The organism is Rhizobium lentis (assembly GCF_017352135.1).
Taxonomy (GTDB): domain Bacteria; phylum Pseudomonadota; class Alphaproteobacteria; order Rhizobiales; family Rhizobiaceae; genus Rhizobium; species Rhizobium lentis.
This window is the reverse complement of sequence record NZ_CP071454.1, coordinates 676,528-791,870: the sequence shown is the minus strand read 5'-3', so window position 1 is coordinate 791,870 and position 115,343 is coordinate 676,528. Positions and strand designations below refer to the sequence as shown.

The 115,343-nt window shown below is 59.3% G+C and carries 102 protein-coding genes, 1 tRNA gene and 4 pseudogenes (1 of these 107 running past the window's edge); 47 read left to right on the top strand and 60 right to left on the bottom strand.

What is annotated here, in order from left to right; genetic code table 11:
• Positions 1-252, bottom strand: the start of a protein-coding gene (locus J0663_RS03880) for a UDP-glucose dehydrogenase family protein (protein ID WP_207243143.1). 1,068 nt of this gene lie to the left of the window's left edge; 252 of the gene's 1,320 nt are visible here — the first part of the coding sequence; the start codon lies at positions 250-252; its stop codon lies beyond the left edge, outside the window.
• A gap of 291 nt (positions 253-543) precedes the next feature.
• Entirely contained in the window at positions 544-1,143 is a 600-nt protein-coding gene (locus tag J0663_RS03875; RefSeq protein WP_207243142.1) for a transglutaminase-like cysteine peptidase, read from the bottom strand.
• A 301-nt stretch (positions 1,144-1,444) separates the two neighbouring features.
• On the opposite strand from J0663_RS03875, the gene J0663_RS03870 reads away from it, so the two are divergent.
• The 5 genes from J0663_RS03870 to J0663_RS03850 all read left to right on the top strand — a co-directional run bounded on the left by J0663_RS03870 (position 1,445) and on the right by J0663_RS03850 (position 8,203).
• Complete coding sequence (locus tag J0663_RS03870) at positions 1,445-2,854, top strand: O-antigen ligase family protein (RefSeq protein ID WP_207243141.1); 1,410 nt, start codon at positions 1,445-1,447, stop codon at positions 2,852-2,854.
• Positions 2,855-3,154: 300 nt separating this feature from the next.
• Positions 3,155-4,366, top strand: coding sequence for a polysaccharide biosynthesis/export family protein (locus tag J0663_RS03865; RefSeq protein WP_207243140.1), 1,212 nt, complete (start codon positions 3,155-3,157; stop codon positions 4,364-4,366).
• Between the two features lie 82 nt (positions 4,367-4,448).
• Positions 4,449-5,156 (top strand): sugar transporter, encoded by a 708-nt coding sequence (locus J0663_RS03860; RefSeq protein ID WP_207244418.1) that lies wholly within the window; start codon positions 4,449-4,451, stop codon positions 5,154-5,156.
• Positions 5,157-5,207: 51 nt separating this feature from the next.
• The gene (locus J0663_RS03855) at positions 5,208-7,484 is read left to right on the top strand and encodes a polysaccharide biosynthesis tyrosine autokinase (RefSeq protein WP_207243139.1); all 2,277 of its coding nucleotides are present in this window, start codon (positions 5,208-5,210) and stop codon (positions 7,482-7,484) included.
• Complete coding sequence (locus J0663_RS03850) at positions 7,484-8,203, top strand: hypothetical protein (RefSeq protein WP_207243138.1); 720 nt, start codon at positions 7,484-7,486, stop codon at positions 8,201-8,203. Before J0663_RS03855 ends, J0663_RS03850 begins: the two co-directional genes overlap by 1 nt.
• Before the next feature lie 135 nt (positions 8,204-8,338).
• Here the strand turns inward: J0663_RS03850 and rapA2 are convergent, their stop codons facing one another.
• Positions 8,339-9,043, bottom strand: coding sequence for a calcium-binding lectin RapA2 (rapA2, locus tag J0663_RS03845; RefSeq protein WP_207243137.1), 705 nt, complete (start codon positions 9,041-9,043; stop codon positions 8,339-8,341).
• A gap of 691 nt (positions 9,044-9,734) precedes the next feature.
• On the opposite strand from rapA2, the gene J0663_RS03840 reads away from it, so the two are divergent.
• From J0663_RS03840 to J0663_RS03825, 4 genes are all read left to right on the top strand, one after another.
• Complete coding sequence (locus J0663_RS03840) at positions 9,735-11,348, top strand: right-handed parallel beta-helix repeat-containing protein (protein ID WP_207243136.1); 1,614 nt, start codon at positions 9,735-9,737, stop codon at positions 11,346-11,348.
• A 488-nt stretch (positions 11,349-11,836) separates the two neighbouring features.
• Positions 11,837-13,603, top strand: a complete 1,767-nt coding sequence (locus tag J0663_RS03835) for a type I secretion system permease/ATPase (RefSeq protein ID WP_207243135.1) — start codon at positions 11,837-11,839, stop codon at positions 13,601-13,603.
• A gap of 15 nt (positions 13,604-13,618) precedes the next feature.
• A complete protein-coding gene (locus J0663_RS03830) occupies positions 13,619-14,926 on the top strand; it encodes an HlyD family type I secretion periplasmic adaptor subunit (RefSeq protein ID WP_207243134.1) in 1,308 nt (435 codons plus the stop codon).
• Positions 14,927-15,124: 198 nt separating this feature from the next.
• Entirely contained in the window at positions 15,125-15,820 is a 696-nt protein-coding gene (locus J0663_RS03825; RefSeq protein WP_207244417.1) for an SGNH/GDSL hydrolase family protein, read from the top strand.
• A 40-nt stretch (positions 15,821-15,860) separates the two neighbouring features.
• Here the strand turns inward: J0663_RS03825 and J0663_RS03820 are convergent, their stop codons facing one another.
• Both J0663_RS03820 and J0663_RS03815 read right to left on the bottom strand, forming a co-directional pair.
• A complete protein-coding gene (locus tag J0663_RS03820) occupies positions 15,861-16,337 on the bottom strand; it encodes a glycosyltransferase (protein WP_207243133.1) in 477 nt (158 codons plus the stop codon).
• Positions 16,334-16,795 carry a glycosyltransferase family protein gene (locus J0663_RS03815; RefSeq protein WP_207243132.1) on the bottom strand — a complete coding sequence of 154 codons (462 nt, stop codon included), beginning with the start codon at positions 16,793-16,795 and terminating at the stop codon, positions 16,334-16,336. The genes J0663_RS03820 and J0663_RS03815 overlap by 4 nt, the downstream gene beginning before the upstream one ends.
• Before the next feature lie 224 nt (positions 16,796-17,019).
• Here J0663_RS03815 and J0663_RS03810 point away from each other — a divergent pair, with 224 nt between their 5' ends.
• Positions 17,020-19,107, top strand: a complete 2,088-nt coding sequence (locus J0663_RS03810; RefSeq protein WP_207243131.1) for an acyltransferase family protein — start codon at positions 17,020-17,022, stop codon at positions 19,105-19,107.
• Positions 19,108-19,695: 588 nt separating this feature from the next.
• Here J0663_RS03810 and J0663_RS03805 read toward each other — a convergent pair.
• From J0663_RS03805 to J0663_RS03730, 16 genes are all read right to left on the bottom strand, one after another.
• Positions 19,696-19,971 (bottom strand): hypothetical protein, encoded by a 276-nt coding sequence (locus tag J0663_RS03805; RefSeq protein ID WP_207243130.1) that lies wholly within the window; start codon positions 19,969-19,971, stop codon positions 19,696-19,698.
• Between the two features lie 8 nt (positions 19,972-19,979).
• Positions 19,980-21,635, bottom strand: coding sequence for an IS66 family transposase (tnpC, locus tag J0663_RS03800; RefSeq protein WP_207243129.1), 1,656 nt, complete (start codon positions 21,633-21,635; stop codon positions 19,980-19,982).
• A gap of 45 nt (positions 21,636-21,680) precedes the next feature.
• Complete coding sequence (tnpB, locus tag J0663_RS03795; RefSeq protein WP_095436757.1) at positions 21,681-22,028, bottom strand: IS66 family insertion sequence element accessory protein TnpB; 348 nt, start codon at positions 22,026-22,028, stop codon at positions 21,681-21,683.
• Positions 22,025-22,435, bottom strand: a complete 411-nt coding sequence (tnpA, locus tag J0663_RS31160) for an IS66-like element accessory protein TnpA (RefSeq protein WP_096772345.1) — start codon at positions 22,433-22,435, stop codon at positions 22,025-22,027. Before tnpA ends, tnpB begins: the two co-directional genes overlap by 4 nt.
• A 63-nt stretch (positions 22,436-22,498) precedes the next feature.
• Positions 22,499-22,756, bottom strand: coding sequence for a hypothetical protein (locus J0663_RS03785; protein ID WP_207243128.1), 258 nt, complete (start codon positions 22,754-22,756; stop codon positions 22,499-22,501).
• A gap of 111 nt (positions 22,757-22,867) precedes the next feature.
• Positions 22,868-24,208: an O-antigen ligase family protein gene (locus J0663_RS03780; RefSeq protein ID WP_207243127.1), complete on the bottom strand. Its 1,341-nt coding sequence runs from the start codon at positions 24,206-24,208 to the stop codon at positions 22,868-22,870.
• A 24-nt stretch (positions 24,209-24,232) separates the two neighbouring features.
• Positions 24,233-25,216 (bottom strand): glycosyltransferase family A protein, encoded by a 984-nt coding sequence (locus J0663_RS03775; protein WP_207243126.1) that lies wholly within the window; start codon positions 25,214-25,216, stop codon positions 24,233-24,235.
• The gene (locus tag J0663_RS03770) at positions 25,213-26,097 is read right to left on the bottom strand and encodes a glycosyltransferase family 2 protein (RefSeq protein WP_207243125.1); all 885 of its coding nucleotides are present in this window, start codon (positions 26,095-26,097) and stop codon (positions 25,213-25,215) included. The genes J0663_RS03775 and J0663_RS03770 overlap by 4 nt, the downstream gene beginning before the upstream one ends.
• A gap of 24 nt (positions 26,098-26,121) precedes the next feature.
• Complete coding sequence (locus J0663_RS03765) at positions 26,122-27,060, bottom strand: glycosyltransferase family 2 protein (protein ID WP_207243124.1); 939 nt, start codon at positions 27,058-27,060, stop codon at positions 26,122-26,124.
• A gap of 83 nt (positions 27,061-27,143) precedes the next feature.
• The gene (locus tag J0663_RS03760; protein ID WP_207243123.1) at positions 27,144-27,965 is read right to left on the bottom strand and encodes a galactosyl transferase; all 822 of its coding nucleotides are present in this window, start codon (positions 27,963-27,965) and stop codon (positions 27,144-27,146) included.
• 11 nt (positions 27,966-27,976) lie between these two features.
• Complete coding sequence (locus J0663_RS03755) at positions 27,977-29,008, bottom strand: polysaccharide pyruvyl transferase family protein (protein WP_207243122.1); 1,032 nt, start codon at positions 29,006-29,008, stop codon at positions 27,977-27,979.
• Between the two features lie 30 nt (positions 29,009-29,038).
• A complete protein-coding gene (locus tag J0663_RS03750) occupies positions 29,039-30,541 on the bottom strand; it encodes a lipopolysaccharide biosynthesis protein (RefSeq protein ID WP_207243121.1) in 1,503 nt (500 codons plus the stop codon).
• 151 nt (positions 30,542-30,692) lie between these two features.
• Positions 30,693-31,595, bottom strand: a complete 903-nt coding sequence (gene pssM, locus J0663_RS03745; protein WP_207243120.1) for an exopolysaccharide glucosyl ketal-pyruvate-transferase — start codon at positions 31,593-31,595, stop codon at positions 30,693-30,695.
• Positions 31,592-32,098: an acyltransferase gene (locus J0663_RS03740; RefSeq protein WP_207243119.1), complete on the bottom strand. Its 507-nt coding sequence runs from the start codon at positions 32,096-32,098 to the stop codon at positions 31,592-31,594. Before J0663_RS03740 ends, pssM begins: the two co-directional genes overlap by 4 nt.
• Complete coding sequence (locus tag J0663_RS03735; protein ID WP_207243118.1) at positions 32,098-33,249, bottom strand: glycosyltransferase; 1,152 nt, start codon at positions 33,247-33,249, stop codon at positions 32,098-32,100. Before J0663_RS03735 ends, J0663_RS03740 begins: the two co-directional genes overlap by 1 nt.
• 31 nt (positions 33,250-33,280) lie before the next feature.
• The gene (locus tag J0663_RS03730) at positions 33,281-34,354 is read right to left on the bottom strand and encodes an endo-1,4-beta-xylanase (RefSeq protein ID WP_207243117.1); all 1,074 of its coding nucleotides are present in this window, start codon (positions 34,352-34,354) and stop codon (positions 33,281-33,283) included.
• 207 nt (positions 34,355-34,561) lie between these two features.
• Here J0663_RS03730 and J0663_RS03725 point away from each other — a divergent pair, with 207 nt between their 5' ends.
• On the top strand, positions 34,562-34,936 hold the full coding sequence (locus tag J0663_RS03725; protein ID WP_207243116.1) for a hypothetical protein: 375 nt from the start codon (positions 34,562-34,564) through the stop codon (positions 34,934-34,936).
• 42 nt (positions 34,937-34,978) lie between these two features.
• Here the strand turns inward: J0663_RS03725 and J0663_RS03720 are convergent, their stop codons facing one another.
• Positions 34,979-35,824 (bottom strand): DUF6030 family protein, encoded by an 846-nt coding sequence (locus tag J0663_RS03720; RefSeq protein WP_207243115.1) that lies wholly within the window; start codon positions 35,822-35,824, stop codon positions 34,979-34,981.
• A 345-nt stretch (positions 35,825-36,169) separates the two neighbouring features.
• Here J0663_RS03720 and J0663_RS03715 point away from each other — a divergent pair, with 345 nt between their 5' ends.
• The 6 genes from J0663_RS03715 (at position 36,170) to J0663_RS03690 (ending at position 40,951) form a co-directional block, all read left to right on the top strand.
• Positions 36,170-36,595: a helix-turn-helix domain-containing protein gene (locus tag J0663_RS03715; protein ID WP_207243114.1), complete on the top strand. Its 426-nt coding sequence runs from the start codon at positions 36,170-36,172 to the stop codon at positions 36,593-36,595.
• A gap of 9 nt (positions 36,596-36,604) precedes the next feature.
• Entirely contained in the window at positions 36,605-38,440 is a 1,836-nt protein-coding gene (locus J0663_RS03710) for a peptide antibiotic resistance protein (protein WP_207243113.1), read from the top strand.
• Positions 38,441-38,459: 19 nt separating this feature from the next.
• Positions 38,460-38,672: a hypothetical protein gene (locus J0663_RS03705; protein ID WP_207243112.1), complete on the top strand. Its 213-nt coding sequence runs from the start codon at positions 38,460-38,462 to the stop codon at positions 38,670-38,672.
• Between the two features lie 42 nt (positions 38,673-38,714).
• Positions 38,715-39,902 (top strand): YcaO-like family protein, encoded by a 1,188-nt coding sequence (locus J0663_RS03700; protein WP_207244416.1) that lies wholly within the window; start codon positions 38,715-38,717, stop codon positions 39,900-39,902.
• Entirely contained in the window at positions 39,899-40,600 is a 702-nt protein-coding gene (locus J0663_RS03695; RefSeq protein ID WP_207243111.1) for a TfuA-like protein, read from the top strand. Before J0663_RS03700 ends, J0663_RS03695 begins: the two co-directional genes overlap by 4 nt.
• Positions 40,601-40,702: 102 nt before the next feature.
• A complete protein-coding gene (locus J0663_RS03690; protein ID WP_207243110.1) occupies positions 40,703-40,951 on the top strand; it encodes a hypothetical protein in 249 nt (82 codons plus the stop codon).
• A 363-nt stretch (positions 40,952-41,314) separates the two neighbouring features.
• Here the strand turns inward: J0663_RS03690 and J0663_RS03685 are convergent, their stop codons facing one another.
• The 8 genes from J0663_RS03685 to ampC all read right to left on the bottom strand — a co-directional run bounded on the left by J0663_RS03685 (position 41,315) and on the right by ampC (position 53,196).
• On the bottom strand, positions 41,315-41,521 hold the full coding sequence (locus tag J0663_RS03685; protein WP_004676311.1) for a hypothetical protein: 207 nt from the start codon (positions 41,519-41,521) through the stop codon (positions 41,315-41,317).
• A 900-nt stretch (positions 41,522-42,421) separates the two neighbouring features.
• The gene (locus tag J0663_RS03680) at positions 42,422-43,537 is read right to left on the bottom strand and encodes a glycosyltransferase family 2 protein (protein ID WP_207243109.1); all 1,116 of its coding nucleotides are present in this window, start codon (positions 43,535-43,537) and stop codon (positions 42,422-42,424) included.
• Positions 43,534-45,294, bottom strand: coding sequence for an ABC transporter ATP-binding protein (locus J0663_RS03675; RefSeq protein ID WP_207243108.1), 1,761 nt, complete (start codon positions 45,292-45,294; stop codon positions 43,534-43,536). Before J0663_RS03675 ends, J0663_RS03680 begins: the two co-directional genes overlap by 4 nt.
• Positions 45,287-46,363, bottom strand: a complete 1,077-nt coding sequence (locus tag J0663_RS03670) for a glycosyltransferase family 2 protein (protein ID WP_207243107.1) — start codon at positions 46,361-46,363, stop codon at positions 45,287-45,289. Before J0663_RS03670 ends, J0663_RS03675 begins: the two co-directional genes overlap by 8 nt.
• A 7-nt stretch (positions 46,364-46,370) precedes the next feature.
• Positions 46,371-49,373, bottom strand: coding sequence for a trifunctional glycosyltransferase/class I SAM-dependent methyltransferase/polysaccharide deacetylase (locus tag J0663_RS03665; protein WP_207244415.1), 3,003 nt, complete (start codon positions 49,371-49,373; stop codon positions 46,371-46,373).
• Positions 49,367-50,545: a glycosyltransferase family 2 protein gene (locus J0663_RS03660; RefSeq protein ID WP_207243106.1), complete on the bottom strand. Its 1,179-nt coding sequence runs from the start codon at positions 50,543-50,545 to the stop codon at positions 49,367-49,369. The genes J0663_RS03665 and J0663_RS03660 overlap by 7 nt, the downstream gene beginning before the upstream one ends.
• 143 nt (positions 50,546-50,688) lie before the next feature.
• Positions 50,689-51,669, bottom strand: coding sequence for an NAD-dependent epimerase/dehydratase family protein (locus J0663_RS03655; protein WP_207243105.1), 981 nt, complete (start codon positions 51,667-51,669; stop codon positions 50,689-50,691).
• Positions 51,670-52,041: 372 nt separating this feature from the next.
• A complete protein-coding gene (gene ampC / locus J0663_RS03650) occupies positions 52,042-53,196 on the bottom strand; it encodes a class C beta-lactamase (protein WP_207243104.1) in 1,155 nt (384 codons plus the stop codon).
• A gap of 125 nt (positions 53,197-53,321) precedes the next feature.
• Here ampC and J0663_RS03645 point away from each other — a divergent pair, with 125 nt between their 5' ends.
• Positions 53,322-54,191: a LysR family transcriptional regulator gene (locus J0663_RS03645; protein ID WP_207243103.1), complete on the top strand. Its 870-nt coding sequence runs from the start codon at positions 53,322-53,324 to the stop codon at positions 54,189-54,191.
• A gap of 51 nt (positions 54,192-54,242) precedes the next feature.
• On the opposite strand, the gene J0663_RS03640 is transcribed toward J0663_RS03645, so the two are convergent.
• Both J0663_RS03640 and J0663_RS03635 read right to left on the bottom strand, forming a co-directional pair.
• Positions 54,243-55,232, bottom strand: a complete 990-nt coding sequence (locus tag J0663_RS03640) for a substrate-binding domain-containing protein (protein WP_207243102.1) — start codon at positions 55,230-55,232, stop codon at positions 54,243-54,245.
• A 45-nt stretch (positions 55,233-55,277) separates the two neighbouring features.
• Positions 55,278-56,258, bottom strand: coding sequence for an NAD-dependent epimerase/dehydratase family protein (locus tag J0663_RS03635; protein WP_207243101.1), 981 nt, complete (start codon positions 56,256-56,258; stop codon positions 55,278-55,280).
• Positions 56,259-56,482: 224 nt separating this feature from the next.
• Between J0663_RS03635 and J0663_RS03630 the strand changes: the two genes are divergently transcribed.
• Together J0663_RS03630 and J0663_RS03625 are read left to right on the top strand one after the other, a co-directional pair.
• Positions 56,483-57,250 carry an ATP-binding cassette domain-containing protein gene (locus J0663_RS03630; RefSeq protein ID WP_246590365.1) on the top strand — a complete coding sequence of 256 codons (768 nt, stop codon included), beginning with the start codon at positions 56,483-56,485 and terminating at the stop codon, positions 57,248-57,250.
• 34 nt (positions 57,251-57,284) lie between these two features.
• On the top strand, positions 57,285-58,283 hold the full coding sequence (locus J0663_RS03625) for an ABC transporter permease (RefSeq protein ID WP_207243100.1): 999 nt from the start codon (positions 57,285-57,287) through the stop codon (positions 58,281-58,283).
• Between the two features lie 29 nt (positions 58,284-58,312).
• Here the strand turns inward: J0663_RS03625 and J0663_RS31795 are convergent.
• Together J0663_RS31795 and J0663_RS03620 are read right to left on the bottom strand one after the other, a co-directional pair.
• A pseudogene (locus J0663_RS31795) lies at positions 58,313-58,399 on the bottom strand (DUF1236 domain-containing protein); the annotation flags it as partial.
• Positions 58,400-58,424: 25 nt separating this feature from the next.
• A complete protein-coding gene (locus J0663_RS03620) occupies positions 58,425-58,691 on the bottom strand; it encodes a BON domain-containing protein (protein WP_207243099.1) in 267 nt (88 codons plus the stop codon).
• 232 nt (positions 58,692-58,923) lie between these two features.
• On the opposite strand from J0663_RS03620, the gene J0663_RS03615 reads away from it, so the two are divergent.
• On the top strand, positions 58,924-59,205 hold the full coding sequence (locus J0663_RS03615) for a DUF982 domain-containing protein (protein ID WP_207243098.1): 282 nt from the start codon (positions 58,924-58,926) through the stop codon (positions 59,203-59,205).
• 119 nt (positions 59,206-59,324) lie between these two features.
• Positions 59,325-60,185 carry an NmrA family NAD(P)-binding protein gene (locus J0663_RS03610; protein WP_207243097.1) on the top strand — a complete coding sequence of 287 codons (861 nt, stop codon included), beginning with the start codon at positions 59,325-59,327 and terminating at the stop codon, positions 60,183-60,185.
• 446 nt (positions 60,186-60,631) lie between these two features.
• Here the strand turns inward: J0663_RS03610 and J0663_RS03605 are convergent, their stop codons facing one another.
• From J0663_RS03605 to J0663_RS03570, 8 genes are all read right to left on the bottom strand, one after another.
• The gene (locus tag J0663_RS03605; RefSeq protein ID WP_207243096.1) at positions 60,632-60,832 is read right to left on the bottom strand and encodes a hypothetical protein; all 201 of its coding nucleotides are present in this window, start codon (positions 60,830-60,832) and stop codon (positions 60,632-60,634) included.
• A 130-nt stretch (positions 60,833-60,962) separates the two neighbouring features.
• A complete protein-coding gene (locus J0663_RS03600) occupies positions 60,963-61,667 on the bottom strand; it encodes a Crp/Fnr family transcriptional regulator (protein WP_207243095.1) in 705 nt (234 codons plus the stop codon).
• 197 nt (positions 61,668-61,864) lie between these two features.
• A complete protein-coding gene (locus tag J0663_RS03595) occupies positions 61,865-62,245 on the bottom strand; it encodes a hypothetical protein (RefSeq protein WP_207243094.1) in 381 nt (126 codons plus the stop codon).
• Between the two features lie 126 nt (positions 62,246-62,371).
• Positions 62,372-62,698, bottom strand: a complete 327-nt coding sequence (locus J0663_RS03590; protein WP_207243093.1) for a GYD domain-containing protein — start codon at positions 62,696-62,698, stop codon at positions 62,372-62,374.
• A 167-nt stretch (positions 62,699-62,865) separates the two neighbouring features.
• Complete coding sequence (locus J0663_RS03585; RefSeq protein WP_207244413.1) at positions 62,866-64,293, bottom strand: peptidoglycan L,D-endopeptidase MepK; 1,428 nt, start codon at positions 64,291-64,293, stop codon at positions 62,866-62,868.
• 333 nt (positions 64,294-64,626) lie between these two features.
• A complete protein-coding gene (locus J0663_RS03580; RefSeq protein WP_207243092.1) occupies positions 64,627-66,147 on the bottom strand; it encodes an FAD-dependent oxidoreductase in 1,521 nt (506 codons plus the stop codon).
• Positions 66,148-66,326: 179 nt separating this feature from the next.
• Complete coding sequence (locus tag J0663_RS03575) at positions 66,327-68,180, bottom strand: adenylate/guanylate cyclase domain-containing protein (protein ID WP_207243091.1); 1,854 nt, start codon at positions 68,178-68,180, stop codon at positions 66,327-66,329.
• 207 nt (positions 68,181-68,387) lie between these two features.
• Positions 68,388-70,370 (bottom strand): acyltransferase family protein, encoded by a 1,983-nt coding sequence (locus tag J0663_RS03570; RefSeq protein WP_207243090.1) that lies wholly within the window; start codon positions 70,368-70,370, stop codon positions 68,388-68,390.
• A gap of 613 nt (positions 70,371-70,983) precedes the next feature.
• On the opposite strand from J0663_RS03570, the gene J0663_RS03565 reads away from it, so the two are divergent.
• Positions 70,984-71,820, top strand: coding sequence for an alpha/beta fold hydrolase (locus J0663_RS03565; RefSeq protein WP_375337168.1), 837 nt, complete (start codon positions 70,984-70,986; stop codon positions 71,818-71,820).
• Positions 71,821-71,902: 82 nt separating this feature from the next.
• On the top strand, positions 71,903-72,580 hold the full coding sequence (locus tag J0663_RS03560) for a gamma-glutamylcyclotransferase (RefSeq protein WP_207244412.1): 678 nt from the start codon (positions 71,903-71,905) through the stop codon (positions 72,578-72,580).
• A gap of 20 nt (positions 72,581-72,600) precedes the next feature.
• Here J0663_RS03560 and J0663_RS03555 read toward each other — a convergent pair whose 3' ends face one another.
• Positions 72,601-73,500 (bottom strand): LysR family transcriptional regulator, encoded by a 900-nt coding sequence (locus tag J0663_RS03555; RefSeq protein ID WP_207243088.1) that lies wholly within the window; start codon positions 73,498-73,500, stop codon positions 72,601-72,603.
• Positions 73,501-73,617: 117 nt separating this feature from the next.
• Here J0663_RS03555 and J0663_RS03550 point away from each other — a divergent pair, with 117 nt between their 5' ends.
• From J0663_RS03550 to J0663_RS03525, 6 genes are all read left to right on the top strand, one after another.
• Positions 73,618-74,550 (top strand): VOC family protein, encoded by a 933-nt coding sequence (locus tag J0663_RS03550; protein WP_207243087.1) that lies wholly within the window; start codon positions 73,618-73,620, stop codon positions 74,548-74,550.
• A 274-nt stretch (positions 74,551-74,824) separates the two neighbouring features.
• The gene (locus tag J0663_RS03545) at positions 74,825-75,514 is read left to right on the top strand and encodes a hydrolase (RefSeq protein ID WP_207243086.1); all 690 of its coding nucleotides are present in this window, start codon (positions 74,825-74,827) and stop codon (positions 75,512-75,514) included.
• 64 nt (positions 75,515-75,578) lie between these two features.
• On the top strand, positions 75,579-75,854 hold the full coding sequence (locus J0663_RS03540) for a XapX domain-containing protein (protein ID WP_207243085.1): 276 nt from the start codon (positions 75,579-75,581) through the stop codon (positions 75,852-75,854).
• Complete coding sequence (locus J0663_RS03535; protein ID WP_207243084.1) at positions 75,854-77,836, top strand: amidohydrolase; 1,983 nt, start codon at positions 75,854-75,856, stop codon at positions 77,834-77,836. The genes J0663_RS03540 and J0663_RS03535 overlap by 1 nt, the downstream gene beginning before the upstream one ends.
• Before the next feature lie 164 nt (positions 77,837-78,000).
• On the top strand, positions 78,001-78,444 hold the full coding sequence (locus J0663_RS03530; protein ID WP_207243083.1) for a DoxX family protein: 444 nt from the start codon (positions 78,001-78,003) through the stop codon (positions 78,442-78,444).
• Positions 78,441-80,039, top strand: a complete 1,599-nt coding sequence (locus tag J0663_RS03525; protein ID WP_207243082.1) for an MFS transporter — start codon at positions 78,441-78,443, stop codon at positions 80,037-80,039. The genes J0663_RS03530 and J0663_RS03525 overlap by 4 nt, the downstream gene beginning before the upstream one ends.
• Before the next feature lie 275 nt (positions 80,040-80,314).
• Here the strand turns inward: J0663_RS03525 and leuS are convergent.
• Positions 80,315-82,837: pseudogene (gene leuS, locus J0663_RS03520) on the bottom strand (leucine--tRNA ligase).
• Positions 82,838-83,061: 224 nt separating this feature from the next.
• Between leuS and J0663_RS31700 the strand changes: the two are divergent.
• Positions 83,062-83,287 (top strand): annotated as a pseudogene (locus J0663_RS31700) (helix-turn-helix domain-containing protein); the annotation flags it as partial.
• A 16-nt stretch (positions 83,288-83,303) separates the two neighbouring features.
• Here the strand turns inward: J0663_RS31700 and J0663_RS03510 are convergent.
• Complete coding sequence (locus J0663_RS03510; RefSeq protein ID WP_207243081.1) at positions 83,304-83,630, bottom strand: hypothetical protein; 327 nt, start codon at positions 83,628-83,630, stop codon at positions 83,304-83,306.
• Between the two features lie 456 nt (positions 83,631-84,086).
• A pseudogene (locus J0663_RS03505) lies at positions 84,087-84,973 on the bottom strand (LysR family transcriptional regulator).
• 108 nt (positions 84,974-85,081) lie between these two features.
• Between J0663_RS03505 and J0663_RS03500 the strand changes: the two are divergent.
• Positions 85,082-85,420, top strand: coding sequence for an antibiotic biosynthesis monooxygenase (locus tag J0663_RS03500; protein WP_207243080.1), 339 nt, complete (start codon positions 85,082-85,084; stop codon positions 85,418-85,420).
• Positions 85,417-86,058, top strand: coding sequence for an MFS transporter (locus tag J0663_RS03495; RefSeq protein ID WP_246590364.1), 642 nt, complete (start codon positions 85,417-85,419; stop codon positions 86,056-86,058). Before J0663_RS03500 ends, J0663_RS03495 begins: the two co-directional genes overlap by 4 nt.
• A gap of 188 nt (positions 86,059-86,246) precedes the next feature.
• On the opposite strand, the gene J0663_RS03490 is transcribed toward J0663_RS03495, so the two are convergent.
• A complete protein-coding gene (locus tag J0663_RS03490; RefSeq protein WP_207243079.1) occupies positions 86,247-86,840 on the bottom strand; it encodes a gamma carbonic anhydrase family protein in 594 nt (197 codons plus the stop codon).
• Positions 86,841-86,870: 30 nt separating this feature from the next.
• Positions 86,871-87,251: a nuclear transport factor 2 family protein gene (locus J0663_RS03485; RefSeq protein ID WP_207243078.1), complete on the bottom strand. Its 381-nt coding sequence runs from the start codon at positions 87,249-87,251 to the stop codon at positions 86,871-86,873.
• 69 nt (positions 87,252-87,320) lie between these two features.
• On the opposite strand from J0663_RS03485, the gene ftrA reads away from it, so the two are divergent.
• Positions 87,321-88,331, top strand: coding sequence for a transcriptional regulator FtrA (gene ftrA, locus J0663_RS03480; RefSeq protein WP_375337169.1), 1,011 nt, complete (start codon positions 87,321-87,323; stop codon positions 88,329-88,331).
• Positions 88,332-88,423: 92 nt separating this feature from the next.
• Here the strand turns inward: ftrA and J0663_RS03475 are convergent, their stop codons facing one another.
• On the bottom strand, positions 88,424-89,737 hold the full coding sequence (locus J0663_RS03475) for an MFS transporter (protein WP_246590363.1): 1,314 nt from the start codon (positions 89,735-89,737) through the stop codon (positions 88,424-88,426).
• Between the two features lie 81 nt (positions 89,738-89,818).
• Entirely contained in the window at positions 89,819-91,024 is a 1,206-nt protein-coding gene (locus tag J0663_RS03470; protein WP_207243076.1) for an MFS transporter, read from the bottom strand.
• A 46-nt stretch (positions 91,025-91,070) separates the two neighbouring features.
• On the opposite strand from J0663_RS03470, the gene J0663_RS03465 reads away from it, so the two are divergent.
• From J0663_RS03465 to J0663_RS03455, 3 genes are all read left to right on the top strand, one after another.
• A complete protein-coding gene (locus J0663_RS03465; protein WP_207243075.1) occupies positions 91,071-91,592 on the top strand; it encodes a MarR family winged helix-turn-helix transcriptional regulator in 522 nt (173 codons plus the stop codon).
• A 97-nt stretch (positions 91,593-91,689) separates the two neighbouring features.
• Entirely contained in the window at positions 91,690-92,160 is a 471-nt protein-coding gene (locus tag J0663_RS03460; RefSeq protein WP_080865939.1) for a GNAT family N-acetyltransferase, read from the top strand.
• A 382-nt stretch (positions 92,161-92,542) separates the two neighbouring features.
• Positions 92,543-93,730 carry an integrase core domain-containing protein gene (locus tag J0663_RS03455; protein WP_425504991.1) on the top strand — a complete coding sequence of 396 codons (1,188 nt, stop codon included), beginning with the start codon at positions 92,543-92,545 and terminating at the stop codon, positions 93,728-93,730.
• 38 nt (positions 93,731-93,768) lie between these two features.
• Here J0663_RS03455 and J0663_RS03450 read toward each other — a convergent pair.
• The 4 genes from J0663_RS03450 to xylF form a co-directional block, all read right to left on the bottom strand.
• Positions 93,769-93,845: transfer RNA gene (locus J0663_RS03450), tRNA-Arg, on the bottom strand.
• Between the two features lie 205 nt (positions 93,846-94,050).
• A complete protein-coding gene (locus J0663_RS03445; RefSeq protein WP_088672941.1) occupies positions 94,051-94,833 on the bottom strand; it encodes an ATP-binding cassette domain-containing protein in 783 nt (260 codons plus the stop codon).
• Positions 94,834-94,846: 13 nt separating this feature from the next.
• The gene (locus J0663_RS03440) at positions 94,847-96,160 is read right to left on the bottom strand and encodes a sugar ABC transporter permease (protein WP_207243073.1); all 1,314 of its coding nucleotides are present in this window, start codon (positions 96,158-96,160) and stop codon (positions 94,847-94,849) included.
• Between the two features lie 263 nt (positions 96,161-96,423).
• Positions 96,424-97,464 carry a D-xylose ABC transporter substrate-binding protein gene (gene xylF / locus J0663_RS03435; protein WP_047611471.1) on the bottom strand — a complete coding sequence of 347 codons (1,041 nt, stop codon included), beginning with the start codon at positions 97,462-97,464 and terminating at the stop codon, positions 96,424-96,426.
• 226 nt (positions 97,465-97,690) lie between these two features.
• Between xylF and J0663_RS03430 the strand changes: the two genes are divergently transcribed.
• On the top strand, positions 97,691-98,914 hold the full coding sequence (locus J0663_RS03430; RefSeq protein ID WP_207243072.1) for an ROK family transcriptional regulator: 1,224 nt from the start codon (positions 97,691-97,693) through the stop codon (positions 98,912-98,914).
• A 373-nt stretch (positions 98,915-99,287) separates the two neighbouring features.
• Here J0663_RS03430 and iolG read toward each other — a convergent pair whose 3' ends face one another.
• On the bottom strand, positions 99,288-100,280 hold the full coding sequence (iolG, locus tag J0663_RS03425) for an inositol 2-dehydrogenase (RefSeq protein ID WP_207243071.1): 993 nt from the start codon (positions 100,278-100,280) through the stop codon (positions 99,288-99,290).
• 276 nt (positions 100,281-100,556) lie between these two features.
• On the opposite strand from iolG, the gene J0663_RS03420 reads away from it, so the two are divergent.
• Positions 100,557-100,841, top strand: a complete 285-nt coding sequence (locus tag J0663_RS03420) for a hypothetical protein (protein WP_207243070.1) — start codon at positions 100,557-100,559, stop codon at positions 100,839-100,841.
• A 103-nt stretch (positions 100,842-100,944) separates the two neighbouring features.
• Here J0663_RS03420 and J0663_RS03415 read toward each other — a convergent pair whose 3' ends face one another.
• Together J0663_RS03415 and J0663_RS03410 are read right to left on the bottom strand one after the other, a co-directional pair.
• Positions 100,945-101,406: a hypothetical protein gene (locus J0663_RS03415; protein ID WP_207243069.1), complete on the bottom strand. Its 462-nt coding sequence runs from the start codon at positions 101,404-101,406 to the stop codon at positions 100,945-100,947.
• Positions 101,407-101,519: 113 nt separating this feature from the next.
• Positions 101,520-102,527: a LysR family transcriptional regulator gene (locus J0663_RS03410; RefSeq protein WP_207243068.1), complete on the bottom strand. Its 1,008-nt coding sequence runs from the start codon at positions 102,525-102,527 to the stop codon at positions 101,520-101,522.
• A 270-nt stretch (positions 102,528-102,797) separates the two neighbouring features.
• On the opposite strand from J0663_RS03410, the gene chvE reads away from it, so the two are divergent.
• The 8 genes from chvE (at position 102,798) to J0663_RS03370 (ending at position 111,996) form a co-directional block, all read left to right on the top strand.
• Positions 102,798-103,862, top strand: coding sequence for a multiple monosaccharide ABC transporter substrate-binding protein (gene chvE, locus J0663_RS03405; protein ID WP_207243067.1), 1,065 nt, complete (start codon positions 102,798-102,800; stop codon positions 103,860-103,862).
• A 96-nt stretch (positions 103,863-103,958) separates the two neighbouring features.
• Positions 103,959-105,497: a multiple monosaccharide ABC transporter ATP-binding protein gene (gene mmsA / locus J0663_RS03400; RefSeq protein WP_207243066.1), complete on the top strand. Its 1,539-nt coding sequence runs from the start codon at positions 103,959-103,961 to the stop codon at positions 105,495-105,497.
• Positions 105,494-106,699: a multiple monosaccharide ABC transporter permease gene (gene mmsB, locus J0663_RS03395; protein WP_064705853.1), complete on the top strand. Its 1,206-nt coding sequence runs from the start codon at positions 105,494-105,496 to the stop codon at positions 106,697-106,699. The genes mmsA and mmsB overlap by 4 nt, the downstream gene beginning before the upstream one ends.
• A 114-nt stretch (positions 106,700-106,813) precedes the next feature.
• Positions 106,814-107,809 carry an AraD1 family protein gene (gene araD1 / locus J0663_RS03390; protein WP_207243065.1) on the top strand — a complete coding sequence of 332 codons (996 nt, stop codon included), beginning with the start codon at positions 106,814-106,816 and terminating at the stop codon, positions 107,807-107,809.
• A gap of 67 nt (positions 107,810-107,876) precedes the next feature.
• Positions 107,877-109,310, top strand: a complete 1,434-nt coding sequence (locus tag J0663_RS03385; RefSeq protein WP_207243064.1) for an aldehyde dehydrogenase family protein — start codon at positions 107,877-107,879, stop codon at positions 109,308-109,310.
• 61 nt (positions 109,311-109,371) lie between these two features.
• Positions 109,372-111,111, top strand: a complete 1,740-nt coding sequence (gene araD, locus J0663_RS03380) for an L-arabinonate dehydratase (protein ID WP_207243063.1) — start codon at positions 109,372-109,374, stop codon at positions 111,109-111,111.
• Positions 111,112-111,346: 235 nt separating this feature from the next.
• Positions 111,347-111,589 (top strand): type II toxin-antitoxin system Phd/YefM family antitoxin, encoded by a 243-nt coding sequence (locus tag J0663_RS03375; protein ID WP_207243062.1) that lies wholly within the window; start codon positions 111,347-111,349, stop codon positions 111,587-111,589.
• Positions 111,586-111,996 carry a type II toxin-antitoxin system VapC family toxin gene (locus J0663_RS03370; protein ID WP_207243061.1) on the top strand — a complete coding sequence of 137 codons (411 nt, stop codon included), beginning with the start codon at positions 111,586-111,588 and terminating at the stop codon, positions 111,994-111,996. Before J0663_RS03375 ends, J0663_RS03370 begins: the two co-directional genes overlap by 4 nt.
• Before the next feature lie 15 nt (positions 111,997-112,011).
• On the opposite strand, the gene J0663_RS03365 is transcribed toward J0663_RS03370, so the two are convergent.
• The 3 genes from J0663_RS03365 to J0663_RS03355 are packed head-to-tail and all read right to left on the bottom strand — an operon-like array spanning position 112,012 to position 115,199.
• Positions 112,012-112,836 (bottom strand): transglutaminase family protein, encoded by an 825-nt coding sequence (locus J0663_RS03365; RefSeq protein ID WP_207243060.1) that lies wholly within the window; start codon positions 112,834-112,836, stop codon positions 112,012-112,014.
• Between the two features lie 12 nt (positions 112,837-112,848).
• The gene (locus tag J0663_RS03360; RefSeq protein WP_207243059.1) at positions 112,849-113,790 is read right to left on the bottom strand and encodes an alpha-E domain-containing protein; all 942 of its coding nucleotides are present in this window, start codon (positions 113,788-113,790) and stop codon (positions 112,849-112,851) included.
• Positions 113,790-115,199 (bottom strand): circularly permuted type 2 ATP-grasp protein, encoded by a 1,410-nt coding sequence (locus tag J0663_RS03355; RefSeq protein WP_207243058.1) that lies wholly within the window; start codon positions 115,197-115,199, stop codon positions 113,790-113,792. The genes J0663_RS03360 and J0663_RS03355 overlap by 1 nt, the downstream gene beginning before the upstream one ends.
• Between the last annotated feature and the right edge of the window lie 144 nt (positions 115,200-115,343).

Below are 115,343 nucleotides of genomic sequence, written 5' to 3'. Positions count from 1 at the left end.
GACGGCGATGAACACGACATCGGCGCCACGAACGCTTTCGCCGACATCCGTCGAAAAGGACAGGCGGCCGGTGCTGGTGTTTTCGGCGACCAGCTGATCGAGACCTGGCTCGTAGATCGGAATGCGGCCTTCGCGAAGAGCCTCGATCTTGCTCAGATCCTTATCGACGCAGATGACGTCGTGGCCGAAATCCGCAAAGCAAACGCCTGAAACGAGGCCTACATAGCCTGATCCAATCATCGTGATGCGCATATTTCCCTCAAATCATTAGAGTAGAACGTCATGCTGCGTCGCAGCATGGGTCCCGTCATACTTAATCTGAGCGAAAAGACAATATCGAAGATCGCCTGGTCGCCCACGTCGGAAATCCAACCCAGGGCACCTGCAACTCGCTGTCAGCTACCCTGTCGACAGCGAAAGCATAGGTTTATGTGAGCGATATGACAAGTCGAGCCGCTCATGGAGCAGGCTCGACCTCAAACCGAAACAGTGAAATTGATTATTGAGACGTGGGCGTTCCGAAGACTGCAGCCGTGCCCGTCGTCACAGCCGATACCAGACATAAGGGTCTGTATCCGATTGAATTTTATCCCAGCGCAGATCCGTATCGCGCCAGTTCTTGATGCTGCTTTTCCTGTTGTCGAGCACCAGGTCGCCCTTATCGGTCCTGACCACCAGGACGGCATGTCCTTCCCCCGATGGCGTATAGGCGGTCGCGATCCGCAAAGCGCGCGATGACCAGCCCATCGCCATCAGCCGGCTGCGCTTGGTCAACGCGAAATCCTCACAGTCGCCGCTGCGAACATTGACCTTCCAGACATCACCGTTGAGCTCGTTGCGAGGGTCGTTCCTGCCGATCATCGTCCGATTGACGCTGTTGTTCACATTCTTCAGCTGCAGCATTTCCTGTTCCGTCAGTGCGATGACCGCCAGACCATTATTGTCGCGGCATTCGGCGGGGTTCTGGGCGCAGAACAGCACCTGGGCGAAGGGCGCAACGATCTTTCCTTTTTCGGAGACATAGCTAACCGCTGGACTGCTGGTCAGACCGCGGGCAACACCACCGGGACCGGCGGCAAATGCCGAGCAGGCATTGCCCGCTGTAAAAGCCAGTGCCAGAAGTGTAACGAACGTTCTCTTCATCTCTAATCCCCGTTCAGGGCAACCGATTGAGATCAGGCTTGCCTTTTGTCTCAGTCAATGGCATGGCGATTTAGTGATCCGCCAAGTATTGGGCGCAGGAAGTCTGTCCCGTTTCTGCTGCCTGAAGGAGCATAATCGGGCCGTGTCTCGATTGGCTTAAGGCTTTCGCGACAATTTTAATCGTTGTGGAATTCTGTTGCACTTTAGCACGCAAGCGCTTGATATGCAACTTATGTTAGTACGAGTATATTAGCCGTGATGGTTGTGGTCTTCTCGTGTAGCCGCTGGTGAGTGAAGTCTAATGTTGCCCAAACTCATCAACAGGGAGATCTTGCGGGAGGCGATCCTCGTTGCTTTCATAGCGCTCGTGATATTGACGCTGATTCCGTTCGGAAGCGTTACACCCTTTCCCTTCGCATTCGCTGCGATCGGAATGTTTGCTCTCGCCATCCTTTCGGGATTGCTGTTTACGGAGCCAAGGCAAAGCAGATGGGTGTTCCGCATTGCCTTGTCTGTGCTCGTCGTGCTGACGGGCTGGACGTTTATCCAGGCGATCGAACTGCCGGCCCATTGGCTGGCAAACCCTGCCTGGAGCGCTGCGCGTGATCTGGCAGGTGTCCGATATGCGGCGATCTCCGTCGAACCCGCCGACACGTTTGCCGCGATTCTCTGGGTGGCGCTGCCCTTCGTGACGTTCCTGACCGGGCTGATTTTGTGCGATACCGATCAACGAGCGCGGAAGGTGCTAGCCGGCCTCGGGCTTGCCGCAGGCAGCATGGCTGTTTTCGGCCTGCTGCAATTTTCGATGTTTCCCAACGTTCTGATCGTCATCGAAAAACACGCCTACCTCGATAGCCTGACGGCGGTTTTCGTCAACCGCAACACCGCTGCGACCTTCCTCGGGCTGGGAACGCTGCTCATGCTAACGCTGGTGAGGGATATTTCCCGCGCCTATTCAGTCCATCCGCCTGGCGAGCCGGGCAGACACGTTCTGCTCTTGAGAACGTGGATCTACATTCTGCTCCTGTGCGCATGTTTCACCGCGTTGATGCTGAGCCGATCGCGCGCCGGGATATTCGCCACCTTTGTTGCCGCTCTCATCTATTTTCCGTGGCTTGTCATCAATTGGAACAGCTCGAGGCGCTATTTCAGACCGGCGCCGAGATGGCGTTCGATGTTGAAGCTTGTGTCGGCGGTCCTCTTCGTCGTCGTCTTGCTGATGCTCTTTGCAGGACAGGCGATTTTGCGGGCGCAGGAACGGCGGCTCGAGGATGACGATCGCTTCTGCATCCTGCCCGGCATATGGCGTGCCATTTCGGATCACTGGTTGACGGGAACGGGTCTTGGAACCTTCCGCACCGTGTTTTCTGCTTACCGCGATCCGGCCTGCGGCATCTTCGGGATCTTTGACCGCGCCCATAATTTTTATCTCGAAGGATTTCTGGGACTCGGGGTAGTATTTCCGGTTCTGGCGCTTCTGACTTTCGCAGTACTTGCCAAGATTTTTTGGCGCGGGCTCGCCGAGAGACGGCGCCAGAGGCACTATGTCCTGCTCGGCCTGGCAGCGACGGTTCTGGTCGCTCTCCATGCCGCGGTCGACTTCTCGCTGCAAATACCGGGTTTCGCGGTGTTTTTCGCCGCCTTCCTAAGCGCCGTCGTTGCCATTAGTCTCGGCCGCAGTCGTGGCGAAACGGACCGCCCATATGGATGACCGGAAGGCCCCAACGAATTAAATGAATGGAATTTATGAAGATTTTTCGAAAATGCGGATTGATTGGGGGCTGCGGGTTGACTCTCAAACGCAAGAGATTTTATAGCGGACCCAGCCTTTAGATTATTTCCGGCGTCAGAGAGCCGGGCTGAGGCCGTTCGTTTGCTGAAGGCTCGGCGTTGCCGGGCTGCCACAGTTAGAGAATCATAAACGGCATTCGGTAATTATTGATCAGGGATTGTCTTGTAATTTGTCCGATTGCGGAGCAGTAGCTTCAAGGGCGTCAACACGGGTTATTCTATGGGTTGTTTTCCTGTCGGTAGTACACGCGTCGCCATTGTTGTAGCGCTAACGAGTATATTGGCAAGCTGCACGTCATTGCCAAGATCCGGTCCCGATCATAAAGATGTCGATCGAGGGGCGGCGGTAAAGGTAACAACGAAGGAGCGTCGCGTCGGTATCGACTACGCCCTGATTGATCTCAGCAAGAACGTCCTGTCCTATTTCACGACCCCGCAGCCGACCTCCTTCAAGGGTTTTGGCGGTGGTCGCGGCGGTGCGCCTGAAATTCCGCTCGGTTATGGCGATGTCGTCGAGGTTGCGATTTTCGAAGCTCAGTCCGGCGGTCTCTTCATTCCCTCCGACGCCGGTAGCCGGCCCGGCAATTATATCTCTCTGCCTGCTCAGACCATTGATAGAAACGGAACGATCACGATCCCCTATGCGGGTCGCGTTCCGGCTGCCGGTCGCCTGAAGGAGACCGTCGAGCAGGACGTCGAGGATCGTCTGGCCAGTCGCGCAATCGAGCCGCAGGTGGTTATCACCACGACGACCAACCGTTCCAGTCAGGTGGCCGTGCTCGGTGACGTCAACAATCCTCAGCGCGTCCAGATCAGCCCGGCCGGTGAGCGCATTCTCGACGTCATTTCCGCGGCGGGTGGTTTGACGACCAATAACATCGAAACCAACGTGACGCTGCAGCGCCGCGGCAGAACGGCGACCGTCGCCTACAATACGCTGTTGAAAAACCCGGCGGAGAATATCTATGTCGCGCCGGATGATACGATCTCGGTCGATCATGAGCGCCGTACGTTCCTGGCGCTCGGCGCCGCCGGCGTCAGCGGCCGGTTCGATTTCGAAGAGTCGGATCTGACGCTCGGGGAGGCCATCGCCAAGGCGGGCGGCCTGCGCGACGATCGTGCGGATCCGGCCCAGGTCCTGCTCTATCGCCCCGTCCCCAAGAAGACGCTTGCAGCGATGCATGTAGATACAACGCGGTTTGCGGGCGATACGGTTCCGGTGATTATCCGCGCCAATCTTCGTGATCCGGCAACCCTGTTTGCCGCCCAGCAATTCAAGATGGAAGACAAGGATATTATCTATATTTCCAATTCGGACTCTGTCGAATTGGTCAAGTTCCTTGACATCGTAAACTCGGTATCGTCCACTGTCGCCGGAGTAACGGACGACGCCAACGATACCCGTAACGCGATACAGGATCTTGGAAATTGATTGAGATGGCCGGCGTTGATCACAGATGATCAACGCCGGCAGCCTTATGATGATAGCGGATTTGATTAAGGAAATCGTGGTTATGGCAAGGTCGGAAGTTTATCGTAAGCTTGCATATAGCGGAATTGCCGTCGCGATGTTTGCCGGCATGAATTCGAGCGCCCTTGCGGCAGCTTGCCTTGGTCCCGCAAACTTAACTTCCGTCGATGTAAGCGGATTTACGGCCAATCCCGCCGTTCTGCTTGATATGTCCGATGCGTTGGTTCTGTCGTCGCGTGTTCGTGCGCTGGTCGGTAGCAGCAACGATGCACTGGCGCCGGTGATCGAGCAGGCCCGGAAAGCGAATGCAGCACAGATGACGGCGATCGGTGCCGGCCTTGGGCGAGCGGCAAACAGCTGTCAGGTGTCGGATCCGCAATTCAAGCTGGCGATCGAGAAGGCAGTTGCTGAAGCTGCCAGCGCCGATCTGAATCTGGCGCCGCTACTTGCGGCCTTTGCGAAGGTGCTGGCCGAAGGCGGGACCGCGGCTCTCGGCCCCAGCGCAAGCGCTGCTGCCGCAGCAACCGGCATCGGCAATGACGGTCAGGTTGGACAAACCGGCCCGGGATCAGACGATGGCACGCCTTTTGACGGCGCCGCGACAACTGCCGGTACGCTGGTCGTTTCGAACGCCAGCTCCGACTCCGACTCGTCTTCGAGCACGACTACGTTTGTCAGCACGAATGGGGGAGGCCAGTCGTCGACTGACACCACGGAGTCGACGAGCCAGAGTGTCCCGGTCACACAATAGCTGGAATTGCCTGTAGATCTTAGCGCTTGACGCCTTTGTTGGAGATCGAAATTGCTGTCGCCAGATAAACTTACGCCGCGTATCGACGCCTCCCGCGATACAGGAAACGAAGCTGATTTCATCGATTTCGACAAGCTGATCGCAATCGTTCGCCGGCAATGGCGGATCGTAGCGGTGTGCGCTTTCGCCTTTGCCATTCTTGGTGTCGTCTATGTCCTGACTGCGGTACCGGTCTACACGGCTGAGACCAAAGTGCTGATCGACCGCAGCGACAATCAGATGATTAACCAACTGGCGGCTTTCGGCCAGCTAGACGATGACGAAGGCACGGTCCTCAGCCAAGTCGAGCTGCTGAAGTCCGACACGATCGCTTATGCGGTCGTCGACAAGCTGAAACTTGTCGATGATCCGGTGTTTACGGCACAGAAGAACTCGCTCTTTTCTGTCGCAACGCTGAAATCCCTGGTCAACTTTCGCTCCTGGTTTGCCGACGACGGGGCCGCTGCTCCCGATGCGGAAATGAAGCGGCGATGGGCTGCGGAAACCGTCGCCGGAAATATCGATGTCGAGCGTGTCGGCAAATCCTACGTCCTCGACGTCAGCTATACCTCGCAGTCGCCGGATATGGCGCGAGAAATCGCCGCCGCCATCGCTGATGTTTATCTGGTTGATAAGCTCAATTCGAAATATGAAGCGACACGCCGGGCCGGTGAGTGGCTACAGGAGCGTATCGAAGAACTCCGGCAGCAGGCGCTGGACACCGACCTCGCAGTGCAGAAATTCCGGAGCGAGCATGGACTTGTCGAGGCAGGATCGGGCACCTTGCTCAGCGAGCAGCAGCTTTCTGAGCTGAACAGCCAGTTGATCAAGGCTCAGGCCGAAACGGCGCAGGCTGAGGCGAAATATACCCGCATCAAGTCGATCATCGAAGCCAAGCAGACCGATGCGATCGTGACCGATGTACTCGACAGCTCGATTTCAAACGACCTTCGTAAGAAATATCTGGAAGCTTCGAAGCTCGAGGCCGAGATCGAGGCGCGGCTTGGTCCCGACCACGTTCAGGCAGTCCGGCTCCGTGCTGAGATGGCCGAATACGAACGGCTCATGTTCGACGAGCTGAATCGCATCGCCGAGAGCTATCAGAGCGAACTCACGGTTGCGCAATCCCGCGAAAAATCGCTGCGCGACAGCGTTGACAAGGCAACGGGTGTGGCCGCAACGGCGGGCGAGACGCAGGTACAGCTCCGCGAACTCGAGCGGACGCGGGATACTTATAAGAACCTCTATCAGAGCTTCCTGGCGCGCTATCAGGAAGCGATCCAGCAACAGAGCTTCCCGATTACCGCCGCACGTATCATCACGACTGCGGAGACGCCGACGAAGCCGAGCGCGCCGAAAAGAAGCCTCGTCATCGCTTTTGCGATGTTCCTAGGATGCGCGTTCGGTAGCGGCATTGGAGCTTTCCGTGAATTCCGCGACCGCTTCTTCCGCACCGGTGACGATGTCAAGGATATGCTCGACGTCGAATCTCTTGGCGTCATGCCGCTGATTGAAAACAACGTCGATGATCCGACGCTCGTCGATCCGGGCAACCCGCGAAGCATCGCCAGGGGCGGCAAGACCACGACCTATGTCGAGGAGCATCCGCTGTCGGCATTCGCCGAGACGCTTCGAAGCGCGAAGATCGCTATCGACATCAGTGCGTCCGATCAGCGCTGCAAGGTCATTGGTGTGGTGTCGAGCTTGCCTGGCGAAGGCAAGTCGACCACGGCCATCAATTTTGCCAAGCTTTTGGCCATGCAGGGCGCACGTTGCCTGCTCATCGACGGCGATATGCGAAATCCAGGCGCGACGCGGGCTATCGGCCGCCACGCGGAAGCCGGCTTGCTTGAAGCGATCGTGGACAACCGTCCGCTGAAGGATCTCATTCTCCTCGATCCCAAGACAAAACTCGCATTCCTGCCGACCGTGGCACGATATCGCGTTCCGCATTCTTCGGAGCTGCTCGCATCGCGCGGCATGGATCAGCTGCTTGAATTTGCGCGTCAAAGCTTCGACTACATTGTCGTAGACTTGCCTCCTCTGGCTCCAGTGGTGGACGCACGCGCCATCAACCCGAAGCTCGATGCGGTCGTGTTCGTGATCGAGTGGGGCAAGACGTCACGGAAAGTGGTCCAGTCGACCCTGTTGTCCGAGCCGGATCTCTACGCGAAATGCGTTGGCGCCATATTGACCAAGGTCGATCCCGCGCAAATGAAGCTCTACCGGACGTTCGGCTCCAGCGAATATTACTATAAGCGTTATTCGCGATATTATACCGAAAGCTGATGCTTGGTGGTCAGTTCGCTTCTGCGACACGGATGGTTTTCCTTATCGTCACCGCAGTCTTTGCTGCGGTGGCCGGTCGGGAACTGTATGCTTCGATAAGAACGGCCAGCATCTCAATCGTCGCGGAGAAGATCGAGCGCGGCGAAACTGTCGCGAACGATGTCGCAGCCAGATATGCGGCGCGCACCATCGAGGTGGTCGACGGGCACTATTGCCGATCCGACATTGTCGCCGCCGGCGTCACGCTCGTTCTGACGCAGCTTGATCGACAGAACGTCAATGTCAATTACGACGCCTGGGCCGCTGCAGCCTCGAATGCGCGCCAATATTTGCGATATGCCCTGTCGTGCATGCCGACGAACAGCAACTTTTGGCTTCGACTTGCGGCCGTGCAGTCGAAAATCGCTGAGGAGCCGGTCGCGATTGCGGAAATGATGAAGCGTTCGGTTGTGCTCGCGCCCCACGACCAAGGAATGATTTTGACACGGTTTTATTTCTGGAACGACTTCACCAGCGTAACGCTTTCCGCGGCAAAGAGTGCGCTTAATAGCGATCTCACCACAATGCTGAAACTTGGCGATCGCTGTATGGTCAATTCCACGATAAAAAAGGTCAGTCCGCAGCTCCGCCCGGTCTTCGATCGAACCTGGGCGAGTGTCGGAGAGGGAGCGACAGCGCGGTTTCGACAGCGCTGCAGCCGGCAGACAGCGAAGCTTTAAAGCCTTTACGTCCTTCCGCTCGCCGCAACATTCGCGATCTTCTATCGACCGAAGCCGCGTCTATAGATGGCAACGCCCGCTGCTTGTGCTGCGGGCGTAGCTTGTTGATCGGGTTATCGATGGTCCGGCCAATGGTCAGACACCGACACCGGAAACGATCTCGGTGCCCGTAATGTTGAGCGTCAGAATGCCGACGTCGGTGTGGCCCGAACCATCGGAGATCTTGTAGTACTGGATGGTTTCCGTGACATGATCGCCCGGGGCGATATCCTGCGTCAGTTCATAGGTGAACTGGCCGTCCGCCTTGACATGGAAGGTGCCGTAAGTGCCATCGATGTCGGTGGTGGCGCCGGGATTCCCGTTTACGTTCGTGCCGGCGAATTGACGGAGGAAGAGCTGGCCGGTGTCGCTGGGAATGTCGTTGTCCAGAGCGTTGCCGCCGATAGCGTCACCTTCGTTGAAGCTGTAATGGTCGTCAACTGCGACCGGCTTGACCTGGGTTACACCCTGAATGTTCAGTGTGAATACGCCAACGTCTGTGTGACCGGCGCCGTCGGAGATCTTGTAGGAAACTCTCTCCTGAAGCAACTCGCCGCTGGTGAAGCCGATCTTGGCGGCGTCGCTCAGCACGTAGGTGTAGCTGCCGTCGGCCTTGACATAGAAGGTGCCATAGTCGCCCTGGATTTCAGTTACCTGGCCGGGCTGCTTGGCGCCGACGCTCTGTTGATCGAAGAACCGCAGGAACAGGTTGCCGTCGGAGGTGTCGTTGCTGAGCAGATTTCCGGAGATAGCGTCCGTTTCCAGAAATGTTGCAGTATCGTCGGTTGCGTGAATAGCCATTAACGTCTCTCCTTGAGATTGATCTTCGCCGGTCATTTTTGAACTTCAGCGAGCGGCTTGATTAAGGGTGCCTTAATACATGGAGTCAAGCGCCTAGTTAACAAGAGATTTATATGTTCGGTGTATTTTGTGATATTGGCACACGCGTAATGGGCATAACGTGATGAAAGTTCTGGGTATTATTGCTTTAACAATAAGTGAATGCTCGGACTGGCTGTTCTCATCTAACGCTTCTTCTGGCTGAAAGAATATTTCTTCCGAAGCAATGAAAGAGAATACAGGAGTCTTCGGCTACTTCAGGTTAAAAAAGTAGTGTAATCACTTTGAGTTATCGTTGTGATCTACAAACATCTAGGGTGGTCTCGAAGTCGGAGCCGCGCATTGGCAAAAACAATGCCTGCCATTTTACTGTAATGTAGCTTTATCAGGTAACATTGGGCGCCGGCGCGGATCGTGCTGAATCATATGTACGGCTTGAGAATAATGGTCCGGAATCGGCGTAATCTTGGTAAACAATTTAGTCGCGGGCGCATTGCAACCTTGTTGCGGCGCAATATGCTGCAGAAATCAAGATGTTTAAGCGTTGAACGGAGAATTATAGCACGATATGACGCATTTTAGTGTTCCATTTTAGCAGGCAGAGAGAGGTCGCCGGCTAGAAGATTTTCCATTACCTTTGGGAGATCGCGGCATGACCGTCTATTACGTGAATTCAGCAACAGGATCCAACTACAATAACGGAACCAGCGAGAGTTCAGCCTTTGCGACATTATCTGCTGTGGAATCCTTGAGACTAAACCCGGGCGACAGCGTGCTGCTTGCTGCCGGAAGTGTGTTTAACGAACAATTCGACTTGAAATATTCGGGCAGCGTCAGCGCTCCGATCACCATCGGCAGCTATGGCATCGGCGATGCGCCGGTCATTCACAGCAGCAACAACGGGATCCACGGTTCCAAGGCTTCGAATATCGTCATCGAAAATATCAAGATCGCCGATACTGGCGCCAACGCGATCTATGCCGGGAGTGTATCGAACTGGATCGTCCGCAACATCGAGGTGTCGAATACCGGTTTGGCCGGGAAGCCCGGCTCGCTCAACTTCCAAAGCAGCCAGAACATCACGATCGAGAACAGTACCCTGACCGGTGTGCATGCCGATGGCATTTGGATGGATAAGGTTAAGGGCATCGTTCTCGTCAATAATACCATTACCAACAGTCAGGGGAGCGTGGCTGACGCCATCCAGCTCAACAACAGCAGCAATATCCTGATCAAGGACAACCATCTTGAGCAGACGGAAACCAACAGCGCCAAGGGTGTTCTGGTGTTGATCCGGGCTCAAGATGCCGTGGTCGAGGGCAATACGCTTATCGGCGGCGGCTTCGGGCTGAGTGCCCAGGCAGGCACGAACATCGCCATCCATGACAATGACATCTCAGGATATGGCGGCTATAGCTGGTCCTACGGCATCGGTCTCGGCGACTCGGGCGATGCGAAAAACTATGATATCAGCGGAAATTACCTGCATGACGGCGTATACGGCGTCTTGGTCAGCGCCGTCGGCAATCCCGGTTATGTCCGCGAGAATATTCTCGTCCACGACAATGTCTTCGACGACCTGTCCTCATCGGCACTGAAGGTCGACAGGTCCGCATCAGGCTCTTTCTATGACAATATCATAGACAGTTCGGTGTCGACGCTGACGATGCCCGCCGCAATCGCCATCCAGAACACGTTCAAGATCGGCGAAAACAAGACGCTCGAGCAAGCCCAGGCCGAGCTCGACAGCGCCGCCGGCAGCACGAGCGACGTTACGCTAGCGAGCAACGAACCGCCACCCGCCACCGCCGTCGGCGAGCATGTAGATGCGCCGCAGATCAACGGCCCTGCGCCCACGGCAGTAACGCCTGCTGCGACCGTGTCTGCCGCCGTCGTTCCCAAGATCGTGGCTGTCCATGACAGCTTGAAGATTTCGGGCGATATCGGCAGCGCCTATCATGGAAATCTTCTTGAAAACGACAATGCGAGCAACGGCACGGTGCTGCTCCGCCGCTTCGGTGACAGCGCCGTGGATAAGCATGGCCTAACGCTGACCGGGAAATACGGCGTGATCCACGTGGAAAGCGATGGCGATTACAGCTACACGGTCGATGCGGCCAAACTCGCCGGGCTCAGCGGTAAGGTCAGCGAATTCTTCCAATACAAAATCTCCGATGGCGCTTCCCATATTGATACCGACAGCCTGAGTGTCTCCATTAACGTCGACGCATTCCACAGCAGCCACGCCTCGCAAGTGCTGGCTTGAAATTGAACCGGATCTGAAGCATTTCCGCGAGCCGCGGAAGTGCTCCGATTCCAGAGGTCCGCCAAGGCCGTCGATACCGTGAGGCTGAAATCACACGCTTACCGATGAAAAATGTTCCGCCGATCCCTGAAACGTGAACTATAGATTGTATTTATAGTTAATACCACAGTAAACGGCCGATCTAAGCCTGCCACACGTTCGCCGTTTTGCGCCGTTATTGGGCGAGTTGCGATTTTCACTTGCTTCGGCCGGTATAATTATCGTAGCGTTAAAGTTAGGGCCCCTGAAATTGTTCGTGATAAATTTGTATTTTCGGTCACTTTTCAGTGGGATTCATGGGCTAAGTTATGGGCTTGCAAGCGGGGGTCGGCACAAGTGCCGGAGATCCGAAGGCAGTCACGCCAATAATCGGGCTTGATGGGCCCGCAACTGCAGTGTGTATCCGCGTATTTGCTGGGTGCGCGATGCGGTAAAAGAGGGATTGTTACGTGTTTCAGAGTTCAACAGCTGACGTCAATGAACCGTCCAAGGCCTTGCGGAAATGCAAAGGGGGGCTGATCTTCATTGGCATAGCAAGCGCGCTCGTCAATATCCTTTATCTCACAAGTTCATTCTTTATGCTTGAGGTATATGATCGAGTTATTCCAAGCAAAAGCATACCGACGCTGGCCGCCTTGGCAATACTTGCTTTAATTCTTTACGCTTTTCAGGGGGCGTTCGAAGTTCTCAGGAGCAGAATGCTCGTTCGCGTTGCCGGTGCGCTTGACGAGATGATGAACGGGCGGGTTTTTCGGGCGCTCGTCAAAGCGCCGCTGAAGGTCAAGATTGGTGGCGACGGGCTTCAGCCCCTGCGTGATTTCGACCAGATAAGAACCTTCCTGTCCGGCATGGGCCCGACCGCGATGTTCGATCTGCCCTGGCTTCCCTTTTATATCGTGATCTGTTTCCTGTTCCACCCGGCGATCGGATACATCGCGATCGGCGGAGCGTTGGTTCTCGCCATCCTGACGTTTCTGACCAACCAGGGCACGCGTACGCTGTCCAAACGGCAGTCGGAAGCCGCCAACATGCGCAACGCCTTTGCGCAGAGCTCGATCCGCAACTCCGAGGTTATCCATGCCATGGGCATGGCAGGCACCATGGCTGAAACCTGGGACCGCAAGAATGCGGAATACCGGAACATTACCCGGCAGGCATCGGATGTCGGCAACGGATATGCGACCCTTTCGAAGATTTTCCGTATTGCCCTGCAATCGGGAACGCTGGCGACAGGGGCAATCCTCGTCATTCAAGGACAGGCCTCTTCGGGTATTATCATCGCGGGTTCCATCCTGACGTCCCGCGCCTTGGCGCCCGTGGAAGCGGCGATCGGAAACTGGCGCGGCTTCGTTTCCGCCCAGCAGAGCTGGGCGCGGCTTTCCAATCTCCTGAAAACAATTCCGGAGATTCCGGCCCCGCTCGCGCTTGCCGCCCCTTCCAAGCAGGTCACGGTCGAAGGCGTCGCCAGCGGGCCGCCGGCCGGCCAGCGGCTGGTCATTTCCGATATCAGCTTCGGGCTGCGAGCCGGGAGCGCGCTCGGAGTCATCGGCTACAGCGCCTCGGGCAAGTCGTCCTTGGCGCGGGCGATGATGGGCATTTGGCCGACGGTCAGAGGATCCATTCGCTTGGATGGCGCTGCGCTCGACCAGTGGGACGGCGACGCGCTTGGCCGGCATATAGGTTATCTCCCGCAGGATGTTGAGCTCTTCTCAGGGACCGTCGCACAGAATATCTGCCGCTTCGCCAAAGAGATGTCGCCGGAGGCGGTGGTTGCCGCGGCGAGGGCAGCGCGCGTGCACGATCTCATTCTGCGTTTACCGAACGGTTATGAGACCGAAATCGGCGAAGGCGGTGCTGCGCTTTCGGCTGGCCAGAGACAGCGAATCGCGCTTGCGCGAGCGCTTTACGGCGAACCATTCCTCGTCGTGCTCGATGAGCCGAATTCCAATCTCGATGAGGAAGGCGAACGGGCGCTGAGTGCTGCGATTATGAGCGTGCGTGCACGTGGCGGCATCGTCGTCGTCATTGCTCATCGCTCCGGCGTTCTGGCAGTCTGTGACTTCGTGCTGATGATGCAGGACGGCAGAATGATCGCATTCGGCCCCAAGGAAGAAGTTATGGCACGGGTCAGCCGACCGGAAGCGGCGCGCGCTCCGATTGCCGAGCGCGTGGCTCAGCTCAAAGTCGTGGTCGACGGCATCAATGCGGCCGAATAGGCCGGAAGGAAGATTGTGAATAAGGTTATCAGTGAATCGAAACGGTCCCTCAACCGACATGTCGCCCTTGTCGGCGCGCTGTCCATTGCGCTGGTTTGCGGCATCGGCGGATGGGCGGCGACGACGGAGCTTTCCAGCGCCGTCATTGGCGAAGGCGTCGTTGTTGTGGACGGCGACGTCAAGAAGATCCAGCATCTGACGGGAGGTATCGTCTCGGAACTTCTGGTCTCCGAAAACCAGCATGTTTCGGCCGGACAGGTTTTGATACGGCTTGATGGAACGGCGACAAGAGCACAGCTGTCGATTGTCGAGAGCACGCTTGCTCAGCTTTATGCGCGCCGCGCCCGCCTGAAGGCGGAGCGGATCGGCGCCGCGTCGTTCGAAGTCGAAGAAAACCTCAGCGATCTGACATCCAGCACCGCGGCGCAGCAGCTGCTCGACGGCGAGCGGAAGTTATTCGACAGCCGCAGGTCAGCGCTGGTCGGAATGAAGAGTCAGCTGGCGTCGCGCAAGGACCAGCTGGGCGAGCAGATCAAAGGCTTGGTCGTTCAGATCAACGCCACCGGCGACTCCCTCGGCTTGATAGAACAGGAGCTCGAAGCCGTCGATGTTCTCTACAAGAAGGGTCTTGTTACACTTCAGCGTTTGAATACGCTCAAGCGCGCCCGCGCCGATCTCCAAGGTAACAGCGGTCAGGAAATCGCTGCAAAGGCGGAGGCTGAGGGCAAGGCGATAGAAATCGACCGACAGTCGATTCAGCTGGATGAGGATCGTCGTTCGGAGATCGCAAAGGACCTGACCGATGTCGAAGCTCAGATCGCCGAAAATGAGGAGCGCCGCGGCACTGCGCTCGATCAACTCCGCCGTCTCGACATTACCGCGCCGCTCAGCGGCCGCGTTCACGAATTGTCGGTGCACACGGTCAATGGCGTTATCGAAGCCGGTCAGACGCTGGGGCTCGTCGTCCCCGAAAACGACGACCTTACCGTCGAAGCGAAGGTCGCCACGCGCGATATCGACCAGGTCCATGTCGGCCAATCCGTCGATGTGCGTTTTAGCGCCTTTGATCAGCGCACGACGCCCGACGTGCAGGCGGTGATCACCTCCATCGCGCCTGACATCGTCAAGGATGAGCGCACTGGGATCAGCTACTATCCGCTGCGCGTCAAGCCGGAGGCTCAGAGTATCGCAAAACTGAAATCGATAAAGCTCTATCCCGGCATGCCGGCCGAGGTCTTTATCAAGATCGGCGATAGGACCGTTATCTCTTACCTGACGAAGCCGCTGACCGATCAGATGCAGCACGTATTTCGTGAGGAATGATGGCGGCCTTCCGCGCTGTTGGCGGCGCATGTCGCAACAAGCGCAAGGCTCACTTTGCGCACTGAAACAGGCGTGAGACCAGATCTTCATGATTGTCTCAAGCCTGATTCAGGTTGGCTCCGCGAAAGCCTCACGAGCCGTTCCAAAAAGGATGTGCTGCCGGGTGACGAATGGCTCCCGCCGAGATATGGTCGCTTCATGATGTGTTTACAGTTTTGGCGAGCCGTGCCGACTGAGAGCCGTTTGGCATGGGGTCCGGTTCTGTTTTTGGCCGGCCTCTTAATGGTTTCAATGACCGGGAAGAGTAATGCCGAGAACCTTGCGCCCGTGAAAATAGTGGCTTTCGGAACATCCCTGACGGCACGCGGGGGATGGCAGCCCCGTCTTCAGACAAGGCTTGCGGCCTGCCTGCAGAGACCCGTAAGCGTCGAGAATGTCGCAAAGAGCGGTGAGACGTCGACATGGGCTTTGACCCAGCTGGATCGCGTCATTGCCGAGCAGCCGGATATCGTTCTGATCGAGCTTTACGCCAATGACGCGACGTTGCACCGGTTCGTGTCGCTGGCGCAAAGTCGAAAGAATATGGGCGTCATTCTCGATCGGCTTCATCAACGCCTGCCGCGGGCGCGGATCATCCTCATGGCAATGAATCCGTTTTCGGGACTGCGGGGGCTGATCCGGCCCTTCGTCGATAGTTATATCTCGGCTCATCAGGCGGAGGCACAAAAACGTGGCCTGGAGTTTGTCGATTACCGGCCCGGCTGGGAGCGCCTGAGTTCGGACGAGCTGGCCGCCGCAATTCCCGACGGCGCGCATCCGCGGCCCGAAAGTGCCTCGAAAGTCATCGTGCCCGAACTCGTCGGACACATTGCCGGCCGCGATTGCAAGGACTGAATCTCCCTGGTCTCGGAGGCGTCTGTGCCGGTTTGCCGGTTCAGCCTGCCGCGAGATAACCCTTCAAATAATTGACCAGCGACGTCCGGCCGATATCGGACGGGTCTTCATGGGAGGGACTGTCCAGGTCCTGGAGGAGATAATCCCTGAGTTCGTCATCGCTCTGCGCGACATAAATGCCTGGCCGGCCGACGAGCTGGCTGACGGTGGCAAGCTGGTGATCGTTTCGGTGCTCCCCAAGGGCTGCCTTCCGGGGCACGAGGATGATCGGCTTGCCGAAACGTTTCGCCGTCAGCACGGTGCCGATTCCAGCGTGTGAGACGATGACACTCGCATCGCGGAAGACCCTATCGAAGTCCGCAGGTTCGATATTCTTGATCCATTTCATGTTCTGTGGGGTGTAGGTGCCTTTGCCAATCTGCGCCAGCACCGGTCTCGTCAGGTCCTTGGCGAAGGTGTCGACGGCCTTGACGAGGCGATCAAACGGCAGCTGCGTTCCGACGGTAACAAGGATCAAAGGACAGCTCCTGCGTAATGGGGGCCATCCGGCCGCGAAAGATGTTGCCATTGCGTGAGCCAGAGCGTCGCAATATGGCCGGCCAGTTTTCCCGATAAGGACAGTTTCTCGACATTGGCCACACTATCGATCCAGATCGTGCGCTTGCCCATGAGCCTGCCGGCCAACAGGCAGAACAAACCCGGAGCGGCTCCCGTCGACAGAATGACGTCGGGCTTCAGCTTGAAGACAATGTAGAATGCGCTGAAAAAACACTTGATCGACATAACGATCGAGTCGCGGCTGCAGTCGGGCAAAACCACGCCATTGCTGATCTCGTACTTTTTAAGGAGACCGGGAATCGTGGTGGCGAAAACAACCTCGCTGCCCTCGAAGGCGGCGCGCATTGCCATCATCTGTTCCCAGTGGCCCCCTCCAGATGAGGCGGCCAGAATTTTCCGTGGTTTCCCGTCAGTCATCTCAGTCCATCCCTCGCACTATTTACGATCTGCGCTGCTATGGTCTCGCAGCATATTTAGACATCAGCCCGTTGCGATTTGTTCACATTTTGCGAGCCATGCGTTGGAGAGCGTGATTTTCTATTGCAATGCATCATTTTTGAATGCAATGCAATGTGGCCCGTTTGGCATTGGCTTCGCGAATAGCAATGTATCGCTTTGGATCGCCTCGAAAGGACAATCGGATGCACAACAATCCCGTACGCGCTTACCGACCAGATATCGATGGTCTTCGTTCGGTTGCCGTCATTTCCGTTGTGCTGTTTCATGCAGGTCTGGGGTCATTTTCGGGCGGATTCGTTGGTGTCGATATTTTCTTCGTCATCTCCGGTTATCTCATTACAGGACATATTTATGGCGACATTCTAAAATCTGAATTCAAATTCACAAGATTCTACGCCCGACGGGCGCGGCGCATATTGCCGGCATTGTTTTTCGTGCTGGTTGTTTCGTTTCTGTTCGGTTTTTTCCTGCTATCGCCTGGCGAATTCAGGAAGTTTTCGCAGAGTGCCGTTGCCGCCATGTTTGGCTTTTCCAACGTCTATTATTGGCTTTCCAGCAATTATTTCTCGCCGGCCTCCGATCAGCTACCGATGCTGATGACCTGGAGTCTCGGCGTCGAGGAACAGTTCTATATGGTCTTCCCCTGGATCATTTTGTTCCTGAACCGCTACTTCAAGCGGGCCATTCTTCCCGCGATCGCAACGCTTGTCGTACTCTCCTTCATCTTTTCCGTCGCAGCGTTGAAGATCAATCCGGCTTTCACCTTCTACCTGCTTCCGACCCGCGCATGGGAACTGGGGATTGGCGGCATTCTCGCGGTCATGGAGACAAAGAGTTTGCGCCTCGATCGAGGGGGAAGCGCGGTCGTCAACGCCATTGCCTTGATCGGCGCGGCTTTAATCGTCGTGCCGATCTGCGTCTACACCGAATCCACGCCTTTCCCCGGGGCTTCGGCGCTTTTGCCGGTTCTCGGGTCGGCGCTGCTGATTGCGACCCCGGGCTCGATAGTGGCTTTTGCGCTCGGTTCGCGGCCGTTCGTTTTTGTCGGACTTGTCTCATATTCCTGGTATCTATGGCATTGGCCGCTTTTAAGTTTCGCCAGCGTCGCCTCCGTCTGGCCATTGCAGCAGTCGATGGCTTTGCTCATCGTTGCGATCTCTTTTGTCCTGGCAGTTCTGACGTATTATCTCGTGGAGAAGCCATTTCGGCGCCCGGGTGTTTCCGATGGCCGCACGCTTTGGCGCTATGCAACGGCCCTTGCAGTTTTTGCGCTTCCTTTCGCGCTGACCGCGCTCCTGGCCGGCATTCCGCAGAGATTTGGTCCGCAGGTCGTCAAGATTGAAGAGATCGCAGGCGATCGCGAAGCGTGCCTCGTATCCTATGGAGCAACCTCCCCAGCGACCGGTGGCGACTGCCAAGTTTCAGGCAAAGCGGAGCCTGCGATAGCCTTGATTGGCGACAGCCATGCAGCCGCACTTGCGCCCGGATTGCGAGCCGTCGCGCAAGAACGGGGCTACCAGCTTTACGTCTTCACCAAGACGTCCTGCCCGCCGCTGACAGACGCCACGCGCTATATGCCCAACCATCCGCGCCATGATGCAGAATGCTCGACGTATAATGCCAAGGTGATGGATTTGCTGCGTGAAAACGACGCGATCAAGAAAGTTATCCTGGCTGGTTACTGGTCTGCTCCGATGCGTGAAGCAGATGCCGGCTCGCGCTATGTTCGTCCGGGCGCCAATGGCGCAGAGCAGGCCGAAAACCAAAATGGGCCGACTTTGGAATCGGCGCTCGCATCGCAGGTCGCGCAGTTGCGGGCACTCGATAAGGATGTCGTCCTTCTGCAAGACGTTCCCTTATTCAACTTCAACCCTGTTCGTGCCGTGCTCCAGCGTGCGATCCCCTTCAGGTCGACGTTTGGAGGGTGGCTCGATGGTGATCGTGATTTGACGCCGTACGATGCCCCGATGAAGGCTGTCGCGAATTTCAAGGATCCGGTCAGAGATATCGTCACGCGCGTTGCAGAGAAATCACCGCCCGGCGTGGTCCTGGTCGATCCGTTCAACGCCCTTTGCCCGCAAGCTCGGTGTAGTTTTTCCACCGTCGATGGCGCGCCATTGTTCATAGACAACCAGCATCTATCGACTGTCGGCTCGGAAGTTGCCGCCAGGGCGGTCCTTCCGGCGGACGATGAGAAGATGAGGACGACGTCCTTTTCCGACAAACAGTCTCAACTGACCGGTAAGACAATTGATACGCCGGTGCGTTGAACGGAATGGTGCAGCGCAAACGGAGTCTGCACGCGTCCATTTCGTCTCGCTGCGTTCCTCCTGAGCAACTTGTGTGAAAGCTGCCCTGCTGACTTCGCTATGGCTCTCCAGGCGAATGCACCCCAAGTGCCGAGGAAAGCTGCTGTTCATCCAGGGCCTGCGAATTACCGACGCCCTGGATCTCTGTAGAAAACAGCCAACTTTCGGAGTGTGCTAAGCTGCAACAATCTTAGCTCTGAGCCTGATCGATTTGAGGTAATGCCCAAGGGGCTTTTCAATGGACATGTAAATCAGAGCACCGCCACCGGCAGCTATCGCCACATCCATCGGGCCAAAACCAGAGATACCGAAAATTTATTCCTGAAAGTCTGGTCAGATCACTGAACAGTGTTCCACTCAAAGTGAAGAACAGCTGCTGAAATATGTAGATCGAGAACGACGCAGCGCCTAAAAATTTCAGCCACGTTATGTTTGGTACCCAGCCAAGCCTCTCGCTCGTCAGCGCCGCAACGACGACCACAACCGCCAGGCCACCCCATGCAGTAAGCATCCGGTGATTGCCGCACCTGGCGCTGATGGTGTGTAGGTTCAGCGGTCTGACTGAAGTGCCGCGACGGCTCTTGCCGCCTTATCACAGCGCTCTGTAAGTTCTGGGTATGAGAGCCCCATGTGCTCGGTCGCGATCTTGAAGAGATACTGGGCGATGGCATCAACTGAGGCGGTTTGGTTGGCCAGCATGCCAAAGACGGTATCGGCATAGGCATCATATTCGTCTTGCGCTTCAGGAATGTCCGACACCCCGATGGGGTCCCACTCGGTGAGCAATATTTTCCGAATGATAGCTCGGTTGGCTTTGCGATCCATCGTTGATCCTATGCCGCAACGGCTGCTGTTTGCGTCGGTTTCCAGTTCCACGGCAGCAATTGCTCCAGCCTGCTGATCGGCGTGTCGGCAATGTTGGCGAGAACGTCGGCGAGCCAAGCCTGTGGGTCGATGTCATTAAGCTTGGCGGTCATGATCAGCGTGGCCATGAAGGCGGCACGATCAGCACCACGATCCGATCCGGCGAAGAGCCATGACTTTCTTCCGAGAGCAAAGCCTCTGAGCGCGCGTTCGGCGGCATTATTCGTCAGGCAAATCCGGCCGTCTTCGAGGAAGGCCGTGAAGCCGTTCCAGCGCTTCAACATGTAGTCGATCGGCTCAGAGACAGGAGAACTGCGCGACAGCTTTGCCCGCTCGGTTTGGAGCCAGTCATGCAGTTCTTCGACGAGCGGCTGGCTGCCTTTGCGGCGGCGCTCCTGGCGCTGCTCGGGGCTAAGACCGTTGATCTCCCGTTCGATATCGAACAGGGCATCGATCCGTTTGACGGCCTCCAATGCCATTGGTGAGATCGGTGCGGCTTTGCTGCCACGTTTGGCGTTCGTGGCAATGTCGGCCAGCACGAAGAACTTGCGGCGCGAATGTGCCCAGCAGAGTGCTTGGCGCAGAGGCGCGGGATCGCGATCTGCTTTGAACAGCGGGTTATAGCCGCCATAGGCATCCGCCTGCAGAATGCCGGTGAAGGTCTTCAGATGTCGCTCTGGATGCTCCTGCCGCCGATCCCGAGAGGAATAGTAGAGGGCGGCGGGCGGTGACTGTCCGCCGAACGGCCGATCGTCCCGAACGTAGGTCCAGATGCGGCCGGTATCGGTCTTTCCCTTCGCCAGGATCGGCACAGTCGTGTCGTCGCCATGCAGCCGCTCGGCCGCTAGGACATGGGCCTCGATCAACGAATGGATGGGCTTCAGGGCTGCAGCACACGCGCCGACCTGATCGGCAAGCGTTGACACGCTGAGATCGATCCCCTCTCGGGCAAAGCGCTCGCTCTGGCGATTGAGCGGCTGATGCTGGGCGTACTTCTCGAACAGGATCATCGCCAGAAGGTTCGGGCCGGCAAAGCCGCGGGGTGTCACATGGAAGGGTGCTGGCGGCTGCGTAATCTTCTCGCACTCGCGGCAGGTGAACTTCTCCCGCACCGTCTGGATAACCTTCCACTGACGCGGGATGACCTCCAGGGTCTCGGTGATATCCTCGCCGAGCTTCGACAGCTTGGCCGATCCACAGCATGGGCAACTGGATGGGGCGGCAATAACGACGCGCTCGCGCGGCAGGTGTTCAGGAAAGGGCTTGCGTGACGGACGCTTGCGCTCGAAGGCCCTGACGGTCGAGCTTTTGGCAACCATCTCTGCCGCGAGTTCGTCTTCGCCGGCATCAGCTTCGAGTTCTTCGAGTTGCAGTTCCATCTGTTCGAGAAGCCGCGCCTTGCGCTCAGAGCGGCTGCCGTAAAGCTCTCGGCGGACCTTCTCGATCTCCAGCTTCAGCCGCGCGATCAGCGCCTCGGAATGTGACACGAGCGCTTTTGCGCTGGCAGCTTCCGCCTTGGCTGTCGCCGCTTCCACCTCGGCAGCAACACGCAGCGCTCGCTCTTCCGCCAGCAGTGCGAGCGCACTGGCAAGGTCATCTGGAAGCTGGTCGACAGGGCTGTTCACGGCCAGATGGAATCATATTCGTCCCCGCTATTCCAGTGTTTTTGCTCATCCAACCGAGGTTGGTCGCCAGGTCTTTTGCGGCATCCGCCAGTCGATACCTTCCAGCAAATAACCGAGCTGCCCAGGCGTAATCACGACCGTCCCATCGGCCGCCGACGGCCATATGAAGCGTCCACGTTCCAACTTCTTCGTGAACAGGCAGGCTCCCTGACCATCATGCCAGATGACCTTGATCAGGCCGCCGCCACGCCCGCGGAACACGAACAGGTGCCCACACATCGGATCGCGCTTCAGTGTCTCTTGCACCATCAGCGACAGACCGGGAAAGCCCTTGCGCATGTCCGTATGGCCGGTCGCCAGCCAGACCTTCACACCAGCAGGAACCGGGATCATCGCCGACCCAGCACACAATCGAGAATGCGGCCAAGTGCCTCCGTGTCGATGTCGCTGTCCACACGGACACGACGACCGCGGCCCAGATCAATCGTCACATCGCTGCGCTTCCGGCGGGGATGCGATGAGGCCGGCGCTTCTGAGGCAGCGGGCTGGGCTGCCGGCGCGGCCTCCGAAACGATCACGGGCACCAAGGTGCTCGACACCTGCGTCGACGGCTCCTCGATCCGGCAGAGTTCCTTGCGCCACCGAAAGAGTTGGCTCACGTGGATGCCGGCCGCACGGGCAATCTCGGAAAGAACCGCACCAGGCTCAAGGCAGGCTGCAACCAGTCGCTCTTTGTCCTCGCGAGACCAGCGCCGACGGCGCTCGACAGACGTGATCACTTCAATCGGATGCTTGGTCATAGGACTACTCCTAGTGTTTGCACTAGGACTTCCGATGTTCGCATCAACCTCGCAAGACGGCCCTCACCGTGGGATTACCCCATGCAAGCTGACCCAGAAAGAACGAGCACGCAAAGGCAGCGTTAAGCCGTAGGTTCTCCCTAGAACCGCGCCCGCAAAGAGCTCAAGGACATGCGGGTTGGTATAGGTTTTAAAAATCGCCCCCTGCAGCGGTGCGATCCGTCCCAACGTCACCAGCACAACGAAACACGCCGCCAGCGCCCAAAGACGGAGATATTGCGGGGCGACGAGAATTAGAGCGAACACCGCATAGAAATACATCTCATAATTCAGACCGCCGGCACACCAGCATTACCCTTTCGTGACGGCTGTTGCTTCCATCTTGGATTGTGTCTTTAGATATAGTTCGTCAATTAAATAAATAGATAAATTTTATCCGCCGCGCGTGTTCTTCGATGAATCACCGCTCTTCACTCTACTTAGCGGAAGCGAGACAACGAGGTAAGGCCAAAGAATGACTGGCGCCAGCATCATTCCCGCTTCCATCATTGATCCAACCACGATCAGAAGAATGATTGCAACTTCTTTGGAGTGTGTGGCGCGAAGCTCCGTAGAACGTTGAATCGTCACGAGACGGCCACCCAAACGCTGAAGAATAAAAGCTGTCCAGGCAATCATGCCCGGAATCCCGATGTTGAGGGCAAGTTCCAAATAGGTGTTATGAGTGGAGCGCGCATCGAAGGTTAACGCGACATATTGCTCCATAACTTCCGGCTGACGAAAGACAGCGAAACCGTAGCCCAGAAGCGGACGGTCATAAACCAGTGGCATCAGCTGTTCCCAAATATTGGTGCGACCCGAAAAGGTCAGGTCTTTTCCAAATGCGTCCGCAATCATTTGTGCAACGCCAAGATAGGCGAAGGATGCCGCCGCCCCAAAGAAAAGGCAGAAGAAGAAAACAATGAACGAGCGCGCCAGTGAGTTTCTCACGGTTTGCATCATACGCGAGCCGATCAGTGTGGCCACGCCGATAGCCACCATGACAACGGCCGTCGAGGATTTGGAGACAACGATGAGCAGGAGTGTACACAGCAACGCCGCCCAGCGCAGAAGCTGGCTATAGCGTAATGGCCCCCTCGGCATCCCCAATGATATCATGGTTATGAAACTGACGGCACAAAACTGACCGAGGCCGTTCTTGTGGTAGAACAGACCCTTTACCATGCCGGCATAGGATCCTCCCATCACACCAAATCTTGGAAGGGCAATAGTATACAGAATGTTCGCGAAGGCCGCGAACATGCCGAAAGTCGCCAGAAGCCGGAAGGTTTCAACGCTGCCGTATCGACACCTGTAGAGCAGCGGCGCTACGGTCAGGACGGCGACGGCGGCAATGCCGCGTATGGATGCGCCAAAGCTGATTGAAACCCCAAGGGAAATAGTTGAAATTATAATAACAGTGAGAACCAGAACCGGTATCCTTCGAAAATAGGAAAGGAAGCGATTTGGCTCCAGAACAAAATAAAGACCGATCAACGGAATGAGGCTGTACAGCATCAGTTTCTGCGCAATCGGATCAACAGATGCATCTTCATTGAAGTTTGAGGGATAGCCGTACCACATCCCGGTTGTTCGCAGCAGTGTTAGATAGAACATTCCGGTGAGGAGTACGCGGACGAGCGTTTCCTTTCTGATGCCGCGACGTGGCCGCGGCCGGGCGACTGGCCGCAGGCTGATGTCCTGATCCGAGAGATAAGAATGGCCGAGACTCATCCGAGGGTACTCCTGCAAACAGTATCAGACGGCGGCACCGGGCTTATATTCCTGGTATGCATGTCCGAGGATCCCGTTGACCATGCCGGCGCCGCGTAGCACATGGATCAGCGCCCGCATGCCCCAATAGGGTGAAACCAGGATCGCCGGCAGCATGGCCAGTCCGAGCATCACTCTGGTGGCGCCATAGGCCGCGCGATAGAGCCGGCGCTTGAGATTGCCGTGCAGGACCTCACTGACGGCGAAAGTGTTGCCGAGCCGGTATTGCCGCTGCAACACCCACTTCCAAGTCATGCGGCTGGCGGGAACGATATCATAGACGAGCGCCTTGTCAGCCCAGAAAACCTGCATACCACGTCGAATCGCCTGGTTGAAGAAGAGATAGTCAGTGCCGCCGGTGAAGCGCATTTTCTCTTCGAAGCGCAGATTCCATGAGCGGATGAGGGGATAATCGAACATGACATTGTTCGAAGCCGCATAGGAAATGCGCTGACCGTCCTTGTTCTTCTTGCGCTCGAAAACCCTTGCCTTGATGAAATATTCCGGCGGGTTCTCGGGATAGACCGGCTGGACCGGGCCGTAGACGCAATCGGCGCGGTTTTTTTCCCGGGTCTCCAGCATCGCATCGAGCCAGCCGTCGACCGGCCATTCGTCATCGTCGAGAAAGCAGAAGAGATCGGTGCCGGTGGGTGCTGAATCCAGCGCGCGATTGCGCGCAAAGGGTATGCCCTGGTTCGATTCTACGACATAGATCAGATCATAGGCGCCGGTCTGGCCAAAGCCCTCGACGGTGGCTCTAGCGCTTCCTGCGGCATCATTGTCGACGATCACCATCGTCAGATGATAGGGGCGAGCTGGATGCCTGGTCTGGCGTGTCATCACGTCAAGCAGCTTGGCGATCCCGTCCAGCCGTCGATAGGTCAGCACGCCAACGGCGATGTTCAAAGGTGACATGCCCCGCTGATCAGTTCCGACGGATGGATGCGGAAAGGTGTCTTGCTGGTTCATGACTGTCCTCTCCGCAGCATATTTCCCAAACGCTTGCGCGCAGCCATCAAGGCCACTTCGTTTATGGCATTATCGCCGAACGGGCCGCCGGCCACGGTGTTGCGCACTTCGCTCCTCAGTTTCAAGAGCGATGTCGTTTCGGCAATGCCGCCGGCCACAAGACTCTTGCCGAGCGCATGCAGCCCATCATAGCGGCGAGCCAGTTCCAATCCCGTCGCGATCATGATCCGCGGGCGCAGTGTTTTCGCCCTGCTCGTCCCCGTATACCGGTTCGAGGCATGAATGCGCTGAAAGGTCAGCGGCGTTTCGATGATGGCGCCGCGACCGAGATAGGCTGCTGCAAACTTGATGTAATTGTCGCTGAGGACGACATCTTTCGCGACAGACATCGGCAGGATCTGGGACAGCAGCGTGCGGCGGAAGCTCAACCCGGAGGTCGGCACCGGCAGGGAGGGAAAGCCTCCCCTGCGCAGGGTGTCCCGTTTGTCGAACAGCGTCACTTGCAGCGCCGCCGGAGGCTGATCGCCTTCATTGGTCGTCACCCGGTCGAAGCACCAGTCGATCTCGTTGCGGTCGTAAATCTCGGCGACGCGCTCGAGTTTGCCGGGCAGGAACGCGTCATCGGCATCGAGGAGAAAGAGGATATCGCCGCTCGCGGCCGCAAAACCGGCATTGAAGCTAGAGGCCTGGCCGCCGTTTTCCTTCAGTACGGATCGGATCGCATCGCCGTAGGAAGCAAGGATTTCCCTGGAATCATCCGTGGAGCCGTCGTCGACGACGATCACTTCGAAGTCGGGATAGGTCTGCGACAGAACACTGTCGATGCATGGGCGCAAGAACTGCCCATAATTGAAATTGTTGATTAGCACCGAGAGTTTCAAATTACCGCCTCCTGGGCCAATCGATCATCGTGCGAGCGGCGCGTATCGGCGAATCCCGGCCCGATAGCCGCGCATATAGTAGTATTTCCAAATCGCCCAGAAACGCGTCTTCGATTGCGGCAGGAGATAGAGGATGGCTGCACGGAAAGCCCATTGTGCGCTTTCGATCCAGGTCGGCAACGGAACGCCGCTGATCCTCACTCCTTCCGGCACCTCATCCGGAAAGAGTGCCGGCATGCCATAGCCAAGCCGCTCGCCGCGTTTCTGCACCCAATCCTCGGTCACGCTCGCAGCCGGGATCCAGTGGTGAACCACCGCCTCGGCGCATCGATAGGATTTGGCGCCGCTCGCTGCCAGGCGGATGATGATCTCAGCGTCTTCACCCATGGCGAATATCTTTCCGGGGAGGGGGCCGATATCCTCCCGGTAGCGCACGCTCGTTCCAAGCAGCTCCCGCCGGATGATCGTGTTCGGGCCCCAGACCTTCGTCGGATCGCACGGCCCGCTTTGTGTTTCATCCACGATTGCAAAGGTGGATCCCATCGGGATCCAATCGATAAAGCGGTCCTTCGGCTCCTTTTCCCAATCAGGGACGATCCTGCCGCCGAAGACACCATAACCGGGATGGGCGACGGCGCAGTCGACGATCGCGTTCAGCCAATTCGGTTCGGCACGAATATCGTCGTCGGTGAAGACGACGAGATCACCCTTTACCCGATCCAAAGCCATATTCAGCGCGCCGGACTTTCCCGGCTTGTGCTGCTGCAGGATGGTGATCGGAAGCTTCTCGCTATACGACTTCAGAAGATTGAACGTGTCGTCATTGCTATTGTTGTCGATAGCGATCAATTCCCATCTGTCATGGGGAAGCTCCTGGCTCACCAAGGATTCCAAAGTATGGCGCAGCCGGCGGCTGGCGCCATTATAGGATGAAAAGAGCACGCTGACGAATAGATCCGACATCAGTTACCAACCCTCTTGGTGGAGTCGAAAGAGAAAAGCCTCATGATTTAACTGCCTATGCAAATACTGGACGGATCGGTTTCCTATGCAGGATTCGACCGCGGCCCGCCGAAGAATTCTCGCCGATAACCCTGGCCGAGAACCCTCAGCCTGCGAAAATTGCGCAACAAGCGTCGCGGCTTCAGAAGCACGCCGCGATTGAGAAAATACTGCCGCATCAGGCTCGGTGCCCGGCTATGTGATCCGCCGTGGGCGACCCGGTAGACCGCTCCCCGGAAGGGGAGTTTTGTCAGCGGGGCTCCGCGCTGGGAAAGGATATCGGCAATGCGGACGTGGCTGCCCAGCATCGACTTTATCCAGTCGAGCGAGGCGTCCTCGAACCGCTGCGGCAGTTCATAGAGGTCGGCGCGAATGATCAGCGAAGTGCCGCAAAGATGGCTGAAGTCATCGTGACCAAGCAGGAAATTACCGCCATCGTCCCAGATGTAGCCGTGGTCGATCGTCCAGCCGTTGGCGTTCTGATTTTCCGAAACATGCTGGACGATACGGGAGCTGACGAAATCATCGTCGTCGACAATCATGAAGAAGCGGCTGTCGGCCGCGGCCAGCATGCCGCTCAGAACGCGCCGGCCTTTGTCGGCGCGGAAGGCGTCGAGGAAGTCTTCCTTGCTGCCTTTGCCAAGCTCGTGCATGTCGTTCGGCGGAAAGGTCACGCGCACGGCGGAGAATTTCTCCGGCAGATCAGGCAGATCGGCCCCTTCATTGGCCACGATGATGCCGCGCCAATCGCCATTGGTCTGGTTGGAGATGGAGGCCACGGTCTGGCTGAGATTTGCCTTCAGCTTGCTCCAATCGCGGGCGTTTTCCTGATGCCGGACGGGGATGATGAAGGTGACAAGTGGCATCGAATTCCCCCTTAAGCCCGCAGGCCCACAGTTTCTTTCTCGGTGACGCGCCCCTTGGCGGCCTGCTGACGCGCCCACGCGATGCCGTCTTCGAGCGAAGTCGCCTTGTAGGAAAGGTCGGTTCCGCCAGAGAATGCGTTCATGAAGCGGCGAATCTTTCCGTAGCTGTTGTCCAGCACCGCATGCGGGCGGCCGAGCAGCAGCGAGCAGATGTGGACGTGCAGGCGGTCGGTCACGATCGCGCGGGCACGCGAAATCTGGCTGATGCCACGCTCGAAGCGGTTATGAGCCGCAGCGTCCAGCCTGCGCAAGGCAACTTCACTCGGCTTTAATGCGAGATAAGCCGAGGCCACGCCCAATTTCTTGGCGATGTCCACCTTCCGTTTCGATTCAGTGATCCAGTCTTCCACAGGAATATCGGAAGGGATTTTGCGATCGGTGCCGCCAACCCGTTCTGCATCCTCGCGCAACATGGCGAGGACGGGAATCTGCGTCGTCCGTTCGGAGAGCGGACCGATGGCGAAAGCCATGTCCGGGCACAGCCGCACGGTGCAGTCGAAGTGTTTCTCGGAAAACTCCTTCGATTCTTCATCCCGCACGAGCAGTACGAAATTCTTGTGGCGTCCGATGGCCCGCTTGGACTGCTCGATGCGATCAGCCGAACTGTAGTGGATCGACTGCGGGAACTGGATGATCTGCCGATCGGGAAAGCGTTCCATGATCATTTCGCGGAAATCCTGGTGGGCGACCCAGATATCGCCGAAATTGCCGCCGCCGTGGATGAAGATCGGGCCGGTCGGCACCCGCCGTTTCAGATCGTCGGCGGAGAAGTCGTGAAGCCTGGAAACATAGTCCGGGCGTTTTCCGAAGCGATCCTTGAGATAGGCCATCTCTCCCAGCCAGATCGCCGAGTCGCCGCAATTGCGGATATCGGGGAAGTCGAGGATCGCGAGCGGTTCCTCGCGCGAGACATAGTCCTTCAGGCAATCATGGATCATGCCGTTGAGTTTTGCGATCAGCTCCGATCTGGATTGGCTGGTCATTCTGCCTCTCTTGTTGATGTGCGTTTAGCTTCAGGCCGATTTGGGTACGGCAATACGTTTGGCTTTTGACAAGAACTTGACAACGATACGCTGAACTTCGGTTTCCGGGCCAATTGGCTTTCTCATCGCAAGCCAAAGAACGAAACTCGATCCGACATAGATGATGCCGCCCGTGATGACCAGGATCGCGAGATACATGGCCAGGTGCAGCTTGTCGGTGGGCATGCTGACAATATGCGACAATCCCCAGACGCCGGCGGCCATCAATGCGACGCTGGCAAGCGCGCGGAAATTGGCGGCAAGCTGCTGGAAGAACGGCAGATTGATCAAGCGCTTGACGAGAAGCATGTTGACCACGGTGGAAATCAGGCCCGTCAGGACGCGAGCATAAACCACGCCCGGAAGTCCGGCCATCACGAGACCGGTGATGATGATCGGAATGCGGACCACCAGCATCTGGGTGTCGCGGATGAACAGCATCTTGGTATGGCCCTTTGCCATGCCGAGCGGCTGGACGAGCGAGCCGAGGGTCTGCAGGGCAAAGACCGATGCGAGCGCCTGGACGATGAAGATGGCGGGGACCCACTTCTCTCCGAGGGCAAGCCTCATCATCGGATCAGCCACGACGGCCATGCCGATCCCCGCCGGGAGCGCGACTGCCGCCAAGAGCGCCTGCGCACGCTGATAGGCTGCAATCAGCCGGACAGGGTCGTTGCGGACCTTGGAAAAGCCGGGATAGATCGTCTGGTTCAATGGGGCCGTCGCTTCGCGTGTCGGCAGCGTCGAAAGGGTGTTGCCGACCGTATAATGCCCAAGCTGCGTAGCGCCCAGCATCTTGCCGATCAGCAGATATTCGATCCGCCAGTTCAGCGTGTTGACGATCTGTCCGGCCGTCAGCCACACCGAGAACGAAAACAATTCGCGCGCATGCCGAAAGGTGACGCGCGGCCAGAACGGCAGGACGGTGTAGGAAACGATGATATTGGTCACCTGATAGGCGAGGGTGCCGATCACGAGCGCCCAATAACTGTGATAGATGGCGGCAATTCCTACCGTGACGATAAATCCGACCAGCTTTTGCGAGACGTTGAGCACGAACTCCTGCCAGAAGATCAGATCGCGCTGGAGCATGACGCGGCGCGGGTTGGCGAGGCCGCTAAGGAGCAGGCCGAAGCTCAGCGCAAGCATCACGCTCGTCAGCCGCGGCTCGTTGTAAAATTCGGCAATCGGATACGACGCGGCGGCAAACAGCAGCGCCAATATGGCGCTTCTTGTTACGCTCAGTGTCCAGACCGCGCTGAAGTGCGTTTCGCTGGGAGATTCGTGGCGGATGAGCGCCTGATTGAGCGAGAGTTCGGTGACCGAACTCAAAATGACCTGAATCGTCGTCGCTATGGCGACGAGACCGAAATCGGCCGGCACGAGATACCAGGCGAGCACAAAGGTGCTGAGTGCCGAGAGCCCGTTGACGATGGCGCGGGACAGGCTCAGCCACATGCTGCCCTGAATCAGTCGGTCGGTAACACTGCTCATGGGCGAACGGCTCCTGAGGTCCGCGAGATTGACCATTTATGCGGGCTGCAGGCCCACCCAGAGTGCTTGTTGCCCTTGCGCGAGCATGGAGTGTTCATAGCGTCGGAAAGCGTCATGCCTTCTTGCCTCGTCAGGAATCCGGTTTGCGACATCAAAGCGCGCTTACCGCCTTCTTGGAAAAATCTTGCTTCAGCCGATCGAGCTCGACCAGCATTTTCTCGTGCGCTCTTACGATAGCCTCGTCGGAGCTGAGCTGCCCCGGCTTTTCGGCTACCCGCTGCAGCGTCTTGACCGTCGAGCCGAGAACATAGTTGCCGGTCAACTGCCGGATGCGGCGATGACGGAACGTTATGTTCTTCAACAGGTATGTGTTTTTCCGCACCAGCGACGCGCCGACCTCGACGAGGTTCGACGGACCGATCGGATCGAAATCGATCTCCAGATCGAGCGCGCTCGCCCAGTCATACCACTTGGCTCGGTTGCCCGGCGCGATCGGCCGGATCGCCCGCCACGGAACGCGCAGCGCATCGGAGATAATGCAGCCGTGCATCGCCTCAGAGACAACCTTCTGCGACGCGCTGATTTCGGTCAGCACCTTTTCCACAGACCAGCGGGGATCGATATAGTGGATCCCGGCGAGATCGCAGACCTTGTCCCAGCTGCCGTACATCGCGCTTTCGTAGTGCGGCATGAAGGAGACGGGATAACGCTTCTCGACGCTTTTGGCGTCCCAGCAGCTGCGCGTCAGGATGCCCGAATCGCCGATCGCATAGCTCGGATCGATGCCGAGGATTTCTGCGGTCTTCTTTCCGCGCACGAAATAGAAGGTCCAGTTGTCGTCGACTTTCGGCGGATTGGTGTAGCCGCCATAACCCGAGCCGAAGACGATCTTCTGCATTTTGGGGTCGAAATTGTCGTAAAGGATCGAGCCGATGCCGAGAAAGAGCTGACCTTCGTCCTCGTCGAAGAAGCCGGGCAGCAGACGCTCCCAGAGCCAGTGGTTCAGTTCGTCGCCAAAATTTTCGTGTTTCCCACGATAGGCAAACATCTTCATCGTGCTTCTCCAGTCGGCCTTTGCGCTACGATCTGCGTGACCGTATCGTCCTCGCGGGCCATGCGTCCGTAACGCGAAATGATCGTGATGTCGCTGCGGATTATCTTTGCGGGATTGCCGGCCACAAGCGAACGCGGGGGCACGCTCTTGGTCACCACCGAACCGGAGCCGATGACGCATTCGTCGCCGATTTCGACACCGGGCAGGATGATGCTGCGGGCTCCGATGAAGCAGCGCTTGCCGATTCTTGTGTGAAGGTAGAGCCCGCGTGTGAGGTCGTGGGTCAAGATGGCGGCTTCAAAGGCGACATAGGTTTCGGCGCCGATGTGCAAACCCTTCGGGTTGGTCTTGTCGAACCGCACGCTGAGCGAAAAGCTGGCTGTGGGATCGATGTCCATTCCCCAGAATTTCGTATAATAAAGCCACTTGGCCTTCACGATTCCGTTCCGCAGGGGCCGAAATACGTTCAGTCCCCACTTCGGCTTCTTTCCTGTCTGCACCATCAAGTCCGACCCCGGCTGGCATATTCGTCTAGCACGGAACTGTAATAGTCCTCGAGCATCTCCGTTTGGCGACGTATGTCGAAACGCTCGGCCACCAGAAGCGGTGCCCGGGCGCTGAAGGACGTCCACAGACCCTGGTCGTTGAGCAGCCTGCCGACCGCTTCCGCCATGCCTGCGACATCCCGCTCCTCCACGAGATAACCAGTTTTCCCCTCTTCGATCGCTTCGCCCACGCCTCCCGAGCGAAATGCGACGACCGGAGTACCAACAGCCTCGGCCTCGAGATTGGCGAGCCCGAATGCTTCCGCGTGACCATTGTCGAGGGTCACGCTGCCATGAAGATAGAGCTGCGCGCTGGCGAGCAGATCCCTTATCTCCGTCTGCGACAGATTTTCATGGATCGTGACGCTTGGCAAGGAACGACGCGCCAAGGCTTCGATTTCCTCCTTCAATGGTCCCTGTCCGACCATGATGAATTCGACGGGCGTGCCCGCTGCCGCCACGCGCGAAAGCGCGTCGATCATGAAGCGATGGCCCTTATAGTCGACAAAGCGGGCGATGGAAACCACCAGCCCTTTTTTTCGAGGACGGGGTTCCATTTTGAACAGATCGAGATCAATGCCGATATGATGGCGAAAGACGCGGTCGGCGCGAAAACCGAGCGCTAGCAGCCGGTCTCGGATGAAATCGGAAACGGCGATGTTCCAGCTGTTCCAGCCTGCCATCTCGCTCCGGCCCTTGGCGAAGAAGCGCACCTGATTGAAGCCGCCCGGCTTTTTCGGATCGCCGCGATAGGTTGCGTCGAAGCCGTGAAACGTCGTGACGAGCGGCTTGCCGGCGGCCCGAGCCAAGGGACCGATGACATAGCCGTTCTTGCCGAAATGCGCGTGAACGAGATCGGCTTCACCGATCGCGGGAAAGAGGAAAGGCAGGCCGATCTGTGGAATTTTCAAAATCAGTTCGCCGGCACGGGCGATCGGAGACCGACGGATGTCGTGAACCGGAACAGTAGACTTTTTTGTATGGGCCGAAGAAATCCGCGTGCCGGCTAGAATTTCAGCTTCGAACGAACGAAACGCTTCCGCCTGATTGAGAACAAATGCCTGGCTGGCAGGCAGAAATTTTTCCACATAGATAACCGCCTTTTTCATGAATCTATCGACGTCTCCGTTGTCTTGCGCATCACATCGCCTCTATTGCTCGCCTGATGCCGTCAACTGAACTTCGCGGCGCATTGTTTTCATCGTAAAGATTAACGCGCTTAGTGCAGGCTCCATTGGCGTCGGCCTCTTTTTCATCAGGAACGCCGTATTTTTCCGACATGCCCCATACGGTGACACCTTTCAAGTCGCCATGCTCGGCCGCCACCGTAATCACCTCGCGGAAAATATCGGCGTAGGCGGCCTGCCTGAAGCCTTGGTCGCGTTTCAGAAAGTGGCAGGATGCGTCGAGTTCGGTGATGTAGACACCGATTCCCATCTCCTTTAGAGCCGCACAGAATCGTCCCATTCCCTCCGGATCTATCCGGTCGAGGCCCGGGCGGAAATGCGCCTGCAACCCCACCGCATGGATTGGTGTCTCCCTGGCGACGAGATCTTCGACGATTTTCAGGATGTGCGCGCGTTTTTGTTCGAAAACATTAGATTTTTTCTCAAGATGCGTTTCGTTGAGAACCAGCGTCGCATCCGGATCGGCCTCATGCGCCATATCGAAGCTCATGCGAATGTAATCGTCGCCAAGATGGCGTCGGAAAATACAATCCCGCAGGTCCGGTGCATCATATTCCAACGGTTCATTCACCACATCCCAAGCATCGATCGACCTCTTATAGCGAGTGACAACCTGTTTTATATGACGGTCCATGGCCGTCCGAAGGGCCTTCGCATCGGCGATCTCAGACACCCAGTCCGGGACGCGATACCAGATCAGTGTATGCCCATAAACCCTCATGTTGTTTTTTTGGGCGAATGCAACCAATCTGTCGGCGCTCGCGAACGAGAAAACGCCGGGGCTCTTTTCCGTCGCGCTCCACTTCAGGTCGTTGCGCGGCGTTATCGAATTGACGTTCTCGACATAGAGTTCGGACGCGACCGGATCGCTGATAGTTTGCGGATCGATCGCCGATCCGAATCGAAACGACTTGCTGTCGGCAAGGGCGCGCAGCCTCGCTTCCGAAGGCAGTTTGGCCAGCACCGTCTCCGCACTGACATACAACAGCGCGAGCGGAGTCGCGGCGAGGAAACGTCTTCTGTTCATTCAATTCCCTCGCTGTTGGCTTTTTTCATGTCCGCCATGAAATTTGCGGAAGCCTGCTTCGTCGGCGGCCATTCCATCATGAGATTTGAGTTCGCTTCGAAAGAGTATTGCAACCTCAAATATACTTTCGCCCATGGGGATATTGTCAGCATCAGCTAGACTTCGCGCCCTATTCAAACCTATAAACTGCTCGGGGGGAGGCCCGTGATGGACGATTGGTTTAGCTATCCGATGAGCTATTTTCATATGGCATTTCAAAATGCCGCTTTTTTTATGACGACTGTTCGAAACGATCTTTCTCTTCTCGATGACCGGCAGTTCGCCGCCATTGCATTCGGGGCCGTCGGCATCGTACTCACCCTTCTGGCAGCGCTCGCCAGAGCTTCCTGGCGCCTGCGTCGATCAGCGATGGCCATCCGCGCATTGAACGAAGACCTCGCGCAGGTTAAGCAGGATCTTAATGTCGAGCGCGTCTGGCGTCTGGCAGGTGGAGAGAGCAGCGAGCGACCGAGCGGGGACAGTCTGAAAGAACTCTACAAAATTCTGGCAAGGCATCACGACGATGCAAGCCGTATGGCTTGACAGGCCGGTTTATCGCATGCGGCCCCGCTGCTTGTTGGGGTGTCATTGCCTTGGGGCCGGCGCCGGCGGTGGCGCGGTCTTGCCGCTCGGCTCCGGCGATGGAAGCCATGTTCTGTCGGAAAAATAGCTTCTCGTTCTTTTCTGGGGTCCCGAGCTCGCATCCAGGGAGAGTGTAAAATTGTAACGCCCGGGATTGAGTACCTCGCGACTGAAGCTGATGCTGGCGCCGAAGCCGTCTTCCTTGATGTCCCTTAAATTCTTGATTGCGTTCAACGCCTCATGAAAATCGAGCCACTGCGGTTGCTGCAGCATGATTTCGAAAATTCGCAGGATGTTCGGGTCAAGCTGGCCATTTTGGTCGGTCTGAGGATTAACGATCTTCACGCGCATGTTGTTGATCGTGCCGGCGGCTTCGCCGCGAACGATGACGAAAATGGAGCTGGGAAGCTGATCTTTTTCGCGCTTGCCGCTGTGCTCGAAAAAGCATTCGAAGGTCTCGGCGTTGAAGCTTGCCGCCGCCCATTCGCTGGTTTGGACGCCGGCATCGCGCAGTGCTGCACACATTGCGGCTCCCGATATGCGCCACGTGCGTAGAAAAATCGATGCGGTCTGCGCGACAGGCGGCTCGATGGCATGCAAGGGAAGCGTGACGGAGGCAGGAGGCATCGGGCGCGGAAGCGCCGTGGGCGGCGGCAGCTTGACCTCATGAGGAAAGAGTTCGTAGCCGAAATAACGGCCGATGGTCTTCAAGTGCTTCATGTCGTTCGAAAGAAGCACGGTTCCCATGATGAGCGACAGGGAGATCGTCAACAACAACCAGAAAACCGCGGGAATCCGCGGTTTTCCCACTGGCTGTTTCGCATATGCGGGCGACGAATTCTCAGGCAACTTATCTTCTCCGGTACGCGAGAAGGGTTTCGATCGCGCTGTCTTAATGCAGCAGTATACATCCATCCGTTAAATATCTTTGGTTTGGCGTCGACAACATGGCGCCTTGGGCCCGTCGCCAGCGACGAGCGCGCGCCATAGATTTCGGCGAAACGCCTGGGGCTTCGACTTCGATAATCGCCGGTGCCACGACACGGGTTGTTTTCTAGTGTAGTCCACAGGGGTGTTTTCTACTGTCTGCGGTGCGGAAAAAAATCCTTATAAAATATTTACTTTTAGTTGCATTCTTGGTTAAACTCTCCATTATACAGCGGCGCGTGCTGATCAAGCGGGAGACTTATTCACATGAAGGCCAAATCGCCGAATTCAATCGACGTCTATGTTGGCAACCGCGTGAGAGTTCGGCGAAAGACGCTCGGGATGACCCAGCATGGTTTGGCCGAACTTCTGGGCATTACCTTCCAGCAGATTCAGAAATACGAAAAAGGGACGAACCGGATTGGCGCCAGCCGTCTTCAGCGCATTTCCGAGATTCTTCGCGTGCCGGTCGGCTTTTTCTTCGAGAACGGCGGTTCCGGGCCGATCGAAGGCGAGACGAGCGAATTGAACAAGTTTTTGTCATCGAAGGAGGGGCTGGCGCTCAACAAGGCGTTCATCGCCATCGAGGATCCGAATATCAGGCAAAAACTGGTGGCATTGGCCAAAAGCCTCGCGGTTGCAGGGTTGCCTGATGTCGACAATGAGTTGCAAGATCCGGTTTTAAACGGCTGAGGATGGATCGTGTTTCATCTGCAGACATTCGGCGATCTGCGGCTGACCGAGACGAATGGCGAGCCGGTTCGCTATCCGATCAAGGGTCTGTTAATGATGGCCCACATCTATGCCGGTGCGAGCCATGAGATCAGTCGTCACGAACTGGCCCAGTTTCTATGGAGCGACGTCGAGCCGGAGTTGGGGCGGCTCAATTTGCGCAAAATGCTGTCCCGCATCCGCGAGATGGATGGCGGACGCGCCGAAATAGTCTTCGATTTCACTGCCACGACAGTTCGCCTCAACAGGCAGGTGGTTTCCTGTGATTTGGATGTCTTTAAGGCCGCTGCTTCGCCGCTGGATCGGCTGCACGCGATCGCCGAGTTGACACAGCGCGGTTTCATCGGAAACATTAAGCCGGCGACAAAGCCGATCGATGCGTGGATCAGGACGCAGCGGGACGCCCATGCGCTGCAATTGCGTCAAGCATTGCTGGAAGTGTTGCCCGATGTGCAAAGGCCCGGCGCGGCGCGCATCATTTCCAGCGCCGCCCTGCAAATCCTCGAGCGGAATCCAAAGGATGAGCAGGTCAGGGCATTGCTGCATCAGCTATCCGGCGGCTCATTAATCGGCGAAAGATTGCCAAATGACGACGGCCAGACGCGGGTGGAGGTGAAGCGTCCCGAGCCCGGTCAATCAACCGAGATCGAACGTCCGGCGCCGCTGATCCTGCCTCGCTTGGTGCTGCTCCCCCCGACATCGAAGCATGCCGATGCCGGGCTTGCTCTTGCCAACGCGCTCATCGAAGACGTCACGATCGAACTCTGCGCGCTCAGAAACATTTCCATCGTTGCGCCGCATACGGCGGGACAGATCCGGCGCGATTCCGAAAAGGCGGCGGTCGTCGCCCGGCACTCGATCGCCTATCTCCTGGATACCCGACTTTCCGAAGAAGGTTTGTTCGCCCAGCTGATCTACTTCCCCACGGACGAGATCATCTGGGCCAATCGCTTTGCGATGACGCGTGATACGTTGCCGCGGCAGAGACGCCTGATCGCGCAGCAGTTGACCTTGTCGGTGGCGAACGAACTGGCTGAAAACGAGGAAGAGCGGCTGCGTTTCGAAGCTAACCCGCAAGCCTATCATTCTTATCTCGTCGGCTCGAGCCTGATGAGCAAGCTGACCTTGCCGCATATCCGCCGGGCAAGAAAGGCATTCAAGCAGTCGCTCTCGCACAAGCCGGATTTTTCTCCTTCCTTCACCGGGCTGGCGAGAACCTTCACCAGCGAATGGCTCGTGACGGCGCAGGGAAACAACGAACTGCTGCATCTGGCCGAGCAGCATGCGCTTCGCGCCATCGAGCGGGATCCGTCATCGGCGGCAGGGCATCGCGAGCTCGGCGTCACCAAACTTTATCTCGGCGATGTCGATGCCAGTGTTGCGGCACTTGATCTGGCGGAAGAGCTCAGCCCGCATTTTGCCGATGTCATCTATAGCCATGCCGACACGCTCGTGCATGCATCTCGCCCCGGCGACGCGCTTGCCAAGATCAGAAAGGCAATTTCGCTCAATCCGATCGCACCTGATGCCTATCTCTGGTGTGCTGCGGGAGCAAGTTTCTTCCTGGAACAGTATGAGGAGGCCATCGCATATGTCGAGGCGATGAAAGACAAAGCGCCGGCCCATCGTATCGCCGCGGCCAGTTGCGCAATGATCGGCGATCGGAAACGGGCACTCTCTCATCGGCAGCGCGCCGAAAGCATCAACCCGGTGTTCGACGTCGAGAAGTGGCTCGCCATCGTTCCCTTCAAGGAGCATTGGCAAAAGGAGCTATATCGGGAGGGCCTGTTGAAGGCCGGTTTTTAACAATAGCTGAGGGGCATACATGGCGAAAGCTGTCATTATAGGAATACCGGGCGAGGCAGGTCTTTGGCTCGCCGATCTCGACGCGGGCACGGTCAAGCCGCTCAATCCGACGGCAGAACTGGCGACTGTCAGCGATCTGCGCAAAACTGGCGGCACATTCGTGAAGGGCGTGGATTTGGCCGTCGCCGTTTCGTCGGCGCAGGTGGCGCTGTCCGGTCACGTCGACGGCTGAACCGGCATTCTGGCGGACCAGTCCATATATACCGACAGGATCATATCGCCGCGGGAAACGCTTTCCCGCGTCGAGCCTTTTTTAGCTCGATTCGGCATTACCAGGGTTGCGCGACATACCGGGCTTGATGAGGTCGGAATTCCTGTCTGGTGCGCCTACACTCCGAATTCGCGCTCAATCGTGATCGCTCAAGGGAAGGGCCTGACCGATGTCGATGCCAAAGTGTCGACCGTCATGGAGGCCCTGGAGCGGGCAGTTGCCGGCGAACCATTCGTCGATCTCGTCCGTAGCACCTCATCCGGTCTGCAGGGGATGGGGCAAAAGATCGACACGCTGAACTGCCTGATCGCCGTCCACAAACCCGATCTTGGACCAGACGAGGAGACCGAATGGGTGGCCGGCATCAATATTCTCAGCGGTGAGAAGATTTATGTCCCTTTTGAAGCGGTGCTGCTCGACCGCACACGCGATGCGCGATACTGGATGTCATCGGACGGCCTGGCATCGGGAAACAATGTCGAGGAGGCCGTTTTCCATGGTGTGCTCGAGCGGATCGAGCGGGATGCGCATGTGCTGTGGCAGGTTGGCGGGGAAGCGGATCGTTATGCCGGCTGCGTCGAACCGCGCGGCTTTCAGGACGGCGCCCTGAACGGGTTGATCGATAAGATCGAAGCGGCGGGATTGACACTTAGGCTCTTCGATATCACCAGCGACATCGCCATTCCTTGTTTTACCGCCATGCTGGGTCCCACGGATTCCGTTCCCGGCCCTTGGGATCGCCATGGCGGCAGGGATATTCGCCTTGTCGAGGTGACCGGCGGCACGGGAGCCCATCCGGCTCCCGTGCGCGCGGCTATTCGGGCGGTAACGGAAGCCGCGCAATCGCGGCTCACTTATATCAGCGGCGCCAGGGACGATATTTCTCCCGCCACCTTCTCAAGATCCTTGCCGCCACTGATGCGGCGAGCCTTCGACGCCGCTCCCGCATCGCCGGCCGCCCGTCCTCTCCGCGAGCGAACGCCGGAACGTGGGGACCTGGCGCATTTGCTCCGGCATGTGCTGGACGCTTTGCGAAACAAAGGGATCAGTTCGGTGATCGCGGTACGTCTCAGCGACGACACGCTTCCCTTTGGCGTCGTCAAGGTCGTTATCCCTCAGCTCGAAAATCCGGAAGGGCCGCGTGCACGCCGGTTTGGAACGAGGGCTCTTGCGAGAGCGATAGGGTTTTGAAGATCATTTTCGCAGGTCCCAGTCTTCCCGATGCGGCTTCACTTGCCGGCGGGGCTATACGCGTCTTGCCGCCAGCCACGCAGGGCGATGTTCTGGCTGCTGTGGAACAGGGTGCCAATGTCATCGGCCTGATCGACGGCGGCTTTGAATATGCTGCGCCGGTCTGGCATAAGGAAATTCTGTATGCTCTTTCGCTTGGCGTCACGGTCCTCGGGGCGGCAAGTATGGGCGCGTTGCGCGCTGCGGAATGTCATTCGTTCGGTATGATCGGGATCGGCCGCATTTTCGAAGACTACCGCACAGGCCGGCTGGTCGATGATGCTGCCGTCGCGCTCGTGCACGCGCCGATCGCGCTCGGCGGCAAGCCGCTGACAATACCGCTCGTCAATGTCAGCGCCACGCTCGATGCAATGGAAAGGAATGAATTGCTCCCAGGAGGATTGCGCCAGGTCATCGAAGATGCCGCCAACGCAATATTCTTCAAGAGGCGGACATGGCGGGCAATTGTCGAGCAATGCACAGCCGAAGAGGATCGCCCGCACCTTCTGGCCGCGCTTGTCTCGCATTCCGTCGATCAGAAACGCATCGATGCTTTGGAATTGCTGAAAGCGGTACAGTCAGCCGACGATGTTCGCGTGAATGCCGATTTGACCTGGCATTTGCATGAAACCTCGTTCTCCACACGGTCTGCATTGTGAATCGAGAACGGCGACGGTCACCGAAAGTTGTGTCACGCTTTTTTCACGGGCTCGTCCATGTCGGTCCGCGTATCATTTCTTCAATTCGTTGGAGAAATGGCCATGGGCGTGACATCGGTTGCTAAAATAAGTTTGGATCCAGGGGCGGAAGAAGGTCTGGACGAATTGGTCGCGCTGGCGCGGATGATCGCCTATGCGCGGCAGGTCGCTCAGGACGTCAAACTGCAATTCGCGACGAATTGCCTCGATCTTGCTCTTGAGGCGGTAAAGCAGGAAGTCGGGGAGGGGCTGACCAGGGAACTGGCTGAATTGAGTTCCCCCGTTCCCCAGGTAAGCGTAAAAAGACATTAGTGCCCGCTTTCCTGCTTCGAAGTCGGATAGCCTCGAAAATCCTATCGATTTTCGGGGCTATGTGCGTCCCGCGCCTATGGGAGGGCCGCAGACGAACGGGGGCCGGTCGGTGCACGGCAACGGGCTGTCGGGCCGAAACGAGTGCCCTGCAGGCCTTCCTGTCGACAATCCATCTTAATTGTGGGTTAGGAGAAGTCTCGGCTTGTCGCGGGCTGGACGATCGCCGCTTAATCAGAGCTCATTCGATAGCACAAAGCTAGCTTCAAACGAACGGTAAGAGGTTTGGTTGACGTTGTCTCCGGGCAGGGAGGCGGCGGCGATATCGGTTTTAGCGGTCGCCCGACGATCGGCCGATCGATGGTCTCAATGGGTCAAATTGCGCTTCTGGGCCAGGAGTAAAATGTAGTCGTCGGCAATGTCCGCGATGGCCATTGCGACTTCCGCCGGATCGCACCCCTCGACCTTCGTGTTTGCAATGAACTGATAAACCGCCTTCTCGATCTGTTTGCGGCAGATCATCACGCGTTCATCATAACCAAATTCCGGAATCTGCGATGCCATATCACTCATCAGAGCGGCTCCTCACTACTTCCAGTGACCATGACACAAATTATAAGTTGAGCAAGCAAATGCTTTATGAACGGTTAATTCGATGACGAGGTGCGACCATTTCGACACAGGTTTGGTCGTTTGAGAACATGCCGGCGTTTTGAATTGAAACCGCGTCATTCGCGCAAGCGGCTTGATTATTTCGTCTCGTGGGGTCACTCGAGGAGGTTGGGTATCGCTACGCTGTGGGCCTTCGCTTGGAGGGTCTCGGACTCTCTTGCGCGCGCGATGACCGGTCCTTCTACGGTCTGATCGGCGGCGCGATGAATGGGCATAATCCCTTGATTTGGTGGCCTATTGAGGTTTCATCCGTCTGCTTCATCATCACTCGTTGATATCGAATTGCCTTACCAGGCTTCGATGCCTGTCCGTTCAAGGGTTGCCGGTCGTTGGTTGTGGCAGCCTCTTGATCGTGGCTGTCCGGTTATGGCGCTGCCGAGAAGGCAGACCAACGTCGACCGAGGCGTCCTGGTTGTTGCTTCCCGGTAATAAGGTTCTGTCGCCAAACTCGTCTTCAACAAGCAATATTGTCGTGCGACGCAGAATTATAATGTGATGCAGTGATCATAGCTGTCGCCTCTGCGGCAACTGTGCCTGGTAAAGTTGAGGACCCGCCGGGGTGGTGGCGGGTCCTCTGGTGAAATTACGTGTACAGTACGAAGTCATATTTACAGTAAAAGCAGATATTGTCACGCGCTATTGGCTGGATATTATATTTTTTCCACAATTTAATCGTATTATTCGTATTAATATTTCCCCTCTGTGTTCAATTTGTACTGAAGAACAGTGAGGTAAATGCCCATGGGAGTGGAAAATTCGGTCTTCCAGGGCAGTCTTCGTTTTTCCGCGTTGCCGAGATTCTTATCTTTTCGCAGTCGCGGTGTCCCCGTCACACCGGTCGATCTTCGACAAGCGCCTGAACAACGCCTTCGTGCGGAAAACTGACCATCCGCCGACCAGCGGCATAAGCGGGTTTATCTCCTCGAATTTCTTGAGTTTCTTTTGCTTTTGTTGCCTGATCGGGCGGGCCCTTGACCACGCTCTGTTTGCGCCTCTGAAGGCTTTTGAAAGCATCAGTTTGGTTACGACGCCGGCAGCAAGCAGCGGGCTATGATGATAGATTTGCTTGAGCGAGGCAGCGGCGCTGTCCCAATCTTTCAAAGCTGCAAATTTTGAGAATGCATAAAGGTGAGCCGAGGCGCGGGCGCAGCTGACAACGAAAGCGGGAAGCTGCGGATTGCGGGCGACACATTGCTCATTCACGGCCAGAAGCGATCGCGCCATTCGGGATCTGTCGGCAGACATGGCGGCGGAATGGACGCGATAGCCCACCAGCCCGAGCGGCACCGCCTCGATCTTGAAATGCTCGGCGGTGCGCAGTTCGAAATCGAAGTCTTCGCATCCTCCGATTCCCCGATTGGCATAGCTCGGATCGTAACCGCCGATCTTGTCTATCACGGCGCGGCGCACCATGAAGCCGCTGCCATTACCGACGAAGCGGAAGACGAGATGGCGAATGAGAATGGATTCCCGGGCGTTGATCGACGAGCCGGACTTCGTGCAATATCCCTCGGAATCGACGAAACGGTGAAGGGCGTATACCGCTCCCCAGCTGGCGGGCAGGGGATGGAGCGCTGACAGCATTCTTTCGACATAAGTGGGATGCCACAGGTCGTCCGCGTCCAGGAAGGCGATATAGTCGGCCTTCGATGCTTCGATCCCGGTATTGCGCGCTGCCGCGACGCCGCGGTTTTCCGTCGACAGAATCTGGATCCTCGGATCGGCCGCGGCGAAGCGGCGACAGATGGACGCCGTCTCGTCCGTCGAGCCGTCATCGACGACAATGATCTCCAGCGCCTTGTGGGTCTGATCGATGACGGACTGAAGCGTCTGGGCAACGAAGTCTCCGGCATTGTAAGCGGGGATCACGACCGCCACCGGAATTCCTGACATGGGCGACATCTCCATCGTTGTCACCCGAGCTTCGATGTGGAGGCGAGCATTGGCGGGCGAAGATCGATCTGGTTCCTCATCAGCCGGGCGACCGCGGGCCGGTGGCTGACCACGATCAGTGTTCTGTCGGCATCTTCCCTTATCGCCGAGAACACCCGCATCTCGGTATCTTCATCCAGCGCGCTCGTGGCCTCGTCCAACAGCAGAATTTGAGGTTTGCCGGCGAGCGCGCGCGCCAGGCCGATGCGTTGCCGCTGTCCGCCTGAAAGTCGCACCGCCTCGTCGCCCAGCCATTCGTCGAAGCCTTCCGGCAGATTTTCGATGAATTCCGTGGCGCAGGCCACATCGGCGGCCCAACGGACGTCCTGCTCGGAGATATCGCGACGGAAGCGGATGTTGTCGAAGACCGTGCCTTCCATCAGCTCGACGTCCTGGCCCGAGACCGAGAGCAGTTGCAGCCAGCTGGACCGGTCAACGGTTTCCAGGTCCCGGCCGTCGATCGTGATCGCACCTCGCGTCGGTCGATTGAGGTCGAGTATCATGTTCAGAATTGTCGTTTTGCCGGAGCCGCTCGGTCCGGTCAGAGCCGTTGTTTCGCCCGCTTTGATCGAGAAGTTGAGGTTGTGAACCGCCGGCGCGGTCGCGTGCTCATAGGTAAACGAAACATCGTGGAAGACGATGGCTTCCGCCAGGCGAGTGACCGGCGCCCCTTGTGAGGCCTGCTTGACGTCATCCTTTTCCGACAGCAGCGCCAGGACGTTCTGCACGGATGCTTCCATCTCGTAGAGGCGCAGAATCTGGGAGTCGAACCCCTTGATATGCGGCTGAAGCCTGTAAAGAAGGATGGTGGCCGAGAGCGCTGCCTTGAAATCCACCGGCAGGAATTCCGAAGACAGAATGATCGTCAGGATGACTCCGAAGGTCAGGATTTCGCTTAGCAACGAGGTCGCTGCCCCCATCCAGTCCGACCGGCGCCAGGTCCGACCGACTTCGCTGGAAAGTGTCTCGAAGAGCTGCTGGTGGCGCTCCTCGAGACCGAAGCTTTTGACGGCCTTCAACGTCTGTAGCGTTGTCCAGCTCAGCTGCGTCAACGCTTCCACGGCAGCCAGCGCCGAAGCGCCGAGACGGCGGTAGGCGCCGGCGAAGAGACCCAATGCGAAATTATGGATGAAGCCGAAGGCGAGGCCGAGAAGGGCGATCGGCCAGGCCATGACAAGCATGCCGACGCCGAAGATGACAATTGTCCCGAAGTTGACACCCAGACGCACGAGGCTCGCATGCGCCGAGGATACCGCATAGGCTTCGGTGGCGATCACATTGATGAGATCGCTGCGCTCATAATCCTGAAAGCGCTGGAAGGGCATGGTCAGGACCTTGGCGTAGAGGCGGTCGCGCATGCGATCGCTGATCTTATGGTTGACCGCGCTTGATATCAGCGAATTGGCGCATCCCAGAAGAATCCGCAGGAGAATGGAGGCGATGAGGATGCCGATCAGCGTCGGCTTCGAAAGACTGAGGTCGATGCCGCCGAAGAAAGCCGGAAGCCCTGCAACGGCAGAGCCGGAAACCGGCCCCGGCTGCCCGAGAAGAAAGACGAGACTCACCAGAAAGGTAATGCCGACCATCTCCGAGAATCCGGTGAGAATGCCGAGGATGATCATCACCGTCATCTTCAGCCGCAGCGCCGGCACGAGCTGCAGAAGCTCGCGGTACCGCGCTGCCACGATCAAATTGTAGGCGGTGGCCGGCTTGGCGGAAGAGGGCTTTCGAAACCTATTCATTCTCGGCCACCCGTGCTGAGTTCGGGCCGGTCGCTGCCCTGGCCGACAGGCCCCCGAAGCGATCGCTAAAAGCCGTTCCGGCTTGCGGAATGGCCGCGGTGAAGCGAGCTTTGGGGCTGCGTGGTGGCTTGCCCAGGACGCGCTTTGCGATCTTGATGCCCTGGCGTTTCACCTGGCGCCAGCCCTGTCGTAGTCCATGGACGATCAGCCGCGAAGGGTATTTTCTCGCCATCATCGGCGCCAGCTTTTTGAGCTGGGCATAGTCGTCGTCGTGAAATGCCTTCTTGAAATACCAGCAGGCCGTGTTGAACTGTGATGCCTCTATATCGCGCGCGAGATGCGGGTAGCGGCCGGCGATCGGCGCCATCACCAGGGCGTAGGATTTCAGCATCCTATGGGCATTGCTGGACATGTTTCCCCTGGTGAACCGATAGCCGGTTAGGAAATCAGGGATCAAAGCGAAGGGCAGCGTCTCGGCAAGCGCCAGATAAAGCTTGAGATCCTCGCAGCCCTCGGCGCCGCTGTCACGCAGGCCGGCGTCGTAGCCGCCGCAGCGAAGGATCTCCGCCCGCGGCATCAGCGGCGTGCTGCCATTGCCGATGAAGTTTTCCCTCAGCAGCGGTTCGAAGATGTTTCCCTGATGCATGACCGGGCGTGAATGGCCGAAAATGATGCCGTTTTCGTCGATCGCTGCGTACCAGTTATAGGCAACTCCGTTTCCGCCGGGGAATTTCAGCACCGCCTCGAGCTGGCGCTCGATCTTGCTGGGGTGCCACACATCATCGGCATCGACAGGAGCTATGTAGAGGCCGCGCGCCTCCCTGACGCCGTGGTTGCGCGCCCGCGCAACGCCGCCATTGTGCTGGGTGAGAACACGGACACGGGCGTCGCTCAGGCCATAGTCGCGCGCAAGATCGAAGGTGCGATCCCGCGATCCGTCGTCGACCACCAGGATTTCAAGCTTGTCGTAGGACTGGTCAGAAACGCTTCTCAATGTTTCGACAAGCGTCTTCTCGGCATTGTAAGCCGGGATGACGACAGTGACCAAAGGGGACGCAGTAGCAGTCATGGCGTCGTCATCCGATAAAGGCTCCCGGCATACCCATCAGTTCGGGGAAGGCTTCAAGCGGCCGGTCGCCGCGGACTTCGAGGCGCGGCAAGCTGAAGACATTATCGTCGATGGTGGCTGTTGCCGGTCGTGTGGTGAAGCCGATCGCGTAGCCGGCAAGCGCCAGAATGCCCGGCACCCTGAAGTCGGTGGCACCATAGGGCAGCGCGATAGATTGGACTCGGCCGCCCAGCCGGCTCTCCAGCGCGTTGCGCGACAGCGTAGCCTCGACGAGCAAGGCATCGTTTTCCATCGCGCTTGCCGGTGCGTGGGAGGCGAGATGGGAGCCGAAGCTGATGCCTTGCTGGTGCAAGTCGTGAATATCCGGCCACGACATCAGCGCCGCCGCTTCACCATGGGCCGAATCCCAATCCGAGCGGCCGCCCACTTTATCGGTGACGACGAACACGTCGGCACTCAAATCATTCTCGGCCAGGATCGGGAAAGCGCTCGTTCGAAAATCCAGATAGGCGTCGTCGAAGGTCAGCATCACGGGCCGACCCTGTATCGGCCTGCCGCTGCGCAAAAGATCGACCAAGGTCGGTGTCGTCACGGCGTAATAGCCCTGTCGGCGCAGGAACTGCATCTGCTTGCGGAAAATCTCCGGCGGCGTGCGGAAGCGTCGGAGCGCGGCGGGGCCTTCGTCTGCGATCCGATGATACATCAAAATCGGGATCGAGGTCGTGGTCTCGGTTTCCCAGGCGGTCTCGCGCGCGACGCCTTCCGGTCCGCGGATGATATGTTTTGCCACATCGACATCCATTGGCGTTCCATGCGGCTCGACCCGCAGCACGGTATCGGTCACGGCGCCCTTCCTGAACCGGTGGATGGCGTAAAGCTCGGTATCAACAGTCTCTTCCAGGGCGAGCCCAGGTTGGGCCGCGAGGACCTGCCTGATCGTCTCCACCCCGAAAGGATGGCCCCAATCGAAGCCCGTCCGGCGAGGCTCGTCCCGGCGGAGATGCGCATGGGCTGTAATCAAACAGCCGCCCGGCTTCACCGCCGCCGCCATCTTCCGGCAGACGGCAGCCAGCATCTGCTCATCCTTCATGTAATAGAGGACTTCGGAGCAGACGACGAGATCTTGCTCGGGCGGCAAATCGCTCCTGACGAAGTCGAGAACACGCAGCTCGACATTGTCATGACCGCGGCACCGCTCGGTCGCCCTGTCGATCGCTCGCTGGGAAATGTCCGTCGCCGTCAACCGGCCGACTTTTTTCGCCAGCTTCTCGGTGAAGATCCCTTCGGCGCAGGCAAGTTCCAGGGCCTTTTCGATCCCCTGCGGGATCAGGTTCAATGTCTGCTCATATTTGACCTGCTCATAGACCGAAACGTAGTTCCAGGGGTCCGGATGCTCAAATATCTGTTCCCAATACTCTTGTTCGGACTTAGGGGTGGTCGTTTCTGCTCCCTTCTCCGGCCCCGCGCCGGAGGGTTTGGCAAGCCGCGGGCTTAGACGACCTTCGAGATCCCGCAGGATGCCGGACAGCCGGGCGTCGTTGTCCTGTTGGTCGCCCGGCGTTGTGGCAAGCAGAGCATTGCCGGCGATACGCCCCATCAGCTTTTTCAGACGTCCTCGCCGGCGGCCGCGCCTGATGATGAGGCCGCCAAAGCCCCGGTAGCCTCGCAGGGCCTCGGTTGTCCAGGAGCGGGCATAGGCAAGGGTTGCCGGCGTCGGCAGATGCTCTGTCGCCTGCATCTCCTGCATGATCAGCCTGATTTGCGCCCGGATCGACAGATCGCCCCAGAATGGCCCGACTAAGGTTCCAACCTGCAGTCCGCCGGAAAAGGCATGCATGATCAGCGAGTCGGCTCGTTCGGTCTTGGGGATTCTCGATAGCGCGCCGAGGTCGACGCTGACCACCTGGAAATTGCCGAGCGTAAAGGATCGCAAAGGGTTGGCGGCCGAGAGCTGCCAACAGGCGATCTCGATGATCTTCCGCCCGGTGCCGGGGAAAGAATGCTGCTGGATCTGATCGATGAGCGACAGAAAGGGCGCTTGCCATTTGTCGAGCGCGTCGATCAGCTCGTCGCCCCGCTCGGTCAATAATCCCGTCCGCAGGCCGTGCATGATCACCGCGACAAGAAAGTTCTCATGGCCCGCCGCATCCGGCATGACCGGCACGAGCGCGGCAAGAGCTGCGATCTCGGTTGCCGGGCTGAGCCTTGCCGAGACTGCCCAGGCGAGCATGCGCAGCTGGCTGAGGCCGGGCGTCATCCAGCCGGTCTCAGGCCCCTCAACGTCCAAGCCATGCTGCAGACGCAGAGCCTCGGCCTTCGTCGTGACTCGGACGGCGTCACGCACCAGCTTGAATGGATCGCCGGACAGCGAGCCCGCTTTCATGCGATAAAAGGCGAGGCATTTGTCGACACGGCGAAACTCGGCGCCCGCAAAGGCCATGCGCAGCCAGAGGTCCCATTCCTCGCCGGTCTGCAAGCTCTCGTCCATGCCGCCCATACGTTCGAACAGGCTCTTGGGAAAGACGACCGTGTGGATGGCGAGCGCACAAAAGGAGGAGAACTCGCGCTTGGCAGCATCGCCCGCCAGCATCGGCGCCTGTTCCACCGGCATCATGCGCCCGTCCGGGGCGACCCGGCGGTAGGCGCAAAAGGCGATGATCGGCTGAGATCCATCCTCCGCCACCGGCAGCATGGATTCGATGAAGCTTGCATCCAGCCAATCGTCGGCGTCCAGCATGGAGAGCAGGGGGGCGGCCGCCAGACGCGCGGCATGGTTTCGCGCCGCCGCCGCACCGGCATTTGCCTGATGAACGGGCAGAATGCGGGCGTCGGTTGCGGCGATGCCTTGCAGAACGTCCCAAGTGCGGTCGCTCGAACCATCGTCGACGACGACCGCCTGCCAGTTCGAAAGCGTCTGCCGCTGCAGGCTGGCAAGACATTCGGCAAGTGTGGCCTCCGCATTGTAGGCAGGGATGAGGAAGGAAATATCCGGCGTCGCGGCGCTCACCATGCGGGCATCTTCCATCGGCGCAGAACGTAGAGCGCGCCACTGACGCATCCAAGTATTTCCTGCTTCAGGAAGACGTCGTGCGACGACACACCCTTGCGCAGGCGTTTGCGTAGCCGTCCGGCAAAATATTTCGGGAAGGAGATGAGGATGCGCCGGAGGTTGCCGCCGTTTCCGGTGTTCTGATACTGGACGAGCAGCGCCGCGATATGGCCGCTCATATATTGGTGGATCTGTTTGGCCAGCCCCTTCATATCCTTGCGATGGAAGTGCCAGGAGACGGCGGTGGGCTCGTAGCGGCAGACATGGCCGTGATGGAGGAGCCGGTTCCAATATTCGGAATCGCCCGAACAGCCCGCAGCGCCCATGTCCAGGCGGACGTCGAACAGGCCGATCTCGTCGAAGACCTTGCGGCGGAAGGCCTGGCTGGCGCCAGCGCCGATGGTCCAGACCGGCGCCCCGTAACGCGCGTGGCTGTTATAGAAATGGTGGTCGAAGTCCTGCCGGAGATAACCTCTGCCGAAGCCCCAATGTTTTTCGAAGATGAACTGCGCCGGCGTTGCAAGTTCGCCGGGAAGGATCAAGCCGGTCACGCAGGCGATCTCCGGCTGATCGAACGCCTTCATCAGGTTCTCCAGCCATCGCTCATGGAGAACCACGTCATCGTCGGTGAAGGCAACGAATTCGGTTTTCGCCGCACGGATGGCGGCATTGCGGGCATAATCCAGCCCGACCCGGTCCTCCCGGACGTAGGTTGCGCCCGCTTCCTCGACAACGCGACGCGTCGCATCCCCGGCGGAGGCGTTGTCCACCACGATGATTTCGACCGGACGAAGCGATTGTTCCGGAATCGAGGCCAGGCAGCGGCGCAGTTCCTCCGGCCGGTCCTTGGTGCAGATCAAAATGCTGACGTCGCGATTGCCGAGCGGGGTTTCAGCCACGCGGCGGGCATGGTCGAGCGTGTCGCGCCGAACGACACGCTCGACCAGCACGGCTGCCCTCTCGGGTCCTTCCACGTAAGCCTGTCCGACGGGAAGGCCATCCGACAGAAAGACCACAAGCCCCTCGGAGAGGGCGGGCGAAACGGCATCGACACCAGCCGAGGGGAAATCGAGATAGTGAATTGGTACGGGAAAATTTATGTCTTTGAGATCGGACGGAATTGGTACTCGCATCAACACACTCTCGATCGTACCGTTGAGCCGTGCGCATCGAGCCTAGATCGAGATCGATCTTCGGAAAGCACGATGCGTCAATTCGGAAAACCGGAGCAGCTTTCGCGTCCGAAAGGACGCGACGAGGCTCCAGGCAGCCCGCATCAACGACGCGCGGTGAGCAGCCGCGATGATTGCTTGTCGGCCTTCATTTTCTCCTTAAACCAGTCGAGCGTCATGGCCACACCCTGTTCGTAGCTGATCTTGCACGACCAGTCGGGCATGACGTAATTCGCATTGCTCAGGTCCGGCCGCCGGTTGGTGGGATCCTGCGGGGGTGACGGCTCGAAGACGATCGGCACGCCGCCGACGAGGCGGGACACATATTGCGCGACCTCGAGAACCGAGATCTCGCGATCGTTGCCGACGTTGAGAGGCCCCTTATAGTCGGTTTGGTTAATCCAGAAATAGCGGGCGAAGCCGTCGACGATATCGTCGACGTAACCCCAGCTGCGGGACTGCAGACCGTCGCCGAACACGGTGATCGGGCGGCCCGACAGCGCCTGGGTGACGAAGTTGGAAACCGCGCGTCCATCGTCGGGGCGGGTGCGGGGGCCGTAAATGTTGAAGGGCCGGACGACCTTGACGTCAAGCCCCTGGGTGCGCTGCATCTCGAACAGGAGCGATTCCGTGCACCGCTTGCTCTCATCGTAAGACGAGCGCGGCCCAGTACAGTCGACCTGGCCCTTGTAGGATTCCGGCTGCGGCGAGACCAGCGGGTCGCCATAGACTTCGGAGGAAGAGGTAAAGCCGAAACGGCCGCCCTTCTTCAGGAGGTCGAGAAGCCGCATTGCCCCGAGAAGGTTGGCGGAAATCGTCCGCTTCGGCTCCTTCATATACCAGGGCGGCGATGCGGGAGAGGCAAGATGGTAGATTTCGTCGAATTGTTCGGAGGTCTGCAGCGTTTCGACATCCGATTTCACGAAGTGGAAACGAGGGTCCTTGATGTGCTCGATATTCTCGAAAAGTCCGGTCCAAAGGTTATCGACAACGACAAGTTTCTGAACGTCCGTCCTGAGCAGAAGTCGGTCGCACAGATGCGATCCGATGAAACCAGCTCCGCCCGAAATCAATACAGTTTTCATTTGTATGCCCCTGGTGACTTCAAGTTAGGTAATTGTTTATTAGCATTCCCTATTATGGCTGGCAATTCCTTAGATTATTTCTAAGAAATACTCGCGCGTTAATCTTAATTATTAATTCCTATTACTCACGGTAGTATGGATCCCCGTCCGGGGTGTAGTTGCGGGTTCTCGGACATAGGCTGCAGCCGGCTCGACTGCGGCGTGTCCGTCAGCCACTAAAGGTTCTCTATCATAAGGGCGAAGTCGCGCATCGGGCTAAAGTCTGACTCGAGATGAGCTCATTGATTCAGAGCGTGCCTTCGGCCCGCTTCAAAGCCCGACGCGTAAACAGCCCGCTCCGGCGTGCGTCACGCCGACTGCGCCCATTGCCGCTCAGTCGGCCGACAGCGCGGTCAGAATCTGGTAGGCGGCGGCGACGCGATCCTCGTTGGGATAATTTTTATTGGCCAGGATGACGATGCCGAGGCGCTGCTTGGGAATGAAAGCGACATAGGCGCCGAAGCCGTTGGTCGAGCCGGTCTTATTGATCCAGACGTCGTCGCGCGGTGTCATTGGCGGGCGCAGTTCGGAGACCGGAAGGGTCTTCAGCATCGCTGGCGAATTGCCCTCAAGCAAGTTCGCCGGCGCGGCGGGATAGGCATATTGCTCCCAGATCAGACCCTGAGTCATCGCTCCGACGCCGAAATATCCGACATGCGTATTGCGGATGGCCTGCTGTAGTGTTTCGTCGAGCTTGACGAGGCCCAAATTGGCGCCGACGAAGCGGATCATGTCGCCGGCCGTCGATCTCACGCCATAGGCTTCGGAGGAAAGCAGGGCCGCAGTCAGGCGGGCCGGCTCGCCGGTGCGCTTATAGCCCTGGGCATAATCCGTCATCCGCGACTGAGGCAGATTGATATAGGTGTTCTGCAGTCCGAGAGCGGGAAACAGGCGGCCTTCCGCCAAGGCGGCAAAATCGCCGCCCATGGCTTTCGCCGTGATATAGCCGAGCATGCCGATGCTCGGATTGGCGTAGCTTCTCTGCGTCCCCTCGGCATAGGATGGTTCCCAGGCTGCGAAATAGTCAAGCAGTTGCTTTTCGCTTCTGATGTCATCGGGCAGCTGCAGCGGAAAGCCGCCCGCCGTGTGGGTGGCAAGATCAGCGAGCGTGACTTCGCCGAACGGCTTTCCCTTCATCGCCGGCAGATAGTGGCTGACCTTGCCCGACAGCGAAAGCGCGCCCGTTTCTTGCGCATAGGAGGCAAGCGTTACCGTGAAAGTCTTGCTGATCGACCCGAGCTCGAAGAGCGTCGTCGGTCCCACCGGCCTGCCCGTCTGCTTCGATTCGACGCCATAGGTGAAGACATGCTCCGTGCCGTCGACGGTTATGCCGACGGCCATGCCCGGAATGGCGTGTTTGTCCATGACCGGCTTGATCGCGGCGTCCGCGATCGCTCTCACTTTCGCCTCGTCGGCGGCAAAGCCGCTTGTGGACGCGCAGGCCGAGATCAAAGCGGCCGATAAAATTCTTATCCCAATACTCTTCATATCAGTCATTCTCCAAAGGGCGGCCCGTGAGTGCGCGAAGCGCACGCAGACGGCGTTTAAAGGCGCTGTTTTCCAATCACAAACGATGATATCTCGCGGGAGATAAAAGAAATTCTAGGGCTTCTATGGTTCGTCCATTCCTCCCGTTGAACGGTCTCAGAGCCTTCGAAGCCTCGGCAAGGCATCTGAGCTTCACCCGCGCCGCGATCGAACTCTGCGTGACCCAGGCGGCCGTCAGCCAGCAGGTCAAGGGCCTGGAGAAGCGATTGGGGGTGGCGCTCTTCCAGCGCCTTCCCCGCGGCTTGAAGATCACGGCGGAAGGCGAGGCGCTGCTGCCGACGGTGACCGGCTCTTTCGATCAGATGGCGACGGCGCTCGACAGGATCGAGGCAGGGCAGGTCAGGGAATTGCTGTTTCTGGGCGTGGTCGGCACATTCGCCGTTGGCTGGCTTTTGCCACGGCTCTCGGATTTCCAGCGGCGGCATCCTTTCATTGATGTGCGGGTTTCCACCAACAACAATCGCGTCGATCCGGCGGCCGAGGGGCTGGATTTCGCCATCCGTTTCGGCAGCGGCTCATGGCACGGCACGGAGGCGCAGCGCCTGTTCGACGCGCCTCTCTCGCCTCTCTGCGTTCCCAATTTGGCGGAGGACATACAATCGCCGGCGGACCTTGCCGGGGCGAGGCTTCTTCGCAGCTATCGCGCGGATGAGTGGAGCACGTGGTTTCGGGCGGCCGGCGTTCCGCCGGCGGCGCAGGTGAATGCCGGCATCGTCTTCGACTCTTCCGTCGGCATGATGGAGGCTGCACTCCAGGGATTGGGGATCGCGCTCGCGCCGCCTTCAATGTTTTCGAGGCACCTTGCTTCGGGCGCGATCGTGCAGCCCTTTGCTACTTCCATATCGCTCGGAAGCTACTGGCTGACGCGCCTGCAATCGCGGCAGGTCACAGCTGGTATGCGCGCCTTTTCGGATTGGTTGTTTTCCAACCTGTAACGGGTGTGGTGGGTCGGAGCGCCCGCTCGCACGAGCGCTCCGATGAACGCCTTATTTCTGAATGCAGGTGTCGACGGTATCCTTGGTGCATTCGTCAAGCCCGGTGAAGACCGGGTCCTCGACCGGCTTTCCTGCGATCAGGTCCATCATGACAGAGGGAGCCTTGTACCCCATTTCGAACGGCCGCTGGCCGACGAGGGCGGTGACGAGGCCTTCCTTGGCGATCGCCACCTCTTCGCCAATCGTATCGGCGGCGCCGATGACGAACTCGTTCTTGGCGATCTTGTCTGCCATCGGCTTGAACAGGTCGCGATAGGGCTGGGGTGCGCCGAACAGCGGCCAGCCGCCCATGATGCCGAAAGCATCGAGGTCGGGATTGGCGGCGAGAATATCGGTCATCGCCTGAACGCCCTTGGCGCCGTCGTCATTGGTGAAGACGGGGCAGCCGGCAACTTCCGTCCAGCCGCCTTCGCCCTTCAATGCGGGGAGGTCCTTCTGGCCGCTCAGCGTGTCACGCATGCCTTGCGCGCGGCGCAGGATGTTGTCGGCGCCGGGGTTGCCTTCGATGGTGCAGATCTTACCGCCGTTCGGCTTGGCCTTCTTGATGTATTCGCCGATCCGCGCGCCCATCAGATAGTTATCGGTGCCGAGATAGGTCTTGCGCAGTGCCGCATCTTCCGCCGCAAGATCGGCATCGAGCGTCATGACCGGAACGCTCGGATTGGCGGTCTTCAGTGTCTGGGCGATCAGCTTGGCGTTGGACGGCGAGATGGCGATCGCCGCCGTATCCGCCTTGCCGAGCATATCCTGGACGATCTGCGCCTCACCGGCTTCATCGGAGGTCGATGCCGGGCCGGTGTAGAAGCATTCATATTCCGCAGATGCGTTTTCCTTGTTCCATTTCTGGCAACCCTGGTTGATCGCCTCGAAGAACGGGTTGTCGAGGCCCTTGACGACGATGACGAGCTGCTTCTTGGCGGCCAAGGCTTGACCGGCCGTGAGCGCCAATACGGCAGCTGTAAGCAATAATGCCTTCCTCATAGCTTCCTCCCTTTGAGAAGACGGGCGCCATCGCCCGCCCAGTAATCAACCGGGATACCAGACGATACGAGGCTCCTCCCCTGAACGCCGGTATTCCCAGGCTGAATCGATGAGTTTTTCGAGATCGTAGATGGGGCGCCAACCCAGCAGGAACTTGGCCTTACTGTTATCCATCCAGTTCGAGTGGAATTGGCTTGGTATGTCGATGGAGCCGAGCCCGCGCGTGCGGGCGAGATAGGCGGCGACTTCGCCATAATCCACGGGGCGATCCATTGAGATGTTGAAGAGCTGGCCCTCGGCGCGGGGATTGTCGATCGCCGCCAGAATCGCCGAGACGAGATCGTCGACATGGACGAAATTGCGCTTCAGCGGGCGCCCATCGGCGTCGCGCAGCAGCGGCACCGTGCCGTCGCGGGCATATCGTTCGGCATCGGCCGGCGGGACAAGGGTCTTCCAGTCCGGCCCGCCGAAGACATCCTCGCCGAAGGAGAGCGTGAATTTGAAATCGTCCTTCTCCATGATCCAGGGCGCGCGCAGGCAGCAGGTGTTGATGCCGTACTGGACGGCGAACTGCTCGAGCATCACCTCTTCCAGAACCTTGGAGAGCGCGTAGCACCCGGGATAGGCGCGGTGCGGCGTCGCTTCGGTGATAGGCCCCTCGTGACGGTAGAAGAAATGGCCGATGCCGGCATCGCCGCCGATGAGGATGAACTGCTTGGCCGTCGGGCTCGTGCGGAAGGCTTCGAGCAGCCAGAAGAGGCCCTTGACCGTCACATCCATCACGTCATCAGGCGTTTCCTTGCAGGTGGCGAGATGCAGGACATGGGTGACGCCTTCCATCGCGGCTGCGACGGTGTCGCTATTGGCGATCGATCCCTTAACGACGCTGACGCGGTCGGTTTCATCAAGCACGCGATTATGGCAAAGCGCGCGAATGCGTGCTTTGGAAAATCCCGGCTCGTCAAGCAGCCCAGTAATGAAGCGCCGCCCGACCTTGCCCGTAGCCCCGGTGACAAGGATCAGCATACCTCTCTCCCAGCAACAGCTAATATCCGCGCGTTTGCCGCGTCAATCTGTATTTGTCGTACTAAATAGATTTTTGTGATGGGGGGCCGTTTTAGCGGACATTCGATTGACGATTCCTGACGCTTTTGCATTAATGAAGCCAATCGCTCGTCCGGGAGGAGATCGGCAAAAGCGAGATCGCAGGCGTCTGACCCGCAACCGGGCAACCGGCGGCGAAGGCAGGCGTGCATTCCGGGGAGGGTAGTCGGCTGGCAGCGGTTCTCGAGCTCACCAATATTTCAAAACACTTCGGCGCCATCCAGGCCGTGAACGACGTGTCGTTTTCGCTCGAAGCCGGCCAGGTCGTCGGCCTCATGGGTGATAACGGCGCCGGCAAGAGCACGCTGGTCAAGATGATCGCCGGCAACTTCCGGCCGAGCGAAGGTACGATGCGCCTCGATGGCAAGGAAATCGTCATGCACCGGCCGGTCGAGGCCCGCCAGCACGGCATCGAGATCGTCCACCAGGACCTGGCGCTCTGCAACAATCTGACGGCGGCGGCCAACGTCTTTCTCGGGCGGGAGCTGCGCCGCGGCATCGGCCCGCTGAAGGTGCTCGACTACAAGACGATGTACCGACGGGCCGGCGAGATCTTCAAGGAGCTGAAATCGGAAACCCGGCCGCGCGACCTGGTCAAGCAGATGTCGGGCGGCCAGCGGCAGGCGGTGGCGATCGCCCGCACCATGCTGTCGGAGGCGAAGATCGTGCTGATGGACGAGCCGACGGCCGCCATTTCGGTGCGCCAGGTGGCGGAGGTGCTCAACCTGATCCGCGAGCTGCGCGATCGGGGCATCGCGGTCGTGCTGATCAGCCACCGCATGCCCGACGTCTTTACCGTCGCCGACCGCGTGATCGTCATGCGACGGGGCAGGAAAGTTGCCGACAAATCGATCGCGGCGAGTTCGCCCGAGGAAGTCACGGGTCTCATCACCGGCGCCATCGAACAGGTTTGATCGGCGCTGCACGGGGCAGAAAAGAAGGTCAGCAATGGCAGTTACCCTCGACCAGACAATTGCGCAGCGCGAGCGAAGCCGGCTTTCGGAATTTGTCGGCAGCCAGACCTTCTGGGTCCTGATCGCCGTCGTCCTTGCCTGCATCTTCCTGTCCTTCGCGACTGACTCCTTTGCGACGGCGAAGAACCTCTACAACATCACCCGCAACGTCACCTTCGTCGCGATTATCGCGCTCGGCATGACGCTCGTCATCATCACCGGCGGCATCGATCTCTCGGTCGGCTCGGTGCTCTGCCTCTGTAGCATGGTGCTCGCGGTGACCATGAATGCCGGCTACAGCATCGAGGTCGGCATTGCCGCGGCCATCGGCACGGCGCTAGTGGTCGGCGCCTTCAACGGCGTGATGATCGCCTATCTCGATTTTCCGCCCTTCGTGGTGACGCTCGGCATGCTGTCGATTGCGCGAAGCCTCGCGATGGTCGCCTCGAACAATACCGTTGTCTTCCAGTTCGGCCCCGACCATGACCAACTGCTGGCGCTTGGCGGCGGCGCCTGGTTTCTCGGCATCGCCAATCCAGTGCTCTATATGGTCATCCTGGCGCTTCTGACCGGCTTCGTGCTGCGCTGGACGCGCTTCGGCCGCTATGTCTTCGCGATCGGCGGCAATGAGCATGCCGCGACGCTGACCGGCGTTCCCGTGCGCCGCATCAAAGTCGCCGTCTACATGATCTCGGCGCTTTCGGCCGGCATTGCCGGCATCGTCCAGACCGGCTGGCTCGGCGCCGTCACCACCAATATCGGCGCCGGCATGGAACTCCAGGTCATCGCCGCCGCCGTCATCGGCGGCGCCAATCTCGCCGGCGGCGTCGGCACCGCTTTCGGCGCCCTGGTGGGGGCGGCGCTGATCGAGGTAATCCGCAACAGCCTCGGCCTGCTCGGCATCAATGCCTTCTGGCAGGGGACCTTTATCGGCGGTGCGATTGTGCTGGCGGTGCTGTTCGACCGGATCCGCAACTTCAGGCAGAGCGAGTAGGCTTGCCGGCTGGCCGGGCGTCTGCCGGTTCAGGCCTCGATGATGTAGACGATCGTTAGCGTATCGCGATCGACGATGACGATGCGGACATCGGCAAGGATGAAGAACCGGTAGCCGGGGGCCATTCTCCGCAACCGCTTCCTACTGCATAGGAAAGCGGCTCAGCATCCGATCCTGGACGTTTTCCCAGCCGACGATCATCGCTGCGAGCGAGATGACTTTGTCGCGGTCCGCGGCCTTTGTTATGTAGCCTTCAAGGACGACGACAGGGCCGAGCATTCTGATCTCGATGGCGCTGCTATCGATGTCGGGATCGGCGGAAAGGGTTGCCGATATGGTTGCGATGGTCGAGGCCGAGCTATGGCCTTCCGAACAGCGCTCTTCATGATTGTTGGGGCCGAACTTCATATCCTCCTCCTGTTCCGCCCCTCCACGGACCTGCAGGTTCCATAAGATTGATATATGAAGTGCGGATCCGGCCTTACCAGTCCGACTTAGGTCCGGCTTCTCCTCGGCCTCGTCTGACTTAGATGCTCCCCGTCCTGAAAGGACCGTCAGGAAGGGTTTCGTCGTTATCGCTGAACTTCAGTCAGAACCCGCCTGTCGACGCGCCAAATTGATCAATGGTGGGATGAATAGCATGCCGAGATTGGGAATAGTGGATTGGAATAGACGCGAGGATTTCGCGCCGCTGATGCTGGTAATGAGCGGCGAAGAAAAGCACAGGTTGGTGCGATCGCTGGGCGAGGTGGCCGACGCCTTGATCATCGGCTGGCCGACAGACGACGGCCAGCAATATATTGCCGCTGTAAAAACGTGCCTGGATGCCATCCAAGGCCACATCCCGGCTAACATAGCGCGTGCCGCACTCATTCGCGCGGCAGAGGAAGCCGGCATTCCCGTGATTGCAGTCGTTCACTAGTCTTAAGCTTCCGTCTGAGAAATCATCAACTGCGGACAATGCGTCTGAGGCGGGACGGCGAGGGAACCTTTGAAAGGAGCGGAGTGTTATTCCCCGCATCATCGCAGGAGACATGGCCGGTGTATATCATCGTTGGCGGGACGGGACACGTCGGCTCCGCCGTGGCGAAGACGTTGCTCGACGAGGGCAAAGCGGTCACTATCGTCACTCGAAACCCTGAGAAGGCGGGCGCATGGCGACAGCGGGGCGCGGAGGTCGCTCTCGCCGACGTCCACGACGTAACCTCGCTGCGCCAGGTGTTTCGCCATGGGAAGCGGGCTTTCCTACTGAACCCGAACGCTGACATCTCGAGCGATACGGATCGGGAGGAACGCAAAACCGTCCGCTGCCTGCTCGAGGCGATCGACGGGTCCGGGCTGGAGAAGGTGGTGGCGCAATCAACGATGGGCGCGCAGCCGGGCGAGGAATGCGGTGATCTCAACGTCCTTTACGAACTGGAGGTGGGCCTGAGGAACCAGCCGATTCCGGCCAGTGTCGTCCGCGCGGCCTACTACTACAGCAACTGGGATGCGATGCTGGGGTCCATCAAGAGGGACGGGGTGCTATCGACCATGCTCCCTGCCAACCTCAAGCTCCCCATGGTCGCGCCGGAGGATCTGGGAAGGGTGGCTGCGCGGCTCCTGCAGGAGCCGATCGAACAGATCGGCATATACCCCGTCGAGGGGCCGAAACGGTACTCCGCTAATGACGTTGCCGCTGCCTTCGCCGCCGCTGTTGGCCGGGCTGTCCGCGTCGACGTGATCCCGCGCGAAAACTGGGAAAACGCATATCGCAGTTTGGGCTTCTCCGTCGCGGCGGCTCGCTCATATGCCAGGATGACGGCGCTTACCGTCGATGGTCCGGAATATCCCGAGGATCCAATTCGAGGATCGATCTCAATCCAGGCCTACATAGGCCAGCTCCTTCGCAACTCGTCCTGAAGCGTTGCCGGCACGGCAGATCGATCAGCTGGCGACTGCCAAAAAAATGCCCCGCCGGAGCGGGGCAATTTTGGAAAGGACGGGATCGCTTGGGAGCGGAAGCATCCGTGGCATTATGACGGGTGCGGTCCCGCGCAATCCCGATGCCATAACGGTAACCGGCTTTCTTGGTTCCTGTACGGTTTCGGACAGATCGCCTCGTCCGCTTCTCGGTGGGTCGCGTTCTCGTTAATGCGGGGGCTGGAGTGGATCGCGCAGAATACAAGGGGTGCGCAGGGAGACAGGAGTGGCTCCCTCTGCGCGATCCGGATCAAATAACGTCATCGGTTTTCGATAGTTCCTGTCCGGCAGCGTACGGAGTGAAGTATCGCCGTCATAAAATACGCTCAATGAACTTTCTGGTAGCAAGTAACCATAAGGATAGACGCAAAACCTACTGATGCGTGTTACATCAGCAGCCGCAGCAAAGCCTCCTCGTCCTTAACTCCATGCTGAAACGACTGGATGATCCGGCTGGCCAAGTCTTCACGCTCGGCGTCAGTCTTGATCTGTTTAACCGAAACGACGTGGTCATAGACCCTCTGGCAGAGGGCAAGCTCGGCGTCATCAAGAGCGTTTTGCGCTTGTGGTATCAGGGATAGGATCATGACGCCCTCAATTCCCGAAATCGAATGCATGTCGCCCGGAAGTGTGCTGCGGTTCCGGGACTACGAGATGCATCAAGAAAGTGCATGTCGCCCGGAAGTGTGCCGCGGTTTTCAAACGCGCTTCAGACTTTCAAGCGCTGACCACGCGCCGGTACTCGGTTTCGCTGCGGCCGTAGCTCCCGCCGGCAATATCGATCAGCTTTCCGCGGTCACGCACGATGATCTTGCCGCGCCGGGATTTGATCATGTGTTCGGCCTCCAGCTCAGCCATTGCCACGGTCACGCCCGAGCGCCGAACGCCCAACGCCAGCGCGAGACGTTCGTGGGTCATCGGGATTTCATCGCCGTCGGCGCGGTCGTGGCTGAGGAGCAGCCAACGGGCAAGGCGCTGATTGACGGTGTTGCGGGCGAGCGCGACAGCCGTCTCGGCGGTCTGCATCATCACGATATGGGCATAACGCAGGAGTTTCCTGCGCAGTGACCCGCTCTCGTCCATTGCCTCCTTCAGAGCCTCGGCCCGGATGCGCAAGGCCGAGCCGGTCATCTGCACGAAGGTGCGCAGAGGCGTTTGATCGAGGTCGAGGAGAAGGCAGACACCCGCCATGCCTTCCCGGCCGATATTCGATATTTCCAGACTGCCGCCGGCTGGCGTCATCGTGACCACCGAGGCCATGCCCTTCTCGATAAAGTAGGCATAATCGATCGATATGTTCGGCTGAACGAGAACATCCTCGGAATTCAAGCTGACAATCTCGAGATGAGGTGCAAGCCGGTGCAGATCCTCAGGCGCGAGCGAGCGCAGGAGCAGGTTGTGGGGTGAGGTGGATCGGAACATCGTGTCTCCTCCGTTGCGGCGGGAGACAATGCCTCTCAGAGTGCCTAGGCCAAAATCTGCGGCACCATGATCAGTTAATTAGTGCTGAAGCGTACAAAAGCAATGGCGCCTCATGCAGCATTACACGCTTCAAGCCACAGGGTATGCCCGCTGTCCGGTTAGCCGGTTCGTTCGAGCTCGCCAGCCTTAGCGACCGGCTATTTCGCCCCCTGCATCGAAGCTTTGAGCTTGATCGCCATGCTGATCTGGCCGCGAACCGAAATGAAACCGTCGCGATTATTGCCGCGCTGCATATCGACATTGTTGGTCACGCCGGTGACCTTGCAATCATCGGCGATCGTCTCCACGACAACCGAGCAATTCCGCGACGCAATGTCATAGAGTGCCTTCTGGGCCTTCTGGACCTGCTCGTCCACCGGCGCGTTCTGATCGAACGGCAACGATAGCGAAATACTCGACTGAACGGTGACATAGCCCTCGGGCACCGGCCCAGGCCGGGCAGGCGTGGTTTGGCCGAACGCGCCGGATGCGGCGAAGGTGAGGACGGCAGCAGCAGCGCAGAAACGGATAGCGATCATCGGATCCTCCATGAAGCCACTACATCTAGCTTCAGGCGATTAACTCCTGCTGAGGTATTTGGGTAAAATTGTGCTTGTCGGCAAGCGGATCTGAAAGATCGCGACGCGCTTTGAAGTTGCCGGGGCCTACGCCGCCGGTGGGCGGTACCGGATCGACCTCGCCTTTTCCAAGGCCTGGATCGTATCTTCGACGTCGAGAAGGACAGTGGTCTCGATAGAGCGGAGCGCGCCTCCTGCGCCGATCGCAAGCGTGACAGCCGCCATCGACACGTTGTCGGGCGCTTCCCACAAATTCCACCCGTCATGCTCGCCGAAGGCATACCAGAACCCATGGAGTTTGCCGCCCACGGATTCGATGTAGCTGCGGGCCGCCTCCCGGCGATCCTCAGGTTTTTCGATCATGCGTGCCCAGGTTTCGGGCGTGTAGCTGAAGCGTGTGAGATACATGGCCATGGTTTGCCCCTCCGCCAGACCGGTACAGTAAACGCCCAAGCCCGGAGGAACGCCAGTCATTCAATGTGGGTATCAGGCTCTTTGCCGTCGGTTGCCAGAGGCTGTTCTATCACGGTTTACCGGCGCTCTTTGTCACAGACGCAGCGCATCAAGGCTAACGATCGCGGTCAGCCCTCCGGGGGCGACACAAACCGGCTGGCATCGAACGGGCCTGTGGCGGCGACCGAAACGGCATCATCATCGGATCCTGCGCCCTTCGTCTGCCGATGAATCGTGCGCGGGGAGATGCGAGGCGCGCTCAATCCGATCGCCTCGCCGGGAGAATGCAGCGCCCATTTCATCAGCGCCGCTTCGGACGTCGATCCCAGGAAATCTGTGTCTTCCCAGGATGCGGTCATCGGCAGGGAGGCGATCATATCGGCGCCCTGCCGGGAGGTCGCCTGTGCAGCAACGAGGGGATGGAAGCGGGCGTGGGCCGGCAATGCCGGCGGCCGTCTCTCCGGAAGGGCATCAATCGGGCCGATCGACGCAGTTACCAGCCGGTCGTCTGCGGCCGCATCCTGCGCGGGGGCTACCGGGCGCATCGCCGGTATCGGAATCTGGAAAGATGCAAGGTCCGGAGCGGAGTCCTTGTCATCCGGCTCGCCGGCGCCTGTCTGTAGTGCCAGCGCATTCAATGCCCGGCTTTTCGGCGTCGGCAGAAGCGCCGTCACCAGCTTGCTATCTGCGGCGTCGCGCCTAGGCGGCGTCGAGGTTATCACCTCTTCGTCCTCTCCGGCGGTGCTGGCGATCTCTATTGAGGTCGAAGTGACGCGCTTCCTGTAGTTCGCAACCGCCTGATTATATCCCGGCAGCGGCCGGCCATCGGCCGGAAGATGCATGGTCTTACCGTCCGGGAAGATGCGCGCGAGTTCCTGCCGCGACATGCGGGGCCAGGCTCTGACGTTGCCGACGTCGAGATGCACGAAGGGCGATCCGGAGGTCGGATAATATCCGACGCCGCCGACCTGCATCTGCATGGCAATGGCACGCAGTGTCGAAAGCTTCACGCCGGGAACGTAGAAGTCCATCGCCTTGCCCAGCATGTGCTGGCTCTTCTTGGCGACACCCGTGCTGCGCGAACGGTTGCGGAGCATGTTGTTGGTGGCGGGGGAACGATAGGCGGAGACGACGTGGATATAGTCCTTGCCGCCGCTCTTCTTATACACCTCCCAGACAAGGTCGAGCAGCCGCGGATCCATGCGGGTTGGCTCGTTCCTGCGCCAGTCGCGCAAAAACCGGTTGATCTGGGCAAGGCCCCGAGAATCGAACTTTCCATCCCGCTTGTAGGTGATCGTGGCTCTCTCGCCCGTATGGGTAAAGAACAGCTTAAGCGCCCGATCTTCCGCCGAGGCCAAGGATGCAGAAGCGACAAGCGCCGGCAGCGCGATCAGCGCCGGCAGAATGGTCTGCGCTGCGAAGCGTTCCGCGTGTGAGAGGAGCGCGGCAATTCCGCCCAAGGCTCCGGCCGACAAACCCTGCAGTGAATACTTATACACGAACAAACCCGTCCTACACCAAACACTCGACGACGGGCGGGAAAACTCCGCATCCATCAGGCTCAATAAAGCCAGCTTATGGTCAACAAATTGCTAACAGGTGGACTTGTGAATTGAAGATGGGCCGCCAGCGGCGTCCAACTTATTGCTGTTCGCACCACTCTGAGCTTTGGTGCGCATGCACAGGGAGGCATCAACCTTTCGGTCGTGGAGGTTTGGCATGAGACATCCTGTCGAAAGCCGTCGGTAGCGGGGAAGAAGTGACCCTCTCACGTGGGAGAAACCCTTAGAACCGGACCTTCCGTCGCACTCTTCTCGCCGGATGCGCGAAGAACAGCTTCTGGCGCGATCGTCTTACACGCCTGTCGGACCTCTGCGAGGGCGAAGAGGCTATCGAACGTCACCCAAGGGCGAGACAGCCGGGGCATTCAAAGCGGTGCCGTCGACGGCGAAATGTGAGCCATGGCAAGGGCAGTCCCAGCAGCACTCAAGGGAATTCCAGTGCACGTGGCAGCCTATGTGTGTGCAGGATGCGGACTGTTTGTAGAGCATCCCATCCTCTGTTCGGAAGGCGGCGATCTTGGTGAGGCCTTCCCGGACAATGGCACCTTCTCCGGGCTGCAACTTGTCGACGGAATCGAGTTCGCCAGGCGCGACATACTCCGCGAAATTCTTGATCGCCGTCGCATTCTCCATCAGGTAATCGCCGATCGCCCGGGGCGTCTTGCGCGAGGGCTCGTAAAGGTCCCGCCACGAACTGTCGCCATTGAGAACGAGATCGCGGATCAGCAGTGAAGCGACCACGCCATGGGTCATGCCTTCGCCGGAATCCCCGGTAACGACGAACACGCGCTGGTTGCCGGGATTGCGGCCGATGAAGGCGGCGTAGTCGATCGTCTCCATGACCTGGCCCGACCAACGATGGGTCTCGACGCCAATATCGGGCATCAGCCGCCTGGTCCAGGCCGTCAAAGCGGCGAAGCGCTCTCCAGCATCGTCGACGGCTCCTGTTTTGTGGTCTTCACCGCCGACGATGAGAAAGTCCGTCGCGCCGTCACCGGGTTGCAGACGCACGTAATGGTAGGGATCTTCCATGTCCCAATAGAGCCCATCTGCGAGGCCTCCGCGTTCGATCTCGAAGGACATCGCATAGGTCCGATACGGCGCCTGCTTGGTGTGAATGGCGACACGGTCGTTGATCGGCGAATTGGTGGCGACCACTGCCCATTTGCCGGTGACGCTGAAGCCGGAGTTTGTTGACACACGGACACCGTCTTCGGTCTCCTCCACCCCCTCGACCACTGTATCGCAGAACAGCGTCCCGCCGCGAGCGCGAATGCCCGCGGTCAGTCCACGGAGATATTTGAGCGGATGGAATGTCGCCTGACTGACATAACGAAGGGCGGGCGTCGCGGCGAATCCCGCAAATGGCAGGCCCGTGACTTTTTCGACCGCGACGCCGATTTGCATTGCGGCGTCGAGTTCGCGTTTGAGATCGGTTTCCTGCGCTTCTGAGGATGGAAATAGGAAACCGTCGACACGTCTGAAATCACAGGCGATACCTTCGCTCCCCTGGATCGCGTCGATACGGTCGATCGCGGCAGATTGGCTCTCATGGAACTGCCGAGCCAGATACCGCCCTCGCAGATCAATCAACTTGGAGAAATAGTCGTCGCATATGGATGACAGATGCGCCGTCGTGCGGGCCGTCATGCCGCTGCCTATCTGGCCGCGATCGATGACCGTCACCCTCTGCCCTGCAAGGGCGAGTTCGTAGGCCACCGATAAGCCGGCAATTCCAGAGCCGATGACAACGGCATCGGCCTCGTCGTTCCGCATGAGTGGGTGCGCGTCGGGCATAACCTTGAGCGGAGCCCACAAGGATACAGTTCTTTCGTCGCTCACATTCATGGCGGATATCTCCGAACAAGTACTCCCTAAATTGGAAGGCACGCAAAAGTTCCGCCCGGACTCTGCCAAACCTGCCCAGCGCTAGGTCGATAAAGCAAAAAGTACGAAGCGCATCGTGGATCCGCCTTTTGAGGCGATCACATTCAGCGAGTTTCGATGGCCTGAACACCGTCGATAGGCTATCGCGGCGGAAGGCCGGCGCGCGCAAGGTCTGCCGCGGCTTGATCCAGAATAGAAGGATCTCGGAAGTTCCAGGTCTGCCGCCACGACTGGATCGTCGCGGTCGGAGCTGACTTGAGCATTTTCTCGACGGCAGCGCGGGCGTCTGCCTCGCGTCCCAGCCGCATATAGGCGACGGCGAGTTGCAATGGCGCGTCGGCGAATTCCGTGGCCTTCAGCGCCTCAACTGCATCTTCGTTTTTACCAAGCACGATAAAAATAAAGCCTCGCGTGTAGTTGACGAACCAAGCCAATGCCGGGTCCCGCGCGGCTGCAGCGTCCGTCAGCTCCAGCGCCTTTTCGGGTTGACCTGCCTGTAGGAAAATACTTCCGCCATCCGTGAGGGTGAAAGCATTATAGGGTGCCGCCGCGATGGCTTTGTTCATTTCCGCAACAGCCCCGTCATGGTCCCGCTTGAGCGTGAGGAGCCAAGCGTTGAGCCAGTGTGCCAGTCGTGCTACTTGCGGGCTTAGGTTCTTGTTTGCGAGGACCTGCTTGACCAGTCGGTCTGCCTCCTGAAGATCAGCCTGCGGGTCAGGGCTATGAAGCAGCGCCACTTTCAACCAGTGAGACCACCCCAACTCCACAGTCAGAAGGGGGGAGCCGGGGAATACCTGCAGCCCCTGTTGCGAGATCTCACCGGATCGCTCGAGACCTTCCTTGGTGTAGAGGTTCAATTGGCTTTCCGCGCGTAAGTAGTAGTCGTATTCGGCCAGGTTGGTGCTATCCTTACCCCAGGCCTGACTGTAGTCCGCTTTGCGAATGGCTCCGAATTCGCCGGTCATCGCCCCCACAATCTTGCCGGTCAACTCATCCTGAAGTGCCCATGGGTCGGTTCCGGCCTTGTCGAAGCGGTCCGCCCAGACATGGTCCCCTGTTTTGGTGTTGATGAGCTGTGCAACGATGCGCACTCTATCGCCTTCCTTGCGTACGCTGCCCTCGACGACATAACCGACGCCCAGCTCCTTGCCGATCTGGCGGATGTCGCCTTGCTTGTCCTGGTATGCGAATGACGAGGTTCGGGAGACGACCGCAATGTCGGAAAAGCGCGAGAGGATGGCGATGACGTCATTCGCCAGCCCTTCTCCCATGTACCCCAGGCTCTTGTCGGCACTGAGATCCGAGAAGGGCAGTACGGCGACAGAAGGGATCGTACCGGAGCCTGCCGGAGGGGTCAGTGTCATCGGATTCTGTAATGTTATCCATGCGCCCACTACGGCTGCGATTGCTGACGGGACTCCAATGGCCCACCATCGTCTGCCTATCCCGCGCTTTTTCCGAATGCGCCGGCGTGGCGGGGCGTCGATGCGCACTTGGTAGACATCGACAAGCTCTTCAATGTTCTTGACCTTCTGACGCCCAGCGGAGTCGAAGGTAAACGCGAGCTTGTTCTCGACCTCCTTCGCCACCTTGCCGGAAACGCAGATCCCGCCCGGTGGCGCGAGTTGCTCCAACCTCGCCGCGACGTTCACGCCTTCGCCATAGCGGTCGTCACCGTCTACGATCACTTCGCCGATGTTGATGCCGATGCGGACGTTGAACCTGTCCTCCTCGGGAACAGAGGCGTTGCGCTCGGTCATTCCGCGTTGCAGAGACACGGCACATTCGACGGCGTCGACCACGCTGCCGAACTCCGCGAGGAGGCCGTCGCCCATAAGCTTGAAGATGCGCCCATGATGCCGCGCAATCTCGGGTTCAAAAAGCTCAATGCGTCGCGCTCGAAGACGATCAAAGGTGCCCGCTTCGTCTTGTTCCATAAGGGCTGAGTATCCGACCACGTCGGCGGCCAGAATTGCAGATAATCTGCGCTCCATGTCTTAGTCCCCCGACATGAATTCTCCCCAGCCATTATACAAGACTTTGCGGCATATTTCACGAATGTCTAATAAACATTCATCGGAGCATTAGACGTGGGGATCATCGTCTGCTTGGGGATGAGAACCAACTCATCGAGATGATGGGATATGCCGATAATCCGGACTTGAACACCAAGTTCACCGTCGTTCCCGGCGTCCGGCCGCTCAATTTGATGGAGAAGCGGAAGACGGTGAGCCAGCGTTCGGCTCAGAACTTGCAGTCCGTTCGGATTGGCTGGTGTGCGGCGGCACCAGGAAATCGAGGAGACCGTCGCCCCGTAGGTCGGCCGTTCTCCTTTCCAGAATGTCACCAATCAAGCTCGTCAGAAATTCTGCCGTCATATGGTTCCAGTCCGTGATGAACGGAACACCCCTGCTACTGGTGAGGCATTTCTCCTTGTCGTAGTCGCAGTGCAGCTTGATGATGTCGACATAGGTGAACGCAAGATCGGATGGGAAAAACGGCAGTTGCGCAAAAGGCTGGTTGGCCGGCGGATAGCTCGCCGCCCGCAGGCATATGGAGGCATCGGATTTTCTCTGAAACATCATCCCCAGGCACGAGTGCGATTCGTCGAGCTGGAAATAATTTCCGAAAACGAAAATGCGCGCATTATCCGAATGGCTTTTCATCCAGGAAAGAAGCTCGAACCGGAAGGGGTTGACGGTGTACTCGAAAGGCCGAAGGCTCGTGAGGAAGATCGCTTTCGTTCGGCTCAGCAATGATTTGTCGTTGATATATTTTTCAAAGGGAATGCAGTATTTGTCGTAAATGCTGGCGCGCGAGGGGGCCTTGACGATATCGTTGTTGATCTCGACCATGCAGTTCAAGTAGCTGAGTGCCACGATTTGATATCGGTCGGTATCGATGTAATTTTTCAGCGCGATGGACCAGTTTCTGGCGTGCGAGTCCCCAATGATGAAGATAACGGGTTTCCCCGCTTGAATGTTGTCGTTCAAGCTTAGAAAAGTGCTTTCGAGCCGTGCTTCGTTCGCCTGCGCCAGAGGTGGATAGACTTCATCCAGCCTGTGAGGAAAACCCCCCATAGTGATTGCTGACAGGACAGCAGCCGCGATGGTGACAACGGATGAAGTCACGGTGATCCAGAGAGCGCGGCGTCTCCTGGTGTGGCGAAAGGGCTTTTCGATGACGACAAAGCTGACGACCGCCACCAGGACCGTCACTGCGATGGCGAGAAACCTGTCACCATTGTCGAAATCCAGGCTTGTCAGCCGCCAGAAGGCGAAAACCGGGTAATGCCACAAATATAAAGAGTAGGATACCAATCCGGTGAGCGCCGCAGGCCGTGACGCCAACAGGCGCCCGACTGCGTTCTGCTGACCGGCGAATGCGAGCACCAGACACGTCCCAATCACTGGGATCAAAGTCAACCGGCCAGGATGAACCGTATCCTTTCCAAACAGGATGAGCGAACCAAGGACCAGCACAAGCCCGACCGCCGCGAGCAACGGCTGAGGGCGGGTTCGTCCACGCTTGACCTCGTGATAGGCGAGAAGTGTTCCGGCCAGCAGTTCCCATGCCCGGGTGAGCGGCGAGTAGAAGGCCTGTTGCGGATCATGCCTTACCGTGACGACGCACCATACAAAGCTTAAGGCCGCCGCGAGCAACACGCATGGCAAAAACCTCGATTTCAGGTATCGGCGCACGATCAGCAATAAGACCGGAAACCCGATATAAAATTGCTCTTCGACGCTCAACGACCAGGTGTGCAGAAAAGGCTTGAGAAGGGTGTTGGGCTCTCCGTACTGGGCCGCAGTAAAATAGAAATAGATGTTCGATCCAAACAGGAGCGTCGAACCTATGGAGTTCGCGTAATCGATCAGTTCCGATGGTAATAAAAAATAATAGGCTAAGGGCAGTGTCGCGAAGATGACTGCGAACAAGGCAGGCAGAATTCTTCGCGCGCGCCGGGCGTAGAATTTTAGGAAATCGATACGCCCCGTCGCTTCGACTTCTGTCAGCAGAATCTGGGAAATCAAAAAGCCGCTGATGACAAAAAATACGTCGACGCCGATGTATCCGCCAGGAAGTAAGGTGTGGCCGGCAACCGTGAACTCGGCGTGATAGAGAATGACCGCGATCACCGATATGGCCCGTAAGCCATCAATCTCTGGTCTGTAAACCTTCAATGCTAGCGCCTGCCTTCGCTATCGAGAGCGTCACTTTGGTCGCGCGCAAGATTGGCGCTTTTTTGGCTGCCTAACACAGAGATCACGGACGGAGAACAGTGTGGCATGATAAAGCTTTGGGGGCGGGGCCGATTTTAATCTTTATTTTCTGCCCTGTTGTAAATCAGCATTCCGGAACCCTCATTCGCTCACGGTTCCCGGGAGGAGATGCTCGCGACCGGCCGATCCGAATAAGGTGCGGGAAATCTTCGTTCCGGATTTGCACATAGATATGCTGGTGCAGAGCCGGAACTTCCGCAGAGGTGCCGCAGCCTCGTTACCAGCGAGGACAGGAATAATTGCGCAATAAGCAATAAAGTAGAAACTATTGATGCAATTGTGACCGCCGCATTCTGACGGCACTATCCAACCCGTCAGACGAACTCCGCATCGCCTGAAGCTATCGAAAACGAAGTTCGCAGGACGCGAAATGACCGAAACCCTTTCCTCCATGACCCGCAGGAGCATGCTGCTCTCCGCTGGTGCCGCTGCTGCGGTCATGACGATATCACCCTCTCTCAGCTTCGCAGCCAATCCGGCTGCCGCCATCAACACCAGCGAAGGAACCAAGACAATGGCATACGTAACCACTAAGGACGGCGTCGAGATCTTCTACAAGGACTGGGGTCCGAAGGACGCTCAGCCGATCGTCTTCCATCACGGCTGGCCATTGTCTTCGGACGACTGGGACGCACAGATGCTGTTCTTCCTCTCCGAGGGCTATCGTGTCGTTGCCCATGACCGTCGTGGCCACGGCCGCTCCGCACAGGTCTCGGAAGGTCACGACATGGATCACTATGCGGCAGACGCTTTCGCTGTTGTCGAAGCACTCGACCTGAAGAATGCCGTCCATATCGGCCACTCCACTGGCGGCGGTGAAGTCGCCCGCTACGTTGCCAACCACGGTGAGCCCTCAGGCCGCGTCGCCAAGGCGGTTCTTGTCTCCGCCGTCCCTCCGCTGATGCTGAAGACGGATGCCAATCCCGAAGGCCTGCCGATGGAAGTCTTCGACGGCTTCCGTTCCGCACTCGCCGCCAACCGCAGCCAGTTCTTCCGTGATGTTCCCGCTGGGCCGTTCTACGGGTTCAATCGGGATGGCGCGAAGGTTCAGGAAGGGGTTATCCAGAACTGGTGGCGGCAGGGAATGATGGGCGGCGCGAAGGCCCACTATGATGGCATCAAGGCCTTCTCCGAGACCGACCAGACGGAAGATCTGAAGGCGATCACTGTCCCGACTCTCGTCCTGCACGGCGAGGACGACCAGATCGTGCCGATCGCGGACTCGGCCCTGAAGTCCTCCAAGCTCCTGAAGAATGGCTCGCTCAAGACCTATCCGGGCTTCTCGCACGGGATGCTGACCGTCAACGCCGACGTGCTGAACGCCGATCTTCTGGCGTTCGTCCAGTCCTGACCCCAAATCTCGGAGCCGTGACACGGAAGCGGTCGCGGCTCCGATCCTGCTCTCCACGTGCCTGACTCCGGAAGCGACAATGATGCTGCTAACTCCTGACCTTGTTGCCCTGACGCTGCGAGACGTCCAGGACGATGGCCCGGAGCCGCGCTGGACGCCGCTTTCCGAAGCAAAACTCGACGATCTCGTCGACAGGCTCGAGCAGGAGGCAGGCGGCGAGCCGATCTGGGTCTTCGCCTACGGATCTCTGATCTGGAATCCAGAGTTCGAAGCGACCGCCCGGGAGCGTGCGACTGCCTACGGCTGGCACCGCTCGTTTTCATTGAAGATCGAACGCTGGCGGGCAACCAGCGAGCAACCTGGCCTGATGATGGCTCTCGAGCGAGGCGGCCGATGTGATGGTGTCTTACTGCGATTATCCGACGAGCGCCGCCGCAAGGATCTTCGTGTGCTCGTCGCGCGTGAGATCAGATACCGCGAGGTCGCGGACATGGTCCGGTGGGTCCAGGTGCAGACTCCTGCAGGCACACGGCGCGCCCTGACGTTTTGGGCCAGCACGAGGCGATCCGGTCTCACGCAGCCGCTGCCCATGGAATCCACCGCTGCCCTCATCGCCAGTGCCTGCGGGCAGGGTGGCTCGTGCGCGCAATACCTGCACAACACGATCATCGATCTCGAGGCGGAAGGAATCCGCGACCGCAACCTCTGGCGCCTGCAGGCGCTCGTTGCCGAACGGATCAAAGCACAGCAAACGAGCTGATAGGTTCGCCTGGATTGGACTCAATCCAGCATGACCATATGCGCCGGAAGCTGCTCTTCCAAAAACTTGGAGAAGGAAGCGATCCGCGGCGGCAGGGCCTGGTAGGGCGGATAGTAAAGGGTCAACCACAAGTCCGGCGGTGCCCACCCCTTGAAGACGTGTGCGAGCCGTCCGCTCCGAAGGTGCTCCGAAATGTTGAACCCTGGCAGCAAGGCGACACCCGCGCCATCCGCGGCCATATCGGCGAGCACTTCACCGCTGTTGGCGCTGAATGCCCGGCCAGCCGAAATCGTCATGCTCGATCCGCCGTCCGACAGCACCCAGTGCTCACGTCGGCTTTCGCCGCTGTAGGCGAGGCAGTCGTCCGGTGTCAGTTCGTTCGGGTGCTGCATGTCGACGTACCTGCTCCCGGGAGCGGCAACCAGGATGCGCGGCACCACCCTGATCTTGCGCCAGATGGTGAACTTGTCCGACGGCTGCGACGAGATGCGGATCGCCAGATCGTAGTCGTCGTCAACGATATTTACCAATCCATCCGACAGCGAGATCTCGAAGCTCATCTTGGGATACCGTTCCTTGAACCCCGACAGGATCGGCGGCAGCACCGTCTTGCCGAACCATGTGGGCGCACTGATACGCAGCCGACCCTCATCAGCCTTGTGCGCGTTCATCACCTCGCGCCGCGCGTCCTCCAGAGTCTTGAACGCTGGCTGGATCTGCGCAGCAAAGATTGCGCCGTCGGTCGTCAGTGATACCTGCCTCGTCGTGCGCACGAAGAGTTGCACGCCCAGTTCCGTCTCGAGCGCTGCGATGGCGCGCGTGACGGCCGCGGGGGTCATATCCAGCTCGCGGGCAACCTGGGCAAAGTTGCGTTTCTCGGCGGCGAGGAGAAAGGTTCTGAGGGCTTTGTAGTCGTTCATTATATTGTTTCAAAAATTGCAATTCAATCAAAAGGAATATTGCAATTCTGCGCCATGTTCAACGGCGCTACGTTCATATCAACACTTGAACACCAACGCTAAATGAAAGGCATCGACATGATCAAGGACATCAAGGGCTTGCATCACGTAACTTCGATGGCATCGGACGCGCGGCAGAACAACCGCTTCTTTACCGAAACCCTGGGCCTGCGCCGCGTCAAGCAGACGGTCAACTTCGACGACCCAAGCGTCTACCACCTGTACTACGGTGACAAGACCGGCTCGGCTGGAACAGTGATGACCTACTTCCCGTTCCCGAACATGATGCTTGGCCGCCCCGGCGTGGGTGAAGTCGGCGAAACACAGTTCTCGGTGCCGAAGGGCGCGCTGAAGTTCTGGCAGGATCGCTTCACGGCTCAAGGTGTGGACGGTCTGGAACTCGATACCGTCTTCGGTGCCAACCGGCTTCGCTTCATGGGCCCGGACGGCGACGGCCTTGCCCTGATCGAATCCTCCGACGACAAGCGGGCTCCGTGGGTTGCAGATGGAATTCCCGACGATGCGGCCATCCGCGGTTTCGCCGGCGCCCGCTTCAGCCTTCATGACACCACTGCGACCGAGGAACTGCTCGGCTTCATGGGTTATCAGCGCGCTGAGAAGGAAGGCGACGTGACCCGCTTCATCATCCCCAACGGCAACGGAGCGGACACGATCGATCTACTGGCATTGCCAAAGACTCCGTTCGCGCGACAGGGTGCAGGTTCGGTGCATCATATCGCATTCTCCGTCGACAATCGCGAGAAGCAGCTCGAGGTGCGCAAGGCGCTGATGGACACCAGCTACCAGGTCACCCCCGTCATCGACCGCGACTATTTCTGGGCCATCTACTTCCGCACGCCGGGCGGTATCCTCTTCGAGGTCGCCACAAACGAGCCCGGATTCAACCGCGACGAGGATACAGCCCATCTCGGGGAAGCGCTCAAGCTACCGGGCCGATATGAAGCTTTCCGCGATCAGATCCAGGCGAACCTCGTCCCGCTGGCTGCCTGAAGGCGTCATATAGCCGAGAACTTGATGCGTCGCGGTGCCTCACATCAATTGTTGCAACGAATGCAATTCACTCGGATTAATATTGCAATTCCGCGCTACAGAGCATCGCGATAGATTTCTATTCAGCAGCCAAGACAAACGGGTGAGCGGCCCAAATGGAGCCAGCAATACTCCAAGGATTGCAGAACGAGCGTCGTGCCGCGGCGTCCGATCGACTGCTGCTGCCCATTTCTGACACCGCAGAAGCGGTCCAACCAACCGAAGAGGAATGACTATGTCCAAGCTCGAAGTCCTGACCCCGGCAAACAGCCAGCTCATCTTCATCGACCAGCAGCCGCAAATGGCGTTCGGCGTTCAGTCGATTGATCGCCAGACGTTGAAGAACAATGTCGTCGGCCTCGCCAAGGCCGCCAAGATCTTCAATATTCCGACCACGATCACTACGGTCGAGACGCAATCCTTCTCCGGCAACACCTATCCCGAGCTGCTCGCCGTCTTCCCGGAGAACGACATTCTCGAGCGCACCTCGATGAACTCCTGGGACGATCAGAACGTCCGCGACGCGCTAGCGAAGAACGCCGCCGACGGCCGCCGGAAGATCGTCGTCTCCGGTCTGTGGACCGAAGTCTGCAATACGACGTTCGCGCTCTCGGCCCTCCACGATGTTCCGGACTACGAGATCTACATGGTCGCCGACGCTTCCGGCGGCACGTCCTCCGACGCCCACAAATATGCGATGGACCGCATGGTGCAAGCCGGCGTGATCCCGGTCACCTGGCAGCAGGTTCTGCTCGAATGGCAGCGCGACTGGGCACGCAAGGAGACCTATGACGCGGTCACCACCCTCGTGAAGGAGCATTCCGGCGCATACGGCATGGGCATCGACTACGCCTACACGATGGTTCACGGCGCAGAGGAACGCGTCAAGCACGGCAAGCGCATCGGCCCCAACCCCGCAAAATAAGGGCCTGATCAGGCCGCTCCGATGACCCCGTCGGAGCGGCTTTTCCGCAACCGGAGAACATTCCATGAAAGTCTACCTCCTATCACTTGGCGCAGGCTTGCTTGTCGGCATCGTCTACAGTCTGCTCAATGTCCGATCACCCGCGCCACCTGTCATTGCACTGGTCGGCCTTCTCGGTATTCTCGTAGGCGAGCAGATCCTCCCGCTCGCGAAGTCGCTTTGGACAAAGGAGCCGGTGGCCATTTCCTGGATCCATCAGATCAGGCCGCACATGTTCGGTCACCTGCCGAAGGGCAGTATCGACATTGCCCATCAGGCGAAGGCCGAGGAGCGGAGCTGATGACGACGCGTCGATCCTTTCTTGGAGGCGCATCGAGCCTGGCGTTCTCGAACCTCTTCTCTCCGGCAAAAGCCGCCAATCCCAACCCGACCGGAGCAGACACCATGCATCCCGACCTGATCCTCCGCAATGGCCGCGTGACGACCCTTGACCGGACCAATCCGAATGCGACGGCGATCGCCATCAAGGATGGGCTGTTTCTCGAAGTCGGATCCGACAGCGAGATCATGGCGCTGGCTGGTTCTGGCACTAAGATCGTCGACCTCAATGGCAAGCGTGTTCTGCCCGGCCTGATCGACAACCATACCCACGTCGTCCGCGGTGGCCTGAACTACAATATGGAGCTGCGCTGGGACGGCGTGCGCTCGCTCGCCGATGCGATGGACATGCTGAAGCGCCAGGTGGCGATCACGCCCGCGCCACAATGGGTTCGCGTCGTCGGCGGCTTCACCGAACATCAGTTTGCGGAAAAGCGCCTCCCGACACTTGAGGAGATCAACGCCGTCGCGCCCGACACACCCGTGTTCCTTCTGCACCTTTATGACCGTGCGCTGCTCAACGGCGCCGCTCTGCGCGCAGTCGGCTACACCCGTGACACGCCGAACCCGCCCGGCGGTGAGATCACCCGGGATGCCAACGGCAACCCGACCGGCATGCTGCTGGCCAAGCCGAATGCGGGCATTCTCTACTCGACGCTTGCAAAAGGCCCGAAGCTTCCTTTGGATTATCAGGTCAACTCGACCCGCCACTTCATGCGCGAACTGAACCGCCTTGGAGTGACAGGTGTGATCGACGCGGGCGGTGGTTTCCAGAACTATCCCGACGACTACGAGGTCATTCAGAAACTGTCCGACGAGCACCAGATGACAGTCCGGCTGGCCTACAACCTCTTCACCCAGAAGCCGAAGGAAGAGAAGCAGGACTTCCTGAAGTGGACGCAGTCGATCAAATACAAGCAGGGCAACGATTACTTCCGCCACAACGGCGCCGGCGAGATGCTTGTCTTCTCCGCGGCCGACTTTGAAGATTTCCGGCAGCCCCGTCCGGAGATGGCCCCGGAGATGGAAGGCGAGCTGGAAGAGGTCGTCCGCGTCTTGGCTGAAAATCGCTGGCCATGGCGTCTGCATGCCACCTATGACGAGACGATCTCTCGCGCCCTCGACGTGTTCGAGAAGGTCAACAAGGACATTCCGCTCGAAGGACTGAACTGGTTCTTCGACCATGCCGAAACCATCTCGGACCGCTCTATCGACCGCATCGCCGCACTCGGCGGTGGCATCGCCACGCAGCACCGCATGGCCTACCAGGGCGAATACTTCGTTGAGCGGTACGGTCACGGCGTGGCTGAGGCTACGCCGCCGATCCGTCGGATGCTCGACAAGGGCGTGAACGTATCGGCCGGCACCGATGCCACCCGCGTTGCTTCCTATAATCCATGGGTCTCGCTGTCGTGGATGGTGACCGGCAAGACTGTCGGCGGCATGCAACTCTATCCCCGAGCCAACTGCCTCGATCGCGAGACGGCGCTGCGGATGTGGACCGAGAAGGTCACCTGGTTCTCCAACGAGGAAGGCAAGAAGGGCCGCATCGAGAAAGGGCAGTTCGCCGACCTCGTGGTGCCGGACAAGGACTTCTTCTCCTGCGCCGAGGACGAGATTTCGTTCCTCACCTCGGAACTGACCATCGTCGGCGGCAGGATCGTCTATGGTGCAGGCGACTTCAAGGCGCTCGACGAGAACGACATCCCGCCCGCGATGCCCGACTGGTCGCCTGTCCGCAAGTTCGGCGGTTACGCGGCCTGGGGTGAACCGGAAGGGGCAGGCGCTCGTTCGCTGCGCCGCACCGCGATCTCTACATGCGGATGTGCCACCGATTGTGGCGTGCATGGCCACGACCACGCGGGAGCTTGGACCTCGAAGCTGCCGATTGCCGACCTCAAAGGTTTCTTCGGCGCTCTCGGCTGCTCCTGCTGGGCAGTCTGACCAGCCGTCAGCTCGGGCGGCCAAACCGCCGCCCGAGCGTCACTTCATCATTGCCAGATCTGCAATTAAATCGAAACTATTGCTGCAATTGTTGGCACGGTGGTTACCAGCCAATATCGCTCCATCAAAAGCGGCCGCTCGACGGCGAACATGCAGGAGCTGAAATGACCTTCCAATCTCATATATCCAACCCGGTCCGAAGCAGTATGGAACGCGCTGTCCGCTCTCCGGTCACCCGGACGATGTCTCTCGTCGCTCTCTGCGCAGCCTACATCCAAGGCCCGATCAGCAAAATCTATGACTTCAATGGTGCCCTGGCCGAGATGGATCACTTCGGTCTTCACCCAGCCGTTTTCTTCGCGGTTGCCGTCATCGTCTTCGAACTGACGGCCTCCGCCATGGTGATCTCCGGCTTCCTGCGGTGGGCAGGCGCACTCGCACTGTCCGGCTTCACGCTTGTCGCAACCTTCATCGCCCTCCGCTTCTGGGAAATGGCGCCTGGCATGGACCGCATGATGGCGATCAACGCCTTCTTCGAGCATCTCGGCCTTGCTGGCGCATTCGTCTTCGTCGCCGCATTCGACCTCACGAAGGGAGCAGGCAAATGAGCGCCGCAAAAACATCCGGGGGAACCTTTGCGCCCCTTGCCCAGCCCGTCTTCGCGGTCCTTTGGATCGCCACCGTGATTGGCAATACCGGAAGCTTCATGCGCGATGTCGCAAGCTCCTGGCTGATGACGGATCTTTCGGCATCGCCGGCCGCGGTCGCCATGGTCCAGGCGGCCGGAACCCTGCCGATTTTCCTGCTTGCCATTCCGGCAGGCGTTCTCACCGACATCCTCGATCGCCGCAAGTTCCTGATCGCCGTCCAGGTGCTACTGGCCTCCGTCAGCATTTCGCTGATGCTCCTCTCGCAGACGGGCATGCTCTCGGTCAGCGCTCTGATCGGGTTGACCTTCCTCGGCGGGATTGGGGCCGCGCTGATGGGGCCGACCTGGCAGGCGATCGTTCCGGAATTGGTGAAGCGCGAGGACGTAAAGAGCGCGGTGGCGCTGAACTCGCTGGGCATCAACATCGCTCGCTCCATCGGCCCTGCTGCGGGCGGCCTGCTTCTCGCAGCCTTCGGCGCGGGGATCACCTATGGCGCGGACGTTGCCAGCTACCTCGTGGTGATCGCAGCTCTCGTCTGGTGGCCGCGCCCCCAGAACGCCAACGACGCTCTCCAAGAGAACTTTTTTGGCGCCTTTCGAGCCGGACTTCGCTACACCCGCTCGAGCACGCCACTGCACGTCGTCCTCCTGCGCGCCGCGATCTTCTTCGCCTTCGCCAGCGCGGTCTGGGCTCTTCTCCCCCTCGTTGCCCGCCAACTGCTCGGTGGTGATGCCAGCTTCTACGGTATCCTGCTCGGTGCAGTCGGTGCAGGCGCGATCGGTGGAGCCCTGGTGATGCCTAAGCTGCGCCAACGCCTGAGTTCCGACGGCCTGCTTCTCGGCGCGGCGGTGATCACCTCAGCCGTCATGGGAGTCCTTGCTCTCGCTCCACCGAAATGGGTTGCCATCATCGTCCTTCTCTTCCTCGGTGGTGCTTGGATTACCGCGCTGACAACGCTCAACGGCACCGCGCAGTCCGTCCTTCCCAACTGGGTGCGAGGTCGTGGTCTTGCCGTCTACCTGACCGTCTTCAACGGTGCGATGACAGCCGGAAGTCTTGGTTGGGGTGCGGTCGGCGAGGCTGTCGGCATCCAGTCCACCTTGATCGTCGGGGCCATCGGCCTGCTCACCGCCGGATTCATCATGCACCGCGTGAAGCTTCCGGCCGGCGACGCCGACCTGGTGCCGTCGAACCACTGGCCCGAGCCTCTTGTCGCCGAACCCGTTGCCCATGACCGTGGCCCGGTTCTGATCCTGATCGAGTACAAGATCGAGAAGCAGCACCGGAGCGCATTCCTGCATGCCCTCGACCATCTTTCCAAGGAGCGCCGCCGGGACGGTGCCTACGGATGGGGCGTCACCGAGGACTCGGCCGACCCGGAGAAGATCGTGGAGTGGTTCATGGTTGAATCCTGGGCTGAACATCTTCGCCAGCACAAGCGGGTTTCCAACGCGGACGCCGACCTGCAGGGCAAGGTGCTGGCCTACCATGTCGGTACCGATAAGCCCGTTGTCCGTCACTTCCTGACGATCAATCGACCTTGGGCAGCGTGACGGGCAAACTAGAGCAATTCCAGCAAAAGTGTGTAACGGTTTGCGTCCGGAAGTGCGTGAAAACAAAGAGATAGAGCATTTCCCTGATTCGAAGAAAAACGGAAGTGCTCTAACGGTGGCGGCTACGGCCGTCACCGAACCATGTGATCTTGAAAACTGGGCTGACGATTCATGAGATGCCCCGGTCCGCTTGTCTTCGCCTGACCAAACTGGGGCGACCAGTTGGAAGGGAGGCGTGGCCGATAGCCTCGACCACGTTCCACGGCGGCCCGGTGCTATGGCGCAAGCACGAAGTTCACCAGCCGTCCAGGAACGACGATTTCCTTGAGCACCGTCATCCCCGTCAACCTCGAGCGAACGTCAGGCTCCTGCGCAGCCAGCCTGACGAGTTCATCCGCGGCGAGCGTCGCGGGAGCCTGAATCCTGCCACGCAGCTTGCCGTTCACCTGAACGATAAATTCGCTCACATCATCGTCGGCGAGAGTGGGGTCGTATGTCGGCCAGGGTTCATGGGCCAGACTTTCCGGATGCCCCAGCCTTCTCCAGAGTTCCTCGGCAATGTGCGGAGCGAAGGGTGCCAGCAGCAGAACGAAGGATTGGACTGCTGAGCGCGGCTTGCTGTCTAGGCCCGTCAATGCGTTTGACAGCTCCATCAGCTTTGAGATCGCCGTGTTGAAACGCAGGGCCTCGATGTCGTTGCCGACAGCCTTGATCGTCTTGTGAAGAACGCGCGCGATCTCCGGGGACGGCTTCGCCTCGATGATTTTGCTCGACACCATGCCGTCCTCCCCAATGGCAATCCGCCAGACGCGATGGAGGAAGCGGCTGACCCCGGCGACGCCCGCCATTTGCCACCGCTTGGCGACGTCCAACGGCCCCATGAAGAGTTCATACAGGCGCAAGGCGTCGGCGCCGTATCGTTCGACCACCTCGTCAGGATTGACGACGTTGAACCTCGACTTCGACATCTTCTCGATCTGGCGCTCGACCTCGATTTCGCCGACATACCAGCGGCCGTCCCGCTCGGCCGCGTCTTCGGGTCGATAGTATCTCCCAGCCGCATCCTTGTAGCTGAAGGCCAGGATCATTCCCTGGTTGAACAGCTTGCGGAACGGCTCTTTGAATGTCACGACGCCGATGTCGAACAGGACTTTGTGCCAGAAGCGCGCGTAAAGCAGATGCAGCACCGCATGCTCGGCTCCTCCCACATAGAGATCGACGGGCAGCCAGTATTTCTCCTTCTCGGGATCGATCGGTGCGGCTCCGTTCGAAGGATCGGCAAAGCGCAGGTAATACCAGCACGATCCCGCCCATTGCGGCATCGTGTTGGTTTCCCGCAGAGCTTCCATGCCGGATTTCGGATCGACCGTTCGCACCCAATCGCCCGCCCGTGCCAGCGGCGGCTCCCCGTCCGGCGTTGGCCTGTACTCATCCAGTTCGGGAGGCAGCAGCGGCAAGGCGTCCTCCGGCAGGGGCACGATACTGCCGTCGGCGGCATGCAGCATAGGAAAGGGCTCTCCCCAGTATCTCTGCCGCGAGAACAGCCAGTCGCGCAGCTTGTACTCGACGCGCCCGACACCAACGCCCTGCTTGGTCATCCATGCGATGGCCGCCGTTCTCGCCGTTTTCGTCTGCATTCCATCCATGAAGCCGGAGTTGACCATGACGCCTTCGCCAGTCCGCGCAGCGGGCGGCACGTCGCCGGAGGGGGAGCCAGACGCCGACACGACTTCGACGATCGGCAGCCCGAACTCCTCAGCGAAACCGCGGTCGCGGTCGTCATGGGCGGGAACGGCCATGATTGCTCCGGTGCCGTAGCTCAGCACGTAGTCGGCGACCCATACCGGAATCCGCGCACCATTCGCCGGGTTGATCGCATAGGCTCCGGTGAAGACTCCGCTTTTCCATTGGGCTTGCGACTTCTCTATTGCGCTCATTGCCGCCGCGCGGGCGCGGTAGGCGTCGACCTCTGCGCGTTGGCCGACGGAAGCGATGGCATCGATGGCAGGGTGCTCAGGGGAGAGGATGATGAAGGTAGCGCCGAAGATCGTTTCCGGACGGGTGGTGTAAACCGTCAGGGAACTCTCGCTATCCTCGACATCGAAAGTTACTTCAGCGCCTTCTGATCTGCCGATCCAGTTGCGCTGCATCGCCTTGATACCATCAGGCCAGTCCAACTCGTCCAGATCCGCGAGCAGGCGGTCGGCATAGGCGGTGATTTTCAGCATCCACTGACGCATCGTGCGACGTTCCACCGGGTCTCCGGTTTCCACGTAGCGGCCGTCTTTCACCTCCTCGTTGGCCAGCACCGTGCCTTGTGCCGGGCACCAGTTGACGGCAACGTCCGCCTGGTAGGCCAAGCCGGCCTTATACATTTGCAGGAAGATCCATTGCGTCTATCGCACGAACTCGGGATCGGTGGTCGAAATCTCCCGGCTCCAATCGTAGGAAAAGCCGAGACGCCGGACCTGCTTCCTGAAATTCGCGATGTTGCTCCGCGTGGTGACGGCCGGATGGACACCGGTCCGCACGGCATATCGCTCGGCAGGCAGCCCGTAGGCGTCCCACCCCATCGGATGCAGGACATTGAAGCCCATCATGCGCTTGTACCGGGCCACGACGTCGGTCGCGGTATAGCCTTCCGGATGACCGACATGCAGGCCGTCGCCGGACGGATAGGGAAACATGTCCAGGACATAATACTTCGGACGGCTTTGGTCGTCCCCGGTTCTGAACGTCTGGTTTTCCTCCCAGTATCGCTGCCACCGCGGCTCGATCGTCTTGGGGTCATAGGGCATTGCGAATTCCCTTCTGTCTCGAAATTCCGACCGAAGAGGAATGGCAACAAAAAACCCGCCTCTTCGGCGGGTTGCTGCATCTTTAAAAACGCAAGCGCGTGCTAACCCACCATAGGAATGATGGCGAGTAGGAGCTTTGAATTGGTGCGCGCGGTGTTCATGTCTTTTTTGATGACACGGAACCGCTTTCCTGTCCAGACGCCGGCGGCGCGGTTGGTTTGACGATGTGCCAATGTCCTTCCCGAGAGAAGGGTGACGTTTTGTGCCGGAGACGCCGGCTGCTTGAGGGCGAAGGCATGAGCGATGTGTGCCGGGAGTTCGGCATCTCGCGCAGACTGGCTACAAGACCTCCAATCGCTACAAGGAGGACGGGCTGGAGGTCCTGACCGACCGGTCGCGTCGTCCGATGCGCTATGCGATCAGTTGCCGGAGCCAGTTACGACAATGGTCGGCTTTAACCATGCCCTCAGAAGTTCGGGCTTTCCTCATAGCCTTCCAACTCAGGGCAGCCCCTGATGTTGCCGAAACCGATCGTTCGCCGGTCGCCCGATTCATCCAGACCTCTGAGCACGATGATATTCTCATCCTGCTGTATGATCTCGCTACGATAGATGCCGGCCCGAAGCGCCCGGTTTTTCGCCTGACTTATATTGCATTGCCCAGGCGACGGGGTGACGTGCCAGTATCTCGTGCCTTGCCCATCCGACTGCCATCCGCGAGAAGCGGCAAATCCCGACGCGCTGGATAGCAGCATGGCAGACGACAAAATCAGGCTGGCTAGAACCGGTTTCATGTAATCTCCGTAAGCCGTGGCGTTTCCGGGATCGCCACCGTCCATTTGCCCCGTTGCAACGGACAAAGCGGGTTTCCAATAATGTCGCTATGGTAGGTGACTTACGCTAACACCGTGCTAACGCCGGCTGCGGCCGCTATTCGCCGATATTGAATGAAAACAAAGAGTTTTCCGGAGCGGTTAGCGTTGCGCTGCCGATATTGCCGTTTTGAGGAAGAGCGCAAAAGCCGATAAAACAACAATTTCGATAAGGTGATGGCGCGCCGCACCGGGTGATGATGAGAACTATGTCTACGCTATAGCCCTCCCTTAAGCTGGGTTCGGATCCTCTCCGTTCCGCGATACCCTGCGCGATAGCTACGCAAACGCCGCCGATTTCCGCACCTCGCGTCAAGCCGCCGCTCCGCTCGCCACCATGACAGCGAAAACGGGACGAACCGGCGCGATATGCGATGCCTATTGCGGCTGCAGATGCTCGGCCATGAAGTCGACGAACGCCCTCAGTTTGGGCGTGATCTGGCGGCTGGCCGGCCAGAGCACGTTGAACTGATCAGCCTCTTCCACCCACTCGTCCAAAATCGACACGAGACGGCCGTCAGCGATCTCGTCACGGATCGCAAAGGGCGGCAGACAGGCAATGCCCAGCCCCTCGATCGCCAACTCGATCAGAGGATCGACCGCCGTCGCGCTCATCCGTTCGGGCAGGACAATCTTCGCCTGCCGTTCCCCGCGAGCAAACGGCCAGGGTCGGATCTTGCAGGTGCTGGGCGACCGTTGGTGAAGACACTGATGCTGCGCCAGATCGTCGGGGGTTTCCGGCACTCCGCATTGCGCCAGATAGTGGGGTGAGGCGACGATCTTGAGTTTGAACCGGCCGACATTCCGGCTCATCAACCGGCTGTCCGATGGTTGCCCGGTGCGAATGACGGCATCGAACCCTTCTTCCACGACGTCCACCAGCCGATCGCTGAAATCGAGGTCGAGTTGCACCTCTGGCCAGGCGCCATGAACTTTGCCATCACCGGGGTCAGCAGCATGCCGACCAGCGGCAGACTGACCCGCAGCCGCCCTCTCGGCGTCCGATTGGATCGGGCAAGCTCGGCTTCCGCTGCCTCGACCTCATCGAAGATGCGGCGGCAGCGTTCGAAGAACAGCCGCCCCTCTTCGGTCAGGGTCATGTTGCGCGTGTTGCGATGGAACAGGCGCACATCCAGCCGTTGTTCCAGTCGGACCACCGCCTTACCAACCGCAGAGGCGGAAAGGCCGAGCTTGCGGCCAGCCGCCACGAAGCTGCCGGTTTCAGCCGATTGCACGAAGGAGTCGAACGCCGTGAGTTTGTCCATGCTTTGATCATTACAGGAATCATATTCCGTAGTCATCGGAACAATGGCCTATTTTTCCGCGACAAGCCGACCGCTATCTCTTGGCTTTACTAAACCAAGGAGACGAACATGATTCCCGCCTTCACGACCCAGCCCACCCCGACGACTTTCATCATCAACGTGATCCACGTTCATCCTGGCAAGCAGGAGGAAGCCTTTCGGCTCATCCAGGATGTTGTCCACTATGTCGCCGAGCGGAAGCCAGGTTTTCTGTGGAGCAACCTTGCCAAGAGTACGGATGGGCTGACGGTCGTGAATATCGAGGCGATCTCAGACCCAGGCGACGTCGAGATTTTCTTTTCCGATCCGGTATTCCTCGAAAAGTTCCGCAAGCTCGACACCGTCTCGTCGAGCGAGTTTCACACCTACACCGTTGGCGACCTGGTGCTGCCGAAGGCCTCAACGTGACGACGCAGGTCGAACGGATGCCGGTAGCGGGGCTATGCGCACTGGCGGTTGCCGGTTTCGTCACCATCCTGACGGAGGCCCTCCCGGCCGGTCTGCTTCGGCAGATCGGGGTGTCGCTGGGGGTGAGCGAGGCCATGGCGGGACAATGGATCAGTATCTATGCGCTTGGATCGCTGCTCGCAGCGATCCCGCTGACGGCAGCAACGCGAAGCTGGCGCAGGCGACCACTCCTGCTCGGAGCCATCATCGGTTTCGCTATCGCCAATCTGATTACGGCCCTGACAGCGAGTTTTATCGTCGCGATGACGGCACGTTTCGTCGGCGGTGTATCGGCCGGCCTGCTGTGGGCGTTGCTGGCCGGCTATACTGTTCGCATGGCACCGCCCGGCCTCGCTGGCCGGGCCATGGCCATTGCGATGGCGGGGACGCCGTTGGCGCTCTCCATCGGCATCCCGGCCGGCACATTTATCGGCAACCTCGCCGGTTGGCGACTGACCTTCGGATTGCTCAGCGTGATCGCGTTGCTGCTGGCTGGACAATCGCGAAGGTGCCGGATTTCGCCGGCGAGCCTGAAACGCAACGCCCTTCCTTGGCCCAGGTCTTTGTGGTTCCGGGCGTACGCCCGGTGCTGGCGGTGACGCTCTGCTTCGTCCTGGCCCATAACCTCCTCTACACCTACATCGCGCCACTTCTGGTCGGCCATCGCATGACGGGCCAGATCGACAGTGTCCTTCTTGTTTTCGGGGGTTCCGCACTTGTCAGTATCGGTCTTCCGCTGTCGGCTCAGAGCAAACGTTGGCTGGAGGGTGAAACTGGCTTCCTAGCCTCAGCCATCGGCTTGAGGTGCTCCAAGAGCCTTTGAGAGGGAAACCGTGATGTTTTTCATGACGTCGGGCTGGCTTCTATCCACCCCATATACAAATCCGGGAAAATCGAGCGTCCTTTGAATGTCCCAGATTTTCTCATGCTGGTCCGGGGGCAGAATTTCTGCGGGATCGCCGACTGCGACCCATCCGATTGGCACTGTCGAGCCCGGTTCCAGCCGCGTTCGCAGATGCACGGTTGCGTTGATGCGGACTTCCGATCCGCGCCCGATGTGCGCCCCGTGGAACACGGCAGCTCCGGTCGCGATGAACACCTCGTCGCCAATCTGGGCACCGACCACATGACTGTTGGGCCCGACTATGCAGTGGTCGCCCACTCTGCAATCGTGGCGGCCCGTGGCCCGGATCACCGCGTTTTCGAGCACGATGCAGTTCCGTCCGATGCGGATGGAGCCGCCGGCCTCCGCCACCAGGCGAGCACCATGCATAATCCTGCTGCCCGCACCGATGACAACATCACCACAGACCGTCGCATCTTGCGCAACCCAGGCATCGGGATCAACCGATGGTGACTGTTCTTCGTAGGATATAGTCATGTTCTTATCCTCCTATCTCGATCTTGGCTGCTACGCCGTTGTCGTTGCACGTTCGAGGTGCCAGATCTTTGCGACGATCCGCCAGCCATCAATACCTTTTACGAAGCAGAGATGATCGATGAAGACGTTCGCGTGGATTCGCAGCCGGACCTTCACGGTGGCGGCAGTTGGCGAAAGCCAGTCGATGAGGATGATCTCGTCTTCGCGCTCCTGTGAGCGGCTTGCAGGAGACTCACGCCTGGCGATCACCTGGCGATAGTCTGCAATCGGATCGACCGCGATGTCACCCTCGTCGGCGTCGAACAGGCTCGAAGCCGGATGAAAGACCTGGTCAAAGAGCGAGAGATCGCAGGCGTAAAGGGCGTCGAAATAGGTTTGTATCGCGTTCAGCAATTCCGTATCGCGGCTCATCTGACTTCTCCATGTTGGTAGACGAGTGACCGTGTTGCACGCCGACAGCTCGAGTTGCCAGTGGCGGGATTGCCAGATAAGACGGCATTCATGCCAAAAACCGAGAACCCGCGCTTTCCTGCAAACAGACGTGTCGTCAGCCTGGTCTATGACGGCCTCTGCACCTTCGAATTTGGCATCACTGCCGAAGTTTTTGGGCTGGATCGCCCTGAGGCTGGTCCCGACTGGTATCAGTTCAAATCGGTCTCACTGGAGGATCGGCCTCTTCATGCCTGTGGTGGCCTGACGATCGCGGCAACAGGCACCGAGACCGATCTGTACCAGGCGGGAACAATCATCGTCCCCGGCTGGCGCGGACCCGATGAACCGGTACCAGAACAGATCTGCAAGGCATTGCTCCGCGCTCATGAGGGCGGCGCCCGCGTCGTCTCCATCTGTGGGGGCGCCTATGTGCTGGCGGCCGCCGGTTTGCTCAATGGCCGTCGCGCCACAACGCATTGGCGTTTTGCCGAGGGCTTGGCCCGGCGCTATCCCGCTATCGAGATTGACGCGAATTGCCTCTATATCGATGAGGGTGACATACTCACCTCGGCAGGCAGCTCAGCGGGCATCGATCTTTGCCTGCATATCGTCCGTTCGGATTTCGGGGCTGATCTTGCCAATACCGTGGCGCGTCGTCTGGTGATGTATAGCCATCGCCAGGGAGGGCAATCCCAGTTTATCGAGCGTCCCGTGCCATTGAGGCGAGAGGCCGATCGGTTGTCGTCGATCCTCAATCACATCCTGGCCAACCTTGACGATCCGCACACAATCAGTGCTCTCGCTCGCCACGCGGGCATGAGCGAACGCACCTTTCAGCGTCGCTTTCGGTCCCTGACCGGTTTGTCCCCGCTCAAGTGGATCCTGAGGGAGCGGCTTGAACAAGCCCGCATCCTGCTGGAGACTGGTGCTGCCGCCCCCGATGACATTGCAAGGGTGACTGGGTTGGGAAGTGCCGAAAACCTGAGGCTTCAGTTTGGTCGGCATTATGGCGTCAGCCCGTCGATCTACCGTGATCGTTTTGCGCAGCCGGCGGAGTAGGCCAGTCCTCTCTGAAATGCCCCATTCAACTTTCGTGAGGCGCGCATTTTCGCGATGGTCGAATTGCAGATCTTTCCCGCGAATGTCACGTTTCATGAAACAGGATAGGCACCACGCAAGTATGGCCCGGTTGCAGCTTCCCGCGAGCCTGCTGCGAATTGCCGTATCGCTGGTTTCGGCGGCGGCATGCGCGTACCGATCGCGAACAGAATTGCGCTGATGGTCGCAAATCCTGCAAACAGCAGAAACATGCCGGGCCCGCCAAAAGCGCCCAGCATGAAGCCCCCAAGAGTCGGCCCGATGAAATTGCCGATGGTCGAAAACGAGTGCGCGCCGAAATAACTGCCTCTGTTCCGATCATGCGCAATGCCGTCGACCAGCATGTATTCGGATGGCACGACGAGGATCTCGCCGATCGTGAACACGATCATCGAAAACGCCAGCCCCCAAAATCCAGCGGCGCCAAGGAAGCCGATCTCACCTAAAGCAAACAGGATGCATCCGATCACGAGGCCGTTGAGGGCGCCTGCGCGTTCGATGAACCGGCGGGCGAAGGGGTTCCCGATCAGGACGACTGCACCGTTGATCGAAACGAGACGGGCATAGATTTCCACGCCTCCGGCAACATTTCCGGTGAGGTACGGAGCCAGTGTCGCTGACCATTGGCCATAGACGGCGATCAGCAATGTACCGCCACTGATAAAGAAGGCCAGCCGTGGATCGCGGATCGCCGCCTTCAGGCTCTCAAGCAATGGCGCGTTAGCAGATGCTCGGGAACCATCATCGCTTTGGGGAATCGGCACATTCAATAGGTGCAAGACCAGCGCGAACATCGCGTAGACAAGGCCCGCAATGACAAAAAGAGCGGTGGATGCGGCACCAGCAGCAATCCCCATCAACGGTCCAACGGCCCACCCCACATTCGTGGCCGTGTACCGCCAGGAAAAATACTTGAGCCGGAGGCGTTCGGGGCACACGTCACTCATCAACGCGCGTGAAATCGGCTCATAGATCGCGAGCGCCACGGCGGCGGCGACCTGAGCAATGCAAAATGCGACAACCGTTTCGGCGACCCCCATTCCAACCAATGCAAGCGCCATGGAAAGGAGGGTGACCGTCAGCATGGTTTTCCGCCCCAGCCGATCCGATAATGTGCCTGCGAAGGGGGCTGCGATAGCGCCTAGCAGGGGACCGATCCCCAGAAGAGCTCCAATCATGGCCGGGCCGAGGCCGAAGGACTGCTGCAGCTTGATGGCAAGGAACGAGAGCGTCATGGCCCGCGCGATCGTCACGGATCCGGAGCCCGCGATGAGGAGCAGGACATAGTTCAGTCGTTGTCTATTATTCGTCATTTGCACCGTCTGGAACCTAGCGCCGTCATCGCAGCGATAACCGTCCTCGCCCACCCGATCTCTCATTAGATGAAACACGACCTTTGGCAACGCGCGAAATGAGAGGTTCTCCGACCTCACTCGCCACGGATACAATCAAATCACGCGCCTTCCTGGCGAGAATCGGAGCGCAATCACAAGGAGCAGCACGATGCCGGCTGCCATCATGACCCAGGCCTGGGATAAGCCATTCGAATGGCTTCGCATCCACCCGGCGACGAAAGGCATGATGCTTGCGATCATGTACCCGCCTCCCTGCACGAAGGCCGTGAGGCGACCGGCGCGGGCAGGGTCGTCGGCGTGATCGAGCGTGACGATCAGCGATAGCGGGAACAGCGAGCCGATACCGAGCCCAAGCAGGATCATTGCCGGGAGTGCAAGCGTCAACGGCATCGTTATCAGGCAAACCAGGCCGCCGAGAATGGCAAGAAGAGCGGCAGCAAGCGGCCCTCGCCGATCGGGGAATCGGTTGATCACTGCCGATACGATAAGACCAGCAAGAACCTCGATCAGAGTGAGCCCCGCAAGCAAATAACCGGCGGCATCTTCAGTGCGTCCCAATTCTATATAGAAGGGCGGCAGCCACGCGAGAACAAGCGTATACGCGCCCGTGCCGACGCCAAAGAAGAGAAGAAGGAGCCATGCTCTCCCACTTCGCGAGGGGGATCGACTGCTAATTTTATCGGTTTCCGATCTTTGCCGCGAAGGATCCGAAGATGATGCCGCTTGCCACAGGACAAGCGCAAGGAGAGCTGGCACCCCCCACAATCCCAGCATCATTTCCCAACCCAGGTGGCGAGACAAACAAGCTGCAGTCGCGGCTGCCAATGTGGCACCTCCCATGATGCCGGTCGAATACAGGCCCATGATACGGCCAGCATCGAGCGCAAAGACCCGTTTGACGAAACCCGGCATCAAGGCTTGCACGATGGCGATCCCGATACCGCACGCGGCAGCACTGGCCAAAAGCCCGTAGTTGGAGGGCCAGACGTAGCGCGCTAGGCACGATAGCGCGATGATGACAATGCCGAGGACAATACCACGTCGTTCGCCCGCCCGTGTCTGGAGGGAAGACGCAGCCAAAGCCCCGAGCCCCATCAGGAAGACTGGGAGGGTGGTAAGCAGGCCAGCACCGGTCGATGTGAGGCCTGTAGCTGCCTCGATGCGGTCGAGGACTGGGCCGATCGCTGCAAGAGCCGGGCGCAAATTCAAAGCGACCGCGAGAATCGCAATGATCGTCAAGACGGTGGAAGCAGATGTTCGGCGAGCGCTTTCGCGTTGCATCGTGTGTGATAGGGACATATGATTTTCTCTTGCTGGAAAGATTCTTGATATCGAGATACATGACATGAGCGACCCTATCAACCGGTTTGATCGAGCTGCTGCTGCTGCTGCGCAATGGAGGCGGGAGCGCCCGGATATTGATCCGTTTCCGATGGAACTGCTCGGACGCCTGGGAGAAATCACGCAGATCATCATGCGCGAGCACCTCACCCCGTTCTTTGCCGAGCATGGCTTGCAGACCGGGGAATTCGATGTCCTCGCAACCTTGCGGCGCTCAGGCGCGCCTTTTGAACTCACGCCCACCCAGCTTTATGAAGCCGCAATGCTCTCATCAGGAGGGATGACGGCTCGTATCGACCGGCTTGAACGAGAGAGCTTGGTCGCGCGCCGAAGCCATCCCTCCGATCGACGCGGCACCCTGGTGGCGCTCACGCATAAAGGGCTTTCATTGATTGATGCCATCCTCGCGGAGCATGTCGAAAACGAGCGCACCACGTTGGCAGGACTGACGATAGCCGAACAACAACAGTTCAATGCGCTATGCATCAAGTTCCTTGCGGGCTTGAAGGCTGTGTCAACACGCTGAAATTCGACTGCGGATGCGACAGCCAGAGAACATGTCGATGAGATGGTCAATCGAGTGTTGAACCGTTTTCCGCCTGCCAGATAGAGAGGATTTAGAATTGACCGATGCCGTCACGATCAGAGAAGCGAACGCAGCCGACAAGGCATTTTTGTTCGGACTTGCGCCGCGCCTCTACAGCGTACCCCGCCCGTCATGGCATACACTCGATGCGATGAGAGAGTTTCAGGCCCGGTTCCTGACGTCGACCTTGGAGGAAACCGCTCCAGGCTCTCTGACGCTGATTGCCGCAACCCCGGACGATAGAGCGCTCGGGTACGTTCATCTGCAGCCAAGTCGCGACGGCGTCACGGATGAGGCTTGCGGCCACGTTGCCATTATTGGCGTCGTGGAGGAAGCCGAGGGCACAGGCACGGCTCGCCGCTTGATCAATGAGGCGCAAGAGTGGGCACGCCGGCAAGGTTACAGGCTTCTAAGCCTGGATGTGTTTGCCGATAACAAGCGCGCCATCAACTTCTACGTTCGCGAGGGCTTTGTCGCGGAATCCATGAGGATGGTTAAACCTCTGTAGCATCGAGCTTCGTCCCATCCGAGCTTGTTTGCTAGAGACGTGCACAGATGGTGTTTCGAATATTGGCATGGCTCAGGTAGGTCGACAAAGCGACGAAGTGTCGAGTGAACAACGCTACGCTCGGCCCCCGCACTGTTCCAGCAACCATACCGATGTCTGCGGTGGGTAAAGAAACCCGACCGATCGACCGGCAGCGATTCGAACTTTTCAACCGCCAAACGCCGACGTTTCTATGCCTTTTTCGTCCGCTGCTATTCTCCACTCTTTACCTGAGTGTAGTTTCGGCGGCAATAGAGGGCAATCTGTGTCCTTCCCGAGAGAAGGGTGACAGTTCATACCGGAGACATGGGTTACACTTTTGGCCTTTGCGAGGAGAGCGAAGGTGCCTTGGCAGGAGTGCAACCGTATGGACGAGCGTCTCAAATTCGTTGCGGGGGTTCTGGATGGCGAGAAGATCGCGGCGCTGTGCCGCGAGTTCGGCATCTCCCGCAAGACCGGCCACAAGATCATCAGCCGCTATAATGCCTGCGGGCTGGAAGGACTGACGGATCGCTCTCGGCGTCCCTACCGGCACGCCAATCAGCTTCCTTTCCAAATCGAGAAGCTGATTGTGCGTGCCAAGCAGGAGAAGCCGAACTGGGGCGCACCGAAGATCAGAGAACGACTGGCGCGGCTTTACCCGGACGTGCAAACGCCGGCGATCTCGACCGTGCACGCGGTGCTCGACCGCAACGGGCTGGTCCAGCACCGCAAGCGACGGCGCAACAGGGCTGAGGGCACACCGCTCTCCCAACCCCGCCAAGCCAACGACCTGTGGTGCGCCGATTACAAGGGCGAGTTCATGCTCGCCGACAAGCGCTACTGCTATCCCTTGACGATCACCGATTTCGCTAGCCGCTATCTCCTGGCTTGCGAAGCGCTGCACACGACGAAGGAAGTCTACGCCTTCACCGTGTTCGAGAGCGTCTTCAAGGAGTTCGGCCTGCCCAGGGCGATCAGAACCGACAATGGCGTCCCCTTCGCCAGTCCCAACGGCTTGTTCAATCTGTCGCGACTGGCGGTCTGGTGGCTCCGGCTCGGCATCGAAATCGAACGCATCAAGCCAGGCAATCCGCAGCAGAACGGCCGCCACGAACGCATGCATCTCACACTCAAGCTGGAAACCACCAAGCCGGCCGGCGCCAATTTCCTGCAGCAACAGGCCCGCTTTGACGACTTCGTCGAAGAATTCAACACAGAGCGGCCACACCAGGCGCTTGACATGGCTTGCCCGGCAGAGCGCTACCACACTTCATCACGACCCTATCGCGGCCTGCCGGAGCTCGACTATCCGTTCCACGACCACACCGTTACCGTCACGACATGCGGCCGCATCTGCTACAAACGAAAGAAGATCAATCTCAGCCTGGTCTTTGCCGGGCAGGCCGTCGGAATCAAACAGGTCGAAGACCATATCTGGCTCGCAAGCTTCATGGATTACGATCTGGGATACTTCGATGACGAGACATGCAGGCTCGAACCACTGCCGAACCCTTTCGGCGCAAAAGTGTTACCTATGTCTCAGGAATAAACCGTAACCTATGTGTCCAGAATGGACCCGGCAGAAATTGGCGCACCCGACAGGATTCGAACCTGTGACCTTTGGAATCGGAATCCAACACTCTATCCAGCTGAGCTACGGGTGCATGCCTGAGGCGGTTTGAATCGCCTGTCCGATGGGTGGTTCTTAGCCTAGCTTGCGGTCGGCTTCAATCGCGAAATTCTCGGAAATACCGATGCTTGCGATTTGGCGGGCATTTTTATCCCTCAGTCTTCGAGGACGCATAAAAAACTCCGCCGGCCTTGCGGGCGGCGGAGCGGGATTTCGTGGGCGGGTGATCTGACGGCGGGTCAGATCTGCATGGCGCCGGGGCCGGGGATGGCTTTCGGCGGCACCTTGCCGAGGATGATCATGCCGAGCACTTCGTCCTTGGTCACGTCCTCGGTGCGGGCGTGGCCCACCACCTGGCCGTTCTTCATCACCGAGACGCGGTCGGCAAGGTCGAAGACGTCGTGGATGTCGTGGCTGATGAGGAAGATGCCGATGCCTTCCTTCTTCAGCTGCTTGATCAGCTCGCCCACCTGAGCCGTCTCCTGAGGCCCGAGCGCGGCCGTCGGCTCGTCCATGATCAGGATGCGGGCGTTGAAGAGGATGGCGCGGGCGATCGCCACGGATTGCCGCTGGCCGCCCGAAAGCGCCTTTACCGGCTCCTTGAAGCGCTTGAAGTTGGGGTTGAGCCGCCCCATCACCTCACGCGCCGAGGCCTCCATCGCCACGTCGTCGAGCGTGCCCCAGCGGGTCTTCAGCTCACGGCCGAGATAGAGGTTGGCGGCGGCGTCGACATTGTCGGCGACGGCGAGCGTCTGGTAGATCGTCTCGATGCCGTATTTCTTGGCATCGCGCGGATTGCGGATGTCGGCCGGCTCGCCGTTGATCAGGATGTCGCCGCTGTCACGCTTATAGGCGCCGGAGAGGATCTTGATGAGCGTCGATTTGCCTGCGCCGTTGTGGCCGAGCAGGGCCACGACTTCGCCGGGGTAGAGATCGACCGAGGCGTTGTCCACGGCGTGGATGCCGCCGAAGGAGATCGAGATGTTTTTCAGTTCCACGAGGGGAGTGCGTTGATCAGCCATATCTGGGCTCCTCTCACTTGGCACGGGCACGGTAGACGGTGTCGAGCCAGACCGCCACGACAAGGACGGTGCCGACGACGACGCTCTGCAGCGGTGTGTCGACATGCGCGAGCACCATGCCTGATTGCAGCGATTGCATGACGAGCGCGCCCAGCATGGCGCCGGCGATCGTGCCGGTGCCGCCTGCGAGCGACGTCCCGCCGATAACGGCGGCGGCGATGGTGTAGAGCTCGTCGAGTGTGCCCTGCGAGTTCGTCGCGGCGTTGAGGCGGGCGGTGGAAATCGCGGCTGCGATAGCGGCCAGAACGCCCATCAGCGCGAAGATGCGCACGGTGACCCAGCGGGTCTTGATGCCGGCGAGTTCAGCCGCCTCGGGGTTGCCGCCGATCGCGAAGACATAGCGGCCGAAGCGCAGGCGTGTGGCGATGAAGGTCATGATGATGCCGACGACGATGGCGATCAGCACCGGCACGGCGATGCCGTAGGGGATATCCAGACCAGTCTCCGGCCAGGGGATGTTGTTGGTCTCGGCATATTTCTTGGCGATATTGACCGGCCAGTAATAGCTGTTGGCGATTGAGACGGCGCCGAGGATGAGCACGCAGCTCAAGGTCGCAAGGAAATATTCCGCCCAGATCGGCCGGCGCGGAAAGCCGAAGCGGCGGCGCTGCCGTCGCGAGCCGACGATGCTGGCGATGACGAAAAGGCAGGCGGCGATGCCGACGATCCAGCTCCAGGTAGCGCCGATCGAGCCCTCCGCGCCTCCGCCCATGATGCGGAAGGTCTGGTCCATCGGTGCAACCGTCTGGCCGCTGGTGACGAGCCAGGTGGCGCCGCGCCAGACGAGCAGGCCGCCGAGCGTGACGATGAAGGAGGGAACGTTCAGAAAGGCGATGATCATGCCCTGGAAAGTGCCGATCAGGCCGCCTGCGATAAGGCCGATGAGCAGCGTGATCACCCAGGTGAAGGGGCTGTCGAAACCGATATATTCAGGCAGGATCTTCGCCTGCGTGACACCCATGATCATGCCGCAGAGGCCGAGCACGGAGCCGACCGAAAGGTCGATATTGCGGGTGACGATGATCAGCACCATGCCCGTCGTCATGATCGCGATGTCGGTCGTCTGGACCGAGAGGTTCCAGAGATTGCGCGGGGTCAGGAACAGGCCGCCGGTGATGATGTGGAAACCGATCCAGATGATGACGAGCGCGCCGATCATGCCGAGCAGACGCGTGTCGATCTCGGTCGCGCGGAAGAAGCGGGCCACCGGATTGGCTTCCGCCGTTCGCGGTCCGCTCGAAGTCGTTGATTTTACCATTTCGGCCATGGGTTTGCCGTTCCCCCATTTGTGTTTGGACGGGTGCGCCGGCGTGCGAGAGGCTGCCGATGGCGTCATTCGTCTGTGTTCAACTGACCATCGCGATGCTTCCGGAAGCCGGTCGCGTGGCGTCGCGATACCCTTCCGGCAGGGAATGCAAGTCCGCGATGGTGCGGCGAGGCGGAGAAAACTTCGTCGTTGGAATTCCCGTCCGCATCCGGCGCCGCAGCGGAATTTCCGCTGCGGCGCCGGCAGTTCAGTTCAGGAGCTGCTTACTTGCAGGCGGCAACCGTGTCGGCCTTCACGCCCTGGCAGGCTTCAGCTTTGGAGATCCAGCCGGCGTCGATGACGACGTTCAGATTGTCCTTGGTGATGGCAAGCGGCTTCAGGAAGACCGACTGCATTTCCACGCCCTTCGGCCCGCCCTTGAAGGCCTGGGCGCCGTCGATCTTGCTCATGTCCTTGCCGCCGGCGAGGTCGAGAGCGATTTCTGCGGCGCGCTTGCCGAGTTCGCGGCTGTCCTTCCAGACGGAAACCGTCTGGGTGCCGAGCGCGATGCGGTTCAGCGCTGCCTTGTCGCCGTCCTGGCCGGAAACCGGAACGGAACCGGCGAGGCCCTGGGCGTCGAGGGCTGCGATTGCGCCGCCGGCCGTGCCGTCGTTCGAAGCAACAACGGCGTCAACCTTGTTGTTGTTGGCGGTCAGGAACTGCTCCATGTTGCGCTGAGCATTTTCCGGCAGCCAGCCGTCGGTATAGGCTTCGCCGACATTCTTGATCTTGCCGGCGTCGATTGCGGCCTTCAGCACTTCCTGCTGGCCTGAGAACAGGAAGTCGGCGTTCGGATCGGAGGACGAGCCCTTGATGAAGACGTAGTTGCCTTCCGGCTTGGCCTTGAAGACGCCCTCGGCCTGCAGGCGGCCTACTTCCTTGTTGTCGAAGGTGATGTAGAAGGCGGCCGGGTTTTCGATCAGGCGGTCGTAACCGACGACTGGAATGCCTTCGGCGGCGGCCTTTTCGATTGCCGGGCCGATTGCGTCGGAGTCCTGGGCGAGAATGATCAGCGCGTTGGCGCCCTGCGAGATCAGCGATTCGACGTCGGTCAGCTGCTTGGCGGCTGAGGACTGTGCGTCAGCGGAAATATATTTGGCGCCCTTGGCTTCCAAAGCCTTCTTGATCGCGGCTTCGTCGGTCTTCCAGCGCTCTTCCTGGAAGTTCGACCAGGAAACGCCGACGACGAGATCGGCAGCCATGGCGGCAGTATGCACGGAAACGAGAATGGCAGCGCCGGCCATCAGTTTCAAAATAGACTTCATAACGTCCTCCCGAGTGAGTTGCGGCCGGCCCAGCCCATGCTCCTCCGGCCACCGCGAAAGCTGTCGAGAAAGGGTTTCGATTTTTTTCTCGACAGTCGAGAAATTTACTGTCAGAGATTTTTTCAACTGTCAACACTGCACTACCGGCTTAATTCGCTTGCGCTGCGGCGGCCGGAGATGCAGTGGAAACCACGGGCGGAACAAGCAGGAGGAGAGGGCGGCATTCATGCTGACCAAGTCGAGCACGGAGCTGGTCCGGCAGAGAAACAGCGTGCTCGTGCTGTCCGTGCTGCGCCGCCACGGCGCGCTCGCCCATACCGAAATATCCGATTTCACCGGCCTTTCCTCGGCCACCATCTCGGCAATCACCGCCGATCTGGAAAGAGCCCAGATCATCGAGAAATCGGAGCAGCAGGCGGCCAGCGGCCGCGGCCGGCCGCGCGTGCTTTTGCGTCAGCGGCGCGATTGCGGCTATCTGATCGTCGTCGTCATCTCCTCGGATGCGGTGCAATATTCGCTGGTGGATTATGCCGGCAAGCTGATCGACCGCTTCAGCGAGGAGCGTTCGCAGGATCCCTCGGGCGCGGCGCGCTTTGTAGAAGGAGTGCGCGCCGGGCTTTCACGGCTTCTCGATCGTTCCAGGATTGCGCAGGAAAAGGTGCTGCTGATCTCGATCAGTTCCAAGGGGCTTGTCAATTCCTCAGAACCGGTCCTTCTGTGGTCGCCGATCTTCGGCAGCGATCAGATCGATTTCGAATCGGCGTTGCGGTCGGACTGGCAGGCCAAGGTCATCCTCGACAATGAGACGCTGCTCGTCGCCGCCGCGCTCGGCGCGCGTGAGGAGATCGCGAAAGGCGCCGATTTCCGTTCGCTCGCGGCGCTGTCGCTCGGGCACAGCATCGGCCTCGGCATCGTCCGGGGTGGCGGGCCGACGGGGCAGGAAGTTTCGGCGCCGAATTTCGGCCACATGCTGCATATGGCGGGTGGCGGCCTCTGTCGCTGCGGCACCCGCGGCTGCATCGAGGCCTATGCCGGCTTCTACGCCATCCTGCGCAGCGCTTTCGAAGTGCCGCTTGATACCATCCCGGCCAAATTCGTGCCGGTCGCCGAACTGGACAAGATCGCCGTCCGCGCCCGCCAGGGCCACCGTACCTCCGCCTTCGCCTTTCGCCAGGCGGGGCTCGCGCTCGGCAACGGTCTGTCGCGCATGCTCAGCCTGACCGAACGCATGCCGATCGCCATCACCGGCCCCGGCACCCGCTATTACGACCTGCTGCGGCAGGGCATCGAAGAGGGCCTCGGCCAGTCGCATGTCGTGCGCATGGAAGGCATGCCCGAAATCCGCGTCGTCCCCGACGAACCCATCCTCGTCTTCGAAGGCCACCTCAACCGGGCGCTCTCGGTGATCGACCAGGACATCGTGCTGTCGGGGGTTCAGGGCGGGGAGTGAGGGTGCCGCCTCCCCCGTAAAAACGGGAGAGGGACGCTCCATGCGAGAGGCTGCGAGGTATGGAAAGGTTGCGGCATATCCCCTTCGCCCCAGCGGGGAGAAGGTGGCCCGAAGGGTCGGATGAGGGGGCCACACGGCATCCCCTCACATAACTATCCCTTCGCAACGGCGCCGGCACAGTCGAAGCACATTGGGAAAGACCGGCGTCCCCGGCCCCCTCATCCGCCCTGCGGGCACCTTCTCCCCGCTGGGGCGAAGGGGAATCGAAAGGCTGCGGCATGTCCCCTCGCTCATCCATACGTCATGCTCAAGCGCAAAACGGCCGGGCAATGCCCGGCCATCTCATGCACGACTTCCGGTCGGGAGAGGACCGTTAGCCGATCTTGATCAGCTTGCCTTCCTTGACCGATTGCACCGCGGCGTCGGCGAGCGCCAGGGCTGCCAAGCCGTCGGCGCCGGAGGGCGAGATCTTGGTGCCCTTTTCGATCGCGGCGATGAAGGCTGCGATCTCGTTGGCATAGGCTTCGGTGTAGCGGGTCATGAAGAAATCATGCAGCGGCGGGCGGGTGTAGCCGTCGCCGTTGGCGACCTCGATCGATACCGGGCGCTGGTTTTCGGCGGTTGCCATACCCTTGGCGCCATGCACTTCGATGCGCTGGTCGTAGCCATAGGTGGCGCGGCGGGAGTTGGAGATGACGGCCTGCTTACCGGAGGCAGTCTGCAGGATCACCGAGACGCTGTCGTAATCGCCGGCTTCGCCGATCGCCTTGTCGACCAGCACCGCGGCGGTCGCCAGCACCGAGACCGGCTCTTCGCCGAGCAGGAAGCGGGCCATGTCGAAATCGTGGATGGTCATGTCGCGGAAGATGCCGCCCGAGCGCTTGATATAATCGACCGGCGGGGCGCCGGGATCGCGCGAGGTGATGGTGACCATTTCAACATCGCCGATCTTGCCGTCGTCGATGACCTTGCGCACCGCCATGAAATGCGGGTCGAAGCGGCGGTTGAAGCCGACCATCAGCTTGGCGCCGGTCTCTTCCACCACCTTGATGCAGGCCTTGACGCGGGCGACGTCGAGATCGATCGGCTTTTCGCAGAAGATCGCCTTGCCGGCGCGGGCAAAGCGCTCGATCAGGTCGGCATGGGTGTCCGTCGGCGTGCAGATGACGACGGCGTCGATATCCTTCGCCGCCTCGATCGTCTCGATGGTGCGGACCTCGCAGCCATAGGCCGAAGCGATGGCATCAGCCGCCTGCGGAAAGGCGTCCGCGACCGCAACCAGCGTCGCATTGGCGTCGCCGCTGACGGCCTTCGCATGAACCTTGCCGATGCGGCCGGCGCCGAGAAGACCAAATCTTACAGTCATTGCAACCTCCCTTGAATTCGGAACAAATAAACCGAATTGCTAAAATTCTAGAATTTTCATTCCATCTTCTGTGCGTGGCGTCAAGCCCGCGGATCTTTCACATTTGCAAGATTCGAACCAGAGATTTTGATGGTCGCCAGAGCCGATAGCCTCTCGTCCGGCACAAATGCCCGGCCTTTCGCCCAACAGAATGCTTTAATCTCACCAGGAAAGGCTTTAGAGACATGCGCGGCACGGGCCGAGGGCAGTGCGACAAAATGCGACCGCGGAGCAAAGATGCAACTCATCGATCCGAATCATCCCGCATATCGGCGCCTCTGGGTGCGGATTGCCATCGTTGCCGTCTGCTTTGGCTGGGCCGCGGTCGAGATCGTCGGGGGCGATCCGTTCTGGGCGGTGATTTCCGCTGCGGCCGGCGCCTATGCCTTCTATATGCTGTTCTGGACCTTCAAGTCTCAACCTGAGGTGGCAGAGCCGGTCGTCCGGCCTGACGCCGAGGAAGAGGACGAGCCCGCGGAGATATCCGCGGAAAAGCCGTCGAAGGACGGGCCGGCGGGGTAATGCGGGCACGTCTTCCAAAATGTGCCGCGGTTGGCGATAAGGACATGCGGAAAAACAAAGGCCTGAAGCGTAACTAGCGAAGCTGAAAGATCGCGGACATGCTTTAGCGAGCGATTCGTTGCAACGCCTCGTCGATCAGGAGATTGGCGATCATCATCCGCTTCGTCGCATTGTCGCGGAAGGGCAGGGCAACGCCATCGGGATGGTTGGCGCGGGCGAAGGCGCGGCGCTTCTCACCGAGCGTTTGCGGTGTATCGGCAGCCGAGATCGCCAGTTCGGCGGCCACTTCGTGCGGCGCCATGCGGTTGAGATGTGCCGGCATGACCGGCTCGGCTGCAGCGGGAGGCGCAGGTTTTTCCACAACGCCGGCGGCGTCGAGATTGTCGAAATAGGCCTGGCCGACGCGCTGCGAAGCGACTGAGACGCCCTCCAGGACATCGAAGGCGAGCCCGGTGCCGAGGCCGGCGACGCGATGAGAGGCCGGCGATCGCGCCTCTTCCTCCGTCTCGTCCTCCGCCTTCAGTCGCTCGAGGACTGATTGAAATACCGACTGTCCGAACAGCATCCGTGCTTCCTCTCGAAGCGCCTATTTAAAGGAGCGCAAGGTGGCGCCGGGCTTGCGCTCAAATATTTGGAGCATGGTGTCGTCCAAAAATCGCGGGCATGTCGGCGCCACGCCTAGCCCTCCTGCTTCCGGCTCTCCTCCAAGATGATGTCGTAAAGCAGCCTCGCGCTCGGTGGCAGCGCCCGTTCTCTCGCCGTGATCAGGCTGTAGGGCTTGACGTTGATGTCGAAATCGATCGGCAGCATGCGCACGTCGGAAGCCTTGGCGCCCTGGCTTGCCAGGAAATGGGCGACGTCGACGGCGACAGGGGCGATCGCATCGGTTTCGCAGACGATCGCGCAGGTGAGCAGCAGCGAAGACGTGTTGACGATGTTTTCCGGCAGCGCCACGCCCTGAGACAGGAAGATGTCTTCGATCGTACGGCGCAGCAGCGTGCCCGGCGGCTGGAACACCCAGTCGTAGTCCCTGACGTCGGCAAGGCTGCTCGTCTTCTTCCTTTTCAGGAGCGGATGGCGGTTGCGCACGATCAGGCAGGCCCGCTCGATGCCGATCTCCTTGACCTCGAACAGGCGCGGATTGAGATCGTCGGGAATGCGGCCGATGATGAAGTCGTGGCGGGCGGCGAGCAACTCGCGGGCGAGCACATTGCTCGTCTCCACCTGGATGTTGATCTCGATGCCGGGATAGGCCTTGCGCACCTTGTTGATCGCCGGCACGACCAGGCTCATGGCCGGCGCAGTCACAGCGCCGATGAAGACCGAGCCGCCCTTGCCGCTCTTCAATTCGGCGATCTCGCGGCTCGCCTCGCGCAGCTCCAGAAGGATCTTCCGGGCGCGTCTCGCAAGGGCCGCGCCGAAGGTCGTCAGCACCACGCCGCGGGCGACGCGCTCATAGAGCGCCGTCTTGGTGATCGCCTCCATTTCCGACAGCATACGCGATGCGGCGGGCTGGGAGATGTTGAGTACTTCCGCGGCAGCGGAAATCTGTCCACTATCTTCGATTGCGACGATCATGCGCAGGTGATTCAGCTTAAGTCCCGAACGCAGAAAGCTGTCGTCACCGAAACTGTCGCTGTGGATATCAACGTGATCCATCGAAATGGGCTCTGAAACGATCGTCATGGTTGCAGCCTCCCCACTGCGCTCCATCAAAAGTAATACTTTTTAACGATATACCAAAATTGTTATGCACATTACCAGTTATTCTATTTGACAGTTATAGGAATCCATACCAGTTTGCCGCCGTGTGCTGGTTGGCACTCAACACGTGTGAGATCGTGGAGGAGACCTACTTCGTTTCTCACCATCTGAAGTAACTATCCAATACGGAACCTGCCACAGTTTCGGGGCGGGCGATTTTTCGTCCGCTATCTATTAACAAGGGAGAGAGAAATGAAATCCATTATCTCATTGATGGCTGCGGCCGCCTTCGGCGTCGCTTCGTTCGTTATGCCTGCGATGGCGCAGGACAAGGGGCTTGTTGGCATCGCGATGCCGACGAAGTCCTCCGCTCGCTGGATCGACGACGGCAACAACATCGTCAAGCAGCTCGAGGCCGCCGGCTACAAGACCGACCTGCAGTATGCTGACGACGACATTCCGAACCAGCTGTCGCAGATCGAAAACATGGTCACCAAGGGTGCCAAGGTTCTCGTCATCGCTTCGATCGATGGCACGACGCTGTCCGACGTTCTCCAGAAGGCACATGATGCCGGCATCAAGGTCATCGCTTATGACCGCCTGATCCGCGATTCGGCCAACGTCGACTACTACGCCACCTTCGACAACTTCCAGGTCGGCGTTCTCCAGGCGACCTCGATCGTTGATGCCCTCGGCCTCAAGGATGGCAAGGGCCCGTTCAATATCGAACTCTTCGGCGGTTCGCCTGACGACAACAACGCCTTCTTCTTCTATGATGGCGCCATGTCCGTCCTGCAGCCCTACATCGACTCGGGCAAGCTCGTCGTGAAGTCCGGCCAGACCGGCATGGACAAGGTCGGCACGCTGCGTTGGGATGCGGCAACCGCCCAGGCCCGCATGGACAACCTGCTCTCGGCCAACTACACCGACGCCAAGGTCGACGCCGTCCTGTCTCCCTATGACGGCCTCTCGATCGGCATCATCTCTTCGCTGAAGGGCGTCGGCTACGGTTCCGCTGACCAGCCGCTTCCGGTCGTTTCCGGCCAGGACGCTGAAATCCCGTCGGTCAAGTCGATCATCGCTGGCGAGCAGCACTCGACGATCTTCAAGGACACCCGCGAACTCGCCAAGGTCACGGTTTCCATGGTCGATGCCGTCATGTCCGGCAAGGAGCCTGAGGTCAATGACACCAAGACCTACGACAACGGCGTCAAGGTCGTTCCGTCCTATCTGCTGAAGCCGGTTTCGGTCGACAAGACCAACTACAAGCAGGTCCTGATCGACAGCGGTTACTATACCGAAGACCAGCTGAAGTAAGTTAAACAGGAGGCCGGAGCCCTTGCTTGCGGGTTCCGGCCTTCGATTTTATGATCGCCCCAGCTGTTTCAAGCTGCCGGCGCTGGAACTTTGACTATGGACAACACAATCCTCGAAATGCGGAGCATCACCAAGACGTTCCCAGGCGTTAAGGCGCTGGAGAACGTGAACCTCAAGGTTCGCAAGGGTGAAATTCACGCATTGGTAGGCGAAAACGGGGCCGGAAAATCGACCCTGATGAAAGTGCTATCAGGCGTCTATCCTACCGGAAGCTATGAAGGCGAAATCGTCTACGAAGGCGAGACGCGCCATTTTAAGGTCCTCAAGGACTCCGAAGAAATCGGCATCGTCATCATCCACCAGGAACTGGCGCTTGTGCCATTGCTGTCGATCGGCGAAAACATCTTTCTCGGCAACGAGAATGCCAAGAACGGAGTCATCAGTTGGGAAGAGACGTATAACCGCACGAAGCAGCTTTTGCAGAAAGTCGGTCTGCGCGAATCCCCGAACACTTTGGTGACCGACATCGGCGTCGGCAAGCAGCAGCTCGTAGAGATCGCCAAGGCGCTGTCGAAGAGTGTGAAGCTGCTCATCCTCGACGAGCCCACAGCCTCGCTCAACGAGAAGGACTCGGACGCGCTGCTCAATCTGCTGATCGAGTTCCGCAATCAGGGCATCACCTCGATCATCATTTCCCACAAGCTGAACGAGATCCGCAAGGTCGCCGACCAGATCACGGTCCTGCGCGATGGCATGACCGTCAAGACGCTCGACTGTCACGCGGACGAGATCAGCGAAGACATCATCATCAAGAACATGGTGGGCCGCGACCTCGCCGATCGCTATCCGCCGCGCTCTGTGCCGATTGGCGAGACGATCTTTGAGGTCAAGAACTGGAATGCCTATCACCAGCATCACCGCGATCGCCAAGTGCTGCATGACATCAATGTCAATGTCCGCAAGGGCGAGGTCGTCGGTATCGCCGGTCTGATGGGTGCGGGCCGCACCGAATTCGCCATGAGCGTCTTCGGCAAGTCATACGGGCACAAGATCAGCGGCGAGGTTTTCGTCGAGGGCAAGCCGGTCGACGTCAGCACCGTGCGCAAGGCGATCGATGCGGGTCTTGCCTACGTCACCGAAGACCGCAAACAACTCGGCCTCGTGCTCAACGACACGATCCTGCACAATACGACGCTCGCCAACCTCGAAGGTATTTCGAACAACAGCGTCATCGACGACATCAAGGAGATGAAGGTCGCGACCGATTTCCGGTCGAAGCTGCGCATTCGCTCGCACGGCATCTTCCAGGAAACGGTCAATCTTTCCGGCGGTAACCAGCAAAAGGTCGTGCTGTCGAAGTGGCTGTTCTCCGATCCCGAGATTTTGATCCTCGACGAGCCCACGCGCGGCATCGACGTTGGCGCAAAGTACGAGATTTATACTATCATCAACCAGCTTGCCGCCGATGGGAAAGGAGTTCTGATGATCTCATCGGAAATGCCCGAACTGCTCGGCACTTGTGACCGCATCTACGTGATGAACGAAGGACGCATCGTCGCCGAACTGCCGAAGGGAGAAGCAAGCCAGGAAACCATCATGCGCGCTATCATGCGCTCAGGGGAGAAGAAACAATGACTCCGGTCAACCCGACAACCGAGGAAAGCAACGTCGTTTCCGTTGCCGACTACATCCGCGGCAACATTCGTGAATACGGCATGCTCATCGCGCTCGTCGCGATCATGGTATTCTTCCAGTTCTACACCGGCGGCATTCTCTTCAAGCCGGTCAACCTGACGAACCTCGTCCTGCAGAATTCCTTCATCGTCATCATGGCGCTCGGCATGCTGCTAGTCATCGTAGCTGGGCATATCGACCTGTCGGTCGGTTCGATCGTCGCCTTCGTCGGCGCGCTCGCGGCAATCTTCACCGTGACATGGGGCATGAATTTCTGGGTCGCCGGCCTGATTTGTCTGATCGTCGGCGGCATTATCGGCGCTGCGCAGGGCTATTTCATCGCCTATCACCGCATCCCGTCCTTCATCGTGACGCTCGCCGGCATGCTGATCTTCCGCGGGCTGACGCTGACGGTGCTGGCCGGCAAGAACATCGGCCCGTTCCCGAAGGAATTCCAAGTCATCAGCACTGGCTTCCTGCCGGGCGACATGATCAACATCTTCGGCGCGCCCGTGCAGTCGACCTCGCTGATCCTGACGGTGATCCTGCCGGTCATCCTCTTCTACCTCGCCTGGCGCCGCCGCAAGGTGAACGAAAGCCATGGCATCGATGTCGAGCCGCTGGGCTTCTTCATTGGCCAGAACCTGGTCGTTTCGCTCGCCATTCTGTGGCTCGGCTATCAATTGTCCAGCTACAGGGGCCTGCCGAACGTTCTCGTCGTCATGCTGGTGCTGATCGCGATCTACGCCTTCGTCACCAAGCGCACGACGGTCGGCCGCCGCATCTACGCCATGGGCGGCAACGAAAAGGCGACCAAGCTTTCGGGCATCAACACGCAGCGCCTCAGTTTCTACACCTTCGTCAACATGGGCGTGCTTGCAGGCCTTGCCGGGATGATCGTCGCACTCCGCCTGAACTCGGCAACGCCGAAAGCCGGCGTCGGCTTCGAGCTTGACGTGATCGCGGCCTGCTTCATCGGCGGTGCCTCGGCATCGGGCGGCGTCGGCAAGATCACCGGCGCGGTCATCGGCGCATTCATCATGGGCGTCATGAACAACGGCATGTCGATCGTCGGCCTCGGCATCGACTTCCAGCAGATGGTGAAGGGTGCGGTGCTTCTCGCGGCCGTGTTCTTCGACGTTTACAACAAGAACAAGGGCTGAGCGTCGAAGCGCAGCCCGGCATTCGCAGTCATATGAAAGATGGATTCCGGCTCCTGATGGAGCCGGACAGGCGGAGCTTTTCCTGCCTTCGCCGGAACGAGAAGGATCGAAGTCGTGCTTATTTCCCAGATCAAGGGTGCCAACGGAGAGATCGTCGTCGCCGTGCGCGAGCAGGGCGGCGCCGCCAGGTCGGTCAAGAATGCCGGCAGCGTCTATGCCTTGGCGATGGAGGCCGCCGATGGCGGCAAGTCGCTGGCGTCAGTCATCGAGGGCCATGGCTACGGCGAGGCCGTCGATCTTGAGAAGGCCTATGCGGAAGGCCGTTTCCTGCCGCCGATCACCCACCCGGACGCAGCCCATCTGCACCTGACCGGCACCGGCCTCACCCATCTCGGCTCGGCCGCCACCCGCGATTCCATGCACAAGAAGACCACCGAGGCGGCCGAGGAAACGCTGACCGACTCGATGAAGATGTTCAAGATGGGGCTTGAGAACGGCAAGCCGAAGCCCGGCGAGAAAGGCGTGCAGCCCGAGTGGTTCTACAAGGGGAACGGCTATGGCGCCGCATCTCCCGGCGCGCCGCTGGTTTCCCCTTCCTTCGCGCTCGACGGCGGCGAAGAGCCCGAAATGGCCGGCATTTATGTCATCGCCAAGGACGGCACACCGTTCCGCATCGGTTTTGCCCTGTCGAACGAGTTTTCCGATCACGTCACCGAGCGGATCAATTATCTCTTCCTCGCTCATTCGAAGCTGCGCCCGGCAAGCTTCGGTCCGGAAATCCGCGTCGGTGCAGCGCCGGACGATATTCGCGGCACTTCGCGCATCAAGCGCGGCGACAAGGTGATCTTCGAAAAGCCGTTCCTGTCGGGCGAGGCGAACATGTCGCACACCTTCGCGAACCTCGAATATCACCATTTCAAGTATGGCCTCTTCCGTGTTCCGGGAGACGTCCATGTCCATATGTTCGGCACGGCGACCCTTTCCTTTGCCGACGGCATCAAGACGGAAGAGGGCGACCTCTTCGAGATTGAAGTCGCCGAATTCGGCCTGCCGCTGCGCAATCCGCTGAAGGTGGCCGCCGAAGAAGAAATTGCCGTCAGGCAGCTCTGATTTTCGAGGCCTGGCTGCGTCCGCGGCCGGCCGTGTTTGTAAACGGTAAAGGAGGCTTGCTCAGCCCATGACCATTTATCAAAACCTGATCGCCGGCGAATGGGTCGGCACGAACGCGACGAAGAACATCAACCCGTCGGATACGAACGAAGTCGTCGGCCTCTATGCCGATGGCAGCGCCGAGGACACCAGAAACGCTATCGCCGCCGCCAAGGCCGCCTTTCCGGCCTGGTCGCGCTCGGGCATCTGGGAACGCCACGTCATCCTGAAGAAGACCGGCGATGAGATCATGGCCCGCAAGGACGAGCTCGGCGCGCTGCTCGCCCGAGAAGAGGGCAAAACCCTGCCGGAAGCGACCGGCGAAGTCATCCGCGCATCGCAGATCTTCGAATTCTTCGCAGGCGAAGCCTTGCGGCTCGCCGGCGAGGTCATACCGTCGGTTCGCCCGAATATCGGCGTCGAGATCACCCGCGAGGCGCTCGGCGTCATCGGCATCATCACGCCGTGGAACTTCCCGATCGCTATTCCCGCCTGGAAGATCGCCCCGGCGCTTTGCTACGGCAATACAGTCGTCTTCAAGCCGGCCGAGCTGGTGCCCGCCTGCTCCTGGGCGATCGTCGACATCCTCAACAGGGCAGGGCTGCCGAAGGGCGTTCTGAACCTCGTCATGGGCAAGGGCTCGGTCGTCGGCCAGGCCATGCTGGAGAGCCCCGACGTTCACGGCATTACCTTCACCGGTTCCACCGGTACCGGCCGGCGCGTCGCCGCTGCCTCCATCGAGCATAACCGCAAGTTCCAGCTTGAGATGGGCGGCAAGAACCCGATGGTCGTGCTCGACGATGCCGATCTTTCCGTCGCCGTCGAGGCCGCCGCTAATTCCGGCTTCTTTTCCACCGGCCAGCGCTGCACCGCTTCCTCGCGCCTGATCGTCACCGAAGGCATCCACGACAAGTTCGTCGCGGCGCTCACTGACAAGCTGAAGACGCTCGTCGTCGACAACGCGCTGAAGGCCGGCACCCATATCGGCCCCGTCGTCGACGAGCGGCAGTTGAAGACCGACACGGACTATATCGAGATCGGCAAGAAGGAAGGCGCCAAGCTCGCCTTCGGCGGCGAGGTCATCTCGCGCGAAACGCCCGGCTTCTACCTGCAGCCGACGCTGTTTACCGAAGCGACCAACCAGATGCGCATTTCACGCGAGGAGATCTTCGGACCCGTGGTCTCGGTGATCCGGGCGAAGGATTACGATGAGGCGCTTGCCATCGCCAACGACACCCCGTTTGGCCTTTCGGCCGGCATCGCCACAACCAGCCTGAAACATGCAACGCACTTCAAGCGCAATTCGGAAGCCGGCATGGTGATGGTCAACCTGCCGACGGCGGGCGTCGATTTCCATGTTCCCTTCGGCGGCCGCAAGGGCTCGTCCTACGGCCCGCGCGAGCAGGGCAAATATGCAAGCGAATTCTTTACCGTGGTCAAGACGGCCTACACGCTGGCTTGAGACATATCCGATGACCCGGACCGTGCGAGGCGGTCCGGGACTATCCTGAAGGACAGAGACAATGAAGAAGAAAGCGGAATGGCCGCGCAGGCTGAGGTCGCAGGAATGGTATGGCGGCACGAGCCGCGACGTGATTTATCATCGCGGCTGGCTTAAAAACCAGGGCTATCCGCACGACCTGTTCGACGGACGGCCTGTCATCGGCATCCTCAACACCTGGTCGGATATGACCCCGTGCAACGGCCATCTGAGAGAGCTTGCCGAGAAGGTGAAGGCGGGTGTGTGGGAAGCCGGCGGCTTCCCGCTCGAGGTGCCGGTGTTCTCGGCTTCGGAAAACACCTTCCGCCCGACCGCAATGATGTACCGCAACCTTGCGGCGCTCGCGGTGGAGGAAGCGATCCGCGGCCAGCCGATGGATGGCTGCGTCCTGCTCGTCGGCTGCGACAAGACCACGCCGTCGCTGCTGATGGGCGCTGCCTCTTGCGATCTGCCGTCGATCGTTGTTACCGGCGGTCCGATGTTGAACGGCTATTTCCGCGGCGAACGCGTCGGCTCCGGCACGCATCTGTGGAAGTTCTCCGAGATGGTGAAAGCCGGCGAGATGACGCAGGCCGAGTTCCTCGAGGCGGAAGCGTCGATGAGCCGCTCGTCGGGCACCTGCAACACCATGGGCACAGCTTCGACGATGGCATCGATGGCCGAAGCGCTTGGCATGGCGCTGTCAGGCAATGCGGCGATCCCCGGCGTCGATTCCCGCCGCAAGGTTATGGCGCAACTGACCGGCCGCCGCATCGTCCAGATGGTCAAGGACGACCTGAAGCCCTCCGACATCATGACGAAGCAGGCCTTCGAGAACGCCATCCGCACCAATGCGGCGATTGGCGGATCGACCAATGCCGTCATCCACCTGCTCGCCATCGCCGGCCGCGTCGGCATCGACCTTACGCTCGACGATTGGGACCGCTGTGGCCGCGACGTGCCGACGATCGTCAACCTGATGCCGTCGGGCAAATACCTGATGGAAGAGTTCTTCTATGCCGGTGGCCTGCCGGTCGTGCTGAAACGCCTCGGCGAGGCGGGGCTTCTGCACAAGGATGCGCTGACGGTCTCCGGCGAAACCGTCTGGGACGAGGTCAAGGAGGTCATCAACTGGAACGAGGACGTCATCCTGCCCGCCGAAAAGGCGCTGACCTCTTCCGGCGGAATCGTTGTGCTGCGCGGCAATCTCGCGCCGAAGGGCGCGGTGCTGAAGCCTTCGGCCGCTTCGCCGCATCTCCTGGTGCATCGGGGCAGGGCTGTGGTGTTCGAGGACATCGACGACTACAAGGCCAAGATCATTGACGACAATCTCGACATCGACGAGACCTGCGTCATGGTCATGAAGAACTGCGGACCGAAGGGCTATCCCGGCATGGCCGAAGTCGGCAACATGGGTCTGCCGCCCAAGGTGCTGAAGAAGGGCATCCTCGACATGGTGCGCATCTCCGATGCCCGCATGTCCGGAACGGCCTATGGCACCGTCGTGCTGCACACCTCTCCGGAAGCTGCCGTCGGCGGACCGCTGGCGGTCGTCAAGAACGGCGACATGATCGAGCTCGACGTGCCGAACCGCCGCCTGCACCTCGACATATCCGACGAGGAACTGGCGCGGCGTCTCGCCGAATGGCAGCCGAACCATGACCTGCCGAAGTCGGGCTATGCCTTCCTGCATCAGCAGCATGTCGAAGGGGCCGATACGGGCGCCGATCTCGACTTCCTCAAAGGATGTCGCGGAAACGCTGTCGGCAAGGACAGCCACTGAGCGGGGCGTGTCCGAGATCGGGATGGTTTTAAAAGGCGGGGTGAAAGCCCCGCTTTTTTTGTCCCGAGCATCTGCCTCCGTTCGATAGGGCAGCAGCTCCTCGGCACAAGGCTGCACAAGGCCGAGGATGACGTCGAGCGAAAAGCTGGAGGCGGGTGGGAGACGCCTTCTCCATTGCACTTGTTCGCTATGGATATGGTGTTATATCTTGCACATGTGTACGGGAGATATGGTCATGACCAAAGTGGTCGGTGCGGCTGAATTCAAGGCGAAGTGCCTGAACCTGATCGATCAGATGCGGAACGACGATGAATCGATCGTCATCACCAAGCGGGGCAAGCCAGTGGCGGTGCTGTCGCCGGCACCTGACACCAGCCGCCGCAAGAGCATCATCGGCGCGATGAGGGGAAGCGTATTGCGCTATGACGATCCGCTGTCTCCGGTCGTTGAGCCGGAGGATTGGGACGCCCTCCGTTGATCGTAATCGATACGCATGTTCTCGTCTGGGCAATGCAGGACGATACCCGTCTCGGCGCGCAAGCCCGGCGCATCATCGACGAGACGACCGCGAAAAGCGGGATCCTGGTGTCGGCGATCACACCCTGGGAAATCGCGATGCTGGTGCAGAAAGGGCGCCTGGCGCTTGGCGACGATGTCGGGCGATGGATCGACAGCGCATTGTCGCAGCCCGGACTCCAGCTTGCGCCGATCGAGCCCTCCATCGCGGTAGACAGCGTTCGGCTACCCGGCGAATTTCATGCCGACCCCGCCGACCGCATCATCGTGGCCACGGCCCGTTTCCACCGTGTCCCCCTGCTTACGGCCGATCAGAAGATCCTCAGCTACGGCGCACACGGCCACCTGCAGGTTCTTGCCGCAGGCTAGGGGTGCCGGCACCTGTCAGCTCTGGCTCTGGCTTTGCATCTGTCCGCTGTCCTCCACCTTCACGGTGACCGACAGCGTTTCCCCCGGAGTGCCGATACGCATGCCTGAAATCGGGGCGGCGTCACGGTAGCAGAGGCCCGAGGCGACGCGGACATACCGTTCATCCGGACAAATCTCGTTGGCGGGATCGAAGCCGACCCAGCCAAGACCGGGAATATGGGCCTCGGCCCAGGCATGGGTCGCCGCCTGTTCGACCTTTTCCTCCATCATCAGATAGCCAGAGACATAACGTGCCGGCACCTGCAGGGCGCGTGCGGCGGCAACGAAGATATGCGCATGGTCCTGACAGACGCCGCTCTTCTTCTCCAGTGCCTGTTCGGCCGTCGTCCCGCTATTGCTGGTCCCGGGCCGATAGTCGACCGTTTCGTGGATGGCCGCCATCAGCGCGTGCATGCGGGCAAGCTCGTTATCGCCGCCGACGCTCTTGATGAATTCCTTGATCAGCTTGCCGCCCTTGGTCAGCGGCGTTTCCCGCAGGAAGAGCCAAAGCGGACAGAAGCCGGTATGCGGGCCGGCGACGCCGTTATTGTCCTGTGTCTCGACCTCGCCCTCGGCCAAGATGCGCGTCACGTGCTGCGCGCCTTCCAGCGAGACCAGATTGACGTGATTGCCGTACTGGTCGTCATATTCCACCTCGGGGGTGGCGCCCTCGACATTCAGCGACCAGTTGAGCACCGTCTGGCCTGATGATGTCGGCGGTGTCAGTCTCAGCCGCTGCAGAGAGAAGTGCGCCGGTTCGTCGTAGCGGTATTCGGTGAGGTGGCTGATCTTCAGTCTCATATTCTGATCCGCTTAAACGTAGAACCGGTAGCCGTCGGAAATTTCCATGCCGAGCTGGTTGTTGCGCGAGACGAAATCCTCGAGGAATTCGTGCAGGCCCTGATCCATGATGTCGCGGATCGCCCGTGTCTGCAGCGTCGTGCGGATCGCGTCCGCCGTATCGTGGGCAGGCAGCCGCTCCTCGTAATCCTGGGCGAGATAGCCGAGGTTGCTGACGATCTTCTCGTAGCAATAGGCGAGCGAGCGCGGCATCTGGACGTTCAGAGTCAGGAAGTCGGCAATGTTCATCGCCCGGTATTCGCCGTCATAAGCCCAGCTATAGGCGCGGTGGGCGGAAACCGAGCGCAGGATCGATTCCCACTGCACATTGTCGAGTGAAGAGCCGACGGCCGAGACCGAAGGCAGCAGCACGTAATATTTCACGTCGAGAATGCGGCTCGTATTGTCGGCCCGCTCGATGAAGGTGCCGATGCGGGCGAAATTATAGAGCTCGTTGCGCAGCGTCGAGCCGTGGAAGGCGCCGCGGATGAGGCCGGCGCGGCGCTTGATGACATCGATCACTTCGGGCAGGTCAGCCGCCTTGACGCGCTTTTCGAGCAGCGTCTTCAGCTCGATCCAGCATTCGTTGGTCGCTTCCCAGGTCTCCCGCGTCAGGGCGGTGCGCACCATGCGGGCGTTGTTGCGGCCGAAGTCGATGCAGGACATAACGCTCGAGGGATTGGCGCGATCGCGCAGGAGATAGTCGATCGCGTCGGCGTTCGTCAGCTTCGCGTGGCCCTCGTCATAGGCCTCGCGCACGCCGGCGCTTTGCAGCACGCCGTCCCAGTTGTCGTCGCCGGCGCTGCTGCGGGTGAGCGACATGCGCAGTCCGGCATCGACCAGGCGGGCGATATTTTCGGCGCGCTCGATGTAACGGAACATCCAGTAGAGGCCGTTTGCAGTTCTTCCGAGCATCAGTCCTCCAGTACCCAGGTGTCTTTGGTGCCGCCGCCCTGGCTGGAATTGACCACCAGCGAGCCCTGCTTCAGCGCCACGCGGGTGAGACCGCCCGGAATGATCTGAACCTTGTCGGAGACGAGCACATAGGGACGCAGATCGACATGGCGCGGCGCAATCCCTTTGTTGACGAGGATCGGTACGGTGGAAAGCGACAGTGTCGGCTGGGCGATGTAATTGTTCGGCTTGGCCTTCAGCTTCTCGGCGAAATCGGCGCGCTCCTTCTTCGATGCGGTCGGGCCGACCAGCATGCCGTAGCCGCCGGAGCCATGCACCTCTTTGACCACCAGCTCTTCCAGGTGCTCGAGCACGTATTTCAGGCTTGATGCTTCCGAGCAGCGCCAGGTCGGGACGTTTTCGAGCAGCGCCTTGCGGCCGGTATAGAACTCGACGATCTCAGGCATATAGGAATAGATCGCCTTGTCGTCCGATATGCCGGTGCCCGGCGCATTGGCGATGGTGATATTGCCGGCGCGGTAGACATCCATGATGCCGGGAATGCCGAGGGCGGAATCGGCCCGGAAGGTCAGCGGATCGAGGAAATCGTCGTCGACGCGGCGATAGAGCACGTCGATCGCTTCGTAGCCGCGGGTCGTGCGCATCTTCACCTTACCGTCGATGACGCGCAGATCCGAGCCCTCGACCAATTCGACGCCCATCATGTCGGCAAGGAAGGAATGTTCATAATAGGCCGAATTGTAAATGCCCGGCGTCAGCACGGCGACGCGCGGCTTGCCCGTGCAGCCGGGAGGGGCGAGCGAGGCAAGGCTCTGGCGCAGCAGGTAGGGATAGTCCTCGACGCGCTGCACCTTGTTCTCGTGGAAGAGTTCCGGAAACATCTGCATCATGGTTTCCCGGTTTTCCAGCATGTAGCTGACACCGGAAGGCGTGCGGGCATTATCCTCGAGCACGTAGAACTGGTCTTCGCCGGTTCGCACGATGTCGGTGCCGACGATATGGGTGTAGACGCCGCCGGGCGGGCGGAAGCCGATCATCTCCGACAGGAAGGCGACATTGTTTTCGATCAGTTCGCGCGGCACGCGGCCGGCGCGGATGATCTCCTGCTTGTGATAGATATCGTCCAGAAAAGCGTTGAGGGCGATCACCCGCTGTTCGATGCCCTGGGCGAGCTTGCGCCATTCACGGGCAGAGATGATGCGGGGAATGATGTCGAAGGGGATGAGCTTTTCGGAACTGTCGGCATGGCCGTAAACCGCGAAGGTGATGCCGGTCTTCCGGAAGATATTTTCCGCATCGCGGGACTTGGCAATCAGATGCGCCCGGTCTTGGCTGTTGTACCACTCGAAATATTTCTCATAAGGCGGACGAGGACCTTCATCCCCGGTAATCATTTCATCAAATGCCAAAGGTGCGGCTCCCCTTTTTTGTTCATTTGAATACAACGCAAATTGCAATGCAAGAACCATGCGCAGTTCGAGGAAAAGATTTTGCGGTGCGGGAAAGGGATGAAAATCCGGGCATTCGAAGCTAGGTGGAGCGGCGGGGAGGAT

What these genes read in the sequence shown, in the direction of transcription:
- J0663_RS03875 (WP_207243142.1), bottom strand. Translation starts at nt 1,143, where the DNA reads ATGAAGAGAACGTTCGTTACACTTCTGGCACTGGCTTTTACAGCGGGC.
- J0663_RS03870 (WP_207243141.1), top strand. Translation starts at nt 1,445, where the DNA reads ATGTTGCCCAAACTCATCAACAGGGAGATCTTGCGGGAGGCGATCCTC.
- J0663_RS03865 (WP_207243140.1), top strand. Translation starts at nt 3,155, where the DNA reads ATGGGTTGTTTTCCTGTCGGTAGTACACGCGTCGCCATTGTTGTAGCG.
- J0663_RS03860 (WP_207244418.1), top strand. Translation starts at nt 4,449, where the DNA reads ATGGCAAGGTCGGAAGTTTATCGTAAGCTTGCATATAGCGGAATTGCC.
- J0663_RS03850 (WP_207243138.1), top strand. Translation starts at nt 7,484, where the DNA reads ATGCTTGGTGGTCAGTTCGCTTCTGCGACACGGATGGTTTTCCTTATC.
- rapA2 (WP_207243137.1), bottom strand. Translation starts at nt 9,043, where the DNA reads ATGGCTATTCACGCAACCGACGATACTGCAACATTTCTGGAAACGGAC.
- J0663_RS03840 (WP_207243136.1), top strand. Translation starts at nt 9,735, where the DNA reads ATGACCGTCTATTACGTGAATTCAGCAACAGGATCCAACTACAATAAC.
- J0663_RS03825 (WP_207244417.1), top strand. Translation starts at nt 15,125, where the DNA reads ATGATGTGTTTACAGTTTTGGCGAGCCGTGCCGACTGAGAGCCGTTTG.
- J0663_RS03815 (WP_207243132.1), bottom strand. Translation starts at nt 16,795, where the DNA reads ATGACTGACGGGAAACCACGGAAAATTCTGGCCGCCTCATCTGGAGGG.
- J0663_RS03810 (WP_207243131.1), top strand. Translation starts at nt 17,020, where the DNA reads ATGCACAACAATCCCGTACGCGCTTACCGACCAGATATCGATGGTCTT.
- J0663_RS03805 (WP_207243130.1), bottom strand. Translation starts at nt 19,971, where the DNA reads ATGGATCGCAAAGCCAACCGAGCTATCATTCGGAAAATATTGCTCACC.
- tnpB (WP_095436757.1), bottom strand. Translation starts at nt 22,028, where the DNA reads ATGATCCCGGTTCCTGCTGGTGTGAAGGTCTGGCTGGCGACCGGCCAT.
- tnpA (WP_096772345.1), bottom strand. Translation starts at nt 22,435, where the DNA reads ATGACCAAGCATCCGATTGAAGTGATCACGTCTGTCGAGCGCCGTCGG.
- J0663_RS03785 (WP_207243128.1), bottom strand. Translation starts at nt 22,756, where the DNA reads ATGTATTTCTATGCGGTGTTCGCTCTAATTCTCGTCGCCCCGCAATAT.
- J0663_RS03780 (WP_207243127.1), bottom strand. Translation starts at nt 24,208, where the DNA reads ATGAGTCTCGGCCATTCTTATCTCTCGGATCAGGACATCAGCCTGCGG.
- J0663_RS03775 (WP_207243126.1), bottom strand. Translation starts at nt 25,216, where the DNA reads ATGAACCAGCAAGACACCTTTCCGCATCCATCCGTCGGAACTGATCAG.
- J0663_RS03765 (WP_207243124.1), bottom strand. Translation starts at nt 27,060, where the DNA reads ATGTCGGATCTATTCGTCAGCGTGCTCTTTTCATCCTATAATGGCGCC.
- J0663_RS03760 (WP_207243123.1), bottom strand. Translation starts at nt 27,965, where the DNA reads ATGCCACTTGTCACCTTCATCATCCCCGTCCGGCATCAGGAAAACGCC.
- J0663_RS03755 (WP_207243122.1), bottom strand. Translation starts at nt 29,008, where the DNA reads ATGACCAGCCAATCCAGATCGGAGCTGATCGCAAAACTCAACGGCATG.
- J0663_RS03750 (WP_207243121.1), bottom strand. Translation starts at nt 30,541, where the DNA reads ATGAGCAGTGTTACCGACCGACTGATTCAGGGCAGCATGTGGCTGAGC.
- pssM (WP_207243120.1), bottom strand. Translation starts at nt 31,595, where the DNA reads ATGAAGATGTTTGCCTATCGTGGGAAACACGAAAATTTTGGCGACGAA.
- J0663_RS03740 (WP_207243119.1), bottom strand. Translation starts at nt 32,098, where the DNA reads ATGGTGCAGACAGGAAAGAAGCCGAAGTGGGGACTGAACGTATTTCGG.
- J0663_RS03735 (WP_207243118.1), bottom strand. Translation starts at nt 33,249, where the DNA reads ATGAAAAAGGCGGTTATCTATGTGGAAAAATTTCTGCCTGCCAGCCAG.
- J0663_RS03730 (WP_207243117.1), bottom strand. Translation starts at nt 34,354, where the DNA reads ATGAACAGAAGACGTTTCCTCGCCGCGACTCCGCTCGCGCTGTTGTAT.
- J0663_RS03725 (WP_207243116.1), top strand. Translation starts at nt 34,562, where the DNA reads ATGGACGATTGGTTTAGCTATCCGATGAGCTATTTTCATATGGCATTT.
- J0663_RS03715 (WP_207243114.1), top strand. Translation starts at nt 36,170, where the DNA reads ATGAAGGCCAAATCGCCGAATTCAATCGACGTCTATGTTGGCAACCGC.
- J0663_RS03705 (WP_207243112.1), top strand. Translation starts at nt 38,460, where the DNA reads ATGGCGAAAGCTGTCATTATAGGAATACCGGGCGAGGCAGGTCTTTGG.
- J0663_RS03690 (WP_207243110.1), top strand. Translation starts at nt 40,703, where the DNA reads ATGGGCGTGACATCGGTTGCTAAAATAAGTTTGGATCCAGGGGCGGAA.
- J0663_RS03685 (WP_004676311.1), bottom strand. Translation starts at nt 41,521, where the DNA reads ATGAGTGATATGGCATCGCAGATTCCGGAATTTGGTTATGATGAACGC.
- J0663_RS03675 (WP_207243108.1), bottom strand. Translation starts at nt 45,294, where the DNA reads ATGAATAGGTTTCGAAAGCCCTCTTCCGCCAAGCCGGCCACCGCCTAC.
- J0663_RS03670 (WP_207243107.1), bottom strand. Translation starts at nt 46,363, where the DNA reads ATGACTGCTACTGCGTCCCCTTTGGTCACTGTCGTCATCCCGGCTTAC.
- J0663_RS03665 (WP_207244415.1), bottom strand. Translation starts at nt 49,373, where the DNA reads ATGGTGAGCGCCGCGACGCCGGATATTTCCTTCCTCATCCCTGCCTAC.
- J0663_RS03660 (WP_207243106.1), bottom strand. Translation starts at nt 50,545, where the DNA reads ATGCGAGTACCAATTCCGTCCGATCTCAAAGACATAAATTTTCCCGTA.
- J0663_RS03655 (WP_207243105.1), bottom strand. Translation starts at nt 51,669, where the DNA reads ATGAAAACTGTATTGATTTCGGGCGGAGCTGGTTTCATCGGATCGCAT.
- ampC (WP_207243104.1), bottom strand. Translation starts at nt 53,196, where the DNA reads ATGAAGAGTATTGGGATAAGAATTTTATCGGCCGCTTTGATCTCGGCC.
- J0663_RS03645 (WP_207243103.1), top strand. Translation starts at nt 53,322, where the DNA reads ATGGTTCGTCCATTCCTCCCGTTGAACGGTCTCAGAGCCTTCGAAGCC.
- J0663_RS03640 (WP_207243102.1), bottom strand. Translation starts at nt 55,232, where the DNA reads ATGAGGAAGGCATTATTGCTTACAGCTGCCGTATTGGCGCTCACGGCC.
- J0663_RS03635 (WP_207243101.1), bottom strand. Translation starts at nt 56,258, where the DNA reads ATGCTGATCCTTGTCACCGGGGCTACGGGCAAGGTCGGGCGGCGCTTC.
- J0663_RS03625 (WP_207243100.1), top strand. Translation starts at nt 57,285, where the DNA reads ATGGCAGTTACCCTCGACCAGACAATTGCGCAGCGCGAGCGAAGCCGG.
- J0663_RS03620 (WP_207243099.1), bottom strand. Translation starts at nt 58,691, where the DNA reads ATGAAGTTCGGCCCCAACAATCATGAAGAGCGCTGTTCGGAAGGCCAT.
- J0663_RS03615 (WP_207243098.1), top strand. Translation starts at nt 58,924, where the DNA reads ATGCCGAGATTGGGAATAGTGGATTGGAATAGACGCGAGGATTTCGCG.
- J0663_RS03605 (WP_207243096.1), bottom strand. Translation starts at nt 60,832, where the DNA reads ATGATCCTATCCCTGATACCACAAGCGCAAAACGCTCTTGATGACGCC.
- J0663_RS03600 (WP_207243095.1), bottom strand. Translation starts at nt 61,667, where the DNA reads ATGTTCCGATCCACCTCACCCCACAACCTGCTCCTGCGCTCGCTCGCG.
- J0663_RS03595 (WP_207243094.1), bottom strand. Translation starts at nt 62,245, where the DNA reads ATGATCGCTATCCGTTTCTGCGCTGCTGCTGCCGTCCTCACCTTCGCC.
- J0663_RS03590 (WP_207243093.1), bottom strand. Translation starts at nt 62,698, where the DNA reads ATGGCCATGTATCTCACACGCTTCAGCTACACGCCCGAAACCTGGGCA.
- J0663_RS03585 (WP_207244413.1), bottom strand. Translation starts at nt 64,293, where the DNA reads ATGGATGCGGAGTTTTCCCGCCCGTCGTCGAGTGTTTGGTGTAGGACG.
- J0663_RS03580 (WP_207243092.1), bottom strand. Translation starts at nt 66,147, where the DNA reads ATGAATGTGAGCGACGAAAGAACTGTATCCTTGTGGGCTCCGCTCAAG.
- J0663_RS03575 (WP_207243091.1), bottom strand. Translation starts at nt 68,180, where the DNA reads ATGGAGCGCAGATTATCTGCAATTCTGGCCGCCGACGTGGTCGGATAC.
- J0663_RS03565 (WP_375337168.1), top strand. Translation starts at nt 70,984, where the DNA reads ATGGCATACGTAACCACTAAGGACGGCGTCGAGATCTTCTACAAGGAC.
- J0663_RS03560 (WP_207244412.1), top strand. Translation starts at nt 71,903, where the DNA reads ATGCTGCTAACTCCTGACCTTGTTGCCCTGACGCTGCGAGACGTCCAG.
- J0663_RS03555 (WP_207243088.1), bottom strand. Translation starts at nt 73,500, where the DNA reads ATGAACGACTACAAAGCCCTCAGAACCTTTCTCCTCGCCGCCGAGAAA.
- J0663_RS03550 (WP_207243087.1), top strand. Translation starts at nt 73,618, where the DNA reads ATGATCAAGGACATCAAGGGCTTGCATCACGTAACTTCGATGGCATCG.
- J0663_RS03545 (WP_207243086.1), top strand. Translation starts at nt 74,825, where the DNA reads ATGTCCAAGCTCGAAGTCCTGACCCCGGCAAACAGCCAGCTCATCTTC.
- J0663_RS03540 (WP_207243085.1), top strand. Translation starts at nt 75,579, where the DNA reads ATGAAAGTCTACCTCCTATCACTTGGCGCAGGCTTGCTTGTCGGCATC.
- J0663_RS03535 (WP_207243084.1), top strand. Translation starts at nt 75,854, where the DNA reads ATGACGACGCGTCGATCCTTTCTTGGAGGCGCATCGAGCCTGGCGTTC.
- J0663_RS03530 (WP_207243083.1), top strand. Translation starts at nt 78,001, where the DNA reads ATGACCTTCCAATCTCATATATCCAACCCGGTCCGAAGCAGTATGGAA.
- J0663_RS03525 (WP_207243082.1), top strand. Translation starts at nt 78,441, where the DNA reads ATGAGCGCCGCAAAAACATCCGGGGGAACCTTTGCGCCCCTTGCCCAG.
- J0663_RS03510 (WP_207243081.1), bottom strand. Translation starts at nt 83,630, where the DNA reads ATGAAACCGGTTCTAGCCAGCCTGATTTTGTCGTCTGCCATGCTGCTA.
- J0663_RS03500 (WP_207243080.1), top strand. Translation starts at nt 85,082, where the DNA reads ATGATTCCCGCCTTCACGACCCAGCCCACCCCGACGACTTTCATCATC.
- J0663_RS03490 (WP_207243079.1), bottom strand. Translation starts at nt 86,840, where the DNA reads ATGACTATATCCTACGAAGAACAGTCACCATCGGTTGATCCCGATGCC.
- J0663_RS03485 (WP_207243078.1), bottom strand. Translation starts at nt 87,251, where the DNA reads ATGAGCCGCGATACGGAATTGCTGAACGCGATACAAACCTATTTCGAC.
- J0663_RS03470 (WP_207243076.1), bottom strand. Translation starts at nt 91,024, where the DNA reads ATGTCCCTATCACACACGATGCAACGCGAAAGCGCTCGCCGAACATCT.
- J0663_RS03465 (WP_207243075.1), top strand. Translation starts at nt 91,071, where the DNA reads ATGAGCGACCCTATCAACCGGTTTGATCGAGCTGCTGCTGCTGCTGCG.
- J0663_RS03445 (WP_088672941.1), bottom strand. Translation starts at nt 94,833, where the DNA reads ATGGCTGATCAACGCACTCCCCTCGTGGAACTGAAAAACATCTCGATC.
- J0663_RS03440 (WP_207243073.1), bottom strand. Translation starts at nt 96,160, where the DNA reads ATGGCCGAAATGGTAAAATCAACGACTTCGAGCGGACCGCGAACGGCG.
- xylF (WP_047611471.1), bottom strand. Translation starts at nt 97,464, where the DNA reads ATGAAGTCTATTTTGAAACTGATGGCCGGCGCTGCCATTCTCGTTTCC.
- J0663_RS03430 (WP_207243072.1), top strand. Translation starts at nt 97,691, where the DNA reads ATGCTGACCAAGTCGAGCACGGAGCTGGTCCGGCAGAGAAACAGCGTG.
- iolG (WP_207243071.1), bottom strand. Translation starts at nt 100,280, where the DNA reads ATGACTGTAAGATTTGGTCTTCTCGGCGCCGGCCGCATCGGCAAGGTT.
- J0663_RS03420 (WP_207243070.1), top strand. Translation starts at nt 100,557, where the DNA reads ATGCAACTCATCGATCCGAATCATCCCGCATATCGGCGCCTCTGGGTG.
- J0663_RS03415 (WP_207243069.1), bottom strand. Translation starts at nt 101,406, where the DNA reads ATGCTGTTCGGACAGTCGGTATTTCAATCAGTCCTCGAGCGACTGAAG.
- J0663_RS03410 (WP_207243068.1), bottom strand. Translation starts at nt 102,527, where the DNA reads ATGACGATCGTTTCAGAGCCCATTTCGATGGATCACGTTGATATCCAC.
- chvE (WP_207243067.1), top strand. Translation starts at nt 102,798, where the DNA reads ATGAAATCCATTATCTCATTGATGGCTGCGGCCGCCTTCGGCGTCGCT.
- mmsA (WP_207243066.1), top strand. Translation starts at nt 103,959, where the DNA reads ATGGACAACACAATCCTCGAAATGCGGAGCATCACCAAGACGTTCCCA.
- mmsB (WP_064705853.1), top strand. Translation starts at nt 105,494, where the DNA reads ATGACTCCGGTCAACCCGACAACCGAGGAAAGCAACGTCGTTTCCGTT.
- J0663_RS03385 (WP_207243064.1), top strand. Translation starts at nt 107,877, where the DNA reads ATGACCATTTATCAAAACCTGATCGCCGGCGAATGGGTCGGCACGAAC.
- araD (WP_207243063.1), top strand. Translation starts at nt 109,372, where the DNA reads ATGAAGAAGAAAGCGGAATGGCCGCGCAGGCTGAGGTCGCAGGAATGG.
- J0663_RS03375 (WP_207243062.1), top strand. Translation starts at nt 111,347, where the DNA reads ATGACCAAAGTGGTCGGTGCGGCTGAATTCAAGGCGAAGTGCCTGAAC.
- J0663_RS03365 (WP_207243060.1), bottom strand. Translation starts at nt 112,836, where the DNA reads ATGAGACTGAAGATCAGCCACCTCACCGAATACCGCTACGACGAACCG.
- J0663_RS03360 (WP_207243059.1), bottom strand. Translation starts at nt 113,790, where the DNA reads ATGCTCGGAAGAACTGCAAACGGCCTCTACTGGATGTTCCGTTACATC.